103 protein-coding genes and 1 other RNA gene (1 of these 104 only partly in view) are annotated in these 114,945 nt (G+C 66.3%); 47 read left to right on the top strand and 57 right to left on the bottom strand.

The annotated features are described in order from the left end of the window. From AC5JBD_RS01835 to AC5JBD_RS01800, 8 genes are all read left to right on the top strand, one after another. Positions 1-806 carry the 3' portion of an efflux RND transporter periplasmic adaptor subunit gene (locus AC5JBD_RS01835; RefSeq protein ID WP_495720053.1) on the top strand. The gene continues 508 nt to the left of window position 1, outside the view, so 806 of the gene's 1,314 nt are visible here — the last part of the coding sequence; its start codon lies off the left edge, out of view; its stop codon occupies positions 804-806. A 14-nt stretch (positions 807-820) separates the two neighbouring features. Continuing rightward, entirely contained in the window at positions 821-1,501 is a 681-nt protein-coding gene (locus tag AC5JBD_RS01830; protein WP_495720052.1) for an ABC transporter ATP-binding protein, read from the top strand. Beyond that, on the top strand, positions 1,498-1,986 hold the full coding sequence (locus tag AC5JBD_RS01825) for a Rid family hydrolase (RefSeq protein ID WP_495720051.1): 489 nt from the start codon (positions 1,498-1,500) through the stop codon (positions 1,984-1,986). Before AC5JBD_RS01830 ends, AC5JBD_RS01825 begins: the two co-directional genes overlap by 4 nt. A gap of 127 nt (positions 1,987-2,113) precedes the next feature. Next, complete coding sequence (locus AC5JBD_RS01820; protein ID WP_495720050.1) at positions 2,114-4,618, top strand: ABC transporter permease; 2,505 nt, start codon at positions 2,114-2,116, stop codon at positions 4,616-4,618. 14 nt (positions 4,619-4,632) lie between these two features. Then, positions 4,633-7,149, top strand: a complete 2,517-nt coding sequence (locus AC5JBD_RS01815; protein ID WP_495720049.1) for an FtsX-like permease family protein — start codon at positions 4,633-4,635, stop codon at positions 7,147-7,149. 11 nt (positions 7,150-7,160) lie between these two features. Next, on the top strand, positions 7,161-9,641 hold the full coding sequence (locus AC5JBD_RS01810) for an ABC transporter permease (protein ID WP_495720048.1): 2,481 nt from the start codon (positions 7,161-7,163) through the stop codon (positions 9,639-9,641). Between the two features lie 13 nt (positions 9,642-9,654). Continuing rightward, positions 9,655-12,144: an ABC transporter permease gene (locus tag AC5JBD_RS01805; protein ID WP_495720047.1), complete on the top strand. Its 2,490-nt coding sequence runs from the start codon at positions 9,655-9,657 to the stop codon at positions 12,142-12,144. A gap of 13 nt (positions 12,145-12,157) precedes the next feature. Then, on the top strand, positions 12,158-14,644 hold the full coding sequence (locus AC5JBD_RS01800; RefSeq protein WP_495720046.1) for an FtsX-like permease family protein: 2,487 nt from the start codon (positions 12,158-12,160) through the stop codon (positions 14,642-14,644). Positions 14,645-14,677: 33 nt separating this feature from the next. Here AC5JBD_RS01800 and AC5JBD_RS01795 read toward each other — a convergent pair whose 3' ends face one another. Further along, the gene (locus AC5JBD_RS01795) at positions 14,678-15,259 is read right to left on the bottom strand and encodes an ATP-dependent Clp protease proteolytic subunit (protein ID WP_495720045.1); all 582 of its coding nucleotides are present in this window, start codon (positions 15,257-15,259) and stop codon (positions 14,678-14,680) included. 121 nt (positions 15,260-15,380) lie between these two features. On the opposite strand from AC5JBD_RS01795, the gene AC5JBD_RS01790 reads away from it, so the two are divergent. From AC5JBD_RS01790 to AC5JBD_RS01780, 3 genes are read left to right on the top strand one after another with little or no spacing between them, the layout of a single operon-like run. Then, on the top strand, positions 15,381-16,673 hold the full coding sequence (locus AC5JBD_RS01790) for an SDR family oxidoreductase (RefSeq protein ID WP_495720044.1): 1,293 nt from the start codon (positions 15,381-15,383) through the stop codon (positions 16,671-16,673). Further along, a complete protein-coding gene (locus tag AC5JBD_RS01785; RefSeq protein ID WP_495720043.1) occupies positions 16,670-17,146 on the top strand; it encodes a DUF2269 family protein in 477 nt (158 codons plus the stop codon). The genes AC5JBD_RS01790 and AC5JBD_RS01785 overlap by 4 nt, the downstream gene beginning before the upstream one ends. Further along, complete coding sequence (locus tag AC5JBD_RS01780) at positions 17,143-17,664, top strand: hypothetical protein (RefSeq protein WP_495720042.1); 522 nt, start codon at positions 17,143-17,145, stop codon at positions 17,662-17,664. The genes AC5JBD_RS01785 and AC5JBD_RS01780 overlap by 4 nt, the downstream gene beginning before the upstream one ends. Here the strand turns inward: AC5JBD_RS01780 and AC5JBD_RS01775 are convergent. Beyond that, positions 17,661-17,948 carry a hypothetical protein gene (locus tag AC5JBD_RS01775; protein WP_495720041.1) on the bottom strand — a complete coding sequence of 96 codons (288 nt, stop codon included), beginning with the start codon at positions 17,946-17,948 and terminating at the stop codon, positions 17,661-17,663. The two genes, AC5JBD_RS01780 and AC5JBD_RS01775, sit on opposite strands and share 4 nt — an antisense overlap. After that, complete coding sequence (locus tag AC5JBD_RS01770) at positions 17,948-18,454, bottom strand: hemerythrin domain-containing protein (RefSeq protein WP_495720040.1); 507 nt, start codon at positions 18,452-18,454, stop codon at positions 17,948-17,950. Before AC5JBD_RS01770 ends, AC5JBD_RS01775 begins: the two co-directional genes overlap by 1 nt. Positions 18,455-18,534: 80 nt before the next feature. Between AC5JBD_RS01770 and AC5JBD_RS01765 the strand changes: the two genes are divergently transcribed. The 3 genes from AC5JBD_RS01765 to glf all read left to right on the top strand — a co-directional run bounded on the left by AC5JBD_RS01765 (position 18,535) and on the right by glf (position 23,670). Further along, positions 18,535-19,035 carry a CinA family protein gene (locus AC5JBD_RS01765; protein WP_495720039.1) on the top strand — a complete coding sequence of 167 codons (501 nt, stop codon included), beginning with the start codon at positions 18,535-18,537 and terminating at the stop codon, positions 19,033-19,035. Continuing rightward, positions 19,035-21,086, top strand: coding sequence for an NAD(+) synthase (locus tag AC5JBD_RS01760; RefSeq protein ID WP_495720038.1), 2,052 nt, complete (start codon positions 19,035-19,037; stop codon positions 21,084-21,086). The genes AC5JBD_RS01765 and AC5JBD_RS01760 overlap by 1 nt, the downstream gene beginning before the upstream one ends. A gap of 340 nt (positions 21,087-21,426) precedes the next feature. Beyond that, a complete protein-coding gene (gene glf / locus AC5JBD_RS01755; protein WP_495720037.1) occupies positions 21,427-23,670 on the top strand; it encodes a UDP-galactopyranose mutase in 2,244 nt (747 codons plus the stop codon). Between the two features lie 158 nt (positions 23,671-23,828). Here the strand turns inward: glf and chrA are convergent, their stop codons facing one another. Continuing rightward, on the bottom strand, positions 23,829-25,031 hold the full coding sequence (chrA, locus tag AC5JBD_RS01750) for a chromate efflux transporter (RefSeq protein WP_495720036.1): 1,203 nt from the start codon (positions 25,029-25,031) through the stop codon (positions 23,829-23,831). Positions 25,032-25,192: 161 nt separating this feature from the next. Next, positions 25,193-26,812 (bottom strand): amidohydrolase family protein, encoded by a 1,620-nt coding sequence (locus AC5JBD_RS01745; protein WP_495720035.1) that lies wholly within the window; start codon positions 26,810-26,812, stop codon positions 25,193-25,195. Positions 26,813-26,944: 132 nt separating this feature from the next. Between AC5JBD_RS01745 and AC5JBD_RS01740 the strand changes: the two genes are divergently transcribed. The 6 genes from AC5JBD_RS01740 to AC5JBD_RS01715 all read left to right on the top strand — a co-directional run bounded on the left by AC5JBD_RS01740 (position 26,945) and on the right by AC5JBD_RS01715 (position 33,402). Then, positions 26,945-27,247 (top strand): hypothetical protein, encoded by a 303-nt coding sequence (locus tag AC5JBD_RS01740; protein ID WP_495720034.1) that lies wholly within the window; start codon positions 26,945-26,947, stop codon positions 27,245-27,247. A gap of 114 nt (positions 27,248-27,361) precedes the next feature. Continuing rightward, positions 27,362-28,027, top strand: coding sequence for a response regulator transcription factor (locus AC5JBD_RS01735; protein ID WP_495720033.1), 666 nt, complete (start codon positions 27,362-27,364; stop codon positions 28,025-28,027). A gap of 94 nt (positions 28,028-28,121) precedes the next feature. Further along, a complete protein-coding gene (locus AC5JBD_RS01730; protein WP_495720032.1) occupies positions 28,122-29,540 on the top strand; it encodes an ATP-binding protein in 1,419 nt (472 codons plus the stop codon). 41 nt (positions 29,541-29,581) lie between these two features. Then, the gene (locus AC5JBD_RS01725) at positions 29,582-30,595 is read left to right on the top strand and encodes a polyprenyl synthetase family protein (RefSeq protein WP_495720031.1); all 1,014 of its coding nucleotides are present in this window, start codon (positions 29,582-29,584) and stop codon (positions 30,593-30,595) included. Between the two features lie 5 nt (positions 30,596-30,600). Then, positions 30,601-33,066 carry an ATP-dependent helicase HrpB gene (hrpB, locus tag AC5JBD_RS01720; RefSeq protein WP_495720030.1) on the top strand — a complete coding sequence of 822 codons (2,466 nt, stop codon included), beginning with the start codon at positions 30,601-30,603 and terminating at the stop codon, positions 33,064-33,066. 57 nt (positions 33,067-33,123) lie between these two features. Next, entirely contained in the window at positions 33,124-33,402 is a 279-nt protein-coding gene (locus tag AC5JBD_RS01715) for an ETC complex I subunit (RefSeq protein ID WP_495720029.1), read from the top strand. 9 nt (positions 33,403-33,411) lie between these two features. Here the strand turns inward: AC5JBD_RS01715 and AC5JBD_RS01710 are convergent, their stop codons facing one another. From AC5JBD_RS01710 to AC5JBD_RS01680, 7 genes are all read right to left on the bottom strand, one after another. Then, complete coding sequence (locus tag AC5JBD_RS01710; protein WP_495720028.1) at positions 33,412-33,945, bottom strand: NUDIX hydrolase; 534 nt, start codon at positions 33,943-33,945, stop codon at positions 33,412-33,414. After that, the gene (locus AC5JBD_RS01705) at positions 33,942-34,610 is read right to left on the bottom strand and encodes a TPM domain-containing protein (protein ID WP_495720027.1); all 669 of its coding nucleotides are present in this window, start codon (positions 34,608-34,610) and stop codon (positions 33,942-33,944) included. The genes AC5JBD_RS01710 and AC5JBD_RS01705 overlap by 4 nt, the downstream gene beginning before the upstream one ends. Continuing rightward, positions 34,610-35,473, bottom strand: coding sequence for a TPM domain-containing protein (locus AC5JBD_RS01700; protein ID WP_495720102.1), 864 nt, complete (start codon positions 35,471-35,473; stop codon positions 34,610-34,612). Before AC5JBD_RS01700 ends, AC5JBD_RS01705 begins: the two co-directional genes overlap by 1 nt. A 7-nt stretch (positions 35,474-35,480) precedes the next feature. After that, positions 35,481-36,086 (bottom strand): LemA family protein, encoded by a 606-nt coding sequence (locus AC5JBD_RS01695; protein ID WP_495720026.1) that lies wholly within the window; start codon positions 36,084-36,086, stop codon positions 35,481-35,483. 138 nt (positions 36,087-36,224) lie between these two features. Beyond that, on the bottom strand, positions 36,225-37,448 hold the full coding sequence (locus tag AC5JBD_RS01690) for an NF038122 family metalloprotease (RefSeq protein ID WP_495720025.1): 1,224 nt from the start codon (positions 37,446-37,448) through the stop codon (positions 36,225-36,227). 168 nt (positions 37,449-37,616) lie between these two features. Then, on the bottom strand, positions 37,617-37,904 hold the full coding sequence (locus AC5JBD_RS01685) for a hypothetical protein (protein ID WP_495720024.1): 288 nt from the start codon (positions 37,902-37,904) through the stop codon (positions 37,617-37,619). 126 nt (positions 37,905-38,030) lie between these two features. Further along, a complete protein-coding gene (locus AC5JBD_RS01680) occupies positions 38,031-38,777 on the bottom strand; it encodes a PEP-CTERM sorting domain-containing protein (RefSeq protein ID WP_495720023.1) in 747 nt (248 codons plus the stop codon). A 263-nt stretch (positions 38,778-39,040) separates the two neighbouring features. Between AC5JBD_RS01680 and ssrA the strand changes: the two genes are divergently transcribed. The 4 genes from ssrA to AC5JBD_RS01660 all read left to right on the top strand — a co-directional run bounded on the left by ssrA (position 39,041) and on the right by AC5JBD_RS01660 (position 41,791). Next, positions 39,041-39,381, top strand: a transfer-messenger RNA (tmRNA) gene (ssrA, locus tag AC5JBD_RS01675). Between the two features lie 192 nt (positions 39,382-39,573). Continuing rightward, positions 39,574-39,846, top strand: coding sequence for a hypothetical protein (locus AC5JBD_RS01670; protein ID WP_495720022.1), 273 nt, complete (start codon positions 39,574-39,576; stop codon positions 39,844-39,846). 178 nt (positions 39,847-40,024) lie between these two features. Continuing rightward, complete coding sequence (locus AC5JBD_RS01665; RefSeq protein ID WP_495720021.1) at positions 40,025-40,303, top strand: hypothetical protein; 279 nt, start codon at positions 40,025-40,027, stop codon at positions 40,301-40,303. Between the two features lie 186 nt (positions 40,304-40,489). Continuing rightward, positions 40,490-41,791 carry a cyclic di-GMP phosphodiesterase gene (locus AC5JBD_RS01660; RefSeq protein WP_495720020.1) on the top strand — a complete coding sequence of 434 codons (1,302 nt, stop codon included), beginning with the start codon at positions 40,490-40,492 and terminating at the stop codon, positions 41,789-41,791. Positions 41,792-41,830: 39 nt separating this feature from the next. Here AC5JBD_RS01660 and AC5JBD_RS01655 read toward each other — a convergent pair whose 3' ends face one another. The 4 genes from AC5JBD_RS01655 to AC5JBD_RS01640 form a co-directional block, all read right to left on the bottom strand. Then, a complete protein-coding gene (locus AC5JBD_RS01655) occupies positions 41,831-43,081 on the bottom strand; it encodes an ABC transporter permease (RefSeq protein ID WP_495720019.1) in 1,251 nt (416 codons plus the stop codon). Beyond that, the gene (locus AC5JBD_RS01650) at positions 43,078-43,782 is read right to left on the bottom strand and encodes an ABC transporter ATP-binding protein (RefSeq protein ID WP_495720018.1); all 705 of its coding nucleotides are present in this window, start codon (positions 43,780-43,782) and stop codon (positions 43,078-43,080) included. The genes AC5JBD_RS01655 and AC5JBD_RS01650 overlap by 4 nt, the downstream gene beginning before the upstream one ends. A 2-nt stretch (positions 43,783-43,784) precedes the next feature. Beyond that, positions 43,785-45,050, bottom strand: a complete 1,266-nt coding sequence (locus tag AC5JBD_RS01645) for an efflux RND transporter periplasmic adaptor subunit (RefSeq protein ID WP_495720017.1) — start codon at positions 45,048-45,050, stop codon at positions 43,785-43,787. Positions 45,051-45,188: 138 nt separating this feature from the next. After that, positions 45,189-45,992, bottom strand: a complete 804-nt coding sequence (locus AC5JBD_RS01640; RefSeq protein WP_495720016.1) for a hypothetical protein — start codon at positions 45,990-45,992, stop codon at positions 45,189-45,191. Positions 45,993-46,474: 482 nt separating this feature from the next. Here AC5JBD_RS01640 and AC5JBD_RS01635 point away from each other — a divergent pair, with 482 nt between their 5' ends. From AC5JBD_RS01635 to AC5JBD_RS01625, 3 genes are all read left to right on the top strand, one after another. Beyond that, positions 46,475-47,308 (top strand): Crp/Fnr family transcriptional regulator, encoded by an 834-nt coding sequence (locus tag AC5JBD_RS01635; protein ID WP_495720015.1) that lies wholly within the window; start codon positions 46,475-46,477, stop codon positions 47,306-47,308. A 198-nt stretch (positions 47,309-47,506) separates the two neighbouring features. After that, entirely contained in the window at positions 47,507-48,220 is a 714-nt protein-coding gene (locus AC5JBD_RS01630; RefSeq protein WP_495720014.1) for a Crp/Fnr family transcriptional regulator, read from the top strand. 120 nt (positions 48,221-48,340) lie between these two features. Beyond that, positions 48,341-48,598, top strand: coding sequence for a DUF6894 family protein (locus tag AC5JBD_RS01625; protein ID WP_495720013.1), 258 nt, complete (start codon positions 48,341-48,343; stop codon positions 48,596-48,598). Between the two features lie 234 nt (positions 48,599-48,832). Here AC5JBD_RS01625 and pnp read toward each other — a convergent pair whose 3' ends face one another. The 13 genes from pnp to AC5JBD_RS01560 all read right to left on the bottom strand — a co-directional run bounded on the left by pnp (position 48,833) and on the right by AC5JBD_RS01560 (position 61,787). After that, positions 48,833-51,214, bottom strand: coding sequence for a polyribonucleotide nucleotidyltransferase (gene pnp, locus AC5JBD_RS01620; RefSeq protein ID WP_495720012.1), 2,382 nt, complete (start codon positions 51,212-51,214; stop codon positions 48,833-48,835). 123 nt (positions 51,215-51,337) lie between these two features. Next, complete coding sequence (gene rpsO, locus AC5JBD_RS01615) at positions 51,338-51,607, bottom strand: 30S ribosomal protein S15 (RefSeq protein WP_495720011.1); 270 nt, start codon at positions 51,605-51,607, stop codon at positions 51,338-51,340. 2 nt (positions 51,608-51,609) lie between these two features. Then, positions 51,610-52,617, bottom strand: a complete 1,008-nt coding sequence (gene truB / locus AC5JBD_RS01610) for a tRNA pseudouridine(55) synthase TruB (RefSeq protein WP_495720010.1) — start codon at positions 52,615-52,617, stop codon at positions 51,610-51,612. Continuing rightward, positions 52,596-53,117, bottom strand: a complete 522-nt coding sequence (locus AC5JBD_RS01605) for a GNAT family N-acetyltransferase (protein ID WP_495720101.1) — start codon at positions 53,115-53,117, stop codon at positions 52,596-52,598. Before AC5JBD_RS01605 ends, truB begins: the two co-directional genes overlap by 22 nt. A 14-nt stretch (positions 53,118-53,131) precedes the next feature. Continuing rightward, positions 53,132-53,536: a 30S ribosome-binding factor RbfA gene (gene rbfA / locus AC5JBD_RS01600; RefSeq protein ID WP_495720009.1), complete on the bottom strand. Its 405-nt coding sequence runs from the start codon at positions 53,534-53,536 to the stop codon at positions 53,132-53,134. Positions 53,537-53,649: 113 nt separating this feature from the next. Further along, positions 53,650-56,166, bottom strand: a complete 2,517-nt coding sequence (gene infB, locus AC5JBD_RS01595) for a translation initiation factor IF-2 (RefSeq protein WP_495720008.1) — start codon at positions 56,164-56,166, stop codon at positions 53,650-53,652. A gap of 13 nt (positions 56,167-56,179) precedes the next feature. Continuing rightward, complete coding sequence (locus AC5JBD_RS01590; RefSeq protein ID WP_495720007.1) at positions 56,180-56,869, bottom strand: DUF448 domain-containing protein; 690 nt, start codon at positions 56,867-56,869, stop codon at positions 56,180-56,182. Then, positions 56,850-58,466, bottom strand: a complete 1,617-nt coding sequence (gene nusA, locus AC5JBD_RS01585; protein WP_495720006.1) for a transcription termination factor NusA — start codon at positions 58,464-58,466, stop codon at positions 56,850-56,852. The genes AC5JBD_RS01590 and nusA overlap by 20 nt, the downstream gene beginning before the upstream one ends. 3 nt (positions 58,467-58,469) lie before the next feature. Next, a complete protein-coding gene (gene rimP / locus AC5JBD_RS01580; protein ID WP_495720005.1) occupies positions 58,470-58,997 on the bottom strand; it encodes a ribosome maturation protein RimP in 528 nt (175 codons plus the stop codon). A 120-nt stretch (positions 58,998-59,117) separates the two neighbouring features. Next, the gene (locus AC5JBD_RS01575) at positions 59,118-59,561 is read right to left on the bottom strand and encodes a CPBP family glutamic-type intramembrane protease (RefSeq protein ID WP_495720004.1); all 444 of its coding nucleotides are present in this window, start codon (positions 59,559-59,561) and stop codon (positions 59,118-59,120) included. Between the two features lie 75 nt (positions 59,562-59,636). After that, the gene (locus AC5JBD_RS01570) at positions 59,637-60,227 is read right to left on the bottom strand and encodes a hypothetical protein (RefSeq protein ID WP_495720003.1); all 591 of its coding nucleotides are present in this window, start codon (positions 60,225-60,227) and stop codon (positions 59,637-59,639) included. A 10-nt stretch (positions 60,228-60,237) separates the two neighbouring features. After that, positions 60,238-60,735, bottom strand: coding sequence for an isoprenylcysteine carboxyl methyltransferase family protein (locus AC5JBD_RS01565; RefSeq protein WP_495720002.1), 498 nt, complete (start codon positions 60,733-60,735; stop codon positions 60,238-60,240). Beyond that, on the bottom strand, positions 60,732-61,787 hold the full coding sequence (locus AC5JBD_RS01560; RefSeq protein WP_495720001.1) for a type III polyketide synthase: 1,056 nt from the start codon (positions 61,785-61,787) through the stop codon (positions 60,732-60,734). Before AC5JBD_RS01560 ends, AC5JBD_RS01565 begins: the two co-directional genes overlap by 4 nt. Before the next feature lie 98 nt (positions 61,788-61,885). On the opposite strand from AC5JBD_RS01560, the gene AC5JBD_RS01555 reads away from it, so the two are divergent. Next, entirely contained in the window at positions 61,886-63,058 is a 1,173-nt protein-coding gene (locus AC5JBD_RS01555; RefSeq protein ID WP_495720000.1) for a PQQ-dependent sugar dehydrogenase, read from the top strand. Here AC5JBD_RS01555 and AC5JBD_RS01550 read toward each other — a convergent pair. The 7 genes from AC5JBD_RS01550 to AC5JBD_RS01520 all read right to left on the bottom strand — a co-directional run bounded on the left by AC5JBD_RS01550 (position 63,045) and on the right by AC5JBD_RS01520 (position 69,581). Next, positions 63,045-64,133, bottom strand: a complete 1,089-nt coding sequence (locus tag AC5JBD_RS01550) for an alpha/beta hydrolase family protein (protein WP_495719999.1) — start codon at positions 64,131-64,133, stop codon at positions 63,045-63,047. The two genes, AC5JBD_RS01555 and AC5JBD_RS01550, sit on opposite strands and share 14 nt — an antisense overlap. Before the next feature lie 80 nt (positions 64,134-64,213). Further along, positions 64,214-64,864: a LytTR family DNA-binding domain-containing protein gene (locus AC5JBD_RS01545; RefSeq protein ID WP_495719998.1), complete on the bottom strand. Its 651-nt coding sequence runs from the start codon at positions 64,862-64,864 to the stop codon at positions 64,214-64,216. Positions 64,865-64,883: 19 nt separating this feature from the next. Next, positions 64,884-65,597 carry a tRNA (guanine(46)-N(7))-methyltransferase TrmB gene (gene trmB, locus AC5JBD_RS01540; RefSeq protein WP_495719997.1) on the bottom strand — a complete coding sequence of 238 codons (714 nt, stop codon included), beginning with the start codon at positions 65,595-65,597 and terminating at the stop codon, positions 64,884-64,886. Next, positions 65,579-66,061 carry a hypothetical protein gene (locus tag AC5JBD_RS01535; protein WP_495719996.1) on the bottom strand — a complete coding sequence of 161 codons (483 nt, stop codon included), beginning with the start codon at positions 66,059-66,061 and terminating at the stop codon, positions 65,579-65,581. The genes trmB and AC5JBD_RS01535 overlap by 19 nt, the downstream gene beginning before the upstream one ends. 16 nt (positions 66,062-66,077) lie before the next feature. Further along, the gene (gene metK / locus AC5JBD_RS01530) at positions 66,078-67,286 is read right to left on the bottom strand and encodes a methionine adenosyltransferase (RefSeq protein WP_495719995.1); all 1,209 of its coding nucleotides are present in this window, start codon (positions 67,284-67,286) and stop codon (positions 66,078-66,080) included. 60 nt (positions 67,287-67,346) lie between these two features. Further along, positions 67,347-68,882 carry an apolipoprotein N-acyltransferase gene (gene lnt, locus AC5JBD_RS01525; protein WP_495719994.1) on the bottom strand — a complete coding sequence of 512 codons (1,536 nt, stop codon included), beginning with the start codon at positions 68,880-68,882 and terminating at the stop codon, positions 67,347-67,349. A gap of 123 nt (positions 68,883-69,005) precedes the next feature. Then, positions 69,006-69,581: a DUF4142 domain-containing protein gene (locus AC5JBD_RS01520; RefSeq protein WP_495719993.1), complete on the bottom strand. Its 576-nt coding sequence runs from the start codon at positions 69,579-69,581 to the stop codon at positions 69,006-69,008. A 111-nt stretch (positions 69,582-69,692) separates the two neighbouring features. Between AC5JBD_RS01520 and AC5JBD_RS01515 the strand changes: the two genes are divergently transcribed. After that, entirely contained in the window at positions 69,693-70,115 is a 423-nt protein-coding gene (locus tag AC5JBD_RS01515; RefSeq protein WP_495719992.1) for a VOC family protein, read from the top strand. 1 nt (position 70,116) lies between these two features. Here AC5JBD_RS01515 and AC5JBD_RS01510 read toward each other — a convergent pair whose 3' ends face one another. From AC5JBD_RS01510 to AC5JBD_RS01480, 7 genes are all read right to left on the bottom strand, one after another. After that, positions 70,117-71,205 carry a UDP-glucuronic acid decarboxylase family protein gene (locus AC5JBD_RS01510; protein ID WP_495719991.1) on the bottom strand — a complete coding sequence of 363 codons (1,089 nt, stop codon included), beginning with the start codon at positions 71,203-71,205 and terminating at the stop codon, positions 70,117-70,119. A 67-nt stretch (positions 71,206-71,272) separates the two neighbouring features. Further along, a complete protein-coding gene (locus AC5JBD_RS01505; RefSeq protein WP_495719990.1) occupies positions 71,273-72,340 on the bottom strand; it encodes a CgeB family protein in 1,068 nt (355 codons plus the stop codon). Continuing rightward, complete coding sequence (locus tag AC5JBD_RS01500) at positions 72,337-73,422, bottom strand: CgeB family protein (RefSeq protein WP_495719989.1); 1,086 nt, start codon at positions 73,420-73,422, stop codon at positions 72,337-72,339. Before AC5JBD_RS01500 ends, AC5JBD_RS01505 begins: the two co-directional genes overlap by 4 nt. Then, a complete protein-coding gene (locus AC5JBD_RS01495) occupies positions 73,419-74,528 on the bottom strand; it encodes a CgeB family protein (protein WP_495719988.1) in 1,110 nt (369 codons plus the stop codon). Before AC5JBD_RS01495 ends, AC5JBD_RS01500 begins: the two co-directional genes overlap by 4 nt. Next, positions 74,525-75,592, bottom strand: a complete 1,068-nt coding sequence (locus tag AC5JBD_RS01490; protein ID WP_495719987.1) for a glycosyltransferase family 4 protein — start codon at positions 75,590-75,592, stop codon at positions 74,525-74,527. Before AC5JBD_RS01490 ends, AC5JBD_RS01495 begins: the two co-directional genes overlap by 4 nt. A gap of 28 nt (positions 75,593-75,620) precedes the next feature. Then, positions 75,621-76,706 carry an SDR family NAD(P)-dependent oxidoreductase gene (locus AC5JBD_RS01485; RefSeq protein ID WP_495719986.1) on the bottom strand — a complete coding sequence of 362 codons (1,086 nt, stop codon included), beginning with the start codon at positions 76,704-76,706 and terminating at the stop codon, positions 75,621-75,623. Beyond that, the gene (locus AC5JBD_RS01480) at positions 76,703-77,818 is read right to left on the bottom strand and encodes an NAD-dependent epimerase/dehydratase family protein (RefSeq protein WP_495719985.1); all 1,116 of its coding nucleotides are present in this window, start codon (positions 77,816-77,818) and stop codon (positions 76,703-76,705) included. Before AC5JBD_RS01480 ends, AC5JBD_RS01485 begins: the two co-directional genes overlap by 4 nt. A gap of 213 nt (positions 77,819-78,031) precedes the next feature. On the opposite strand from AC5JBD_RS01480, the gene AC5JBD_RS01475 reads away from it, so the two are divergent. The 4 genes from AC5JBD_RS01475 to AC5JBD_RS01460 are packed head-to-tail and all read left to right on the top strand — an operon-like array spanning position 78,032 to position 81,458. Beyond that, a complete protein-coding gene (locus tag AC5JBD_RS01475) occupies positions 78,032-78,631 on the top strand; it encodes a histidine phosphatase family protein (protein ID WP_495719984.1) in 600 nt (199 codons plus the stop codon). Next, positions 78,628-79,434, top strand: coding sequence for a TIGR04290 family methyltransferase (locus tag AC5JBD_RS01470; protein ID WP_495719983.1), 807 nt, complete (start codon positions 78,628-78,630; stop codon positions 79,432-79,434). Before AC5JBD_RS01475 ends, AC5JBD_RS01470 begins: the two co-directional genes overlap by 4 nt. Before the next feature lie 3 nt (positions 79,435-79,437). Continuing rightward, positions 79,438-80,355, top strand: a complete 918-nt coding sequence (locus AC5JBD_RS01465; RefSeq protein WP_495719982.1) for a beta-xylosidase — start codon at positions 79,438-79,440, stop codon at positions 80,353-80,355. After that, on the top strand, positions 80,352-81,458 hold the full coding sequence (locus tag AC5JBD_RS01460; RefSeq protein WP_495719981.1) for an inositol-3-phosphate synthase: 1,107 nt from the start codon (positions 80,352-80,354) through the stop codon (positions 81,456-81,458). Before AC5JBD_RS01465 ends, AC5JBD_RS01460 begins: the two co-directional genes overlap by 4 nt. On the opposite strand, the gene AC5JBD_RS01455 is transcribed toward AC5JBD_RS01460, so the two are convergent. Next, a complete protein-coding gene (locus AC5JBD_RS01455) occupies positions 81,455-81,943 on the bottom strand; it encodes a flavin reductase family protein (protein WP_495719980.1) in 489 nt (162 codons plus the stop codon). The two genes, AC5JBD_RS01460 and AC5JBD_RS01455, sit on opposite strands and share 4 nt — an antisense overlap. A gap of 159 nt (positions 81,944-82,102) precedes the next feature. On the opposite strand from AC5JBD_RS01455, the gene AC5JBD_RS01450 reads away from it, so the two are divergent. Beyond that, a complete protein-coding gene (locus AC5JBD_RS01450) occupies positions 82,103-82,735 on the top strand; it encodes a YqiJ family protein (protein ID WP_495719979.1) in 633 nt (210 codons plus the stop codon). Between the two features lie 27 nt (positions 82,736-82,762). Further along, entirely contained in the window at positions 82,763-84,421 is a 1,659-nt protein-coding gene (locus AC5JBD_RS01445; RefSeq protein ID WP_495720100.1) for a flotillin family protein, read from the top strand. Between the two features lie 41 nt (positions 84,422-84,462). Here AC5JBD_RS01445 and AC5JBD_RS01440 read toward each other — a convergent pair whose 3' ends face one another. Beyond that, positions 84,463-85,338, bottom strand: coding sequence for an arginase family protein (locus tag AC5JBD_RS01440; protein ID WP_495719978.1), 876 nt, complete (start codon positions 85,336-85,338; stop codon positions 84,463-84,465). 37 nt (positions 85,339-85,375) lie between these two features. Here AC5JBD_RS01440 and hutI point away from each other — a divergent pair, with 37 nt between their 5' ends. Continuing rightward, on the top strand, positions 85,376-86,581 hold the full coding sequence (gene hutI / locus AC5JBD_RS01435; protein ID WP_495719977.1) for an imidazolonepropionase: 1,206 nt from the start codon (positions 85,376-85,378) through the stop codon (positions 86,579-86,581). Here the strand turns inward: hutI and AC5JBD_RS01430 are convergent. Beyond that, on the bottom strand, positions 86,578-87,738 hold the full coding sequence (locus AC5JBD_RS01430; RefSeq protein ID WP_495719976.1) for a PQQ-dependent sugar dehydrogenase: 1,161 nt from the start codon (positions 87,736-87,738) through the stop codon (positions 86,578-86,580). The two genes, hutI and AC5JBD_RS01430, sit on opposite strands and share 4 nt — an antisense overlap. 97 nt (positions 87,739-87,835) lie before the next feature. On the opposite strand from AC5JBD_RS01430, the gene hutU reads away from it, so the two are divergent. Then, on the top strand, positions 87,836-89,497 hold the full coding sequence (gene hutU / locus AC5JBD_RS01425) for a urocanate hydratase (protein ID WP_495719975.1): 1,662 nt from the start codon (positions 87,836-87,838) through the stop codon (positions 89,495-89,497). Continuing rightward, positions 89,494-90,999, top strand: a complete 1,506-nt coding sequence (gene hutH / locus AC5JBD_RS01420; protein WP_495719974.1) for a histidine ammonia-lyase — start codon at positions 89,494-89,496, stop codon at positions 90,997-90,999. The genes hutU and hutH overlap by 4 nt, the downstream gene beginning before the upstream one ends. A gap of 57 nt (positions 91,000-91,056) precedes the next feature. Here the strand turns inward: hutH and AC5JBD_RS01415 are convergent, their stop codons facing one another. Beyond that, entirely contained in the window at positions 91,057-93,603 is a 2,547-nt protein-coding gene (locus AC5JBD_RS01415) for a M10 family metallopeptidase (protein ID WP_495719973.1), read from the bottom strand. A gap of 191 nt (positions 93,604-93,794) precedes the next feature. Here AC5JBD_RS01415 and AC5JBD_RS01410 point away from each other — a divergent pair, with 191 nt between their 5' ends. Beyond that, entirely contained in the window at positions 93,795-94,139 is a 345-nt protein-coding gene (locus AC5JBD_RS01410; RefSeq protein WP_495719972.1) for a hypothetical protein, read from the top strand. A 21-nt stretch (positions 94,140-94,160) separates the two neighbouring features. On the opposite strand, the gene AC5JBD_RS01405 is transcribed toward AC5JBD_RS01410, so the two are convergent. Genes AC5JBD_RS01405 through AC5JBD_RS01395 form a run of 3 tightly spaced genes read right to left on the bottom strand, consistent with a single transcriptional unit; the run spans position 94,161 to position 98,631 of the window. After that, entirely contained in the window at positions 94,161-95,462 is a 1,302-nt protein-coding gene (locus tag AC5JBD_RS01405) for an HlyD family type I secretion periplasmic adaptor subunit (protein ID WP_495719971.1), read from the bottom strand. Further along, positions 95,459-97,192: a type I secretion system permease/ATPase gene (locus AC5JBD_RS01400; RefSeq protein ID WP_495719970.1), complete on the bottom strand. Its 1,734-nt coding sequence runs from the start codon at positions 97,190-97,192 to the stop codon at positions 95,459-95,461. The genes AC5JBD_RS01405 and AC5JBD_RS01400 overlap by 4 nt, the downstream gene beginning before the upstream one ends. Then, entirely contained in the window at positions 97,189-98,631 is a 1,443-nt protein-coding gene (locus AC5JBD_RS01395; RefSeq protein WP_495719969.1) for a TolC family protein, read from the bottom strand. The genes AC5JBD_RS01400 and AC5JBD_RS01395 overlap by 4 nt, the downstream gene beginning before the upstream one ends. Before the next feature lie 249 nt (positions 98,632-98,880). Here AC5JBD_RS01395 and AC5JBD_RS01390 point away from each other — a divergent pair, with 249 nt between their 5' ends. From AC5JBD_RS01390 to AC5JBD_RS01375, 4 genes are all read left to right on the top strand, one after another. Continuing rightward, on the top strand, positions 98,881-99,909 hold the full coding sequence (locus AC5JBD_RS01390) for an adenosine deaminase (protein WP_495719968.1): 1,029 nt from the start codon (positions 98,881-98,883) through the stop codon (positions 99,907-99,909). Continuing rightward, positions 99,906-100,436: a phosphoribosyltransferase gene (locus AC5JBD_RS01385; protein WP_495719967.1), complete on the top strand. Its 531-nt coding sequence runs from the start codon at positions 99,906-99,908 to the stop codon at positions 100,434-100,436. Before AC5JBD_RS01390 ends, AC5JBD_RS01385 begins: the two co-directional genes overlap by 4 nt. Positions 100,437-100,719: 283 nt before the next feature. Next, on the top strand, positions 100,720-100,881 hold the full coding sequence (locus AC5JBD_RS01380; protein ID WP_495719966.1) for an Arm DNA-binding domain-containing protein: 162 nt from the start codon (positions 100,720-100,722) through the stop codon (positions 100,879-100,881). A gap of 44 nt (positions 100,882-100,925) precedes the next feature. Next, a complete protein-coding gene (locus AC5JBD_RS01375; RefSeq protein ID WP_495719965.1) occupies positions 100,926-101,876 on the top strand; it encodes a tyrosine-type recombinase/integrase in 951 nt (316 codons plus the stop codon). A 167-nt stretch (positions 101,877-102,043) separates the two neighbouring features. Here the strand turns inward: AC5JBD_RS01375 and AC5JBD_RS01370 are convergent, their stop codons facing one another. Further along, positions 102,044-103,669, bottom strand: coding sequence for a serine hydrolase (locus tag AC5JBD_RS01370; RefSeq protein ID WP_495720099.1), 1,626 nt, complete (start codon positions 103,667-103,669; stop codon positions 102,044-102,046). A gap of 196 nt (positions 103,670-103,865) precedes the next feature. Further along, positions 103,866-104,105 carry a hypothetical protein gene (locus AC5JBD_RS01365; protein ID WP_495719964.1) on the bottom strand — a complete coding sequence of 80 codons (240 nt, stop codon included), beginning with the start codon at positions 104,103-104,105 and terminating at the stop codon, positions 103,866-103,868. A 575-nt stretch (positions 104,106-104,680) separates the two neighbouring features. Here AC5JBD_RS01365 and AC5JBD_RS01360 point away from each other — a divergent pair. The 3 genes from AC5JBD_RS01360 to AC5JBD_RS01350 all read left to right on the top strand — a co-directional run bounded on the left by AC5JBD_RS01360 (position 104,681) and on the right by AC5JBD_RS01350 (position 109,611). Then, positions 104,681-106,081: a 3' terminal RNA ribose 2'-O-methyltransferase Hen1 gene (locus AC5JBD_RS01360; protein ID WP_495719963.1), complete on the top strand. Its 1,401-nt coding sequence runs from the start codon at positions 104,681-104,683 to the stop codon at positions 106,079-106,081. After that, positions 106,071-108,614 carry a polynucleotide kinase-phosphatase gene (locus AC5JBD_RS01355; protein ID WP_495719962.1) on the top strand — a complete coding sequence of 848 codons (2,544 nt, stop codon included), beginning with the start codon at positions 106,071-106,073 and terminating at the stop codon, positions 108,612-108,614. Before AC5JBD_RS01360 ends, AC5JBD_RS01355 begins: the two co-directional genes overlap by 11 nt. 319 nt (positions 108,615-108,933) lie before the next feature. Continuing rightward, on the top strand, positions 108,934-109,611 hold the full coding sequence (locus AC5JBD_RS01350) for a S24 family peptidase (protein ID WP_495719961.1): 678 nt from the start codon (positions 108,934-108,936) through the stop codon (positions 109,609-109,611). Positions 109,612-110,091: 480 nt separating this feature from the next. On the opposite strand, the gene AC5JBD_RS01345 is transcribed toward AC5JBD_RS01350, so the two are convergent. From AC5JBD_RS01345 to AC5JBD_RS01335, 3 genes are all read right to left on the bottom strand, one after another. After that, the gene (locus tag AC5JBD_RS01345; RefSeq protein WP_495719960.1) at positions 110,092-110,538 is read right to left on the bottom strand and encodes a hypothetical protein; all 447 of its coding nucleotides are present in this window, start codon (positions 110,536-110,538) and stop codon (positions 110,092-110,094) included. Positions 110,539-110,638: 100 nt separating this feature from the next. Next, positions 110,639-110,965: an excalibur calcium-binding domain-containing protein gene (locus AC5JBD_RS01340; protein ID WP_495719959.1), complete on the bottom strand. Its 327-nt coding sequence runs from the start codon at positions 110,963-110,965 to the stop codon at positions 110,639-110,641. Between the two features lie 108 nt (positions 110,966-111,073). After that, positions 111,074-111,520: an SMI1/KNR4 family protein gene (locus AC5JBD_RS01335; RefSeq protein ID WP_495719958.1), complete on the bottom strand. Its 447-nt coding sequence runs from the start codon at positions 111,518-111,520 to the stop codon at positions 111,074-111,076. A 1,559-nt stretch (positions 111,521-113,079) separates the two neighbouring features. Here AC5JBD_RS01335 and AC5JBD_RS01330 point away from each other — a divergent pair. Then, positions 113,080-113,622: an SCO4402 family protein gene (locus AC5JBD_RS01330; protein ID WP_495719957.1), complete on the top strand. Its 543-nt coding sequence runs from the start codon at positions 113,080-113,082 to the stop codon at positions 113,620-113,622. Between the two features lie 127 nt (positions 113,623-113,749). On the opposite strand, the gene AC5JBD_RS01325 is transcribed toward AC5JBD_RS01330, so the two are convergent. Further along, positions 113,750-114,070 carry a hypothetical protein gene (locus AC5JBD_RS01325; protein ID WP_495719956.1) on the bottom strand — a complete coding sequence of 107 codons (321 nt, stop codon included), beginning with the start codon at positions 114,068-114,070 and terminating at the stop codon, positions 113,750-113,752. A 174-nt stretch (positions 114,071-114,244) separates the two neighbouring features. Next, the gene (locus tag AC5JBD_RS01320; protein WP_495719955.1) at positions 114,245-114,550 is read right to left on the bottom strand and encodes a hypothetical protein; all 306 of its coding nucleotides are present in this window, start codon (positions 114,548-114,550) and stop codon (positions 114,245-114,247) included. Positions 114,551-114,945 lie beyond the last annotated feature (395 nt).

The following is a 114,945-nucleotide window of genomic DNA, read 5'->3' as shown; positions in this document are numbered from 1 at the left end:
TCGCCGACAAGGCGAGGCGCCAGTTCGAGCTGCAGAAGCCGCTGCATGAGCGCGGCTTCGTGCCCGCCAAGATCTACAACGACAGCCGCGACGAATATCAGTCCGCTCTGCGGCGCTCGCAGGTGCTCCGCCGGGCGCGCGCCACCAACCAGCGGCTGCAGACGAGCCAGCTCGCCCAGCTCCGCGCTTCCAACGCGTCACTGGCCGGGAGCCTCGAAATCGCCCGGTCGACGCTGGACTCGCTCAACATTCGCGCGCCCGTCAGCGGCCAGCTCACTGCTTTCTCTATCCAGGTCGGCCAGTCGATGAACCGGGGCGAGCGCCTCGGCCAGATCGACAGCGCCGGACGCAACAAGCTGAGGGCGCAGGTCGACGAATTCTATCTCGGCCGTGTCGAGCCGGGCCAGAAGGCGACCGCCGATTGGGGCGGCAAGACCTACCAGCTGAAGGTCGCCAAAATCTATCCGCAGGTCAGCAACGGCACCTTCGCCGTCGACCTCGTCTTCGTCGGCGCGGAGCCGGCGGATATCCAGCGCGGCCAGACGCTGCAGACCAAGCTCACGCTCGGCGATCCGACGCCGGCGCTGCTGATCCCGAACGGCGCCTTCTACAACGAGACCGGCGGGTCCTGGGTGTTCGTGGTGACGCCGGATGGGTCAGAGGCCGTCAAGCGCCTGGTCCGGCTCGGCCGCCGCAACGCCGACTTCATCGAGGTGCTCGAAGGGCTGGAGCCCGGCGAGAAGGTCCTCACCTCACCTTACACCGGTTTCGCCGACAAGGATCGGCTCGACCTCGAAACGAAATAGAAGGGAGCCTATCCATGCTGACGATGCGTGATCTCGCCAAGGTCTACCGCACCGATACGGTCGAAACCGCCGCGCTCGACGGGATCGATCTCGACATCGCCGAGGGCGAGTTCGTGGCGATCATGGGGCCGTCCGGCTGCGGCAAGTCGACGCTCCTCAACGTGATCGGCATGCTCGACAGCCCCTCGAGCGGCTCCTACGTCTTCAACGGCCAGGAAGTGGCCGGCCTGCCCGAGGGAAAGCTCGCCGACGTCCGCAAGCAGAATCTCGGCTTCATCTTCCAAAGCTTCAACCTGGTCGACGAGCTCTCGGTGCGCGAGAATGTCGAGCTCGCCCTCCTCTACCACAATGTGCCCGCCTCCGAGCGCCGCCAGCGCGCCGATGCGGTGATGGACAAGGTCGGCATCGGCCACCGCGCCAAGCACCGGCCGAGCCAGCTCTCCGGCGGCCAGCAGCAGCGCGTGGCGGTCGCCCGCGCGCTGGTCGGCAACCCCAAGCTGATCCTCGCCGACGAGCCGACCGGCAACCTCGACACCCAGCATGGCGAGGAGGTCATGAAGATGCTCCAGGCGCTGAACCGCGAAGGCTCGACCATCGTCATGGTCACCCACTCGCCGGGTCATGCCGATTATGCCGGGCGGGTCGTCAACATGCTGGACGGTCGCATCCTGCAAGAGCGGCGCCGCGCGGCGTGAGGCGCCTCAGCGCCACGATCGCGGCCCTGCTTGCCGTCGTGCCGCTCGGCGGTCCCGCCGACGCGCAGGCCCGCAAGGACGCGACCGTGCTCATGGCCGAAAGCGAGCGCGGGCGGCAGTTCCAGGAGGAATACGGCTTCAGCGACGCGATCATCGTCGGCGATACCATCTATCTGTCCGGCATCGTCGCCGGCACTGCGCCGGGCGAGACCGACATGAAGCCCGGCTACGACCGGGTCTACCGCCATATCGGCGCGATCCTGAAGCGCGCGGGCGCGAGCTATGACGACATCGTCGACATGACCAGCTTCCACACCGACGTGGAGGCGCAGCTCAAGCCGATGTCCGAGGTCCACAAGACCTATGTGAAGGCGCCTTACCCGGCTTGGACCGCGATCGGCGTCGCCAAGATCCTCGGCAACGGCATCACTGAGATCAAGATCACCGCACGGCGGCCGATGCAGCCAAAAGCGGCAGCGAATTAGGTCGGATCACAAATTCCGCTCGGGCTGAGCTTGTCGAAGCCCTGCCCTTCTCAGGGACGGAAACGGAAGAAGACAAGACGGCCCTTAGACCAGCTCGGGGCGAACGGATGGGGAAGGATCAGCAATCATGTGGCGCAATTATCTGACCGTCGGCATCCGGGCCCTGACCAAGAACAAGACCTACGCCTTCATCAACATCTTCGGCCTGGCGCTCGGCCTCGCCGCCTGCCTGCTGATCCTGCTCTTCGTCCGCTACGAGCTGAGCTACGACAAGGCGCTGCCGGGTGCTTCCCAGGCCTTTCAGTTCCAGACCTCGTTCACCGATCCGGATGCGGGCGAAGTCCAGAAGCTCCAGATGGCGGCCTATGTGTCCAAGGACCTGCTGAAGAAGGACTTCCCGCAGATCGAAACGGCGGTTCACGCGCTCTCATCGGGTCCGGTCGTGCTAAAGGGCGGCCAGGCCTATGCGACCGAGGATTTCCGCTTTGTCGACGGCAACCTGCTCGAGATCCTGCAATTCCCGCTGGTGAAAGGAAATAGCGAGACCGCGCTGGACGAGGTCGGCTCCGTCGTCCTGACCGAGACCGAGGCGCGCAAATATTTCGGCAACGAGGATCCGATGGGCCAGACCCTGACCCTCTCCTCGCGCGGCCAGCAGGTCGACTATCGCGTCACCGGCATTCTCAAGGACCTGCCCAAGAACTCGCATTTCGTAGCCACCATGATCGCCCGCTACGAGCCCAAGTCCTATTGGGCAGACCAGCAAGACTTCATGACCCAGTGGGGCTGGCAGTCCGGCTGGGTCTATGTGAAGCTTCGCCCAGGCTCCGACCCGCAAGCGATCAACGCGCAGATGGAGGCGTTCGAGAAGCGCAACATCCCGGACCAGGTGTTCGGCGGTCAGCGCACCAACCAGGGTGATTTCGCCGAGTTCAAGCTCGTCAACATCGCCGACGTCCATCTCGGTGAGGCGCAGGAAGCGGCGATGACGCCGGGCAACGACCGGGGCTCGATCATCACCTTCGGCGTGATTGCAGCCCTAATCCTCGCAATGGCGTGCGTGAACTTCACCAATCTCGCGACGGCCCGCGCCAGCCAGCGCGCTCGCGAAGTCGCGCTGCGCAAGGTGCTCGGCGCCAACCGCAAGCAGCTGGTGACGCAGTTCCTGGGAGAGTCGGTGCTGGTCGCAGGCCTTGCCATGCTGCTCGCACTTGCCTTCGTCGAGCTCGCCCTGCCGCCCTTCGCCGCCTTCCTCGACGCGGACCTGGAGATGACATATTTTGGCGAGGGCGGCCTGATCCTGCCGATCGTCGGCCTGGTCCTGCTGGTCGGCGCCGCCGGCGGTCTCTACCCGGCCTTCTATTTGTCGCGCTTCCAGCCGGCCAAGGTGCTGAAAGCCAACAAGTCGGCCGCCGAGGCGTCCGGCTCGGGCAGCTTCCGCAACGTGCTGGTGATCGCCCAGTTCGCCGTCTCGATCGGACTCATCATCTGCACGGCCGTGGTCTACGCCCAGACCGTCCACGCCCGCACCGCAGACCCGGGCTACAAGCGCGACGGCCTGTTGCAGATCGAAGGGGTCGGACGGCGCGAGATGTTCCCGATCACCGAGACGCTGATCCGCCAGCTCAAGCAGATCGACGGCGTCACGAACGTCGGCCGCTCAAACATCGGCGTGGCGACCCGCAACAACCAGAATACCGGCGTGCAGATGCCGGGCCGGAACGAACCGATCAATATCGGCAATTACAGCATCGACACCGGCTTCTTCGACACGATGGGCATCAAAGTCGTGGCCGGCCGCCTGTTCGACGAGAACCGGCCGATGGACGATTCCACCACGCCCTTCCCGGAGGACGAAGCGGCGGAGCGGGCCATGGTCGAGCGCGGCTACAATGTGGTGCTGAACCAGCTCGCCGTCCGTCGGCTCGGCCTGGGCACTCCACAGGCTGCCGTCGGCAAGACCATCAAGCTGCTGGCCGATCCGGAATTTGGCGGCGTGGTGAACGTCAACATCATCGGCGTCGTCGAAGACAGCCGGTTCCGGTCGATCCGCGAGACGATCGATCCGATCATCTTCCGGGCCAGCCGCATCGGCCAGGGCTGGATGCTGGTCCGCTACAATGCGAACGACCCGTCCCGCGTCCGGCGCGACGTCGAAGCGGTGTGGAAGCGGCTCGCCCCCGAGGTGCCGTTCGAGGCGCAGTTCAGCGAGGAGATCGTCGGCGAACTCTACGAGGCCGAGGACGCGCGGGCGCAGACCTTCGCCGGCTTCGCGATCCTGGCGGTGGTCGTCGCCTGCCTCGGTCTGTTCGGCCTCGCCGCCTTCACCGCCGAGCGCCGCACCAAGGAGATCGGCATCCGCAAGGTGCTCGGCGCGCGCAGCCATGACATCGTGCGCCTGCTCGCGTGGCAGTTCTCGAAGCCGGTGATCGTCGCCAACCTGATCGCCTGGCCGGTCGCCTGGTGGGTGATGCGGGACTGGCTGAACACGTTCGACACCCGCATCGACCTTGGGCCGACTCCCTTCGTGCTGGCCGGCGTGCTCGCGCTCGCCATCGCCATCGGCACCATCGCCGGCCATGCTTTCAAGGTGGCGCGCGCGAACCCGATCCACGCCCTCCGCTACGAATAAGGGAGCCGACAGCCATGTGGCGCAACTATCTGACGGTCGGATTCCGTGCCCTGGCATCGAACAAGACCTATGCGTTCATCAACGTCGTCGGCCTGGCGCTTGGCCTCGCCGCCTGCCTGCTGATCCTGCTCTACGTTCGATACGAGACCAGCTACGACCGGTGGATGGAGGGCGCGGAGAATGCCTTCCAGCTCCAGAACCTCTATGAGGCGACCGACACCGGCGGCGAGGAGATGAAGCTGCAGGTGAGCAGCATCGCCGCAGGCCGCGCGCTGGTTAAGGATTATCCGCAGCAGGTCGAGAAGCTGGTCTGGGTGCGCGGCTTCTCGCCGATCGTGATCCAGGACGGCCAGGCCTCCGAGATCGAGAATCTCAGGATGGTCGAGGACAATTTGTTCGAGATCTTCCGCGTGCCCTTCGTCCGCGGCACCTGGCAGACGGCGCTGCCCGACACGCACTCGATCGCACTCAGCGAAAGCGAAGCGAGGCGCCGCTTCGGCACCGTCGATGCCATCGGCAAGACGCTGACGATCGTCGATAACATGGGCAACGTCGATTATCGCGTGACCGGCGTGTTCAGGGACTTCCCGAAGAACTCGCATTTCAGCGCCGAGGCGGTCGCGCGCTTCGACTTGGGGGTGCAGTTCGCCGATCGCCTCAGCGCGACCACGAGCTGGAACAACCAGCAGGGCTGGAACTACCTGCGCCTGCGCTCACCGCAGGATGCGGAGCTGATCCACGCCCAGATGCCGGCCTGGGAGAAGCGCAACATCCCGGACGAGAATAATGGGCAGGAGCGCTCCAACGCGGGCGATGTGCAGGACTTCCGGCTCGTCAACATCCGCGACGTCCACCTCGGCGACGCGCAGGACGCGTCGGTGACACCGGGGAACGACCGCGTCACCGTGATCACCTTCGCGGTGATCGCCTTCCTCGTGCTCGGCATGGCCTGCGTTAACTTCACCAACCTGGCGACCGCGCGCGCCTCCCAGCGGGCGCGGGAGGTGGCGCTGCGCAAGGTGCTCGGCGCCTCGCGCAGGCAGCTCGTCGTCCAGTTCCTGGGGGAATCGGTGATGGTCGTGGCGATCGCGATGGCGGTGGCGCTTGCCATGGTCGAGCTGCTGCTGCCCGCCTTCAACGCCTTCCTCGAGGCCGACATCGAGCTCACCTATTTCGGCGAGGGCGGCGTGATCCTGCCGATCCTCCTCCTCGTCATCGTCGTTGGCATGGCCGGCGGGCTCTATCCGGCCTTCTACCTGGCGCGTTTCCAGCCCGCCAAGATCCTGAAGGCGAACAAGTCGGCGGCGGACTCGTCCGGATCCGGGCGGCTGCGCAACATGCTGGTGGTGGCGCAGTTCGCCGTCTCGATCGGCCTTATCATCTGCACGGCGATCATCTACGCGCAGACCGTCTACGCGCGCACCATCGATGCCGGCTACAAGCGCGACGGCCTGCTCCAGGTCGGCAACCTCGGCTATCGCGGCGTCGACAATCGCGACGGACAGGTGACCGAGCAGATCCGCCGCGTCCCGGGCGTTCAGGCAGCCGCCCGCACGCAGATCAGCATCGATCCCGGCGGCAATTCCGTCAGCAACGTCTACCCGCCCAACGCGACCGAAGGCATCGAGATCGGCGATTATGCTGTCGAGGCCGACTTCTTCCGCGCGATGGGCATGGAGATCGTCGCCGGGCGCGACTTCTCCGAGGCGCAGGGCCGCGACGATACGACCACGCCCTTCCCCGACGCTCCGGACTATGAGGCGGCGCTCCGGCGCATCGCCGATCGCGGCATCAACGTCGTCCTGAGCGAGGCGGCGACGCGGCGGCTCGGCTTCAAGAGCCCCGGGGACGCCGTCGGACAGAATCTACGCGCCTCCTTGCTCCCCTCCCAATATGGCCTGGTGGCAATCACCGTGGTCGGCGTCGTCAAGGATGCGCGCTTCCGCTCGATCCACGAGCCGCTGCAGCCGATCGTCTATACGATGCGCCGCAACGGCTTCGGCGACATCATGGTCCGCTATTCCGGCGACCCCTCGGCGATCCGGGACCAGATCGAGACCGTGTGGAAGCGGAACATTCCGCAGGTGCCGTTCAGTGGGCGCTTCGCCGACGATATCGTCCGCGAGCAATATGAGAAGGAGGAGGGCCGCGGCCAGCTGTTCGCTGCCTTCGCAATTCTCGCGGTGGTGATCGCCTGCCTCGGCCTGTTCGGCCTCGCCGCCTTCACCGCCGAGCGGCGCACCAAGGAAATCGGCATTCGCAAGGTGCTGGGCGCGCGCAGCCGCGACATCGTGCGACTGCTCGCCTGGCAATTCTCGAAGCCGGTCATCATCGCCAATCTCATCGCCTGGCCTGCCGCCTGGTGGGTGATGCGCGACTGGCTGAACGGCTTCGACACCCGCATCGACCTCGGCCCCGGCCCCTTCATGCTGGCGGGCCTGCTCGCGCTGGTCATCGCCATCGGCACCATCGCCGGCCACGCCCTCAAGGTGGCGCGAGCCAATCCCATCCACGCCCTTCGCTACGAGTGAGGATCACGCACATGTGGAGCAACTATCTGACCGTCGCGCTCCGCTCTCTGGCGAAGAACAAGACCTATGCCTTCATCAACATCTTTGGCCTCGCCCTCGGTCTCGCCGCCTGCCTGCTGATCCTGCTCTACGTCCGCTACGAGACCAGCTACGACAAATGGCTGCCGGACAGCGACCGCATCTACCAGGTGCAGGCGACCTGGCACGAGCCGGGCCAGCCCGTCACCCAGAACCAGGCAAGCCCGCTGCCGGTGCGCGACACGATTGCGGGCGGCTTCCCGCAGATCGAGGCGGTGACGATCGCCCAGCCGAGCCGGCTGCAGATCATGCGGGACGGCCAGCCGGTGTTCGTCGACGAGCTCTATGTCGATCCCGCCTTCTTCGACATCTTCCAGCTGGAGTTCGTGCGCGGCTCGCGTGACACGGCGCTGCCGAACGTGCGCTCGATCGTCTTCACGGAGGAAGAGGCGCTGAAGCAGTTCGGCACTCTCGACGTGATCGGCCGCGTGATCACCGAGCGGACGCAGGACGGCGCGACCGACTATACCGTCACCGGCGTCATCAAGAACCTGCCGAAGAACAGCCACCTGCAGCTGGCGACGATCGCCCGCTTCGACCCCAACATCTACAATGATGTCCCCGCCGACTCCAAAGGCTGGGGCAGGATGGGGCAGTATCATTATGTGAAGCTGCGCCCCGGCGCAGACGCGGCGGCGATCAACGCCGCTCTCCCCGCTTGGGAGAAACGGATCATCCCGCCCCAGACGATCGAGGGCCGGAGCTCCAGCCGCGCCGACATCATGGACCTGGAACTGGTGCCGGTGCCGGACGTGCATCTCGGCGAGGCGCAGCTAGGGGCGATGAGCCCCGGCAACGACGCGCGCACCGTCGCCACCTTCTCGGTGGTCGCGATGCTGATCCTGGTCATGGCCTCGATCAACTTCATCAACCTTTCGACCGCCCGCGCCGGCCAGCGCGCCCATGAAGTGGCGCTGCGCAAGGTGCTCGGCGCCTCGCGCCGCCAGCTGGTGAACCAGTTTCTCGGCGAATCCCTGCTGATCGTCGGGCTGGCGATGCTGATCGGGCTCGCATTGGTCGAGCTCATCGCCCCTCTCCTCGCCGCCTTCCTGGAAGCCGACCTCCGGATCGAATATTTTGGCAGCGAGGGCTATCTGCTGCCGATGCTGGCGCTGGCGATCTTCGTCGGCCTGGCGGGGGGCCTCTACCCTGCCTTCTTCCTCTCGCGCTTCCAGCCCGCCAAGGTGCTGCGGGCCAACAAGTCGGCGGCGGGACACCAGGGTTCGGGACGGCTGCGCGCCGTCCTGGTCGTGACGCAATTCGCCATCTCGATCGGCCTTATCGTCTGCACGGCCGTGGTTTATTCGCAGACGCGCTTCGTCCAGACCGTCGACCCGGGCTTCGAGCGCGACGGCCTGATCCAGATGCAGGGTGCGTGGCGCTTCAACGGGATGGGCAATGCCGAGGCGGTGAAGCGCGAGATCGCCCGCCTTCCCGGCGTGGCGGGCGTCGGCCGCACCAATCTCGGCGTGGCCGCTACCAACAAGTCGATCCAGCTGATCACCCGGCCGGGCACGACGGAGACAACCGACGTCGGCGTTTATCGCGCCGATCCCGACTTCTTCCAGACGATGGGGATGCGCCTGCTCGCCGGGCGTCTCCCCGGCGACCGCTTCGCCAACGACCGGATCGACGCTCCGGCCGAGGGCGCGGAGTTCGATCCGGCGCGTCCGATCAACATCGTCATCAACCGAAGGACGGCGAAGCAGATCGGCTCCGATCAGCCCGCCGCCGTGGTCGGCAAGCAGGTCAAAGCCAGCGTCGCCGGCACCGACGTGATGAGCCCGGCGACGATCGTCGGCGTGGTGGAGGACACGCGCATCCGCACCGCCCGCGACGAGATCGAGCCGCTCGTGTTCGTCTACGAGCCGGCGAAAACGAGCCAGTTCATCGTCCGCTACCGCGACGCCGTGCCTTCCGAGGTGATGTCCAGCCTGCAGCGCGTCTGGAGCCGCTTCCTCCCCGAAATCCCGTTCGAGGCCGCCTTCGCCGAGGATCTGGTCGCCGAGCTCTACGAGCGCGAGCGCACCCGCGGCGCCATCTTCGCCGTCTTCTCGCTGATGGCCGTAATCATCTCCTGCCTCGGCCTGTTCGGCCTCGCCGCTTTCACCACCGAGCGGCGCACCAAGGAGATCGGCATCCGCAAGGTGCTCGGCGCCAAGGTGCGGGACATCGTCCAGCTGCTGGCGTGGCAATTCTCCAAGCCGGTGATCATCGCCAATGTGGTGGCGTGGCCGGTGGCATGGTGGGCGATGCGCGACTGGCTCAACACCTTCGACGCGCGGATCGACCTCGGCCCCGGCCCCTTCGTCCTCGCCGGCCTCATCGCACTGGCCATCGCGATCGGCACCGTCGCCGGCCACGCACTGAAGGTGGCCCGCACAAATCCAATCCACGCACTCAGATACGAATGAGGGGATGCAAGGGATGTGGCGCAACTATCTGACCGTCGGCTTCCGGGCGCTGACCAAGAATCGCACCTACGCCTTCATCAACATCTTCGGCCTTGCGCTTGGGCTTGCGGCCTGCCTGCTGCTGCTCCTCTACGTGCGCTACGAGACCAGCTATGACGAGTGGCTCCCCGATGCCGAGCGCGTTTATCAGGTGCAGGCAGTCAACACCGATCCCGAAACGGGCGAGGTCAGCGTCAGCCAGTTCACTCATGGCGTGATCACCGAGAGCCTGGCCAAGGATTTCCCGCAGATCGAGGCGATCGCGCGCGCCGACTACCGGCAGCCGGTCTTCCTGCGGAATGGCGAGCCGGGCTACGCCGACGTCTATTACGCCAGTCCGGGATTCTTCGAGATCCTCCAACTGCCCTTCGTCGCCGGCAATCGCGCGACCGCGCTGGGCTCAGCAGACAGCATCGTCCTCAGCCGCACCGAGGCCATGCGCCGGTTCGGCAGCACCAACGTCGTCGGCCGCAGCATCACTCAGCTTCGCGGAGATGAGAAAGCGGAACTTCGCGTCACCGGCGTCTTTGAGGACATACCGCGCAACAGCCATCTCGAGCTCGATCTGGTCGGGCGGATCAGCGCGGCACAGGAGGAAGAATGCGGCTGGGGCTGCATCAACGGCTTCGTCTATCTGAAGCTCAGGCCCGGCGCGTCGGCCGAGGACATCCAGCGTGCACTCCCCGCCTGGGAGAAGCGCAACATCCCGACCCGCATGGTGGGCGCGATGCGCACCAGCGAAGGCGACGCATTCGACTGGCGCTTGGTCAACCTGAAGGACGTCCATCTCAGCGAGGCTGAGGGCGAGCTCGAGCGGCCCGGCAACGATCCCCGGACCATTGTCACCTTCGCAGTCGTCGCAGTCCTGATCCTCGCCATGGCGGCGGTCAATTTCGTCAATCTCGCCACGGCTCGCGCCAGCCAGCGGGCGCGGGAAGTGGCGCTGCGCAAGGTACTCGGCGCCCGCCGCCAGCAGTTGGTCGTGCAGTTCCTCGCCGAATCGATGCTGCTGACGACGGTGGCGATGGTGACCGCGCTTGCCCTCGTCGAGCTGCTGCTGCCGCTCTTCGCCGACTTCCTAAATGCAGACTTCAAGCTCAGTTACTTCGGCGAGGACGGCATCTTTCTGCCGGCCCTGGCGATGCTGCTGATCGTCGGCCTGGCGGGGGGGCTCTACCCGGCTTTCTATCTCTCCCGCTACCAGCCCGCCGCCGTGCTGAAGGCGAACCGTTCATCATCGGAGCCGCTCGGCACCGGGCGGCTGCGCAATGCCTTGGTCGTGGCGCAGTTCGCCGTCTCGATCGGCCTCATCGTCTGCACCGCCATCGTATGGGCGCAGACCGAATATGCGCGCTCGGCGGATCCTGGCTACAGGCGTGAGGGGCTGATCCAGGTCGGTAACATGAACCGGGCGGCGATGGTCCCGCTTGCCGAAACGCTGATGCGCGAGATCGAGAAGGTGAACGGGGTCGTGTCGGTCGCCGCCACCAGCATCGTGCCCGCGACGGACACCACGATGAACACGGGCGTCCAGGTGGACGGGCGGGCGGAGCCGGTCACGATCGGCAATTACAGCATCACGCCGAACTTCTTCGAGAGCATGGGCGCCGAGCTGCTGGCCGGCCGCGCGCTCTCCCGACGCTACGCCAACGATAATGGCTGGACGCCCTATGAACCCGAAGAGGCGGTGGCACCGGCTGAACGCGCGTTGGTGGCACGCGGGCTGAATATCGTCGTCAACCGCCTAGCCGCCGAGCAGATGGGCTTCCGCACGCCCCAGGCCGCGGTTGGCAAGACGGTGCGGCTCGACTTCTACGCTGATGAGATCGGCCTCCTTCCCGCCACCATCGTCGGCGTCGTCGAGAACAGCCGCTTCCGCTCGCTGCGCGAGAAGTTCGAGGCGCAGATCTTCTACGACCGCGGCATCTATTCGGACCTGATGGTCCGCTACGACGCGAAGGACCCGGAGGCCGTTCGTCACGCGGTCGGCGAGGTTTGGAAGCGGCTCGCGCCCGCGGTGCCATATGAGGGCGAATATGCCGACCAGCGGCTGGCTGAGCTCTACGAGACCGACCGTGCGCGGGGGCAGATCTTCGCTGCGTTCGCCTTGCTTGCTATTGTGATCGCCTGTCTCGGCCTGTTCGGCCTCGCCGCCTTCACGGCGGAGCGCCGCACGAAGGAGATCGGCATCCGCAAGGTGTTCGGCGCCCGGGTGCGGGACATTGTGCAATTGCTCGCGTGGCAATTCTCCAAGCCGGTGGTGATCGCGAACCTGATTGCCTGGCCGGTGGCATGGTGGGTGATGCGCGACTGGCTGAACGGGTTCGACGCGCGCATCGACCTCGGTCCGGGACCCTTCCTGCTCGCCGGCCTGCTGGCGCTGGTGATCGCGATCGGCACCATCGCGGGACACGCTGTGAAGGTCGCCCGCGCCAATCCGATCCATGCTTTGAGATACGAATGAGGGGAATGCAGCCATGTGGCGCAACTATCTGACGGTCGGCCTCAGGGCGCTGACGAAGAACCGGACGTTCGCGTTCATCAACATCTTCGGCCTCGCGCTCGGCCTTGCGGCGACGCTGCTGCTGCTGCTCTACGTTCGCTACGAGACGAGCTACGATGCCTGGCTCCCTGAGGCCGAGCGCGTCTATCAGGTGCAGACGTTCGGCACCGATGCCACGACCGGCGAGCCTTTCGCCTATCCGGCAGTGACGCGCCCGGTTGCCGACGCGCTGGCCAAGGATTTCCCGCAGCTCGAGGTCTCCAAGTTCGAGACCGACGAGGCGGTGATCCTGAAGGACGGCCAGGCGCTGACTGTCGAGAGGGCGGCGGCGGTGGACGGCAGCTTCTTCTCGATCATCCAGCTGCCTTTCGTGGAAGGCGACCGCCGGACGGCGCTCCGCGACACCGACAGCGTGACGCTGAGCCGCTCCGAAGCCATCCGGCTGCTTGGCACGCCGGACGCGGTCGGGCGCACCATCACGACCGTGCGCGACAGCAAGAAGTTCGACCTGCGCGTCACCGGCATCTTCGAGGATCTGCCGAAGAACAGCCACATGGACATCAGGATGATCCGCCGCTTCAACTCGGCCGAGGAGGAGGATTGCCCCTGGGGCTGCGTCAACGGCTCCGCTTATGTGAAGCTGAAGCCCGGCGTTGACGTCGAGACGATCCACAGCCGGATGCCGGATTGGGAGCGGCGCAACGTCCCCCAGCTCGACGTCGCCGGCACCCCGCTCCGCGCCACCACCGACTGGCGGCTTACCAACGTCCGCGACATCCATCTGGGCGTCGCGCAGGACAGCGATGAGCCGGGCAACGACATGCGGACGATCGTCACCTTCACGATCATCGCGCTGCTGATCCTGGGCATGGCGGTGGTGAACTTCGTTAACCTCGCCACCGCCCGTGCCGGCCAGCGCGCGCGGGAGGTGGCCGTGCGCAAGGTGCTCGGCGCGCGCAAGGGCCAGCTCATGGGTCAATTCCTCGGCGAATCGATGCTGCTGGTCTCGATCGCAATGTTGATCGCGCTGGCGCTGGTGGAGCTCACCATCCCCGCTTTCTCCGCCTTCCTCGATGCCGATTTCGACATCAGCTATCTTGGCGCCGACGGCATCGCGCTGCCGGTGATCGCGCTGACGCTGATCGTCGGCCTTGCGGGCGGGCTCTATCCCGCCTTCCAGCTTGCCCGCTACCGGCCCGCCGCAGTGCTCAAGGCGAACAAGTCCATCGCGGCTCCGGAGGGGAGCGGCCGGCTGCGCAACGCCTTGGTCGTGGCGCAGTTCGCGGTGTCGATCGGCCTCATCGCCTGCACCGCGATCGTCTATCACCAGACCGTCTTCGCCCGCACCGCCGATCCCGGCTATCAGCGCGAGGGCCTGCTGACCGTCGCCGGCCTAAGGAATCCGGAGGTTCGCAAGGTCCAGGAGACGCTCGCCCGCGAGATCGCCAGGATCGAAGGCGTGAGCGACGTGTCGGCGACCAAGATCGTGCCGGCAGAAGGTCCCACCTTCCACATCGCGGCCACCGTTCCCGGCCGCCCCGGCACCCTGAAGCTCGGCTGGTACAGCGTCGAGCCGAGCTTCTTCGACACGATGCGGATCGAGACGGTGGCCGGGCGCAAGCTCTCCAGCGCCCACGCCAAGGACAGGATGTTCGTCGACTACGAGAACCCCGACGAGGCGGCGATCGAGGTGGCAGCGCGGGCGATCGCCGCGCGCGGCGCGAACGTGGTGGTCAACGAAAGCGCGGCCCGGACCCTGGGCTTCGCCGATCCCGCCGCCGCGATCGGCAAGCAGATCGCCGTTGCCGCCTTCAACGAGGAGATCGGCCCGGTCCCGGTGACCATCGTCGGCGTCGCCAGGGACACGCGCTTCCGCTCGGTGCGCGAGCCGGTGGAGCCGATCGTCTATTATGACGACGGCTATTACCGCTACATCGTCGCCCGCTTTGCGGCGGCCGATCCCAATGCGGTCCTGCGCGGCGTCGAGCAGGCGTGGCGAAAGCTCCTCCCGGAAGTGCCGTTCGAGGCGAGCTTCGCGGAGGAGCAGCTCGCCAGCCTCTACGGGGCGGACGAAGCCCGCGGCACCACCTTCGCCGCGTTCGCAATGCTCGCCATCCTGATCGCCTGCCTAGGGCTGTTCGGCCTCGCTGCCTTCACCGCCGAGCGGCGCACCAAGGAGATCGGCATTCGCAAGGTGTTCGGGGCGCGGGTACGGGACATCGTGCAATTGCTCGCCTGGCAATTCTCGAAGCCGGTGGTGATCGCCAACCTCATCGCCTGGCCGGTCGCCTGGTGGGTGATGCGCGACTGGCTGAACGGCTTCGACGCGCGGATCGCGCTGACGCCGGGGCCGTTCCTGCTCGCCGGCCTGCTGGCGCTGGTGATCGCGATCGGCACCATCGCCGGACACGCCATCAAGGTCGCGCGGCTGAACCCGATCCACGCGCTGAGATACGAGTGAGCCTAAAGCCCTCTCCCCACGGGGAGAGGGGGTTTAGATCAACCCGGCGACGAGCCCGCGGGCGGCGGCTTCCTCGGCTTGGATATACCAGCCGTCCTCGGCCTTGGCGCTGATCTCGTCGAACGAGATCTGGCTGCCTTCGATCAACGCCTGATAGCCTTCCTTCTGGAGGAGAAGGCCGTTCTCGATCTCGCCGAGCAATTGCGCCACGCGGTTGCGGCTGGCGTTGAGCGGGCCTTCGAGGTCCAGACATTTCTCCAATTGCCTGCAGTGAACCAGTAGAACGGCATCAGCGGTGAGGTAACGGTCTTCCTTGCGGAAGCCGCCCAAGAACGTGGCCGCCGCCGAGTAGACGACGGTCTTGCCGATGAAGACGAGGCGACGCGCCAGCCGGCTGCGGGCGAGGCCCACCTCCAGGGCGAGCCTGCGGCCGATGTCGGCATCGCCGCCGGTGCTGGTGATCTCAATGCCGATCGGCCCCTCACCCGACTGGGCTTGGGCAAGCTGATCGTGGAATGCATTCAGCATCGCCTCGTCGACCGAGCCGAGCAGCCGCACCTGCGGCGCTTGCGCCAGACCCAGGATCATCGCCCGATCGTCGTCGCTGCGTGCCATGATCGGCTGAACGGGCGCAAAGAGCGGCTGTTCCTCAGGGGTTGATCCATGTCAGTCACTTGATCGAACCGGATGTGGAACGGCTTTCCCGCCCGAGCGCTCTGTGCCCGAGGAGAAGAACTTGCGGATCTTGCTGCTGGGCGCGACGGGACTGATCGGATCGGCCGCCGCCTCACGCCTGGCTGCCGACAAGCATGAGGTGATCGGCGTCGCCCGAAGCCGCGGCGTCGTGGCAAGGCGGCTGCCCGTCTCCCGCTGGATCGAGCTCGACCTCCGGCGCGCCACCAGCGCGGAGGCCTGGGCGCCGCATCTCGCCGGTATTGACGCGGTCGTAAACTGCGCGGGCGTGCTCCAAGACAGCGCGAGGGATTCCACCGCCGCCGCCCATCGCGACGGGCCGGCGGCTTTGTGGGAAGCCTGCGAGCGCGCCGGCGTGCGCCGGGTCATCCACTTCTCGGCGATGGGCGTGGACCGGGGCGGCCTCACCGATTTCTCCCGCACCAAACTTTCGGGGGACGAAGCGCTGATGGCGCGCGACCTCGACTGGGTGATCCTCCGCCCGTCGGTGGTGGTGGGGCGGCAGGCCTATGGCGGCAGCGCCCTGTTCCGCGGCCTCGCCGCCTTTCCGATCCTCGCGCGCACGCCCGACGCCGGGCCGCTCGACATCGTCCAGCTCGACGATGTGGTCGAGACGGTGGTGCGCCTGCTCGGGCCCGAGGCGCCATCCCGGATCGCGCTCGAGCTTGCCGGTCCGGAGCGGCTGACCTTCGAGCAGGTCGTCGCCGCCTATCGCGCCTGGCTCGGCCGACGTCCGGCCCGGATCGTCGATGCGCCCGGCTTCATAATGGGCGGCGCCTACCGGCTCGGTGATTTCGTCGCCAAGCTCGGCTGGCGCCCGCCGATCCGCACCACGGCACGCAAGGAGATCGTCCGCGGCGCCGTCGGCGATCCGGGCGAATGGATCCGCGCCACCGGCATCGAGCCGCGCTCGCTGAGCCAGGCGTTGGCCGGGGAGCCGGCCTCCGTCCAGGAACGCTGGTTCTCCAACCTCTATCTGCTGAAGCCGCTGGTCATCGGCGTCTTCGCGCTCTTCTGGCTGATGACGGGCATCGTCTCGCTCGGCCCCGGCTATGGCCATGCCGAGCATCTGATGCTGGTCGGCGGCGGCGGCCCCCTCGCCGGCCCCAGCGTGATCGCCGGAGGCGTCGCCGATATCCTCGTGGGGCTGGGCATCCTCTACCGTCGGACCACTCGCCTCGCACTGATCGCCGCCCTCGGCATCTCGATCTTCTACGTGATCGCCGGCACCCTGCTGCTGCCGGTGCTCTGGGCCGATCCACTGGGACCGATGATGAAGATCTGGCCGATCCTCGTCCTCAACCTCGTCGCCCTCGCCGTGCTGGAGGAGAGATGACCGAATATTACGTCCTGAAGTTCCTCCACGTCATCGGCGCGACCGTGCTGCTCGGCACCGGTGCGGGCATCGCCTTCTTCATGCTGATGGCGCACCGCACCGGCAACGTCGCAGTCGTGGCCGGCGTCGCCCGTATCGTGGTGATCGCCGACTATGTCTTCACCGCCACCGCAGTCGTCGCCCAGCCGATCACCGGGCTGCTGCTCGCCCGAGCGATCGGCTACGATCTCACCGAAGGGTGGATCCTGGCCTCGATCGCCCTCTACATCTTCACCGGCCTGTTCTGGCTTCCGGTGGTGTGGATGCAGTCGCGGATGCGCACGCTCGCAAGGAACGCGGCCGCATCCGGTGCGCCGCTGCCTCCCGAATATCATCGCCTGTTCCGCTGGTGGTTCGCCTTCGGCTTTCCGGCCTTCGCCGCGGTGCTGCTGATCTTCTGGCTGATGATCGTTCGTCCGGAGATCTCCCTTTGAAGGACCGGACGCTCGGTCTCGGCTCGCGGCTGCTGATCGGCGGCATCGCCGGTTTCGTCGGCACGCTGGCGATGACCTCAGCGATGGCGCGCGGGCACCGGCGGCTGCCTCGCCAGGAGCGCTATCCGCTGACGCCGCGGGAGATCATCGATTCCTCAGCCGCGAAGGCTGGCCTCGAGCTTGGCAACGATGCCGCCAAGGATGCGACGCTGGCGGCCCATTTCCTCTACGGAGCCGCGTGCGGAGCGCTGATCGCCGCCGCCGATCCGCGCCCGACCGAAGCCGAGGGCGCAGTCGCAGGCGTCGGCGTGTGGCTGGCGAGCTATCTCGGCTGGATCCCTGGCGTCGGGATATTGAAGCCGGCGACAGAGCACCCGCTCCGCCGCAACCTCCTCATGATCGGCTCCCACCTCGTCTGGGGCGCCACCACCGCCCGCGCGATGCGCGAGCTGGCGCTGGCGCGCGAGACGATGGTCGAAGCGGGACCGGACCGGGACGCGCCGCCTCCGGCGGGCTAGTCTACGTGCTTCACCGCCGGCGGATCGCTGGCCGGGAAGCTTTCGTCCGACGCTTCGTCGACCTTGGTCCACTCGTTGGGCGGATCGCGCATCGCGCCGGGGCCGGCCGGGCGGACATTCCCGCTATTGCCGACCGCACCATGCGCGCCGCCATGCTTCAGCGCCGGCGCATAGGGATCGTCATCGTCTCCGGTCAGGCGCTTGCTGAGGAAATAACCGGCGGCGGCCGCGCAGGCGGCGCCGATGCCGGTCAGGAGCGCGGTCTTGCGGTTCCACTCGGGCATCATTGCGTCTCCAGCGTCTTGGTCTGGGCAGGCGGCAGGCCTTCCGTCTCCGCCAATTGCATCAGCTCGGCCTTGCGCGCGGCCATCTGCTCGCCGAGCGCGTCGAGGTCGACGTCGGCGGCGCGGGCCTGCTGGAAGATGTTTCCGTGCTGCTTTTCCTCTTCCTTGACGTGGTGCTCGATCTCCTCCTGCAGCACCTTCACCTTGGCGTCGTAGAATTCGCTCTCGGGCGACCCGGCCTCGATATCGTTGATCAGCACCTTGGCGCCGTCATGCTCGACATAGGCTTCCTTGAGGTCGTCCTCGTCGATCTTGCCCTCCAGCGCGGGATAGAAGATCTCCTCCTCGATCATCGCGTGGACCTTCAATTCGGTGCAGATCTGGCGGGCGATCTGCTCCTTCTTGTCGTCGTCCTTCGCCTTCTCGAATTTCTCGAACAGCGCCTCGACCTCGCGATGGTCCTGAGCGAGCAGCTTCAGCGCGTCTTGCTTTCCTTGCGCAGCCATAACAATGCCTCCTCGGTTCACGAGCGGAACATTCGGACCGGGCGCCGGTTCCGCCGCCTGAGCGGGTCTGGAGCCAAGAATTGAACGATACCGAAACCCTCTCCCAGGTCCTCCCGAACGAGACCGAGGAAGCGGCGCGGCGGCTGCTCTCCAAGGCGGCGGAGCGAGACCTCATGCTGGCGACGGCGGAGAGCTGCACCGGCGGCATGCTCGCATCGCTCCTGACCGACGTGCAGGGCGTCGCCCACACCTTCGACCGCGGCTTCGTCACCTATTCCTACGAGGCGAAGAACGAAATGCTGGGCATCCCGATGGAGGTGATCGAGCCCAATGATGCGGTCACCCGGGAAGTGGCGGTCGCGATGGCGGAGGGGGCGCTGGCCCGGTCGCGCGCCAATGTCGCGCTGGCGATCACCGGCTTTGCCGACAAGGGCGTCGAACCCGGCCTCGTCCACTTCGCCTGCGCGCGGGCAGGCCGCAGGACCGCCCATCGCGAGGAGCATTTCGGGCCGATCGGGCGCGGCCGCACACGGATCGAATGCATGCGGGTCGCGATCGAGATGATGACGGAGATGCTGTGATGGCAAAGAAGCCGCCTTTCGGCGCGATCCACCGCCACGGCTTCGTCCGCGTCGCCGCGGCGACGCCGATCGGCTCGGCCGGCGACGTGAAGTTCAACGTCAAGGCGGCGCTGGATCTCGCGCGGCAGGCGGACGAGCGCGGCATCGACCTCGTCGTCTATCCGGAGCTCAACCTCTCCTCCTATGCGGTCGACGACCTCCACCTCCAGGAGGCGTTCCTCGACGCGGTGGAGGACGGCCTTGCCGAGTTTGCGAGGGAGACGGCGGGGCTGGCGCCGGTCTTCTGCCTCGGCGCGCCGCTCCGCCGCAACGGGCGGCTCTACAATTGCGGGATCGTCGTCGCGCGCGGCCGCATCCTCGGCGTGGTGCCGAAGAGCTTTCTTCCCAATTATCGCGAATATTATGAGAAGCGCTGGTTCGCGATGGGCTTCGGCCTCAACGGCATGGACATCGCGGTGGCAGGCGAGATCGTGCCCTTCGGCACCGACCTCATCTTCGCCGCCGAGGACCTCGCCGACTTCATTTTTCATGTCGAGATCTGCGAAGATTATTGGGCGCCGCAACCGCCCTCCACCGTGGGGGCGCTCTCCGGCGCTCTCATCCTCTGCAATCTGTCGGCTTCCAACATCACGATCGGCAAGGCGGACGAGAGGAAGCTCCTCTGCGCCTCGCAATCGTCACGCTGCTGCGCGGCCTATATTTATGCCGCCTCGGGGCCGGGCGAAAGCACCACCGACCTCGCCTGGGACGGCCAAGGCTCGATCTACGAGCTGGGCGAGCTGCTGACCGAGTCCAGCCGCTTCGACCGGGAGCCCGAGCTCGCCGTCGCCGATATCGACGTCCAGCGCCTGCGCCTCGAGCGGATGCGGATGGGCACGTTCAACGACAATGCCATCGCCGCCGGCCATCCGGAGAAACGCGCCCGCCGCATCCATTTCGAGCACAAGCCGCACTTGAAGGATGTCGGGCTTGAGCGGAAGCTCCGCCGCTTCCCCTATGTGCCGAACCGGCCCGAACAGCTCGACCAGGATTGCTACGAGGCCTTCAACATCCAGGTCCAGGGCCTCGCCCGCCGCTTCCAGGCAACCGCCGGCCGCCATCTCGTGATCGGCGTCTCGGGCGGGCTCGATTCCACCCATGCGCTGATCGTCGCCGCCAAGGTCTGCGATTATCTCGGCCTTCCCCGCTCGACCATCCTCGGCTTCACCATGCCCGGCTTCGCCACCGGCGAGACGACCAAGTCCAACGCCTGGGCGCTGATGAAGGCGCTCGGCATCGTCGGCGAAGAGATCGACATCAAGCCGGCCGCCCGCCAGATGCTGAGCGACATGGGCCATCCCTTCGCGAGCGGGGAGCCGGTCTACGACGTCACGTTCGAGAATGTGCAGGCGGGCCTCAGGACCGACTATCTGTTCCGCCTCGCCAACCAGCGCGGCGGCTTCGTGATCGGCACCGGCGATCTTTCCGAGCTCGCGCTCGGCTGGTGCACCTATGGCGTCGGCGACCAGATGAGCCATTACGGCGTCAATGCCGGCGTGCCCAAGACGCTGATGCAATATCTGATCCGCTGGTGCGTCAAATCGAACCAGTTCGACGCGGAGACCGATCGTATCCTCACCGCCATCCTCCAGACCAAAATCTCGCCCGAACTCGTCCCCGCGGACGAAGCCGGCATGCAGAGCACGGAGGACCGCATCGGCCCCTATGAGCTGCACGATTTCTTCCTGTTCCACACACTGCGCGCGGGCCAGCCGCCGTCAAAGGTGGCGTTCCTCGCTTGGGCCGCCTGGCGCGACAAGGCGCAGCAGCTCTGGCCGTTCGACTATCCCGAGGCGCTGAAGCGCGAATATGACCTCCCCACCATCGAGAAATGGCTGCGCGAGTTCCTCTGGCGCTTCTTCCAGACCAGCCAGTTCAAGCGCTCGGCCCTTCCCAACGCACCGAAGGTCTCCATGGGCGGATCCCTCAGCCCCCGCGGCGACTGGCGCGCCCCTTCCGACGGCGTGGCCACGCCGTGGCTCGACGAACTGACCCAGGGCTTGGCGGAGTAGGAGCTCGACCATCGGGGACCAAACCTGTTCCCAGGCACCACTAACCGGTACAGCACAGATGCTGCATTTGCGAAGCAGCTCGTTTCGCCCGGTTTTCTGCGCCTTCCGGCCCGTTCTTAACCTGTATCAGCAGAGTAGAAGAAGCTGCCGCGGAACTCGTTACGGGAGTCAACGTTGTTCCGAGGTTCCTTCTATTCCTCAGAGGCTTCCATTGATCACATTTTCCTCCGCCTCGTCCCTGGGGCCAAACAAGAGCGCGATAACGGCTTCGACGGATCAGACGCTGATCTGCTTTTCGCACCTGCGGTGGAATTTCGTCTTTCAGCGGCCTCAGCATCTGATGAGCCGCTTCGCCAAGGAACGGCGAGTCATCTATTGGGAAGAGCCGGAGAACGCGCTCCCCGATTTCGAGCCGTCGCTCGGTGTCCGCGAGTGCGCCGAGACCGGCGTCACCGTCGTCACGCCTTCGCTTCCCGAGACGATGAGCGACGAGGACAGGCAGGCGACGCTGCGCCGGCTGCTCGACGAATACCTCGAGAACGAGGAGACGTCGGTCATCCGCTGGTATTACACGCCGATGATGCTGCCTTTCTCGCGGCACATCGACGCGGTCTGCACCGTCTACGACTGCATGGACGAGCTCGCCAATTTCCGGTTCGCGCCCAAGGACCTGCTGGAGCTGGAGCGCGAGCTGCTAGCGACGTCGGACGTCGTCTTCACCGGCGGCTATAGCCTTTATGAGGCGAAGAAGGGCCGGCACCCGAACGTCCACCCCTTCCCCTCCAGCGTCGACCGCAAGCACTTCGCGGCGGCCCGGGCCGTGGTCGAGACGCCCGCGGATCAGGCCGAGATCCGCACCCCGCGCCTCGGCTTCTACGGCGTCATCGATGAACGCATGGACCTGGAGCTGATCGCCGCGCTCGCCGACGCACGGCCCGATTGGTCGATCGTCATGGTCGGCCCGGTCGTGAAGATAGATCCGGCCGAGCTGCCGCAGCGCAGCAACATCCACTATCTCGGCGGCAAGAAATATGAGGAGCTGCCGCTCTATCTCGGCGGCTGGGACGTGGCGTTGATGCCGTTCGCGATCAACGAATCCACCACCTTTATCTCGCCGACCAAGACGCCGGAATATCTCGCCGGCGGGCGCCCGGTCGTCTCGACGCCGATCAAGGACGTGATCCGCCATTACGGCGATCTCGATGCCGTGTTCATCGCCGACGGCGCCGACGCCTTCATCGCCGCCTGCGACAAGGCGCTGGCGCTGATGCAGGGCGACGACGAGTGGCTGGGCGCGGTCGACGCCAAGCTCGCCAACCTGAGCTGGGACACCACCTATGCGCGCATGGCGGGTCTGGTCCGCGAGGCGATCTCCGTGCCGCAGGCCGGGCCGCGCCTCGTCGCCAGCGCCGGCAAGAAGAAATACGATTATCTGGTCGTCGGCGCGGGCTTTGCCGGCTCCGTCCTTGCCGAGCGTCTCGCCAGCCAGCACGGCGCGCATGTGCTCGTCATCGACAAGCGTCCGCACATCGCCGGCAACGCCTATGACCATCTCGACGAAGCGGGCGTGCTGATCCACCAATATGGACCGCACATCTTCCACACCAATTCGGACGAGATCGTCGACTATCTCTCCCAGTTCACCCGCTGGCGCCCATACGAGCATCGTGTGCTCGCCGATGTCCGCAACCAACTGGTGCCGATCCCGATCAACCGCACGACGCTCAACAAGCTCTTCGACCTCGCCCTTCGCACCGACGAGGAAGCGGCGGCGTACCTCGCCTCACGCGCGGAGCCGGTCGACCAGATCCGCACATCGGAGGACGTTGTCGTCTCGGCGGTCGGGCGTGAGCTCTACCAGCTCTTCTTCCAGGGCTATACGCGCAAGCAATGGGGCCTCGACCCGAGCGAGCTCGACAAGTCGGTGACCTCGCGCGTCCCGACCCGGACCAACACCGACGACCGCTATTTCTCGGACAAGCACAACATCATGCCGGCGGACGGCTATACGGTCATGTTCAACAACATGCTCGACCACCCGCTGATCGATGTCATGCTCTCGACCGACTATCAGGACGTGATGGACGAGATCGACGCCGATCACGTCATCTTCACCGGCCCGATCGACGAATATTTCGGCTTCCGCTACGGCAAGCTCCCCTATCGGAGCCTCCGCTTCGAGCATAAGGTGCTCGATCAGGAGGTGTTCCAGCCGGTTGCGGTGGTCAACTACCCGCACCCGGACGTGCCCTATACTCGGATCACCGAGTACAAATATCTGACCGGCCAGAAGCACCGGAAGACGAGCATCACCTACGAGTATCCGTCGGCGGAAGGGGACCCCTATTACCCCATCCCGCGGCCGGAAAATCAGGAGCTGTTCAAGAAATACGAAGCGCTGGCGGACGCGACCCCGAACGTCACCTTCGTCGGCCGCCTGGCAACCTACCGTTATTACAATATGGACCAGGTCGTCGGCCAGGCCCTGGCGACCTTCCGCAAGCTCGACGCCGCACGCCAGGCAAAGCTGGAGGCGACCAAGTCGACCAAACGCACCCGCGTGCGAACCCTCGCAGCGGAGTAGCTCTCCCAGCTCAGCGCCGATGCCTTAGCCCCTCCCCTCGATGGGGAGGGGTTGGGGTGGGGTGGCGCCTGAGCTAAAGTCGCCGTCGTGCGACATCGGCTACCCATCCGAGCTCCCGGTCCGCAACTACATCGCCGATTTCGCCAGCCATCTGTTCGTCAGGCAAGAGCTATGGCTCCGGCGACAGCTCCAATGCCCTGCACCACCGCCGTGCCGAGCTTGCTCTTCCACCGGTAGAGGATGACGAGCGCGATGGCGGAAATGGCGGCGCTCACCGAGAGGCTGCGGGTCTCGGCGGCGGCGGCTTGCGTCAAATCGATCAGAGTGACCGCGATCAGGCCAACCACCCCCGCAGCGACGCCTGCCAGGAAGGTTTGCAGGCGCTTGTTCTCGGCCACGGCCTCGAGGCGCTCGTAGAAGATCATTGAGAAGGCGAAAGCCGGGAGGAACATGCCGGCGGTGATGGCGAGCGCACCGACAGGGCCGCCGCTGATCCAGCCAACAAACGTCGAGAATATCACGAGCGGGGCAGGCAGCACCCCGGACAGAGCGAGGCCATCGAGAAACTGGGCGTCGGTCATCCATCCCCGGCCCACCGTGTCATTGCGGATGAAGGGGATGGCGGTGTAGGCGCCACCGAAGGTCAGCAGCCCGCCCTTGAGACCCGCGGCGAACAGGGCAAGCGCAGTCGGCGCAGCGTCCCGCACGATGGTGGTAGTCCCGCCTAAGGCAGAGCCGGCGGTCAAAGTAGCAGCGGCGGCGACGGCCGCGGCTCCGAACACGAGCACCGCCAGCCAGTATCTTCCTGCCGAAAGAAGCGCGTAGGCCGCCCCGGCCGCCGGCAAAACAATCCAGAAGCTCATCCCTGACAGCGACGCACCGGCGGCGCCCAAAGCCACGATCCAGAGCCAGCGGTCGAGAAGGATATGCTCGCCGATCCTGTGCACCGCCCTGAGGATCACGGCCAGAACTGCAGCCTGTATCCCCAGGAACATGGCTCCGAGCACCGTCCCTTCGATCTGGAGGCGGGTGTAGAGCCAGGCGAGCCCCAGCATCAGGATGAAGCCCGGCAACATGAAGCCGAGCCCGGCGAGCAGGCCGCCGAGCCGTCCTTTGGCCCGGATGCCAAGATGGACGCAAAGCTCATGCGCCTCCGGGCCGGGGAGCACCTGCATCACGGCCAGCAGCTTGTTGAAGCTGGCGCTGGCGATCCACCTCTCTTCGTCCACCAGTTCGCGGCGTATCATGGCGATCTGTGCGACAGGGCCGCCGAATGCCATGAAGCCGAAGCGCAGGAAGCGCACGAACAAGGCCCAATAGCCAAGCGCAGGAGGGTGCGGATCGACGGGTTCGGACGACACGGCGGCTACTTCCACTCGGCGACCTCGAGCGGCTTGCTTGTTGAAGTGCGCTCCGGTCGGCCGGTCGTCGCGATTAGCTTTACGATCGGCCAGCGCCCTCTGCCGCAATGCCCGCTTACCACCCATAGCGGACGATCCAGGCATATAATGCCCTCGACTGCTCAGGGGTACGCCGCTGTCGTACCCGCTGCCTTCTGCGCCGCAACCATCGCGGCAACGTCGTCCAGCAGCTTCCTGGCGTCGTAGACGATGCCGTCCTTGATCGTCCAACGCACCCCGCCGACCCGCTCCACCTTGCCGTCCTTGTCAAGCCGCTCGAAGCCGGTGCCGTAGAGCGTCTTGAAATTGTGAAGCGGGTTTTCCGGCGCGATCACCAGGTCGGCGAGCATGCCCTCGCGGACCATGCCGAACGGGGCGTCGACGCCTTTGGCGCGGTAGATCTCATGGGCGCCGTTGCGGGTGGCGGCCTGGATCGTCTCCAGCGGAGAGAAGCCTGCCTCCTGCAGCATCTCCAGCTCCTGGATGTAGGAGAAGCCCCAGGTCTGGTAGATATAGCCGGGGTCGGAGCCCACGGTCACGATGCCGCCCATATTCTTATAGTCGTTCATCAGGCGCATGTAGGGGCCGTAGAAGCGGCGCCAGGCGATCTCCTTGGCCGTCGTCCAGTCGTACCAATAGGAGCCGTGGTTGACCCGGCTCGGCTGAAAGAAAGCCCAAAGCGACGGCAGGGTGTAAAGCTCGTGCCAGTCCGCGTTGCGCGCCCGCATCAGGTCGCGGCCGGCCGAATAGATGTTGAAGGTCGGGTTGAAGACGACCCCCTTCTCCAGCTGCCGCTCGAGATAGGCGCGCCACTCCGGTCCGCCCGGCTCGACGATCTGGTCGGTGAAGTTGGCGATCTCGAAGAAGCGGCTCTCCTCGTCGAGCATATTGTAGTCCGCCGGATATCTGGGCAGCCGGCCGTCCTTCAGCAGGCCTTCGAAATGGCCATAGAAATGGGTGACCGAGCCGAGCCCAAGCTCGCCCGCTACCGCCGCATTCACCTCCGCGACGCCGCCCTGGCCGAGATGGGCGACCGTGCCGAGCTTCTGCTTGTTCGCCTCGTCGATCGCCGCCGCGGTGATCGCGCGCGGGACATCGTTGAAGAATTTGACGCCGTCATAGCCCGCCTTGGCGGCCCAACCCACCCAGGCGCGCGCCTTCTCCGGACTGTCGATGCTGCCCTGATCCCAGGCATCGCCAAGCGCCAGATAGGCGAAGAGGCGCGGCGCGACGATGCTGTTGGCGGCGCTGCGGCTCTTGTCGGCGAGCGATTCATTCGGCCGGCCCCAGTAGAGCGAAACGCCGCGCACGGTGGTGACGCCATGCGCGAGCCAGAGCTTGTAGCCATAGCTCGGGTTCGGCGCCTTCGCAGGATCGCCGTTGTGGCCGTGCGTGTCGATGAAGCCCGGCATTACATACATGCCGGTAGCGTCGATCTCGTGGGCGGCGTCACGCGGCTCGCGGTCCGGCGGGAGCGGGAGGCCGGGCGTGCCGGCGCCGTTGATGCCCGCGATGCGGTTGCCCTCGACGACGATATCGACCGGCCCGCGCGGCGGCGCGCCGCTGCCGTCGATCAACATGGCGCCGCGGATGACAAGCTTGCGGAACGGGCCGATACCTTCATCGGCACGCCGCGCCGGCACCGGCTCCATGCCCTGCGGCGGCTCGGCGGCCGTCGCCGGCACGCAGGCAAGCATCGCCCCGAACAGCGCCACAAACGCTCGCCGCTTGACTCCTGCCATTGATTTCGCCCCTCTTTTCCGTGACTTGACCAAATCTGTTGCACGGACGCCGCGGTCGCTGTGGCCACATTCATGGCTCATTCAATAGAAATTGGCTACGGGTCCTCGCAGTTAGCGTGAAGTGAAGCGATCATGGTGAAGCTCGTCCCCCTCATCCTTGCCGCCTTCGGCGTCGCCCTCGCCGCCGCGCCGGCGGACGCGCGTCCGCGCGACAAGGAGCAGGCGACGGCCTGGCGGGAGACGCAGGAGGGCCGCTACCTTTCGCTGCGCAACATCGAATCCCGCATCCTGCCCAAGATGCGCGGCGCCGATTATCTCGGCCCCGAGCTCGATCCGAGCTCCGGCCGATACCGCCTCAAGTTCATGCGCGACGGCCAGGTGATCTGGATCGACGTCGACGCCCGCACCGGCGACGTCATCGGCCGCACCCGCTGAGGTTCGTCGCGGAGGCGTAACCTTCCGCCTCCCGCCTCGCTTCCCACATGTGAAACCATAGTCTATCGCGCTGGTTGAACGGCTGCGGCCGAACGCGAAGCCAAGGAAGAGACTATGCGGGTCCTGATCGTCGAGGATGAACCGAATCTGGGGCGCCAGCTCCGCGCGACCCTGGAAGGGGCCGGTTATGCGGTGGACCTGGCGACCGACGGCGAAGATGGCCATTATCTCGGCTCCACCGAAAGCTATGACGCGATCATCCTGGACCTCGGCCTGCCCGAGGTCGACGGCCTGACCGTGCTCGACCGCTGGCGCAAGGAGGGGATGAAAGTTCCCGTCCTGGTCCTCACCGCCCGCGACAGCTGGTCCGACAAGGTGGCGGGGCTCGACGCGGGCGCGGACGACTATCTCGCCAAGCCGTTCCAGACCGAGGAGCTGATCGCCCGCCTCCGCGCCCTCATCCGCCGCGCCTCAGGCAATTCCAGTTCCGAGCTCACCGCCGGCGACGTCCGCCTCGATACTCGCTCCGGCAAGGTGACGCTGAACGGCGAACCGGTGAAGCTGACCGCGCAGGAATATAAGCTCCTCTCCTACCTGATGCACCACAAGGGCAAGGTGGTCAGCCGCACCGAACTGATCGAGCATATCTACGACCAGGATTTCGACCGCGATTCAAACACGATCGAGGTGTTCGTCACGCGCATCCGCAAGAAACTTGGGCCCGACGTGATCAGCACCATCCGCGGGCTCGGCTATTCGCTGGAAGAGCCGCGGGCCTGAGCTCGGGCGATGCGATGCTGATCCCCGGCTTTGTCTGGCTCGCCGCGATCGGTTCAGCTTGCGTAACTGAACGCTGCCGCAGGATGGTGCGGCGATGAACAAGCCGATGCCCGTCGACCGGCTCGCGCCCGCCCCCGCGCAACGCAAGCGGCGCCGCTCGACCGGCTCGCTCACCCGGCGCATGATCGGCGTCGCGGCGATCTGGATCGTCGTCCTTCTGGGCGTCGGCGGCTATGCGCTCGATCGGGTCCTGACGACCGCCATCACCAACAATTTCGACGCGCAGCTCGATTACGTCCTGACCGCGCTGATCGCCTCTTCGGAGATCGGCCCGGACGGCGAGGTCTTCCTCAACCGGCCGCCGGCCGACCAGCGCTTCCTGGAGCCATATTCCGGCCTCTACTTCCAGATCAGCGGCACCAACGCGGCCGGGCAGCCGAGCCCCGGCGTCACCAATTTCCCGTCACGCTCCTTGTGGGACAGGCAGATCCTGGTTCGCGCAGGGCATAACGATTTTGACGTCCACACCTATGACAGCCGCGAATTCGAGGACGAGGAGCTGCGCATCCTGGAGCGCGACGTGCGCCTTCCCGGCTCCGCCGTGCGCTGGCGCTTCCAGGTCGCGCAGAGCCGCGAGACCCTGGACGAGCAGATCAAGGTGCTTCGCAAGACGATGGTGCGGTCGTTCGGCGCGCTCGGCCTGGGACTCATCTTCCTCGCCGCGCTGCAGGCCTTCTACGGCCTGTGGCCGCTGCGCCGCGTGCGCCGCGCCATCGCCGAGATCCGCTCCGGGCAGCGATCGCGGATCGACGAGCGCTTCCCGCAGGAAATCGAGCCGCTCACCGAGGAGTTGAACGCCCTGCTCGTCCACAACGAGGTCCAGGCCGAGGAAGCGCGCCGCCACGCCGGCAATCTCGCCCACGCGCTGAAGACGCCGCTGACCGTCATCACCAACGCGGCGACGGCGCGGAGCCCCGATCTCGCCGAGACGGTCTGTCGCGAAGCGACGACAATGAGACGTCAAGTCGACCACCACCTCGCCCGCGCCCGCGCCATCGGCCGCCGCTCCAGCGCGCAGGCCCGAGCGGACGTCTGGTCCTCGCTCGAGGCGGTCGAGCGGGCGGTCACGAAGATCTACGAGAATGTCACCATCGACCTCGACGGCGACCGTGCCGCCGCCGTCCGCGTCGAGCGCCAGGATCTGGACGAGATGGTCGGCAATCTCATCGAGAACGCCGCCAAATATGGCGGCGGCCGCGTCTTCGTCACGGTCCGCTCCACACCCGAATGCGTAGAGATCGATGTCGAGGATGACGGCCGCGGCATACCTGAGGAAGAGCGCGTCAGCATCTTCGCCCGCGGCGCCCGCCTCGACACCGACAAGCCCGGCACCGGCCTCGGCCTCGCCATCGTCCGCGACGTGGCGGAAATCTACGCCGGCTCGATCGCACTCGAGGAGAGCGAGGATCTGGGCGGCCTCCTTGCCCGGCTGAAGCTGCCGCTGTCGGGCTGAGCGGCCTTGCCTTCGCCCCGCCGAGCGAGCAAATCGCGCGAGTGACCGCCACTATTCATCCGCTGAACGCGCGCGCCGTGCCTACGCTCGATGCAATGGTGCAGCTCGTCGCGGCCGACCTCAATCGTGTGAACTCCGTCATTCTGGAGCGGATGCAGAGCGAGGTGGCGCTGATTCCGGAGCTGGCCGGGCATCTGATCGCCGGCGGCGGCAAGCGGATGCGGCCGATGCTGACGCTCGCCTGCGCGAAGCTGCTCGATTATCCGGGCAGCCGCCATCATAAGCTCGCCGCGGCGGTCGAATTCATCCACACCGCGACCCTTCTCCACGACGACGTGGTCGACGGCTCCGGCCTCAGGCGCGGCCGGCGCACGGCCAACATCATCTGGGGCAATCCGGCGAGCGTGCTGGTCGGCGACTTCCTCTTCTCGCGCTCGTTCGAGCTGATGGTCGAGGATGGCAGCCTAAAGGTGCTGCGCATCCTCTCGCGTGCCTCCTCGATCATCGCCGAGGGTGAGGTCGACCAGCTCACCGCGCAGCGCCGCGTGGAGACCACCGAAGACCATTATCTGGAGATCATCAGCGCCAAGACCGCGGCCCTGTTCGCCGCCGCCTGCCGGATCGCGGCGGTGGTCGCCGAGCGTGACGAGGCGGTGGAGGACGCGCTCGACGCCTATGGCCGCAACCTCGGTATCGCCTTCCAGCTGATCGACGACGCGATCGACTATGCCTCAGACGCCAAGACGATGGGCAAGGGCGTCGGCGACGACTTTCGGGACGGCAAGGTGACCCTCCCCGTGATCCTCGCTTTTGCCCGCGGCAACGAGGCCGACCGCCTGTTCTGGCGCGAGGCGATGCAGGGTAGCCGCGTCTCGGACGAGGATCTCGCCCACGCGACCCGCCTGCTCGGCACGAGCGGCGCGATCCGCGACACCCTGGAACGCGCCCGCACCTACGGTCAGCGCGCGATCGACGCCTTGGGCTCCTTTCCGAAGAGCAAGGCCAAGGCGGCGCTGGTCGAAGCCGTGGAGTTCGCGATCAGCCGCGCCTACTGAGGGGCGTGAGCGCTCTTCCGATCGTATCGGTTCTGCCGGAGCTGCTGGCGGCGCTGCGGGCGGGTTCGAACGCCGTGCTGGTCGCGCCTCCCGGCGCGGGCAAGACGACGGCGGTCGCGCCTGCGCTGCTCGGCGAACCCTGGTGCACCGGCGAGATCCTGCTGCTCTCGCCCCGCCGGCTTGCGGCGCGGGCGGCGGCGGAGCGAATGGCGGAGATCGCCGGCGAACGGGTCGGCGAGACGATCGGCTATGCGACGCGGCTCGACACCAGGCGATCGGCGCGGACGCGAATCCTCGTGCTCACCGAGGGCATCTTCCTCAGCCGAATCCAGGCGGATCCGGAGCTGGCCGGGGTCTCTGCGGTGCTGTTCGACGAGGTCCACGAGCGGAGTCTCGACAGCGACTTCGGCCTTGCCCTCGCCCTCGACGCGCAGGCGGCGCTGCGCCCCGATCTCAGGCTCCTTGCCATGTCGGCGACGCTGGACGGCGAGCGTTTCGGCATACTGATGGGCGGCGCCCCCCTCATCCAGAGCGAGGGCCGCGCCTTCCCGGTCGACATCCGCCATCTCGGCCGCTCGGCCGAGCAGCGGATCGAGGATCAGATGGCGCCTGCGGTCCGGCGCGCGCTTGCCGAAACGGCGGGCAGCCTGCTCGCCTTCCTTCCCGGCGTGGCCGAGATCGAGCGCACCGCCGAGCGGCTCACCGGGCTTCCCGAGCATGTCGACCTTTTCCGTCTCCACGGCACCCTGGAGCCGGCGGAGCAGCGCGCCGCGCTCGCCCCTGCGCCCGCGGGCCGGAGGAAGGTCGTGCTCGCCACTTCCATCGCCGAGACCAGCTTGACGCTGGAAGGCGTCCGCATCGTGGTGGACAGCGGCCTCGCCCGTCGCCCCCGCTACGACCGCGCCGCAGGGCTGACCCGCCTCGTCACCGAGCGCGCCAGCCAGGCGGCCGTCGCCCAGCGTGCCGGCCGTGCCGGCCGCCAAGGTCCCGGCACCGTGTACCGCCTGTGGGAGGCAGCGGCGACTGCCTCCTTGCCTCGCTACGACCCGCCGGAGATCCTCGGCGCCGACCTATCTTCGCTGCTGCTCGATTGCGCGATCTGGGGCGTCTCCGATCCACGCATGCTCAAATGGATCGACCCGCCTCCGCCGGCCGCCGTCGAGGAAGCTCGCCAGCGCTTGCTGGCTCTCGGCGCGATCGACGAGGCAGGGCGGCCGACGGCGCACGGCAAGGCCATTGCCGCCCTGCCGCTGCCGCCGCGCCTCGCCCACATGCTGATCGAGGCCGAGGCCCGGGGCTGGGGCGAGACCGCGGCCGAGGTTGCCGTGCTCCTCTCCGAGCGTGGCCTCGGCGGCAGCGACACGGACCTCGAGCTCCGCATCCGCCGCTGGCACGGAGAACGCGGCCAGCGCGCCGACGCGGCGCGGGCGCTGGCGAGGCGGTGGCGCAAGATGATCCGCAGCCCTGCCAGGATGGAGCCATTGCCTGCCCCGGCAGATGTCGGCGCCTGCGCCGCCCTCGCCTTCCCTGACCGCATCGCGAAACGGCGGGACGCATCGGGGGAGAATTGGATTTCGGTCGGCGGACGGGGCTTTCGGCTCGACCCGCTGTCGCCGCTCGCCCGGGAGGAATGGCTCGCCGTGGCGGAAGTCGGCGGGAGCGCGGTCGGGGCGCGAATCCTCTCGGCAGCGCCGATCGCCGAGGCGGTCGTCGAGGCTCTGTTCGGCGACCGCATCGAGAGTGGCACCCAAGTTGGTTTCGATCCGAAGAGCGGCAGCGTCCAGGCGCGCCGCGGCCGCCGTCTCGGTGCCATAAGGCTCAGCGAAGGGCGCGACGCCGATGCTTCGCCAGATGCGATCACGGCGGCGATGGTCGCCGGCGTCCGCGAACACGGCCTCGACCTGCTTCCGTGGAGCGAGGCCGCCCGCTCGCTGCGTCGCCGCGCCGACTTCGCCCGGCACCATGATCCTTCCGTCGCCGACCTGTCCGACGAGGCCCTGCTCGTCTCGCTCGACGAATGGCTGCCGCTGCTGGTGGCCGGCAAGAGCCGCCTCTCCGCCGTGGATCCAAGCGCGCTGGGCGGCGTGCTCGACATGCTCCTCGGCTATGAGGGGCGTCGCCTCCTCGACCGCCTGGCGCCGGCAGAATTCGAGACGCCCGCCGGGAGCAGCCACGCGATCGACTATGAAGCGGAAGCCGGCCCCACCGTCACCGCGCGTGTCCAGGCGCTGTTCGGCCTCTCCGATCACCCCGCCGTGGCCGGCGGCCGCGTCCCGCTCGTGCTCAGCCTGACCTCGCCGGCCGGGCGGCCGATTCAGACGACCCGCGACCTGCCCCGCTTCTGGGCCGGCAGCTGGGCGGCCGTCGCCAAGGAGATGCGCGGGCGCTACCCCAAGCATCCCTGGCCGGATGATCCCGCCCGCGCCGATCCGACGCTCCGCACCAAGCGCGCCTCGCAGCGTCCCGCTTGACTTGGGCGATGCTCCTGCGCACTTCGTCGCTTCTGGTCAGAAGGATGTGCGGCGGCGATGGCGGCTCGGATTTTCCAGCGTGAGAAGAATGCGATGCAATCGGGCAAGGCCCGCGCCGGCGAATGGGTGCTGGAGTTTGAATCCCACGCTCGCAAGCGCCCGGACCCGCTGATGGGCTGGTCCGGCGGCGCCGACACCCAGGCGCAGGTCTCGCTCACTTTCGCCAGCCTCGAAGACGCCAAGGCCTATGCTGACCGCAAGGGTGTCTCCTACCATGTCATCCCGCCGGCGACGCGCAAGCTCCGCCTGCAATCCTACGCCGACAATTTCAAATAGGCGCGCGGCCTACGCGCTGAGGAAGCCGCTCCCGAGCAGCAGCAGCAGCTTCACGTCCATCGCCGCCCCCTCGGCGCGCTTGCGCTCCACCAAAGCCGGGACCTCGCCGAGCGGCACGCGGTGGACGATGATCTCTTCACTGTCGACGCCGCCGCCCTCGCCCACCTTGGTCAACCCCTCGGCCCGCAGCAGCGTGAAACCTTCCGAGGACATGCCCGGTGAGGCGTGGAACCGGCCAAGATCGATCATTCGCTCGGCGCGGTAGCCGGTCTCCTCTTCCAGCTCGCGGATCGCGGCGACGCTGACGTCCTCGCCTTCCTCTTCGTCGCCGACGAGACCGGCCGGAAGTTCGAGGCACTGCCGCGCGATCGGCACCCGATATTGCTCGACCAGGATGACGTGACCGTCGTCGACCGCGAGGATCACCGCGGCGCTGACGCCGCGCGTCCGGCCGACGAACTCCCAGGTGTCGAGCTTCTTCACCTCGATATACTTGCCGCGCCAGACCACGTCCGGCTCGCCCTTGGGTCGCGCCTTGGTCATAGTTCGATCAGCCGGTCGGGAAGCTCGTTCTGGTCGCCTGCGCTACGCGGGAAATGCTCCGCCAGCACCGCGCCGATCCGCTCCACTGCCTTGGCCATGCCGGAGCCGGGACGGCCCGCCTTCACTTCCCCGATGAGGTCAGCCATGGCCTCGCCCCAGATCTCCGGCGCGACCCTGGAGTGGATGGATTCGTCGGCGATCAGCTCGGCCCGATGCTCCGCCAGCGACAGATAGAGAAGGACGCCGGTCGCTGCCCGGGTCCGTTTCTCGGCCGCCGTTCGGAACAAAGCGAGCGCCCGCCGGCGCACCCGCCGCGTCTTGGTCGCAGGGGGGGTCAGCGCCATGCGCAGCGGCAGATAGGCGAACAGCAGGCGGAAGAGCAGGAAGGTGAGCGCCAGCAGCACCAAAGCCACGGTGAACAGCGCCCCCGGACCCGGAACGCTCCACGCGCCCGCGACCGCCTCGTAGAGCGCCGCCGCCGCCTCCGGCCAAGCGGCCAGCAGCGCCAGGACCAGCAGCATCGCCAGCACGCTCCAGTGCAGGCCCACGTCATGATAGGCGTCGGACTGGCCGGCCACGACGGTGACGATCTCACCGTCGGTCCGGGCCTCGGCCGCCGTCACGGCAGCGGTGACCTCTTCATGGTCCGCTTCGCTGAGCCGCATCACCAACTCCCCGACGCGCCGCCGCCGCCGAACGAGCCGCCGCCGCCGCCGGTGAAGCCGCCGCCGCCCCAACCGCCGCCACCGCCGCCGCCCCAGCCGCCACCGCCGCCCCAACCGCCGCCACTGCTGGCGCCGCGGCCGATCTCGTTGGCGACGCTCCACAGGACGATGGGAAGGATGCCGCCACCGCCGCCGCGACGGTAGCGCCGCCCGCGCCTGCCGCCGCGCAGCAGCGGCAGGATGACGAAGAAGAAGACGACCAGCCAGAAGATCAGCGAGACGGGAAAGCCGCCGCCGCTCTGCTGCGCGGCTGTCCGCGTGTGGGTGCGGTCGAACTCGGCAATCGCCGCATTCACTTCGGCTTGCGCTTCCTCAGGAGACGCGCGCAACTGCGCGATCACTGCATCCGCGCCCGCGGTCATCGCGCCGGAAATGTCGCCGGCTTTTAGTCTCGGCATCATCTCGCGGTTGATGATGACGCTGGAAAAGGCGTCGGTCAGGATCGGCTCCAGCCCGACGCCGACCTCTAGCCGGGGACCACGCTGTCCGGGCGGGTTGTTGGGGGCGATGAACAGGATCGCGCCGTTATCGGCATTCTGGAGCCCGACGCCCCAGGCACGGCCGACGCGGTAGCCGTAATCCTCCAGCGGATAGCCCTGCAGGTCGGCGATCGTCGCGACCACGAACTGCCTTTTGGTGTCGCGTTGGAGCGCATCGAGCTTGGCGGTGAGATCGGCCTCCACCTCGGGCGGCAGGACGTTGGCGTCATCGACGACGAAGCCGCTGAACTTCGGGAAGGTCTGCGCCGCAGCCGGCGCCGCGAGCAGCAGCGCCAGCAGGATCGGCAGCCAGGCCAGGGGCAGGGGCACGTTACTTCGCGGTGCCGAAATCGACCTGCGGCGCGACCTCGGCGCCCGGAGTGACGGCCTGGTAGGGCACCATCGGCTGGGCGCCATAGATCACCTTGGCGCCGATCACGCTCGGGAACGTCCGGATCTCGGTATTATAGGCCTGCACCGCCTGGTTATAGTCCTGGATCGCGATGTTGATCCGGTTTTCGGTGCCCTCGAGCTGCGACATCAAGGTCGCAAAATTCTGCTGGCTCTGGAGATTGGGATAAGCCTCCTGCAGCCGCTGGAGCGGGATGATGGCGGCGCTGAGCCGGCTCTGCGCCTCGGAGAAACGCTGCATCGCCGCGGGATCGCTGAGCTGTTCCGGGCTGACCGTGATGCGGGTCGCGTCGGCCCGCGCCTGGGTGACGCCGGTCAGGATCCGCTCCTCGGACGTCGCCGACGCCTTGACCGTCTCGACCAGGTTCGGGATCAGGTTCGCGCGGCGCTGGAATGCGGCCTGGACGTCCGCCCATTCGGCCTTCGCATTTTCCTCGGCGGTCGGGATCGTGTTCACGCCGCAGCCGGCCAGCGAGACGAGCATGGCAGGCGCGATCAGGGCGGCGGCGAAGCGGTTGCGGATCATCTGGGTCCCTCCGTTGCGAACACCCTGCAGAGCTAAGGAGTTAGGTGCGCCTCCGCAACGGGCGCCACCGGGACAGGTTCCAAAAAGAAAAGCCGCCGGCCTCGCGGTCGGCGGCTTTCTTCAGGTCCGGTAGGACGATCAGGCGATCGCCATCGATCCCTTCGACTGACGGCGCTGCGCACGACGCATCGTGAAGCCGACCATGCCGAAGCCGGCGATCAGCATCGCCCAGGTGGTGGGCTCCGGCACCGCCGCGAGGGCCTGGACGCCGACCGTGGTCAGCATGAAATCTTTGTTGCGGAGCACGTCGAAGCGGATGTCCCAGCCCATCGCGTCGAACGCCGCGAGGTCGGTGCCGCTGATCTCGCCCATCTGGCCGAAGCAGAAGGTCGGATCCATGATGCCGATCTGGCCGCTGCAGGTGGCCGAGTCCTTGAAGTGCGACGCCTGGCGACCGTCACCATAGTTGCGCCCGGTCGACATCAGCGACCGGCCGTTGAACTGGCTCGCACCGCCGTCGATCGAGAAATAAGCCGGCGAGTTGACCGCGAAGTCGAGCACCGGACCGGTGCCCGGCGCCACACCGGTCGGATCGTTGCTGTAACGGAACAGGTCGAGCGCCGAGAAGATGCCCGCCGCGCCGTTGGCGTTTACGTTGTTCAAGTTCACGTTGGCGGGGTTGTCGTAGACGTCGACGCCGCTGGTGAAGCCGAGGGCGTGGCCGATCTCGTGGATCGCAACGCCGACGAAGTCCATCTGGTTCGCCGCGATGCCGTCGCTGGCATCGAAGTCGAACGCGAAGTTGCTGCTGAAGGTGACGTTGCCGTCCAGCCCGTTCGGATTGCTCGCCCCGTAATTGATCGTATAACCGAGCGCCTTCAGGTTGGCGGTGTTGACGCCCAGGAACAGGTTGTTCGCCGAGTTGTCATTGTCCCATGCCCGCTTGGTCACGTCGATGCCGGCGCGCGTCGCGTCGGTGTCGTAACCGCTGGTGATCATGGAGATGCCGCCGACCGCGGAGAGCGGCGACAGGTTGGTGACGGCGGTCGTGTCGAGGGCGGTCTTGGCGTCGGCCGCCATCGCGGCATAGACCTGGGAGGTGGCCACCGTGCCGCGGGTGCTGCCGGTGGAACCGATCACGCCCGCAGAGAGCGCAGCATAGTCAACGCCGAGGTTGATCGTGATGTTGTCCCGCAACATGTATTCCCAGAAGGCCGCAGCTTCACGGAAGCCCTTCTCGGCAGCGGTCCCCGCGACGCGACCGTTCGTGTCGAAGAGATTGATGGTGACCGCGTTGGCGGCAGTAGGCATGAGACAGGCAATGGCAGCGGCCCCGAGAAGGGCGCGAGTGATACGGCGCATGTGAGTTCCCCTCCGACTGAATAATCGCAATCTCGGAAGGCGAGTCGGCGCCCTCCCCAGGCACTCTAGGTGAACGGATTGTTCATAATAGTCAATAAACTATTGAGGGAGTAAGGTTAATTTCCCATTCCGGGACTTTATTCCGGGCCACGAAACGACCCGGAATCACTACTTTGGCGCTGTTTTCCTGGCGTCCTTACGGTTCCGTTCCTGCGGCTCCGGCCCGACTTGCGGCTCATAAGTAACGCTGCGGTTGAGGCCCGTGACCGGGTCCACGTCCGGCGCTTCATCCGCCACGAGCTCCGGTTTTTCCTTCACGGCAGCAGCTCCGCTCGTTGTTCGCGCGTCTGGCGAATCGCCTCCGGCCGGTGCGTCGGCGGTCTCGCGAGCAGACGGCGCGCAGGCAGCGAGCGAGATGGCTGTGAGGATGGCGGCGATGCGGAAGGTTGCGTTCATGCCCCGAGTGTAGCGGAACTGGATGCGCGGCGCCAATGGCGCCGAAAATGAGAAGAGCGGATGCCAGGGACCCCCGGCACCCGCTCGTTCAATAATGGTCCAGGGAGCGTTCTTCCGGCTGGTAAGTCAGGCCGTTTTCCTGCGGCGGGCGCCGAGCAGGCCGATCGCGGCGAGGGCGAACAGGCCGAGGCCGGCCGGCGCCGGAACCGGGGTTCCTCCCGTGCTGCCGCCGCCCGAGCTCGAACGACCAAGATTGATCGCGGTGAAGCTCTCCGGTCCCGCCTGCGCCGCCGAGATCGTCGATTCCAGCGCGATCCGGATATCACTGAAATTCGGCAGGCCGAAGATCGTGGAGTTGAGGAACGCCTGCTGCTCCGCGTCGACCACGAAGACGTTGCCGGCGCGGCCGTTGCCGGTCTCGGTGGTGGGGAAGTTCTGCGACCCGTCGATCGCGGCGAGCAGGCCGCCGTTGCTGTCGTAGAATTTCAGCGTCACGTCGTTGACATTGACGTCGTTCTTGCCGCCGCCACCGGGTTCGATCGCGTTGAACAGCAGACCGATGTCGCTGGCATCCTGGAAGCCCATCTCGCCCAGCGTCGGAATGCCGAACTTCTGGTTGTCGGCCTGCGGATTGACTTCGTCGCCGCCGACATTGGTGAGGCCGTTGCCCTGGAAGACCGAGCTGTCGCTGATGCACGAGCCCGAGCCGATCGCGATCGAGCCGCCCGAGCCGGCCGAGACGCAGCCCGACTGGACGTCGTCGCCCTTGCCGCGCTCCTGGAGCGTCAGCAGGCGCGGATTGTTGCCGTAGCCCTGCGCCGTGACGAGGATGGTCGAATCGTAGATGAGGCTCGCGGATGCGGCCTGAGGCACTGCAAAAATGGCCGACACTGCTGCCGCGGCCGCCAAGAGCCTGATCCGTCTCGCATTCTTCACAGGGAACATGAAAAACTCTCCCACCTGTTCGTGACCGGCGCAAAAGCCCGGCCGTCCGAACCCCTGCAAGCAACGCCTGTGCCACCCGCCGGAAACCCACGATTGCGGGATGACCTGTGGTTAACGGCCGCGAGCCGGGCGGCTGCTTTTGTAAGGTTAACCGACAGTTACGACTAAGCCGCCTTTGCCGTTCTTCCGATGGATTTGAATTGGTCGCGCCGATGCCCTATATGGGCAGGTGCCGGGTTCGCCCGGCTATGACGATAAATTGCGGCGTAGAATAGACGCAGCGGACCCGGGGGCGGTACCCGGCGGCTCCACCAAAATCCGCCTGCGAGGGCGGTTTCTGACGGGGCCGAACTAGGATCGACGTGTGTTGAAAGGCGCTGTTTTCGTTCGGAATGGGACCACCGCAACGGCCCATCACACAAGTGCCAACGATAACGAAGCACTCGCCATCGCCGCGTAACTGAGCCCGCAAGGGTAAGGTTACAAAGCTAAAGCGCGGTCGGACCCCACCGGGCAACAGAAGGGGATTCCAGCGGCACGGGGGGCGCCGGGCAACAGAAGCCCCCCACCTCACATCAGAACGGCACAATGATCGGCTGATTCTCTCCTCTTTGCCGGCACAAGCCCCGCCAGCCTGCCGCGGGTTGCCGCTGCCGGACGCGATGACTATCACCCGCGTTCCAATCACCCGGCGACGGTCGCCGGACACAAGGGGATCCTGACTATGAAGTTCATCATCAAGGCGGCCGCGATCGCGGCGTTCGCGACCCTCACCGCCTGTGGCGGCGGCGGCGACACCGCTGCGGCCAACCAGGAAGAGGCGATGGACAACATGTCCGATGCCCTCGCCAATGAGTCCGAGAATGTGAGCGAGGCGGCCGAGAACGCCACCGGCGCCACCGCCAATTCGCTCGAGAATGAGGCTCAGGCGCTCGAGAACCAGTCCGAGGCCGCCGACGAGGCTGCCGAGAACGGCGTCGTCGACGAAGCCCAGTAAGCGACGAAGAAGCGACAGGAGAAGGCGTCGCCCGCTAAACGCGGGTGGCGCCTTCTTTTTGCTCCGGCGGGCGGCAACTCGGTTCGCCGGCGTCACGACTTGCCGCTCGCCGCCGCCTGCCTTATGAAACCGGGTCCGCTATTCAGTTAGGGGCGCGCCACAACAAGGGGAATTTCCAATGAAGCTCGTCATCAAAGCCCTCGCCATTTCCGCCTTCGCGACGCTTTCCGCCTGTGGCGGCGGCGGCGACAGCGCTGCGGAGAATATCGAGGCTGCGGCCGACAACCAGGCGGAATCGCTTGAGATGCAGGCCGACAATCTGATGGAGCAGGCGGACAACGCTACCGGCGCCGAGGCCAACATGCTCGAGAACGAGGCGACCGCGCTCGAGAACGAGGCATCGAACGTCAGCGAGGCCGGCGAGAACCAGGCCGAAGCCGTCGACGACGCCAACTAAGTCTTACCGCAAATTCAGGAAGGGCCGCCGGGCACAGCGTCCGGCGGCCCTTTTTCATACCCGCGCCGGCTGGCCGGCTCCGGCCGCGCCGCCGCCGAGCGCCTGGCAACTCCCTCCCGTATTTAAGGAATTCCAAACTTCCCTTTGGCAGGAGGGAGGCGGGGCTCTCTGGGGGACATTCGGCGCATGATTCGTGTTCGGAAAGAAGATCTGCGGCTGGGCATGTATATCCAGTCGCTGGAGGGGTCCTGGTTTGACCATCCGTTCTGGAAATCCAAGTTCCTGCTCGAGAGCAACGACGACCTGCGCGCGCTGCAGAGCAGCGACATCGAGGGCGTCTGGGTCGACGAGGACCAGAGCCTCGCCCCCGCCATCGCCCACCTCACCGGCCAGGCGCCCGCGCCGGAGCCGGACGCGCCGGAGCCCGAGCTCAGCCCGCGCGAGCAGCTCCTGAGGGAGCTCGCCCCAAAGCCCGCCACGCCCGTCGCCGCCGCACCCCAGGCCAAGCCCCGCCGCATCTCCGCGCCCAACGAGTTCCAGGCGGCCGAGCGCGTGCTCGAGGATTGCAAGGCCGCGGTCGGCGAGCTCTTCGCCCGCATCCACGAAGGCAAGGGCGCGGAGGCGATCGAGGAGGCCGCGCCGATCGTCGGCGGCATCGCCGAGTCCGTCGAGCGCAATCCCGATGCCCTCATCCCCCTGCTCCGCGTCCGCACCCTCGACGAATATACCTACATGCACTCGATCGCGGTCAGCGCGCTGATGATCAACCTCGCCCGCCAGCTCAACCTCCCGCCCGACTACATCCGCCAGGCGGGCACCGCCGGCCTGTTCATGGACGTCGGCAAGGCCTTCCTCACCCCTGCGTTGCTCAGCAAGCGCGGCACCTATTCCGAAGCCGACTGGGCCGAGATGCGCCGCCACCCCGAGCTCGGCGCCGACGCGGTCAAGGCGTCCGGCGACCTCTCCAAGATCGTTGCCGACGTCTGCCTCCACCATCACGAGAAATATGACGGCACCGGCTATCCCAAGGGCCTGAAGGGCGACGACATCAGCCTGTTCGCCCGCATGGCAGCGATCTGCGACACCTATGACGCGATCGCCTCGGCGCGCCCGCACCGCCCCGCCCGCGGCCCGGCCGACGCCGTCGCCGAGCTCTACAAGCTCAAGGGCCATTTCGACGAGAGCGTGCTGACCAACTTCATCCGCAGCATCGGCATCTATCCGGTCGGCAGCCTGGTTCGGCTGGAATCGCGCATGCTCGGCTGCGTCTCGGCCCAGCGCCGCGACGAGCTCACCAAGCCGGTCGTCCGCGTCTTCTATTCAATTCCGCAGGGCGCCCACGTGCCGGTCCACGAGCTCGACCTGGCGGAGATCCCCTCCCCCGACCGCATCGTCGCCCGCGAGGAGCCGGGCCGCTGGGGCCTCGCCGACTGGGACAGCTTCGCCCTCACCATCCTCCAGGGCCAGAAGGCCAGGCGCGCCGCCTGACGGGTTGCCGATGCCGGAGCCCCAAGCGGGCGTGGCGCGCTACTCGGTCCTGAGCGCCTCGATTGGCGAGAGGCGCGAGGCGCGGATGGCGGGCCAGCCGCCGAAGAGGAGGCCGATCGCGGCGGAGAAGAGGATCGCTCCGGTCGAGGTGCCGACGCCGATCGGCACCGGGAAGTCGGCCTGAGCCTCGAAGATCCGCGCGGCTAGGATCGCCAGGACGAGCCCCGTCGCGCCGCCGATCATGCAGAGCACGGCCGCCTCGACCAGGAACTGGTTGCGGATGTCGCTGCGCTTGGCGCCAAGGGCCATGCGCAGGCCGATCTCGCGGGTGCGCTCGGTCACGCTGACCAGCATGATGTTCATGATGCCGATGCCGCCGACCAGCAGCGAGATGGAGGCGATGGCGACGAGCACGGCCTGGAAGATGCCGGTGACGGTTGAGGTCTCCTCCATGAACTCCTCGGTGGTGCGGACGGTGAACGGGTTCGCATCCCTGCCCCGCACCCGGTAGCGCTCCCGCAGGACACGGGTGATGTCGCGCTTGGCCTGCTTGAGCGAAACCCCGTCCTCGATCCCAACCGATAGGACGTGGAGGTCGTCGGGGCCCTGTGTCGCCTCGCTCGTGAAGCGTTGGCGGGCGGCGCTGATCGGGATGATGATGCGGTCGTCGCTGTCTTCGCCGAGGCTCGAGCCCTTGGCTTCGAGGAGCCCGATGACGGTGAAGGGGACCTTGTTGATCCGGACCGTTTCGCCGAGCGGCTCGAAATCGCCGAACAGCTTGTCCGCGACGGTCTGACCGAGGACGACGACGCGGGCGCCGGTGCGGACATCGGCGTCGCTGATGAAGCGGCCGGTTTCGGCCGAGAGGTTCGAGACCTGGCCGAAGCCCGGGGTGGCGCCGCGGCCCTCCGTGCTGGCGCTGCGGCCGCCGCTGACGACCGAGACTTGGGAGCGAAGCTGCGGGGCGATGGCGGTAACGCCCTCGACCTGGCGCTCGACCGCCGTGGCGTCTCGCATGGTGAGGCGGCCCCGGTCGGTGGGCCGGCGCCCCGGCACGTTGTCGGGGAAGGGGAAGACGATCACCATGTTGGACCCGAGCGAATTGACCACCTGCATCACCGACACCTGCGCGCCCGAGCCGACGGCGACCGCCAGCACGACGGCGAAGACGCCGATGCTGACGCCGAGCGTGGTCAGGATCGACCGCATCAGGTTGACGCGAAGCGCGGTGAGGGCGATCGTGAGATTGACGCCGATGCGGCTGGCAAGGCGCCCGATGCGCGGCTTCACTGGCGCACGAACCTTCTGTCGGCGACCGCAGTGTCCTCGATCACCTTGCCGTCGCGAAAGATGATGCGGCGCGCCGCGTGATCGGCGATCTCGCGCTCGTGGGTCACCAGCACGATCGTGTTGCCGGCCTCGTTCAGCGTCTGGAAGAGGTGCATGATGTCCTCGGACGTCTGGCTGTCGAGCGCGCCGGTGGGCTCGTCGGCGAGGAGCATCAGCGGCTCGGTGACCAGCGCGCGGGCGATGGCGACCCGCTGCTGCTGGCCGCCGGACAATCGCGCGGGGGAATGATCGAGGCGATCGGCGAGACCCATGGCGGCGAGCTTCGCGCGGGCGCGCTCCTGCCGCTCGGCGCGGCCGACACCGGCGTAAATGAGGGGCACGGCCACATTGTCGAGCGCGGTGGTGCGGGGGAGCAGGTTGAACTGCTGGAAGACGAAGCCGATCTTGCTGTTCCTCAGTTCGGCCAGCGCGTCGGAATCCCGTTCGCGGGTGGAGAGGCCGTCGATGCGGACGTCGCCCGAGGTGGGCACGTCGAGGCAGCCGATCATGTTCATGAAGGTCGACTTGCCCGAGCCGCTGGCGCCCATGATCGCGACGAACTCGCCGCGCTCGATCGCCAGCGACACGCCGTCGACCGCATGCACCATCCCGCCGCCAAAGGCATATTCCTTGACGAGGTCGACGGTCTCGACGAGCGGCATCGTCACAAGCCTTCGCCGTCCAGTTCTTCCTCGCCTTCTTCCTCTTCCTTCTCGATCAGCGACTTGGAGCGCGTGATCACCTTTTCGCCGGGCCTGAGGCCGCGGACGATCTCGACATACTCCTCGCCCTCGAGGCCGAGCCTGACAGCGCGCCTGACCGGCTTGTAGGGGTCGGCGCCGGCGACCCACACCGTCACGGGCTTGGGCGCAGCGGCGGCGGCCTTGCCCTTCTCCTCTTCCTTGGGGCGGTCGGCGGGACGGGGGCGGAAGCGCGTCGCGGCCACGGGCACACGCAAGGCATTGGGCTTGCGGCCGGTGATGATGTCGACGTTCGCGGTCATGCCGGTGAGCAGCTTGCCGGCTTTGTTGTCGACATCGAGGATGACGAGATAGCTGACGACGTTCTGCGTCTCCGTGGCCGACTTGCGGATCTGCCTGACCGTGGCGGGGAAGCTTTCGTCGGAATAGGCATCGACCGTGAAGCGGACCGGCTGGCCTACGCGGACCTGGCCGATATCGGCCTCGTCGACCGAGGCTTCGACCTGCATGCGGCTGGTGTCGGCGGCGATTTCGAACAGGTTGGGCGTCTGGAAGCTGGCCGCGACCGTCGCGCCCGGCTCGATCAGCTTGTTGACGACGACGCCGCTCGCCGGCGCGAGGATACGGGTGCGGCGCAGGTCGAGCTGCGCCGAGGACAATTCCGCCGAGCTTTGCGCGATCTGCGCCCGCCCGCTCTGCGCCTGGGCCATCGCCGTCTTCAACGCCGCCCGCGCGGTCGAGAGGTTGTTCTGCGCCTGGTCGATCGCGGCCTTGGAGATGAAGCCGCGCGCCTCGAGCTCCTTGCGGCGCGCATATTCGCGTTCCTGGATCTCGACGTCGGTGCGGGCGCGGCCGATCGCCGCCTGCGCCTGGGCGAGCGTCGCCTGGGCAAGATCGACCTGGGCGCTGGTCTGGGCGACGCGGGCCCGGGGCCGGGTCCCGTCGATCTCGGCGAGCACCTGTCCCGCCCGCACCGGCGAGTTGAAGTCGACATAGACGGCGGTAACCTGGCCGGAGACTTCCGAGCCGATCTTGAACGTGTTGAGCGCCCTCAGCTTGCCGCTCGCGGAGACGACGCGGACGACCTCGCCCCGATCGGCCTCGACCGCGACATATTCGTAGTCGGGGGGCGTCGGCACCAGGATCTTGTAGAGCGCGAAGGCCGCCACCAATGCGATCAGACCCGACCAGATCGGGTGACGCCGCACCCAGTTCACCAATGCCCGCACCAGCCCCCCTTTTGCACACCGGATGAATGACGCGAGGTGTGTTAGTCACAGCATACACAAGATCTGCGGCAGGGGAAGGATGCACCGGCTGCTTTTTTGGCCCCGGACAGGGCGACAAAATGCCGTCCCGCTAGTGCCTTAGCGCGAGCTGGAAACGCGGCCCTGTCCGCCCCGCCGCCGCGCATATTCCTCCCGGTCCCGCGCCTTGTCCGCCTCGCCGAGGTGCTCCGCGTTCCTGATCGCCTCGATCTTCCGCATGATGCTCCCCCGCATCTCGTCGAGCGTGCGCGGCCGCCGCCATCTCTTCCCCGGCGCCTTGCCGATCCCGAGCACCTGATGCTTGTGCATGTGGAGGAGGTGGATCGCCTGCTCCGCGCTGACCGGCCCGACCCCGTTCGCCGCGTCCGGCAAATCGGGCGAGGAGAAGAGGTTGGCGCCGTTTTCGAGCAGCGCGATCTCGATCCTGGCATAGCCCTCCGCCACCGCCGCGTCCCATCGCGCCGCAAAGGCCGGCCAGCGCTTGCGATGCTCATAGGCCGAAGTGGCCGACAGCCCCACCTCGGCGCAGGCCGCCTTGACGTTGCAGGTCGCCGCCAGCGTGGCGAGAAACCGGTCCTCCACCCGCGGCGACCACCCCCGGATCCGCGCCCGCGCGATCTGCACCCTCTTGCCGCCGCCGGAGCCGCCCGTGCCCCGCACGACCAGCTCCTCCCCGTCGAGGAACCCCCACCCAGCCGCCGGCTCCGCCCCGGTCTGCCGCCGTCGGGCAAAGCCGAGACACGCCCCGCGCACCGCCGCATCGAACTCCGGATCGCGCGAGCGATGCAGCACCACCCACGACCGCGACACCTTGGCCCGCTCGTCGGCGAGGGTCTGGTTCCCCGTCGCCTCCAGCGCCTCCAGAAACGCCGCCCGCTTCGCGGCCGAAATCTTCGCGGACATAGCACCTCCCTGCCGAGCGCAGCGCCGCCGACGCCAAAAGCGTCGCCGAAGCAGCGCGAAGAGCCATGGAGGTGCCGGCCAGCGGGTCGGCGCAGCCGAACCCGACTGACGTCACGAATTCAGTTCGTGACGGCCTCCACGGAGGCAATTCAGATATTGCAGAGTCGGGGCTGTAGGAAAGGCCCCTTCGACCGGTAAGCGCCCTTAGCGGCCATCCGGAGCTTGACGGCTGAACGTCCGCTCAGCGCCAATCCCGGACGTCCAGCACTCCTCCGGAGCTTCCCGCAATGCTGACCTTCGTTCAGTTAGGCGTCATTGTTCGCTTGCGCCATCGTTGTCGCATAAGGCAGCTTGCGATCTTCTCGAAGCGGGCGTTCGGTCGCGGTTCGGCTGATGTCTGCTCCGACCCTGGCGCGCGACCGGTCCGGCAGGCTTCTTCCGCCGGTTGATGCGTTCGAAACATGTATCAGGAAGGATGAGAAGTGGCAAACCCCCTCACGATGAAGCTGGAGCAGTTTACGAGCTTCGACCCTGAGGAGCGACGGCGTCTGGACCAGCTTCTCACCTATCCGACCGAAGCCTTCGCTCGCGGCAAGACTATCATCCGCCAAGGCGACAAGGTGGACGATATCCATCTCATCCTCACCGGCCTCGCCGCGCGTTCCAAGACGCTCCGCAGCGGGGAACGTCAGTTCATGGCCCTGCTCGTACCCGGCGACCTCTGCGATGTGGAGGTGTTCATCCTCGAAGGCATGGATCACGACATAACGGCTCTGACCGAGACAACCTGCGTGCTCATCCCCGCAAAAATCATCGAGGGACTGCTGACGGAGTCTACGAAGCTTACCAAGGCGCTGTGGTGGAGCACGATGACCGATTCAGCGGTTCTTCGGGAATGGATAGTCGATCATGGCAGCCGCGATTCAGTTGAGCGGATCGCGCACCTCATGTGCGAGATGTTGATCCGATACCGCGTCGTTGGGGAGACAACGGACGACAGCTTCCCGTTCCCGCTTACTCAGGAAGAGCTGGCCGATGCGACCGGGATGACGCCTGTCCACGTCAATCGGATGCTCCAGGAACTCCGCAGCCGGGGCCTGATCGATCTAAGTGGCAAGGTGCTGACAATCGTGGACCCCAAAGGCCTTCAGCGGGTTGCCAAATACGACAGCTCCTATCTTCACCTCATCAGGACAGAGCGCCGCGACCCCGAGGTTTCGCAACGCGCGGGCGACCTTGTTTCACCATCTGCTAGCGGCCTGCTCCATGACGCAGCCGAGAAGGTAAAATCGGTGTTCGGCCGATCGGGAAATTGAGCTGCCCAGAGCGAATGGTTCGCATTTCAGTGAAGAGTGAAATTGCAACTGCTCCATCATAGGTTGGAGCAGCGCACCTCAAGGAAGGCTAATAAGGTGCATCGCTGGATCACTTGGCCTCCAGCGCCTGAGAGACGTGATCGCGCTCCCGGCAATAAAGGAAGCGCAATGACCGTTCACCCAGCCCTCGCACCGCTCGTGAAGAAGCTTCAGCTTTGGGGTCCTCTGGATGAGGCCGAGCAGCAAGCGGTCCTCGCGTTGCCGCACAAGGTGGAGGAGGTTCTACCAAGCAAGCATCTCGTTCGGGAGGGCGAGAAACCAACTCGCTCCTGCTTGCTGCTGGAGGGCTTCGCATTTCGCCACAAAGTGCTTGTGGACGGCTCTCGGTCGATCAGCGCCATCCACATGAAGGGCGACATCGTCGACCTTCAGAACTCGCTTCTGGGAACCGCTGATCACAGTGTCCAGACGCTCACTCGCTGCAGCGTGGCGTTCATTCAACGCGAGGAGATCAAGCGGGTCGCGTTCGCGTTCCCCAACGTTGGGCTGGCAATGTGGTATGACACGCTTGTGGACGGGTCCATCTTTCGGGAATGGATCGCCAACGTCGCCCGCCGGGACGCGGCCTCAAGGCTGGCGCATCTGCTCTGCGAGTTCGGGCTGCGGCTAGAGGCGATCGGGCTCGGCGACCGCGTCAGCTACGAACTTCCAATGACGCAGGAGCAACTGGCAGACGCGACCGGCCTCACCTCCGTTCATGTGAACCGCACGCTGAAGGAGCTGGAGGAGCGCGGCCTCATCGCCCGAACCAAGAAATATGTCGCCATCGCAGACTGGAAGCGAATGGAAGATCAGGGCGGCTTCACCGATACGTACCTGCATCTGCGGGACGACGGGAGCATCGTTCAATAGTAGGCCGCACTTCGCTTACCACCAGGTGCAGGCGGCGGCGAATGGCTCCGCTTCCGGTCCCTCGCTATCGTTCCGTAATTTCCGGCGGCATCAAATCGGGAGCATAGGCATTTATACGTGATGCCGCGCTTCTACCTCCACCTGAGCCTAGGCGATGCCGTTATCGAGGACGAGGAGGGGTGCGAGCTCCCCGATCCGGCGCACGCTCGAAGGCGGGCCATAGAAGGGCTTCGCGATGTCGTGGCTGGTGAGCTTCGTAGAGGCAACATTGACCTTAGTTCGTTTATCGAGATCGAGGACCAGAACCACGCGCTACTGATGACAGTGCCGTTGTCGGAAGCCGTTCGAATCACAACTGGGTCAGGGCAGCGAACCTAGCCAAAGCACGGATGTCAGGTCCGACTACCGAGACGTACACAGCCTAGGCGGCTGAAGGTCCGCTGTGCCGCTTAACCTCCCAGAAGCTGACGGTCCGCTAACGGCCATATCCGGACATTCGGGCCGGCGGCTGGCAAGGGCTGAGATGGGCGCAAACCGGGCAATCAAGGTTGCAAGGAAAAGGCCCCACATCGCTGCGGGGCCTCCTCTGTTCAGCTCTGAAGCGCCGACGCCTTAATCATCATCCCGCGTCAGGAACGCCGGCGCAAACTCCGGCTCCGGCCCGTTGTCACGCTCCGGGCGGTCGCCGCCCTCCCGGTCGCGGCGGGGGCCGCGGTCTCCGCCTTCGCCGCGCGGGCCGCGATCACGGTCACGGCCGCCGCGGTCGCCACGGCCTTCGCCGTCGCGGCGGGGGCCGCGGTCACGACCGCCGCCACGGCCGCCGCGATCACCACGATCGCCACGGTCGCCGCGGCCTTCACCGCGCGGACGCTCCTCGCGCGGGGGACGGGTGTCCTCCAGCTCGGCGCCGGTCTCCTGGTCGACGACGCGCATCGACAGGCGGACCTTGCCGCGCTGGTCGATCTCGAGGACCTTGACCTTCACCTCCTGGCCTTCGCTCAAGGCATCGGCGACCTTCTCGACGCGCTCGTTCTTGATCTCCGAGACGTGGACGAGGCCGTCCTTGCCGCCCATGAAGTTCACGAACGCGCCGAAATCGACCAGGTTGACGACCTTGCCGCTGTAGATCTTGCCGACCTCGGGCTCCTCGACGATGCCCTGGATCCACTTGCGCGCGGCCTCGATCTGGCTGACGTCGGACGAGCTGATCTTGATCAGGCCCTCATCGTCGATGTCGACCTTGGCGCCGGTCTCGGCGACGATCTCGCGGATCACCTTGCCGCCGGTGCCGATCACTTCGCGGATCTTGGACTTGTCGATCTGCATCGTCTCGATCCGCGGCGCGTGGGCGGAAAGCTCCTCGCGGGTGTGGTCGAGCGCCTTGGCCATCTCGGCGAGGATGTGGGCGCGGCCCTCGTTCGCCTGGGCGAGCGCAGTCTTCATGATCTCCTCGGTGATGCCGGCGATCTTGATGTCCATCTGCAGCGAGGTGATGCCTTCGCTGGTGCCCGCCACCTTGAAGTCCATGTCGCCGAGATGATCCTCGTCGCCGAGGATGTCGGAGATCACCGCATAATCCTTGCCTTCCAGGATCAGGCCCATGGCGATGCCGGAGACCGGGCGCTTCAGCGGCACGCCGGCGTCCATCATCGACAGCGAGCCGCCGCACACCGTCGCCATCGACGAGGAGCCGTTGCTCTCGGTGATGTCGGAGAGGACGCGGATCGTGTACGGGAACTCGTCCTTGGTCGGCAGCACCGGGTGCAAAGCGCGCCAGGCGAGCTTGCCGTGGCCGACTTCGCGGCGCCCGGGGGCGCCGAAGCGGCCGACTTCGCCGACCGAATAAGGCGGGAAGTTGTAGTGCAGCATGAAATGCTCGTAGCGAAGGCCGGTCAGGCCATCGATCATCTGCTCGCTGTCCTTGGTGCCCAAGGTGGTGGTGCAGATCGCCTGGGTCTCGCCGCGGGTGAACAGGGCCGAGCCGTGGGTGCGCGGGAGGAAGCCGACCATCGCGTCGATCGGGCGGATCTGCGAGGTGGTGCGGCCGTCGATGCGCTGGCCGTCCTTGAGGATCGCCTGGCGGACGATCTCGGCCTCGAGCTTCTTGACCAGCTTGAGGCTCGCGATCCGCTCGGCGGCGTCCTCGCCCTCGAACGCGTCGCGGGCCTTGGCGCGGGCTTCGTTGATCGCGTTCTGGCGCTGGGACTTGTTGGTGAGCTTGTAGGCCGCGGCGAGATCGGCGCCGATCAGGTCCTTGAGCTTCTGCTTGGTCGCCGAGCGGTCGATCTCCGCCGACAGCTCCCAGGGCTCCTTGGCGGCCTGCTCGGCGAGGCGGATGATCGCCTCGATCACCGGCTGGAAGCCGCGATGGGCGAACATTACGGCGCCGAGCATGACCTCTTCCGACAGCTCCTTGGCCTCGGATTCGACCATCATGACGGCGTCGTGGGTGCCGGCGACGACGAGGTCGAGCTGCCCCGCCTCGACCTGCTCATCGGTCGGGTTGAGGATATATTCGCCGTCGACATAGCCGACGCGGGCGGCGCCGATGGGGCCCATGAACGGCACGCCCGACAGCGTCAGCGCGGCCGAGGCAGCGACCATCGCCAGCATGTCCGGCTCGTTCTCGCCATCATAGGAGAGAACCTGGGCGATGACGTTGATCTCGTTGAAGAACGCGGACGGGAAGAGCGGCCGGATCGGGCGATCGATGAGGCGGGAGACGAGCGTCTCCTTCTCGGTCGCGCCGCGCTCGCGTTTGAAGAAGCCGCCGGGGATGCGGCCCGCAGCGCTATACTTTTCCTGGTAGTGGACGGTGAGCGGGAAGAAATCCTGCCCGTCCTTGATCGTGCGCGCGGCCGTGACGGCGCACAGCACGACGGTTTCGCCGAGGGTCGCGAGAACCGCGCCGTCGGCCTGACGGGCAACGCGCCCGGTCTCGAGAGTGAGGGTCTTTCCGCCCCACTCGATTTCCACTTTCTTCATGTCGAACATTTGGTTTTATCCTTCATCCGCCGGACCTTCCGGCGGGGCCTGTGTGGAGTCATGGACTCCGGTGACGCTCGCCGGATTGCGGGCGCCCGATATGCGAAGCGGCCCGCGAGGGGCCGCTCCGGATTACTTGCGAAGACCGAGCTTCGCGATGAGGTTGGTGTAGCGCTCCGCGTCCGTCTTCCGGAGATAATCCAGCAGCGAACGGCGCTTGTTGACGAGCATCAGCAGACCGCGGCGCGAGTGATTGTCCTTGGCGTGCGTCTTGAAGTGCTCGGTGAGATTGGTGATGCGCTCCGTAAGGATCGCGACCTGGACCTCGGGCGAACCCGTATCCGTGCCCCCGCGGGCATTGTCCTTGATGATTTCCTGCTTGCGCTCGGCGGTCACCGACATCGTCAAACTCCTTCTTCATTCAGGTTGAAGCCGCGCACCACCCGTATCTCCGGCCGAAGCTCACCTTCGGAAAGCTCCACAAGCGCAACCGGAACAGACCCTGCGGTTGCTAGATGGAGCCCTGGCTTTGCGGCAATCCCGGTCAACCTGCGCCCCTCGCGGAGCGCCCTTGCCTGATCGGGAGTGACGGAGAGAGCCGGGATGTCGTCCAGCCCCGCCGCCAGCGGCAAGAGTGCCTGTTCAAGCCGGCGCGCATGGGCGAGTTCACCTAATTTGTCCAGCGAAATCGCTTGGGAGAGGTCGAAGGGGCCGGCCTTGGTCCTCCGCAACATGGTGACGTAGCCGAGGGTTTCCAAGGCACGAGCGATGTCGCGGGCGAGCGAGCGGATGTAGGTGCCCTTCGAGACGAGGGCGGTGAGGGTGACTTCATTCGAAGGGCCCACCCCCGACCCCTCCCGGTAATCCAGGAGGGGAGAGGAAGCGTCGCCGTCCTTTCCTCCCCTCCCGGATTCCCGGGAGGGGATCGAAGGGTGGGCCGCGAGCGTGAGCGAGCGCACCTTCACGATCCGAGCCTTCATCTCCACCGCCTCGCCGGCGCGGGCGAGATCGTAGGCGCGCTCGCCGTCGATCTTCAGCGCCGAAAAGGCCGGCGGCACCTGCTCGATTTCGCCCGTGAAACGCGGCAGGATCGCCTGCACTTGCTCCATCGTCGGTCGCTCTTCCGACCTAGCAACCACCTCCCCTTCCGCATCCAGCGTGCTCGTCTCCTCGCCGAAGCGGATGGTGAAGTGGTAGGTCTTGTCGGAATCGAGCGCGCGGCCGCAGAGCTTGGTAGCCTCGCCGAGCGCCACCGGCAGCACGCCGCTGGCAAGCGGGTCGAGTGTGCCGCCATGCCCCACCTTTACTTTCGGATAGCCGCCTTCGCGCAAGGCTCGCTTTACGGCAGAGACGATCTGGGTGGAGCCCGGCCCCACCGGCTTGTCGATGATCAGCCAGCCGTGGAGCGCCATTCGTCCGCCAGGATCGAGAAAAGGACGGTGTCCCGAACGTGACCGGTCCAGGTGATGCGCTCGGCGCGGATCACGCCCTCGCGCACGCCGCCGATCTTCGCCATCGCCGCCTGCGATCGGGCGTTGCGGCTGTCGACGCGGAACTCGATACGGCGAAAGCCGCAGGCGACGGCGCGGCCGACCATGAGGTTCTTGACGCGGCGGTTCATGCCCGTGCCCCGCGCCTCGGGCACATAATAAGTGTTGCCGATCTCGAGCACGCCTCGGTCGGGCTCGATCGAGATGAAGCAGCTCATGCCGACGAGCCGTTCGGCCAGGAAGATTGCGAAAGCCGCCCAGTTGGGCCGGCTCAGCAGCAGATCGAAACTCGCGTCGAAATGCTCCGGATCGTAGGACGTGGCGTAGATCTTCCAGATCTCGCCATCCTCGGCGCAGGCGGCGCGAAGCGGCTCGCGATGCTCTTCGGCGAGCGGCTCCAGCCGCAGGTCGCCGTCCTGCATCGCATCGGCAAGCTTCACTCCTCCTCGTCTCCATTGAGGTCGCGGGCGACCTTCGGCGAACGGAGGAGCTGATCGATATGGCTGCCCTCGTCGAAGCTCTCGTCGGCGAGGAATTTCAGCCTCGCGGCATATTTGGTGTTCACCCGGGACGCGACCGAACGCTGAAGGAAGGCGGTGTGGGTGCGCAGCGCCTTCAGCACCTGAGCTTCGTCTGCGCCCAGCAGCGGCTTCACGAACACGGTCGCGTGCCTCAGGTCCGGCGACATCCGAACCTCGGTCACCGAGACGACATGGCTCGCCAGCACATCGTCATGCACGTCGCCGCGCATCAGGATGTCGGACAGCGCATGCCGCACCTGCTCACCGACGCGGAGCAGGCGGACGGAGCGGCCTTCGGGGCTTTCAGTGTGACGTGCCATGATCCCTCTCCCCTTCAGGGGAGAGGCTAGGAGAGGGGGAGTCGATCACCTCTCGGCAGCTTGGGAGCTGCCCCTCTCCCTAACCCTCTCCCCTGAAGGGGAGAGGGAGCTCTTCAAAGCGTCCGGGCGCGTTCCTCAACCTCGAAGACTTCGAGATGGTCGCCCGGCTTGATGTCGTTGGTGTCGGCCAGGAGCACGCCGCACTCGAGGCCGGCGCGCACTTCCGCGACGTCGTCCTTGAAGCGCCGCAGGGACGAGATCGTCGTCTTGGAGACGATGACGTCCTCGCGGGTGAGCCGCGCATGCAGCCCCTTGCGGATGACGCCTTCGAGCACCAGCAGGCCGGCCGCCTTGTCGCGCTTGCCGGCGGGGAAGACTTCCTTGACCTCGGCGCGGCCGAGCACGGTCTCGACGATCTCCGGTCCGAGTTCGCCCGCCATCGCCGACTTCACCCAGTCGGTGAGGTGATAGATGACGTCGTAATAGCGGAACTCGACCTTGTTGCGCTCCGCGATCTCCCGCGCCTTGGCATTCGGGCGAACGTTGAAGCCGATAATCGGGGCACCCGACGCGCTCGCCAGGATGACGTCGCTCTCCGTGATGGCGCCGACGCCCGCGTGCAGGATGCGCGCGCGGATGTCCTCGGTCGAGATCCGGTTGACCGCGGTGACGATCGCCTCGACCGAGCCCTGCACGTCGGCCTTGACGACCAGGGCGAACTCCTTGGTCTGGCTCGCCTTGGACGCGAACATATTCTCAAGGCTGACGGGAGCGGCAGTGGTCCGCTTCCGGTCCAGCATGGTCTGGCGATATTCGGCGACCTCGCGGGCGCGCGCCTCGTTCTCGACGACGGTGAGCGTGTCGCCGGCCGCCGGAACGCCGGAGAGGCCGAGCACTTCGACCGGCACCGAGGGACCGGCTTCCTTCACCTGCTTGCCCTTGTCGTCGATCATCGCCCGGACCTTGCCCGGGACCGCGCCGACGACGAACACGTCGCCGACCTTCAGCGTGCCGCGCTGCATGAGCACGGTCGCCAGCGGGCCGCGGCCCTTGTCGAGCTTGGCTTCCACCACCGCGCCTTCGGCGGCGCGATCGGGGTTGGCCTTGAGCTCGAGAAGTTCGGCCTGGAGGTTGATCGCCTCCAGCAGGCCGTCGAGATTGGTCTTCTTGAGCGCCGAGACCTCCACGTCCTGGACGTCGCCGCCCAGATCCTCGACCACGATCTCGTGCTGCAGCAGCTCCTCGCGGACGCGCTGCGGACGGGCGCCATCCTTGTCAATCTTGTTGATCGCCACGATCATCGGCACGCCGGCCGCCTTGGTGTGATTGATCGCCTCGACCGTCTGCGGCTTGAGGCCGTCGTCGGCTGCCACCACCAGCACGACGATATCGGTGACGTTGGCGCCGCGCTGGCGCATTTCGGTGAACGCCTCGTGGCCCGGCGTGTCGAGGAAGGTGATCTTCGACTTGTCCGGCAGGCTCACCTGATAGGCGCCGATATGCTGGGTAATGCCGCCCGCCTCGCCGGAGACGACGTTCGCACCGCGGATCGCGTCGAGCAGCGACGTCTTGCCGTGGTCGACATGGCCCATGATGGTGACCACCGGAGGACGCGGCTTCAGCGTCTCGGCCGCATCGACATCGGCTTCCGCCTGGATGTCGACGTCGGCATCGCTGACGCGATTGATGCGGTGGCCGAATTCCTCGATCAGCAATTCGGCCGTATCCTGGTCGATCGTCTCGGTGATGGTCACCGGGGTGCCCATCTTGAACAGCGACTTGACGAGGTCGGCGCCGCGCTCGCCCATGCGCTTGGCGAGCTCCTGCACCGTGATCGTCTCGGGAACGTCGACGTCGCGATATTGCTTGGCGGACGGGCCGGACTGCTGGTGGGCGCGCTTTTCCTTCTCGCGGGCACGCTTCAGCGCGGCGAGCGAGCGGGCGCGGGCACCGCCCTCGCCGTCATCGAGTGCGCGGGTGACAGTGAGCTTGCCGGACTGGCGGCGGTCGTCGCCGCCGCGCGCCGAGCGGGTCGGGCGCGCAGGCGGCTCCGGCCGCTTGACCGGCGTAAAGCCGCGCGGCTTGGGACGGCGGTCGTCTTCAGTCGTTGCGGGAGCGGCCGCGGGAGCGGCGTCCGCCTGCGGCTGCGAGGCGGCGCGCTCGGCTTCCTCGGCGGCGCGGCGCTTCTCTTCCTCGGCGCGAACGCGCGCCTCTTCCTCGGCCCGGCGATTGTCGTCCGCGCGGCGCTTTTCCTCTTCGGTCGCCTCGACCGCCTTGCGATCCTCGCGGCGCCGCGCTTCCTCGAGCGCGGTCATGCGGGCCTCCTCGGCCTCGCGCAGCAGCTTCTCCTGCAGCTCACGGCGCGACGCGGCGTCGCTGACCGGACGGGCAGCGGGCTTCGCGGCAACCGGAGCCGGCGGGGGCGGCGGAGGCGGCGGCGCGGCTTCCTCGACCTTGGGCGTTTCCTGCGCAGCAGCCGGGCCGAGAATTCGGCGCTTCTTCACCTCGACCACCACAGTGTTCGAGCGGCCGTGGCTGAAGCTCTGCTTGACCTTGCCGGTCTCGACGGTGCGCTTCAGGCCCAGCGGCGCGCGCGCTCCGAGTTTCGGCTTGTCTGTCGTCTCGCTCATAAAATCCTTCGTCTCAATCCACAGCCGAAACAATCGGCGACGCCGCCGCAGCGGCGCTTAGCCCAGCATCCGGTCCGATAAAAGCGCGCCACCTTTCGATCGCGTGAAGCACGCGCGAGGCGGCAGCCCGGTCAATTATGGCGACATGTACCACATTTTGCCGGCCAAGCGCCAACGACAATATGGCCCTATCCGCTGGAAAAACCAGCCCTTGCTCCTCGCCGCCGCCGACCCGCCAGGCCTGATCCAGCTTGGAATTGCCGTCCGCGCCCGCATCCGAGGCATGGATCAGCAGGTGGACCTCGCCCCGCCGCGCCGCCGTCTCTATCTTCTCGCCGCCGGTGATCAGGTTTCCCGCCCGTGCCTCAAGGCCGAGCCGGTCGAGCGCCGCCTGGCGCAAAGCCGCCTCGGTCCGCGCGCCGAGATCCGCCGGAATGAAGAGATCGCCGGTTTTGAAGGCACGCGACAGCGCGCCCTTCAGCTTGCCCTTGCTCTGGGCCGCATCGAGCGCCGCCCGATCAACGCCGATCCACGCGCCGCGTCCCGGCGCCTTAGCGCGCACGTCGGGCGCAACCTGCCCGTCCGGCCCCAGGGCCAGCCGGATCAGATTGTGGCGCGCGTCATGCTCCCCTGAGAGGATGCACTTGCGCTCGGGGACGTGCTTGTCCTTGGGAGTCAGCGTCTCATTGGGGGCTTGCCGCAACTGCGTCCTCCCCCTCTGAGCCTTCGTCCTCGAACCAGTGGGCTCGGGCGGCCATGATGATCTCGTTGCCCTGCTCGTCGCTCAGGCCGTATTCGGCGAGGATCCCGCCCTTGTCCTCGGGACGATTGGGCTCACGCTGGCGGCGCTGCTCGGGCTTCTTCTTCTGGACGAGCTCGTCGGTGGCGAGGTCGGCGAGATCGTCGAGCGTCTTGATGCCGGCCTTGCCGAGCGTGACCAGCATCGCTTCGGTCAGGTAAGGCATCTCGGCCAGGTCATCGGACACGCCGAGACCGCGGCGCTCCTCGCGCGCCGCTTCCTCGCGGCGCTCGAGCGCCTCGGCAGCGCGGCTCTGCAGCTCGGTCGCAAGCTCCTCGTCGAAGCCCTCGATCGCGGCGATCTCGTCGAGCTCGACATAGGCGACCTCCTCGAGCGCGCCGAAGCCTTCGGCGACCAGCAGCTGGGCGAGCGTCTCGTCGACGTCCAGCTCCTCCTGGAACATCGTCGAGCGCTCCACGAACTCGCGCTGGCGCTTCTCCGAAGCATCGGCCTCGGTCATGATGTCGATCGCCGAGCCGGTGAGCTGCGAGGCGAGGCGAACATTCTGGCCGCGGCGGCCGATGGCGAGGCTGAGCTGGTCGTCCGGCACCACCACCTCGATCCGGCTCTCCTCCTCGTCGATCACGACGCGGGCGACCGTCGCCGGCTGCAGCGCATTGACGACGAAGGTGGCGAGGTCCTGACTCCAGGGAATGATGTCGATCTTCTCGCCCTGCATTTCCTGAACGACGGCCTGCACGCGCGAGCCCTTCATACCGACGCAGGCGCCGACCGGATCGATCGAGCTGTCGTGGCTGATGACGCCGATCTTGGCGCGGCTGCCCGGGTCGCGGGCGGCGGCCTTGATCTCGATGATGCCGTCGTAAATTTCGGGCACTTCCTGCGCGAACAGCTTCTTCATGAAGTCGGGGTGCGCGCGGGAGAGGAAGATCTGTGGCCCGCGATTTTCGCGCACGACGCGCAGGATCAGCGAGCGGATGCGGTCGCCGACGCGGACGACTTCGCGCGGGATCTGCTGGTCGCGGCGGATGACGCCCTCGGCGCGGCCGAGGTCCACCACCACGTGGCCGAACTCGACCCGCTTGACGACGCCGGTGATGATCTCGCCGGCGCGGTCCTTGAACTCCTCATACTGGCGCTCGCGCTCGGCGTCGCGGACCTTCTGGAAGATGACCTGCTTGGCGGCCTGCGCGGCGATCCGGCCGAACTCGATCGGCGGCAGCGGATCGACGATGAAGTCGCCGAGCGTCGCGCCCGGCTGGAGCTTCTGCGCGTCCTCGAGGCTGACCTGCTTGAAATAGTCGTCCACCTGCTCGACCACTTCGACGACGCGCCACAGGCGCAGGTCGCCGGAGACGGGGTCCAGCTTGGCGCGGATGTCGTTCTCGGCACCGTAGCGGGCGCGGGCGGCGCGCTGGATGGCGTCCTCCATCGCCTCGATGACGATGCCCTTGTCGATCAGCTTCTCGCGCGCGACCGAGTCGGCGATGGCGAGCAGCTCGGCCTTGTTGGCGGAGACGGATGCGGCTGCGGTGGCCATGATTTAGTCCTCTACTACCTTGATTGTGTCTGCGCCCTCGGCGGAGAGCGGCGCGGTTGCTTGGATGAGCCGGTCGGTCATGACGAGCTTGGCGGAATGAATGGCGGCAAAGGGCAGGCCGGTGGGCCCAAGTCCCTGAACGTCGACCAGCACCGTGTCGCCCTCCGCGCCCGTGAGATCGCCGCTGAAGACCTTGCGGCCGTTCAGCTTCTCGGCGAGCACGATCCGCGCTTCATGCCCCTTCCAGTCGTCGAAATCCTTGAGCCGGGTGAGCGGCCGGTCGATGCCGGGAGAGCTGACCTCGAGCCGGTAGGCGCCTTCGATCGGGTCCTTCTCGTCGAGCAGATCCGACAGCCGCCGCGACAGCCGCGCGCAATCGTCGAGCGTGAGCTGGCGCGTGTCGGGCCGCTCGGCCATCACCTGCAGGGTCGGATCGGAGGTGCCACCCATCATCTTGACGCGCACGAGTTCCAGCCCCTCGGCCTTGGCCTCGGGCTCGATCAACTCGGTCAGTCTGGCGATATCCGCCATCAGCGCTCCAGATATGCGTGGTTGCCGCCGGCCCCGCCTCCGGGACCAGCCTCAACATGTTACCGATGTCGAGGAAAGGCAGCCGCTATATAGGCGCAAGCATTGATACGGGCAAGCGGATTAGCTGCCGGTCCACGGCGACGGCGCGCCGAAGAAAGCCTTCCAGCCGACCACCGCCGTCCAGTGGAGCAGGACGCACGGCCAGATCGAGCCAGTGGCGAGATAGAGCCGGGTCAGCGCGGTGCCCATCACCGCCACGGCGGCAAGGAACCAGGGGTTGAGCACCACCTCGCCCCATGCGGGTCCGAACAGCAAAGCCTGCGGCGGATGCCAGAGCACGAACAGGAGAACCGGAAGCGCATAACGCCACGCCGGAGCAGGCTCGCCCGGTCGCGGCAGCAGCAGGACCCGGAACAGCAACTCCTCCCCAAAGGCGGGTGCCACGACGGCAACCAGCGCCAGCCGCAGGAGCAGCTGCGGGTCGTCCGACCAGCCGGGCTCCGCCAGACCACCGAGCCACACCAGAGCGAGGGAGACAGGGATCGACCAACCAGCCTCAAGCATAAGCCGACGCCATGCGCGCCTGTCGGGAATGGTCGTCACCGCAGCGCGGACCTTTGCGGCCGCTGCGGCCATTTACTAGCGGGAGCCCCAGGGCGGAGGCGGCGCTGCAACTGGCCGAGTCAGGTCGAAATCGACGCGGAAGAAGCGGTTCTGTCGCCGCAGCTCATAGGCGAAGAGGCGGCCGGGCTCGACCTCCATTCCCCACACATTGGTTCCCGATAGCGGGATCTTCTCGCGCACGAACAGCTGCTGCGAGAAGCGGTCGGCGGGAAAGTCCTGGCGCGCGGCGGTGCCGGTCGCCAGCGAGTCGCCGCCATATTGGGTGAGCTTGTCCTCGCTCCCGTCCTCGTGCCGGTGATCATGCTTGAGCGTGAGACCCGACGCGGTCCGGCTCACCACCCAGGTGCGGGAACGGTCCTCGCCGACGTGAAAGGGGATGCGGATCGTATCGGCCGAACAGTCACGCACGTGCATGACCAGGCGCTTGCCGGCGAATGCGGCGTCCGCCTCGACCGGAGGGCTGGCGATGCGGCCTTCGAACGCCTTGCCGCACAGCTTCGAGAGCCGGGAGAAGAACGGAGCGGCCGGATCGGGATCGGGAGCGGCGGCGGTGGTTACGCAGCCGACGAGGGAAAGCGCGGCCGCGGCCGCAAGCATCTGTTTCATCGGCGAAAGCCTAGGGCCTCGGCGCCGCGGATGCCAATGCCTTCTCCTCCGCCCGAATGCGGATTGCGAGCACGGCGGCATTGAGCAGGCTGAACAGCAACGCGACCTGCCACAGGCCGAAGGCGAGCGGCAGCACCGCGATCTCACCGATTACGACGAGGTAATTGGGATGGCGCACGAAGCGGAATGGTCCCCGCGCGACGAGCGGCGCATCCGGCAGCACGATGATGCGGGTGGTCCAGCGCCGCCCGAGCGTCGCCAGCACCCACAGCCGCCCGAGCTGAAGCAGGACGAACAGCCCGATCAGCGACCAGCTCACCGGACGGCCCGGCGCCAGCCACCACAAGGCCGCCAGCCACGATGCATGGACGAGCACGATCAGCGGATAATGGCCGGGTGCGAATTCGCGCGCGCCCTGCGCCAGCAGCGCCGCGGTATTTCGACGGGCGATCACCAGCTCCGCCAGGCGCTGCGCCGTCACCAGGGCGAGGATGAGCGCCGCAGTCATGCCCGCGCGAGTGAAAGACCGCTGGTGGTAAAGCCCGGCCCGAGCGCGAGCAGAAGCGTGCGTTCCGGCAGGCCGGCCTGGATCAGCCGCTCCAGCACGAACAAGACCGTCGGCGCGGACATGTTGCCATAGTCGCGCAGCACCGCGCGCTCATGGTCGAGCGTCCCCTCCTCCAGGTGCAGGCTCTGCTCCAGCGCAGCGATCACCTTGGCGCCGCCGGGATGACAGGTGAAGCGGTCGATCTCGTCTCGGCCTAGCTCCAGCCGCTCCAGGATCTGCTCGACGCCGGCCGCCATATTCTCCTCGACGAATGGCGGGATCGCCCGGTCGAAGATAACGCCGAGCCCCGGATCTTCGACGTCCCAGCCCATGATGCCGAGCGTGTCCGGCCAGAGGATCTCGCCGCCGCCCTCGATTGCGGCGATGCCGCCTTCGCCCTCCCGCACCACGGCCGCGGCGGCGCCGTCGCCGAACAAGGCGGTGGCGACGATGTTCGCCTTCGAGAGCTTGTCGAGGCGGATCGAGGTCGAGCACAGCTCCACCGTCACAAACAGGATCGTCTTGCCCGCCGCCGCCAGCCGCGCCGCGACGGCTAACCCGCTGACCCCGCCCGCGCAGCCGAGGCCGAAGAGCGGCACCCGCTCGACGTCGCTGCGAAACCCCATTCGTCCGGCGACCCGTGCCTCCAGGCTCGGCGTCGCGATGCCAGTCGTCGAGACGGTGACGAGCCCGTCCACCTCATCCGCCGCCACGCCGGCCGCCGCGAGCGCCCGCTCCGCCGCCGCGATGTAGAGCGCCTCGGCCTCCTCCAGATAGACGTCATTGCGGGCCTTCCAGCCATGATCGCCGCGATACCAGTCGGGCGGGCGGACGATGTGCCGCCTGGCGATGCCGGCATTGTCGAACACCGGCGCGAGCTTGTCGAACAGCGCCACCCGATCGCCGAACAGGGTGCGGGCGAGCGCCTTCGCCTCCTCCTGCGGCAGAACCGTGTCCGGAACGGCGGTCGCGACCGAAAGCAGGGAAACCTTGGCTTGATTTCTTTGCGACAAATGCAATCGCCTCAACGTGGCACCACCGTTGACGGAACGGCGCTGTCCCACACATGTTGGTTTCACACAGCAACCAGTCCAGCCCCGGAGTCAAAACAATGCGCGCTTTCCTTCTCGGCGGCCTCTCCCTGATCACCCTCGCCGCCTGCAACGGCGCCGCGGACGCAGGCGCCGGCGACAACATGGCAGCCGCGCCCGCCGGGCAGGCCGCGTCGGGCCGTCCGTTCGCGATCCAGGAGATCGCAAAGTTCGACGAGCCCTGGGCGATGACCTTCCTCCCCGGCAACAGCGGCCAGGCGCTGGTGACGGAAAAGCGCGGGCGGCTGATCTGGTGGGCGAACGGCAAGGCGACCCCTGTCTCGGGCACGCCTGAGGTCGATTATGGCGGACAGGGCGGCCTGGGCGACGTGATCCTCCACCCCGACTTCGCCTCCAACAACATGGTCTATCTGAGCTGGGCCGAGGCGGGCGACGGCGACACGCGCGGCGCAGCGGTCGGCCGCGCCCGCCTTGTCCAACAGGGCGATGCGGCCCGGCTCGAGGGGTTGCAGGTCATCTACCGGCAGACGCCGAAGGTCACCGGCCGCGGCCATTACGGCCACCGCCTTGCCTTCGGTCCCGATGGCAAGCTCTACATCTCCAACGGCGACCGCCAGAAATTCGACCCCGCCCAGGACATGAACGCCACGCTTGGCAAGATCGTCCGCCTCAATGACGACGGCAGCGTCCCCTCCGACAATCCTTGGGCGAGCCGCGGCGGCGTCGCCGCGCAGTTCTGGACGACCGGCCACCGCAACCCGCTCGGCATCGCCTTCGACGGCCAAGGTCGGCTCTGGGAGCATGAGATGGGCCCGCAAGGCGGGGACGAGTTCAACCTGATCGAGCGGGGCACCAATTATGGCTACCCGGTCGTCTCCAATGGCGACCATTATGACGGCAAGCCGATCCCCGACCACCCGACGCGGCCCGAGTTCAACGCGCCGGAGGTGACCTGGACCCCCGTCGTCTCGCCCGCCGGCCTCATCATCTACAGCGGCAGCCAGTTCCCCCAGTGGCGCGGCAACGCCTTCCTCGGCGCGCTTTCCGGCCAGGCGCTGGTGCGCGTCGCGATCAACGGCAACCAGGCCCGTGAAGCCGAGCGCTTCCCGATGACAGCCCGCGTCCGCGAGGTCGAGCAAGGCCCCGACGGCGCAATCTACGTCCTCGAGGACGAGCGCGAAGGCAAAGGCGGCCGGCTGCTGAAGCTCGCGCCCGCAGCTAGCGGGCGGTGACCTTCGCCAGCCACTCCACGAGCGGCTGGATGAAGGCATCGTATCGGATCTGGCCATCCTTGTACGCGTAGGCATCGTCCGCGGAGCCGTAAAATTCGAGTTCGTGATCGGCCTTGAGCAACTCGACGAGGGTGGCGGTGCCTGGCCGCAGCTTGTTCACGGTGTCGGCGATCAGCTTGTGCCCGTGGCGCGGCTCGAACTGGTCGTACTCCCCGTAGAAGACGAGCACCGGCGCCTCGACCTTGCTCCACGCTTCGAGGAAGTCGCGGTTCGCCGCCTGTTGATGCCAGGCATAAGGGCGGCCGTAATGGGGCGGAGCCTCGGCGCCGCCGCGGATGCTCTGCCAGACGCCGCGGAGCTCCGGCCGTTCCTGCTCGATCTGCTCCGGCGTCCTGCCGCGCACGAGATATTCGACGTGGAACGGGATGCGCTTCAGCATCTCATCGTGGATCTGCGCGGCCGTGTATTTGCCTGAGCGCTCGAGGAAGAGCCGGTCGAAACTTATCATCCGCTCCAGATAAGTGACTGCGCCGCCGCCCTGGACGACGATGCCGGCCACCCGCTTGCCGTCGGCGATCAGCGGCGCGGTGGTGGCGCCGAGGCTGCTGCCGAAGATGACGATCCGGTCCGCATCGATCCAGGCATGGCGGGCGATCTGGTCGAACGCTTCACGATAGTGGCGCACCTCAATGTCGTAATCCAGCTCGCTGCACGGCCGCCCCTCGCTGTCGCCGGTGCCCGACCGCTCGACCCGCACCAGCACCGTCCCGCTGCGCTCCGCGATCTGCCGGAGCTGGCTCTGCCGATCAGGCCCGAAGTCCAGCGAGCCGCACGACACCCACTGCGCGAGGAAGATGGCTGGCAAGCGCCCGCGCGTGCCGGACGGGCGAGTAAGGATCGTTCGCAGGCGCGTGCCCTCGGAGGTGCGGACCGAGCCATATTCGGTCTCCAGGCCCGGTAAAGACTGGAGGGGCTTGCCCTCGTTGCGCGGGAGGTCGCCGACTAGCCGCGACATCTGAGCTGCGGCCGGAGGGGTGGCAAGCAGGGCAAGCAGGAACAGAAGCTTCAGGCGCATGGATCCTCGCTCGGTTTGACGGGAGGAGATCAGCGCAAGGTGCCCCGTGCGCCAAAGCCGTGGGGACGAAGGGACGAAATTCAGTGGAGGGTGGAGCGGTATCGCTTGCCGGTCGGGAGGCTGGTGCCGTCGGCAAGCAGCACATCGTTCGGCCGCACGCGTGCGACTGCGTCCCGCCTCACCAAGGTCGAGCGGTGGATGCGAACGAAGCCGTGGGCGGCAAGGTCTGCCTCGACGGAGCTCAGCGAGGAGCGGTGGACAATCGTGCGACCGCTGCCATGCAGCTCGACATAATTGCCTGCAGCTGACACCCAGTCGATCTGGCGCGGCAGCAGCGGGATTTCCCGGGCCTCCTGTGCCTGCGCGGCCGGCAGCCGGCCCAGAGCGAGCAGGCCGATGACGAGCAGCAAGGCCGGCACGCGCCGCACCAGCTCGAACAGGGGTTCGGCCGCGAGGCCGGAAAGCAGCACATGCATCAGCAGCGACGCGGCCATTGCGGTCGCCAGAGCGGCTGCCTTCAGCTGCAGCGAAGGCGCGCGCTTCGCCGCTTCGAACGCCAGGAACCACGGCAACACGTTCACGATAGCCCAGGCAGCCGCCTCGCCGATCGGCTCAGATTGCCCTGAGAGCGTCGTGTAAGCGACACAGTAGAGCGCCACGGCGGCTACGATTGCGATTGAGGCGGGCAGCAAAGCCGCGTTCGGAAGCGGGTGTCGAAGCGCCTTCAGCATCTGCCCTCCCCGATTCGGATCAGTTCCTGCGGTAGCGGAAATACCACACTTCGTGACCGTGGCGCCGGGCCTTGGCCTCGTAGCGCGTTTCGGGCCAGCCGCCGGGGCGGGCGAGGAAATCCTTCGCGCTCTCGGCCAGCCATTCGAAGTCGCGACGCTGGTTCATGATCATCATCGCCCAGCGGCAATAGGTCGGATCGTCCGTGCCGAGCCGGAACTCGCCGCCGGGCTGCAGCTTGGCGGCGATCAGATCGAGCGGGCCGTGATTGACCATGCGGCGCTTGGCATGTCGAGCCTTGGGCCAGGGATCCGGGTGGAGGAGGTAGACGAAGCGGAGCGAGGCGTCGGGCAGCCGCTCGAGCACGTCCAGCGCATCGCCCATGTGGAGGCGAACGTTGGCAAGGCCCTTGTCACGGATGTGAGTGAGGGCGCCGACGACGCCGTTGAGGAACGGCTCGGCGCCGATGAAGCCGTGATCCGGGAGCAGATCGGCGCGGTAGGCGAGATGCTCGCCGGAGCCGAAGCCGATCTCGAAATGGAGCGGACGGTCATCGCCGAACAGGAGAGGCGACGTGACCTCCCCCTCCTCCAGCACGCTCAGCGCCGGAAGCAGCGCTTCCACCAGCGCGGTTTGGCCTTGCCGGAGCTTATGCCCCTTGGCGCGGCCGTAGAGGCGGCGGATGGTGGCCGGATCCTTGCGCCCGATCTCGGCGCCTAACGCGGCGGGCGGCACGGCTTGCCCTCATATTGGTGGCGGTGGACAGCGTAGGCCTTGCCGTTCCAGCGCTGCACCGGGAAGCAGAAGCCGGGGCCGCCGATCGAGATATCCGGCCACCCACCGGCTCCCTTTGTCGTCAGGAATTCGGGAATGCCGGTGTCGCCGGTGATGCGGGTCCACCTGCCGTCGGCTTGCTTGCTGACCAGCGTGAAACCGGAACCGGTGTTGCCGTAGCAATAAGCGCCGCCCTCGGTGACGACAGCTTCGGGAAAGCCGTCGCCGTTGAAGTCGTGGACCGTCTCGATCGCGCCCGGCGTGTAGGAAGCCGTGCCGGGATCGTCGCAGTCGCTGCGCCACTGACCGCCTTTCAGGGCGAAACCGGCCGCCTTGAAAGCGGCCGCCTCGTCGGCATCGCTGAGCCTAGCGGTGGCCACCGATGCCAATCCCAGGAGTGCGGCTGCAATCGTTGCGATCGGCATCGGCGTGTCTCCTTCGTCAGAGGGCCTGCTTGAGCTGGTCCACGAGGTCGGTCTTCTCCCAGGTGAAATGCTCGCCGTTGGGCTGGCGGCCGAAATGGCCATAGGCGGCGGTGGGGAGATAGATCGGCTTGTTGAGGCCGAGATGCGTCCTGATGCCCTTCGGCGTCAGACGAACGAGCTGGGGCAGCACCTCCTCCAGCCGCGCCGCGGTGGCGCCGTTGAGCTCGGTGCCGTGCAGGTCGACATAAAGCGACAGCGGCTCGGCGACGCCGATCGCGTAGGAAAGCTGGATCGTGCAGCGGCGAGCGAGGCCGGCGGCGACGATGTTCTTGGCGAGATAGCGGGTGATGTATGCCGCCGAGCGATCAACCTTGGTCGGGTCCTTGCCCGAGAAGGCACCGCCGCCATGCGGACTGGCGCCGCCATAGGTGTCGACGATGATCTTGCGCCCCGTGAGGCCTGCGTCGCCGTCGGGGCCGCCGATCTCGAACAGCCCCGTCGGGTTGACGAAGATCGCCTCGTCCTCCGGCAGCCAGCCGTCGGGAAGCACGTCGGCGAGCACGCCCTTCACATAATCGCGCAGCTTGCCCTGATCGTAGCCCTTGGCGTGCTGGGTGGAGACGACGAGCGCAGTGGCGCGCACCGGCACCTCATTCTCATATTCGAGGGTGACCTGGCTCTTCGCGTCCGGCTCCAGGAACGGAGCCGCGCCGGAATGGCGGTCGGCGGCGAGGCGTTCCAGGATGCGGTGCGAATAATAGAGCGTCGCGGGCATCAGGTCCGGCGTCTCGTCGGTGGCGTAGCCGAACATGATGCCCTGGTCGCCGGCACCCTCGTCCTTGTTGCCGCTCTCGTCGACGCCCTGCGCGATATGCTGCGACTGGCCGTGGAGGTGGTTCGAGAAATGCGCGGTCTGCCAGTGGAAGCCGTCCTGCTCGTAGCCGATCTTCTCGACAGTGCGGCGCACCGCTTGCTCGATCTCGTCGCGCGAGCCCGGCGCCCAGCCCTCGGTATCGGGAAAGCTATCGAGATCGAACACGCCGCGACAGCGGACCTCGCCTGCGATCAGGATCCGCTGGGTCGTCACCATCGTCTCGCAGGCGACGCGCGCCTCGGGATCCTTGCTCAGCATGAGATCGACGACCGCATCGGAAATCTGGTCCGCAACCTTGTCGGGATGGCCTTCGGAAACCGATTCGGACGTGAAGATGTAGTGGCTGCGCATGGACGGACGGAACCTTCTGATGGGATACATACGGATATAAAGATATCCTTATATGCGCCCTTAGCGTGCCTTCCGCCGCACTGCAACCGCGATCAGAACGAGCAGCAGCGCGAACAGGAAGGGCGCGACATTACCCAGCCGCGAGAACAGGGTCGGCGGCTTCGGCGGCGGCAAGGTCGCCTCGATCACGCCGGCGGTCCGCCACGGCAGGCTGTGGAGCAGACGCCCCTCCGCATCGACCACGGCCGAAATACCGGTCGGCGTTGAGCGGAGCACGGGGAGTCCCTCCTCCAGCGCGCGGAGCCGCGCCTGGGCAAGATGCTGGGGCGGGCCCCAGGCGCCGAACCATGCGTCGTTCGACGGATTGTAGATGAAGGCCGGGCGGTTATCCGGATCAACGACTTCCCCGGAAAAGATGATCTCATAGCAGAGCTGGAAGCCGACCTCGCCGGCCAGCGGCAGCGTGAGCGTCTGCGCACCGGGGCCGGGTATGTAGTCGAGGTCGCCCGGCGCGAGCCGCGACAGGCCGATCGCCGACAGGATCGGCCGCATCGGCAGATACTCGCCATAGGGTACGAGATGGGCCTTGTCGAAGCGGCCGAGGACGCGACCGGAGGCGTCCATCGCGAAGACGCTGTTGGTCGCCTGGGTCACGCGCAGGCCGTCGGGCGCAGCGAGGGTGATGCCGCCGGTCAGGAGCAGGTCGTTCGGGCCGAGCAGGCTGCCGACCCGGCGGCGCAACGCCGCGACCTCGGCCGCCGCTGCGGGCCGGTTATCGCCGAGCGGATCGGTGACCGCGGCTTCCGGCCAAAGGATCAGGCGGGGCCGGGCGGCGGCCGGGCCCGTCAGGCGCGCAAGGCGGGCGAAGTTGCGCGCCTCGAAGCCTTCCGTCCATTTGTCCTGCTGGCCGATGTTCGGCTGGACGATGCGCAGAGCGAGCTGACCGGCGCGCTCTTCCTCGGCTTGCCGAGCGACGAACTTCAGATCGATCATGAGGAGGAGGATCAGGGCGGCGGCCGGAAGGAAGCGCAGCCAGGAGCGCCTCGACAGGATCAGCCACAGCAGGCCGGAGAGCAGGACCAGGAGCGCGGAGAGGCCGTAGGTGCCGATCACCGTCGCCGCCCATTTGGCCCATGAATCGATCAGCACGACCCCGACCGGGTTCCAGGCGAAGCCGGTGAACATGGTCGCGCGCAGCCATTCGGTGACGGCCCAGGCGGCGGCGAGAATGAGGACGAGGGCGATCCCCTCCCTCTCCCGCGCGAGAGGGGACTTGCCCCAGCGCCAGGCGAGGCCGGTCGCCATGGCGGGGTAGACCGCCAGGTAGAGCGACAGCAGCACGACCGCGATCCAGCCGAGCCAGTGGGGCATCTTGGCCTGAAAGGTGAAGGCCGTGGCGATCCAGTTGAGGCCGAGAACGAACTGGCCGACGCCGAACCAATAGCCGCGGGCCAGGGCGCTGCGCAGGCTCGGCGCCTCCCGGATCAGCCACAACAGGCCCGCAAAGGCGAGCAAGGTCAGCGGCCACAGGCTCCAGGGCGCGAAGCCGCAGGCGCTGACGATGCCGAGGAGGAGGGACGCGAGGAGGAACTTCATTCGCCGCGCATATCGCCTCGATGGCGAAGCGCTGCAACCTCGCCCGGCAGAGCAAGTGACCGAACCTGCCTGGAGCGCGGCTGGCGAGCCGCGCTCCAATTATCGCTCAAGCCGAATCCCGGCTCAGCCGCGCTCGCCGGCGGGGTTCAGCGGCTGCGGAGGCGGCGCCCATTCCGGCAGGCGCTGCGCGTGCGCGAGATGCGCCTCGATCGCCGGGACTGCCTGCGACGCCACGGCTTGCAAAGCGGGCACGTCGCCCTCCTCGGCGTAGGTGCGGTGGAGGGTGAGCGCCTCCTGGTGGGCGGCGATCTGCTCTGCCTTGTAGGCAGCATCGAAGCCGCCGGGCGCGGCGGAGCGCAGGCGCGCCAGCATGTCCTGATGATGCGGAAGCATCTGCGGCGGGGGCGGGTTGATGCCCGAGCTTCGAGCGGCCGCCATCAGCTGGCTGGACATGCGCGTATGATCGTTGATGATCATCTGCGCGAACGAGCGGACCTCGGGATTCTGCGACACGCTGAGCGCAAGCCGGCTCGACTCGATCTCGAACAGATCGCCGCTGGCCGCCGATTCGATATAGGCAGGCGCCGCCATGCCCGGCACCGCCGCCTCCATCGGCTCGGGCGGAAGCGGTTCGTCGGCGTAGGATGCGCAGCCGCCTACCAGTGCGGCGGCGCCTACGAACAGGAACTGAAGTTTCATGGCTGTCTCCCTGGGCAATGCATCCGAGATACGGCTCACCCCGCCGAACAGTTCCCGCGAGCCATGACGGCAGGCGTTCCGGGAGCAGTTGGTTCGGGCTAAGGGGTGGCAATGAGCACGCTGCCCCCCTTCCACCTCGCCTTCCCCGTTCATGACCTTGAAGCCGCGCGCGCCTTTTACGGGGGCCTGCTCGGCTGCCCGGAGGGGCGGAGTGCGGACGCGTGGATCGACTTCGATTTCTTCGGCCACCAGATCGTCGCGCATCTGGCGGAAGGGATGGAGCCGCGGCGGCACCATAACCCGGTCGATGGGCACGACGTGCCGGTGCCGCATTTCGGGGCTGTGCTTGCGATGGACCAGTGGCAGGAGATGGCAGACCGGCTGAGCGCGACCGGAACCGAGTTCGTGATCGCGCCGAACGTGCGCTTCAGGGGCCAGCCTGGGGAGCAGGCGACAATGTTCTTCCTGGATCCCAGCGGCAACGCGCTCGAGCTCAAGGCGATGGCGCGGCCGGAGAATCTGTTCGCGAAGTGACCTACTCGGCGGCGACGCCGGTAAAGGTCTCGCGAGGTGCCGGGGCAGGGCGGCGGCTCGCCGGCCTCGGGCCTCCCTGACGCTGCTCTTCGACAAACCATGCGGCGGTGGCTTCGAGGCCCTGCTGGAGCTGGACGCGCGGTTCCCAGCCGAGGATCGACTGCGCCCGGCCGATATCCGGGCGGCGGCGGCGGGGATCGTCCATCGGCAGCGGCAGGTGGACGATCTCAGATCCCGAGCCGGTCAGGGCGAGGACGCGCGCGACCAAGTCGCTGACGGTGAGCTCCTGCGGGTTGCCGAGATTCACCGGAGCGCCGGGCGCGGGCTCCGAATCCATCAGCCGCATCAGGCCGTCGACCATGTCGCTGACGTAGCAGAAGCTGCGGGTCTGCGTTCCGTCGCCATAGACGGTGATGTTCTCCCCGTGCAGCGCCTGCCAGATTACGTTGGAGACGACGCGGCCATCGTCGTGGCGCATGCGCGGGCCGTAGGTGTTGAAGATGCGGGCGACGCGGACGTCGACGCGACCGGAGCGCGCGAAGTCGAAGGTGAGGGTCTCGGCGGCGCGCTTGCCCTCGTCATAGCAGGCGCGGGGCCCGGTGCAATTGACCCAGCCCCGATACCCTTCCGGCTGCGGATGCATCTCGGGATCGCCATAGACCTCGCTGGTCGAGGTGAGCAGGAAGCGCGCCTCCTGCTCCTCGGCGAAGCGGAGCAGGTTGCGGGTGCCCAGCACGCAGGTGAGCATCGTGTGCTCGGGATCCGCCTGGTAATGGGGCGGCGATGCGGCGCAGGCGAGGTGGTAGACGTGGGTAAAGCGCGTCTTGCCGAGGCGCACCTTCGGCGGCAGGCGATCGATGACGTCGGCCTCGACGAAATCGAAGCGGCTTTCGTTCTCGAGATGCCTGAGGTTCGCGGCACGGCCGGTCAGGTAATTGTCGACGCAGACCACGCTTGCCCCTTCGGCGAGCAGGGCATCGATGAGGTGGGAGCCGATGAACCCGGCGCCGCCCGTAACCAGCGCCGTCTTCGTCTTGCCGTTCTTCACTGAGCGCTCCCCTTCGTTATCATCAGGCTTCATCTTCATCATCTAAGTCTCTCGTCCAACTCGGCGGATTCGATTTGGTTCACCTCAGCAACGATCCTGCTGATCCAGGTTAAGCAGTTAAGGGGAGCGGGGCCTTGGCGGCCTCGCGCAGGTAGGTCTCGAGTTCGGCAGCACGATCGGCGGCGATGTGGCCCTTCATGACGCGGGCGCGGGCGGCGCGGCCGATCGCCGCGGAATCCTCCAGGAGGAACCGGACCACGTCGTCGCTGGTGTCGGCGAGGAGGATCTCCCGGCCGGGGACGAACAGGCTGTCGATCCCCTCCCACCGGTCGGAGATCACCGGCACTGCACAGGCGGCGGCCTCGAACAGGCGGACCGACGGAGACCAGCCGGCGGCGATCATGTCGGCGCGGGTCACGTTCAGCGTGAAGCGCGAGGCGGAATAGAATTCGGCATGGTCGGCCGGCGGGCAATGGTCGATGCGCTCGACATTGGCGGGCCAGTCGATGTCGGTCGGATATTGCGGGCCGGCGACGACGAAGCGGCGCTCGGGCATCCGGCATGCGGGCTCGATGAGGAGGCGCTCCAGCGTCGGCTGGCGGTCCGGGCTGTAGGTACCGAGATAGGAGAGGTCCCATCGCTTCGGTACGTCGAGCGGCGGATAGGCCTCTGGGTCGACCGAGCAATAGAGTGCGCGGGCGGCGGGGGAGCCGTAGCGGCGCTCGATGTGGCGCAGCGTCGGGCCGCCGGTGAAGGAGAGATAGACGTCGTAGCCGGGGATGATATCGGGTGAGAGATATTCGAAGTCGCCGCGCTCCAGCTTGGCGAGGGTGACCGGCGTGTCGATGTCGTAGAAGGCAGTGACGCCGCGCGCATGCTCCTGCACGAAGCGGCCGACGGCGACGCCTTCCGGCACATAGGACCCGACGATCACCGCGTCCGCCCGGGCGATCTGGCCGCGCCAGCGCTCCAGGTCCTCGAGGTCCGTATAGAATTCGAGTCGGCAATAATCCGGGTCTGCGAGGTCGCGCTGGCTCGCATACCAAGGCACGTCGCGTTCAAGGAAGAGGATGTCGTGGCCGCGGGCGGCGAACTGCTTCAGCAAGGCGCGGAAGGTCGTCGCGTGGCCGTTCCCCCAGGAGGAGGAGAGGCTGAGGCCGAGCACGACCAGCTTCATGCCGCGCTCCGCTGATCGGTCGCGGCCCGGAGGATCGCGTCCACCTGCTCGCCGCGATGAGCGTAAGTGTGCTCGGCGAGGATGCGGCGGAGCGCGGCCTCGCCGATCGCGCCGGCCCTTTCCGGCGTCAGCGAGCGGACATGCTCGGCGACGTCCTTGCCGTCGCGGGCGACGAGCACTTCCTCGTCCGGCTTCAGGAACTGCTCGAGTCCCTCCCAGGCGTCGGTGATCAGGCAGGCGGCGGCGCCGGCCGCCTCGAACACGCGGGTGGCGGGCGAGAAGCCGATATGCGCCATCGAGTCGCGGGCGACGTTGAGGACGGCAAGCGGGGTGCAGTTAAAGGCGTTGTGCTGGTGGGTGTAGACGTGGCCGAGATGGCGCACGTTCTGCGGCATGCCTTTGCTCTCCCAGCCGTTGCCGCCGATCAGGAAGCTGTGCTCGGGGAGTGATGACGCGGCCTTGAGAAAGAACTCCTCCACCCTGGCTTCCCGATCGGGCAGTCGGTTGCCGAGAAAGGCGAGGTCCGAGGCGAAACGCGCGTCCGGCTCTACCGGGTGATGCGTGGTGGGATCGAGCGCGTTGTAGACGGGAACACAGCGTCGGGCGCCGAAGCCCTCATAGGCGTTCACCACGGGCGGGCCGCCGCCATAGGTGAAGACTATGTCGAGCGCTGGCAGCATGCGGGGGACGACGTGGCTTTCGTCCTGGCGCATCTCGTCCAGGGTCGCGGCGGCATCGACGTCCCAGAAGATGCGCATCGCGCCGGGCCGACTGTGGGCGACGATGCCTTCGAGCAGCTCTGTGTCGAACACGCCGACGCCGCTCGCCTTGACGACGACGTCGGCCTTCCGCGCTTCCTCGAGCACCGATCGCAGCGCCTCCGGCGTGGCCGGATAGACGACGGACTTCGCCCATTCCGGCGCGTCCATGTCCTTGTGCTGCTGCCGGTCGAAGGCGTCGGGCTCGTAGAAGGTGATGTCGTAGCCGCGGCCGGCGAGATCGCGGAGCAGCCCGCGATAATAAGTCGCGGCTCCGTTCCAGTAGGAGGAAAGCAGGCTTGATCCGTAAAAGGCGATCTTCATGCAACGTCCTTGAGAGGCGCCGCCGTGAGGCGTGCATAGATATTCATGAGCTCCTCCGCCCGGTGGGCGCAGGTGTGGCGGGCGCGGATCGTCTCCAGCCCGTTGCGCACCAGCCAGGCGCGGAGGTCCGCATCGTCGCGCAGGCGCTTCATCGCCGCGGCCATTTCCTCGCCGCTGGAGACCATCAGGAAATCCTGGCCGACGCGGAACAGGCCTTCGCTGTCCTCCCACGGCGCCGACAATAGCGGGATGCCGCAGGCGAGCGCTTCGAAGGGGCGAATGGTGGGGATGCCCGGCAGCATGCGGGTGTAGAAGCGGCGCGGCACGTGCACCGTCGCGAGGTGGCGGGCGAACACCCTCGGCGCCTCGGCATTGGCGAGCCAGCCATGATAGCGGCCGCCATAGCGGCGGACCGTGTTCTTGGCCGTCTCGTGATAGCGAACGCCATAGATGTCGAGGCCGAGGCCGGCCTCCCGCGCGGGGCGGAAGAGGAACTCCTTCAGCTCCTTGGTGCGCTCGCCCTCGCCCCAATTGCCGATCCAGACTAGGCCTGAGCGTTCGCCCTCCTCCTGCGGCGGGTGGAAGTGGCGGATGTCCGCGGCTTCGTGCCAGGTGAAGACCCGGCCACCCCAGCCCCAGCGGCGATAGACCTCCGCCAGCGTCTCGCCGAAGGCGAGCACGCCGTCATAGCCGGACAGGTCATAGGCCTTCATCGCCTTCGGCTCACTGACGGCCCGGTGATGGGTGTCGTGGAACAGCAAGGTGAACCGCCCGCCCCGCTTCCTCCGCTCGCCGATCGCCGCGACGAGGTCGTGTTCGTTCCACTCATGAACAATGACCAAGTCCGCGCCATCGAGCATCCGGCCGAGCGGCGGGCGCTTGCCGAACATGGTGGAGGAGAGTTCGGGATAAGCCTGGCGATAGGGTTCGAGGCCCTCCTCGCCATGATCCTTGATCAGATTCTCCATGCTCCACGCGCTGGCGGGCTCGTATGCCGTCACGTGGTGGCCCTGCGCGATCAGCTCGCGAAGCACGCCGCGGAGGAAATGGGCGTTGCCGTGATTCCAGCAGCTCGCCAGCGAATGGGTGAAATAGACGATCCTCATGCCGCCGCCCTCGCCTCCCCGCCAGCCAGGCCGCGGTAGATGTCGAGCATGGCGCCGGCCATGGAGCGGGGGGTGAAGAGTGCCGCTCTCTCGCAGGCGGCGGCGCCCATCCGCTCATCGCCGAGACTGCGCGTGATCGCGACCGCGAAGCCGGCATGGTCGCGCGGATCGACGAAGGTCGCCGCCCCGTCCCAGAGCTCGCGGAAGGTGGGGATATCCGACAGGACCAGCGGACAACCGGCAGCGGCGGCCTCGAGCACAGCGAGGCCGAACGGCTCGTACAAGGCCGCCGACACAAAGACCGGGCGAGCCGCGAGACGCTCGGCCATCTCCCGCTCGGAAAGGGAGCCGACGGCGCGAATATGTTCGAAGGTGAGATGATCCCCATTCGGCCCACGGAGAGGCCCGGCGGCGTAGAGAGGTACGCCCAGCCCGGCAGCGGCCCTGTCCAGGGTGGCGACATTCTTGCCCTTGTCCCAGAGCCGGCCGGCGGTGAAGGCCGATGGCTGCCGCGGGACATCGGGCAGCGGCAGCGGCGAGCGGCCGTTGTGCACCGTGATCGGCGCCCCCCGAAGCCCGTAGGCGCGGCGCGTCATCTCGCCGAAAGCCGCAGTGGGGGTAACGACGGCATTCGCCGCATGGAGCCCCCGGCCGTGGAGTTGCGCACGCCAGCGGAAATCCTCGCTCGGCTCCCCGCCGATCACCGCGTCCCACCAGGTGGCGAGGCAGCTGTGGGAGACGGCGACGACCGGCATGTCGAAGTGGGTGCCCGCCGCCAGCGCCGGGCTGTTGAGCTGGACGATATCGGCTCCCTCGGCACGGGCGAGGCCGGCGATTGCCTGCCCCGCGGCAGCGACGTCCTCCACCTTCGTGGCGAGCCAATCGAGCGGCAGGCCCGTATCGATGAGCCTCAGCTCCGCCGCGTCCCGGAGCTGCTCGGGCGAAGGCGAAGGACCGAGGATCGCGACGATCGGCTCCACACCGAGCGGAACGAGGGCCTTCGCGAGGTCGGTCGCATATTGCCAGACGCCACCGACGGCATCTGCGGTCAGCAGGATCTTCACCTGCCTTCCCTCCGTTGAGGGAGGGGCATCAAACCGCCACCTGGGCCGGAGCGGCGAACTCGCGGTTGATGCCGCGCGATTCCCTCAGCCACTCCGCCAGCCGGGCGACGCCTTCCTTCCAGGGCACGGCGGCCGAGAGGCCGAGCGTCTCGCGGATAGCGCGCGTGTCGGCCACGAAATAGCGCTGGTCGCCGGCGCGCCAGTCCGAGAAGCGGACGTCGATGTCGCGGCCGAGCAGCTGCGACATGTGGGCGATCAACTCGCGCAGGCTCACAGCGTTGGCGGGTCCGCCTCCGAGGTTGAAGGCACGGCCGCTGATGCGATCGATGCTCTCCCAGGCGGCAAGGTATGCCTCGACCGCGTTGGAGACGTCGAGGATGTCGCGCACCTGATGACCGTCGCCGTAAAGGGTGATCGGCTGGCCTTCGAGCGCGCGGATCAGGAAATGCGCGACCCAGCCCTGGTCCTCCGTGCCCATCTGGCGGACGCCGTAGATGCAGCTCATCCGGATCACTGCCGATGGCAGGCCGAAGCTGCGGGCGTAATCGAGGACATATTGATCCGCGGCGCCCTTCGAGCAGCCATAGGGCGTATGGAAATCGAGCGGGCGCGCCTCGCCGATGCCGTGGTCGCGGACGTGCCGGTCCTGAGGGACATAGCGGTCCCCCTCGAGGTGGAAATCGATGTCGGCGAGGTCGCCATAGACCTTGTTGGTCGAGGCGAAGATCACCGGCACCCGCTCGCCGCGAAGGCGCACGGCATCCAGCAGGTTGATCGTGCCCTTGAGGTTGATCTCGAAATCCTCGCGCGGATCGACGAGGCTGGTGGTGACCGCGACCTGGGCCGCCATGTGAAACACCGCCTTCACGTCGCGGGCGGCGCGGGCAAGCTCGTCCTCGTCGCGAATATCGGCCGTGATGCTGGTGACCAGGCCGGGGTGGCGCTCCTTGAGCCAGGCGAGGTTGGTTTCGACGCCCGGCCGGGAGAGCGAGTCGTAGATCAGGACCTCGTGCCCGTCCTCGGCCAGCTTGTTGGCGATGTTGCAGCCGATGAAGCCGGCACCGCCGGTGACGAGCACCGGCCGCGTGTCGGCAGGACCCACGGGGACGCTCACGCGACCAGCCCCCTCGCCTCGAGCTCGGCCCGCGCCTGCTCGACACGATCGTCGGCGGTCTGGACCGCAACCCATTCGGCGAGCTCGGCAAGTCCCTCCTGGAAGTCCTTGCTCGCGCGGAAATTCAGGGTCTCGGCGGCGCGGGTGCCGTCACAGAAGCAGTGGCGGATGTCGCCGATGCGGGACTTGCCGACGATCTGGGGCGAGATGTCGTTCTTGCCCATCGCACGGGCAAGCTCCTGCGCGACCTCGGTCACTGACCGGTCGTGGCCGGAGCCGATGTTGAAGATCTGGCCGTTCGCCTGCGGCAGCTCGAGCGCGTCGGCGAAGGCGCGGGCGACGTCGCCGACATAGACGAAGTCGCGGCGTTGCTCGCCATCCTCGTAGATCATCGGCTGCTGGCCGTTGAGCAGGCGCGACGCAAAGATGGCGAGGACGCCGGTATAGGGATTGGAAAGCGCCTGTCCGGGGCCGTAGACGTTGAACAGGCGCAGGCACACGCCCTCCATGCCGTAGGCGCCGGCCATGATCATGGTCGTGCGCTCCTGCACATATTTGTTGAGCGCGTAGATGGAGGCGAGGTCCGGCGTCTTCCATTCGGGCGTGGCGACCGGCTTCAGCGGTCGCCCCTGCGCATCAAGGGGATCCCAGCTCTCATTCTCGCTGGTCCGCACCTGCCGCCGTGCGTCCTGCACCAGCTTGCCGTCCTGATCCTCGTACAATCCCTCGCCGTAGATGCTCATCGAGGACGCGGTGACCACCCGGCGGACCGGCTGTTCGATCAGCTTCTCGAACAGCACCGCGGTGCCGACATCGTTGACGGAGGTATAGCGCTCCACGGCATACATGGATTGGCCGACGCCGACCTCGGCCGCGAGATGGATGACGCTGTCGACGCCCTTGAGCGCTTTCGCCACTGCATCGCCATTGCGGACGTCGGCACGGATCAGCTCGACCTCGTCGGCTAGATCCTCCGGCCGCTCGCGGTCGCCGTGCACCTGCTCGATCAGGTTGTCGAGGATGCGGACCCGGTGGCCGCGCTGCAGCAGCTCGCGCGTGACGAAGCGGCCGATGAAGCCGGCGCCGCCAGTAATCAGAATCGTCTCAGGCAATGCTTTCCCCCTGTTGCGGTTTGCGGATGGAGCCGCGGCAGGACGCCGCCGGCTGCTTCATCATCATCTTCTTCATCTCTGCCCCTAATGATTCCCGATGCGCTTGGTTCCGCACCCGATCCGTTCGGCCTCGAATGCGGCGCTCTGGAACCCGCGGGGGAATGGCGGGTTGAGGGGATAACGAGGTCGTTACATGTCAGTTCCAATTCCTGCGTGACCACAACCATCCTTCTTATCCGTCACGCAGCCCATGTTGAGCTTGGCCGGACCTTGACCGGCAGGAGACGGGATGTGTCGCTGAGCCGCGAAGGGCTGGAGCAAGCGGAGATCGTCGCCGACCTGCTCGGCGTCGAGCCGATCGCCGCAGTCTATTCGAGCCCGCGCGAGCGCGCTTATTATACCGCGCGCCAGATCGCCGAGCAGCATGAGATGAGTGTTGGTATCGTAGATGCGCTGGACGAGGTGGATTTCGGGGACTGGACCGGACGCAGCTTCGACGACCTCGAAGGCGATCCCTTGTGGGACATCTGGAACAGCGAGCGCGGCAGCGCGCGTCCCCCCGGAGGCGAGGCGATGGCGGAGGCGGTCGCGCGGGCGGTCGGCGGCCTCGAAGCAATCGCTGCCGACCATTCGGACCAGTCGATCGCAGCCGTCAGCCATTGCGACATCATCCGCGGCGTCATCGCTCACTATCTCGGGCTGCCGCTCGACAATCTGCTTCGCTTCGATATCGACCCCGCCTCCGTCTCCAGGCTCGTCGTCGGAAATTGGGGGGCGCGGGTGATGAGTGTCAACGAAAGGCTCTATCAGTGAACTTTGCCGGACGGATAGAACAGGACACAGACGAACTGCGCCAGCGCATCGAGGCGCTCGGCCCCTGGTTCCACAACATGAACCTCGGCGGCGTCTGGACGGCGCCCGACCATTTCCTCGGCGATTATCCCAACTTCAAGTTCCAGGCCTTTGCCGAGCACCTGCCCGCCGACCTCAAGGGCAAGAGCGTGCTCGACATCGGCTGCAACGCCGGCTTCTATTCGATGGAGATGAAGCGGCGCGGCGCCGACCGCGTGCTCGGCATCGACAGCGACGATCGCTACCTCGCCCAAGCCCGGCTCGCGGGCGAGGCCCTCGGCTACGACAATATCGAGTTCCGCAATCTCTCCGTCTACGACGTGGGGGCGCTGGGCGAGCGGTTCGACGTCGTCATCTTCATGGGCGTGCTCTATCATCTCAGGCACCCGCTGCTGGCGCTGGACCTGATCCGGGAGCATGTCGCCGGCGACATCCTGATCTTTCAGTCGCTGCAGCGCGGGAGCAAGGATGTGGCCGAGGTGCCGCAGGACCATCCCTTCTATGTGCCGGGGACGTTCGATCCTCCCGCTTATTTCGACGAGCCGGGCTATCCCAAGCTTCATTTCGTCGAGCGCGAATATGCGCATGACTGGACCAATTGGTGGATTCCGAACCGCGCCTGCGCGGAAGCGATGCTGCGCGCGTCGGGATTCTCCATAGAAACCAGAGCGGAAGACGAGGTCTACATTTGCCGGGTCGCGGAAATGCCCTATGCGAACTGGGGTGAGACGGGCGCGGTCTACCCGGCAACAGGGAGGAAATAGGTTTTGCTCGAAGCGGCGATGATCTGGAACGAGCCCAACAACAAGTCGCATTGGGACCCGGAGCTCGACCCCGACTGGTCGATCTTTTCCACGACCGTCATCGAAGCGGGCAAGGCGATCCAGTCGGTGAACCCCGCGGTGAGGCGCGTGCTCGGCGGCATCTCGCCGATCGATCCGCATTTCATCAACCGCCTCAAAGGCAACGGCGTGCTCGACCAAGTCGACGTGGTCGCGGTGCACGGCTTCCCGCTCGACTGGAACCTGTGGCCGATCAACGAATGGCCCGACCGGATCGCCGAGATCGAGGCGGTCGCGCCCGATCACGAGATCTGGGCGACGGAGGTCGGCGTCGGCAGCTTCGGCGCCGAGGAGGTGCAGGTGTTCGGCATCGACCGCACCGCCGAGCTGCTGCTCGGCCGGGTGCCGCGCGTCTACTGGTATTCGCTGTTCGACCTGCCGAAGAGCTGGGAAGCGACCACGCGGCACAAGCAGGCCGAGGGCTCCAGCTATTACCGCCATTTCTACATGGGCCTCATCAAGGAGGACGGGACGCCGAAACTCGCTCTCGACCATTTCGCGCGGCACACACCGGAAATGGGCATCATGCAGTGGTTCCATTTCGAGGATCACCGGCTGGACGATGCGGTGCAGTGGATGCGGCGGCTGGGCGTGAAGCGGCTGCGAACCGGCCTCAGCTGGTGGGACAGCTACCGGCCCGGCTGGGAAAACTGGTTCGACCGGCAGATGGACGCGCTCGCCGAGTTCGACACCACCGTCACCTTCTGCTTCACGCCGGATTGCGAAGGCATCCAGCCGCACCATACCAGCCCGCCGAAGGACCCGATGTATTTCGCCGATTTCTGCGCCCGGATGATCGAGCGCTACGCGCCGCGCCAGGCGGTGAAGGTGGCGGCCGAATGAGCCTGCACGATCCCCGCACGATCAACGTGGCGATGGTCGGCATCGGCAATTGCGCGAGCTCGCTCGTCCAGGGCGTCGCGCATTACCAGAATGGCGGCGCCAACGAGCAGATCGGGCTGCTGCACTGGGACCTCGGCGGGTACCGCCCCAAGGATATCCGCTTCGTCGCCGCCTGGGACGTGGACCGGCGCAAGGTCGGGCGCGATGTCGGCGAAGCGATCTTCGCCAGGCCGAACTGCACCGCGGTGTTCTGCGACCACGTGCCGGCCTCGGGCGCGAAGGTGCTGATGGGCCGGGTGCTCGACGGCGTCGCCGAACATATGTCCGAAGCGCCGGACGACCGCACTTTCCTGCTCGCCGACGCGGCCGAGCCGGAGAAAGCGGACGTGGTCCGGACCCTCCGCGAGACGCAGGCGGACGTGCTGCTCAACTACCTCCCCGTCGGAAGCCAGCAGGCCACCGAATTCTACGCCGAATGCGCGCTCGAAGCGGGAGTGGCATTCGTCAACAACATCCCGGTCTTCATCGCCAGCGACCCGGCCTGGGCCAGGCGCTTCGAGGAAGCGCGGGTCCCGATCATCGGCGACGACATCAAGGCGCAGCTCGGCGCGACCATCGTCCACCGCGTCCTCACCGACCTCTTCAAGAAGCGGGGCGTGCGGCTCGATCGGACGTACCAGCTCAACACCGGCGGCAACACCGACTTCCTCAACATGAAGGAGCGCAGCCGCCTCAAGTCGAAGAAGATCTCGAAGACCGAGGCCGTGCAATCGGTCGCCGAGCGCCGGCTCGACGAGGAGAACATCCATATCGGGCCGAGCGACTATGTCGCCTGGCAGAATGACAACAAGGTCTGCTTCCTGCGCATGGAAGGGCAGCTGTTCGGCGGCGTGCCGATGAACCTGGAGCTGCGCCTCTCGGTGGAGGATTCGCCCAACAGCGCCGGCGTCGCGATCGACATGATCCGCTGCGCCAAGCTGGCGAAGGACCGCGGGCTCGGCGGCCCGATCCATCCTGCCTCGGCCTATTTCTGCAAGCACCCGCCAGAGCAGATGACCGACGACGCCGCCTGCGAGGCGCTCGAGGCCTTCATCCGCGGCTAGGCTGCGCTGCCGTAACTGCCGTTGAGGTAGAGGAGCGGGTGCACGTCGTCGCGCACCACGATGTCTTCGACCACGCCGATGAAGATGCTGTGGGTGCCGAACTGGTGGTGGTCGGTGCGGCGGCAGAGCAGGCTTGCCTGGGCGTCGGCAAGGCGCGGCGGGCGGTCGCAGTCGAGATGCCAGCCGCTGGCGAAGCGCATTGCCGCCATGCTGCGGTCTGCGAACATCTGAGCGAGATGCTCCTGGTCGCGGTGGAGCACGTTCACGGCGAAGTGCGACACGTCCTTGATCGAGCCGTAGAGCGAGGCGGTGCGGTTGATGCAGACCAGCAGGCTCGGCGGGTCCATTGCCAGCGACGACATGGCGGTGGCGGTGATGCCCATCGGCTGCCCGTCGACGCAAATGGTGATGACGTTCACGGTCGAAGCGACCCGGCGCATCGCCTCGCGGAAGGTTTGGCCGAGATCCGAGGGACTATCGTTCATCGCGGCTGAACTGGGCCTCGAAGGCGAAAAAGGCAATCTCTGCCGCGGCTTCGGCGTCTGCCGGCGCCACGCACGGAGCCGGAGGAGCAGCAGCAACTCTCGATTTTCATTGAAGAAATTCGCCAAACCGGCTTAGCTTCGAATCAGGGACGGGGGACGATGCTCGATTTTTTCATGGCGCCTGAAAATCTGCCGTTCGCGGTGGCGCTGCTACTCATGCTGATGATCGGGGCGGTGGAGGCGGTCGGGCTTGGCGCGAGCGCGGCGCATCTCGACATGCATGCCGATGGCGACGCCGACCTGCTCGGTTGGCTCGGTGTCGGGCGGGTGCCGCTGCTGATGCTGATCGTCGTCCTGCTGGCTCTGTTCGGGCTGATCGGGATCAGCCTGCAGCAGCTCGCGGCCGTTCTCATCGGCGCCCCCCTTTCGCCCTGGCTCGCGGCGCCAATCGCATTCGTCGCCTCGCTGCCATTGCTGGGCGTCGGCGCGCGCGGGCTCGCACGGATCATGCCCAGCGACGAGACCACTGCGGTCAGCCTCGACAGCCTTGTCGCCAAGCGCGCGACGGTGACGGTGGGCGTAGCCCGGCGCGGGTCGCCGGCCCGGGCGCAGGTCCGCGATGCCCATGGCCAGACCCACTATGTGATGGTCGAGCCCAATGACGACGAGCAGAGCCTCGCCGCGGGCGAGACCGTCCTTCTCGTCCGCCGCGAAGGCGACATCTTCATCGGCCTTGGCGAAGGCGACGCATTGCTGCCGCGCCTCGACCAGCAATCTGCATTCAGGAGCTAGCAAATGGGAGACAATCCAATGGTCCAGATGGCCATTTACGCGGGGATCATCCTCGCCGCGCTCGTCACGATCGGCCTGATCGTCACGCGCCTGTACAAGCGCGCGACCAAGGAGATCGGCTTCGTCCGCACCGGCTTCGGCGGCGAGAAGGTGGTGATCAACGGCGGCGCGATGGTGCTCCCCGTGCTCCACGAGACGATGCCGGTGAACCTCAACACGGTTCGCCTCGCCGTCGAGCGCAAGAACAACGACGCGCTGATCACGCTGGACCGCCTCAGGATCGACGTGAAGGCGGAATTCTACGTGCGTGTCCGCCCCGATCGCGAGAGCATCGCCATCGCCGCCCAGACGCTCGGCCTTCGCACCATGCAGCCGGAGCATCTGAAGGAGCTGATTGAGGGCAAGTTCGTCGACGCGCTGCGGTCGGTCGCAGCCGGCATGACGATGAACCAGCTCCACGAGCAGCGCTCCGAATTCGTCCAGAAGGTGCAGCAGGTCTCGTCCGCCGATCTCGCCATGAACGGTCTTGAGCTCGAGTCAGTATCGCTGACAGGTCTCGACCAGACCTCGATCGACCATTTCAACGCCAACAACGCCTTCGACGCCGAGGGTCTGACCAAGCTCACCGAGCAGATCGAGCTGCGCCGCAAGGCTCGCAACGACATCGAGCAGGAGACGCGGGTGCAGATCGAGGCGAAGAATCTCGAGGCGCAGCGCAAGAGCTTCGAGATCTCCCGCGACAGCGAGTTCGCCCGGCTTGAGCAGGAGCGCGAGGTCGAGGTGCGGCGCGCCGCCCAGCATGCCGAGGTGGCGCAGGAGCAGTCGCTTCGCCAGCGCGAGGCGGAGCAGGCGCGGATCGAAGCCAAGCAGCAGATCGACGCCAGCCAGATCGAGGCCAATCGCCTGATCGAGCAGGCCAAGATCGCCCAGGCTCAGGCGATCGAGATCGCCCGCCAGGAGCAGCAGATCGCGGTGCAGAATAAGAGCCGCGAGGAAAGCCAGGCCAAGGCCGAGGCCGACAGGGCGCGCGCCGCTGCCGTCGCCGCCGAGGAGCAGGTCGGCACCGCCCGCGAGACCGAGATCGCCGAGCGCGCCAAGCGGATCGAGCTGATCGACGCCTCGCGCGAGGCCGAGCGGGCCGCGATCGGCATCAAGGTCCAGGCCGACGCCGACAAGCAGGCCGCCGCCGACCGCGCCGAAGCGGCCCGGCTGGCCGCCGAGGGCGAGGCCGAGGCCGAGAAGCTTCGCGCAGAAGCCGCGCGGGTGCGCTTCGAAGTCGAGGCAGCCGGACAGCGGGCGATCAACGAGGCGGCGAACCTGCTCTCGTCCGACCAGATCTCGCTGCAGACCAAGCTCGCCTTGCTGAAGGTGCTGCCGGAAGTGGTGCGTGAGGCAGCCAAGCCGATGGAGGCGATCGACAGCATCAAGATCGTCCAGGTCGATGGCCTGACTGGCCGCGGGGGAGCTGCCGGCGTGGACGGAGCGACGGCCGAACAGGGGAACCTGGCCAGCAGCGCCGTGTCGGCGGCGCTCCGCTACCGCGCCCAGGCGCCGATCGTCGACGGTCTCATGAAGGAGCTCGGGTTCGACGGCTCCACGCTGGAGAACCTCGTCGCCGGCGCGGCCCCGAAGCCGGTGGACGTGCCGGTGGTGACCGTTGTCACAGAAGAGGCTCCGAAGACCTGACCTCGATCAGCCCTCTCCCCCTCGGGAGAGGGCGCGATGCGTTAGCGTGATGAGAACCCCGCCAGCACCTCGCACACCCAGCGACCTCCTGTCAGCGCGGTAATGTCGCTGACGTCCAGCCCCGGATCGAACTCGGTGAGGTCGACCAGCTTCACCTTCTCCTGTGCGCCAAGGTAGCGGCCGGCGGCGAAGAACATGTCTACCGGCATGCCGCCCGGGCGCGCTCCGGGCGCGCCGGGACATTGGGCGCGGTCGATCACGTCGATGTCGAAGTCGATCATGATCGCCGACACGTGGCTAAGCCGCTGGAGCGCCTCCTCCAGCACCGGCACCACGCCGCGGCTCTTCACGTCGGAGATGCTGTAGACGCCGATCCCCGCTTCGTTGGCGACGCGGTGCATCTTCGGCGAATTGGCGTAGGGGGCGAGGCCGATCTGGCAGATGTTGCCGCCAGGCAGACCGTCCTCCAGCAGACAACTGATCGGGTTGCCGTTCATCGGCCCCTCGTCCGTATCCCGAAGATCGAAATGCGCATCGAGGGTGATGAGCCCGACTTGGTCCAGTGGAACGCCGAGTCCGTGGGCCGCTGGACGCGTGACGCCGTTGTGGCCGCCAAGCAGCAGGGTCAGGTCATGCTCTGAGGTGCAGCGAAGCGCAGCGTCGCGGATCGGCTCGAAGCCCTGCTCCGGAGTCAGCGTCTCGACGGGGAGGTTGCCGTGGTCGCGGATCCGCGCCGCCAGTTCCTGCCCCGTCTCGACGTCGTACGTGCTGAAACGGCGGAGGGTCTGGCGGATGAGATCGGGCGCGAGGTCGTAGCGGGCGGGAGTGACGGACCTCTCCTTCATCGGCGCGCCGAGAACGGCGACGTCGGCGGGTCCATCGGTGACCAGGAGGTCGGTGATGCGGGGCCAGCTCATGCTTTGCCCTTAGGCGGCTTCGTGCCAAAGGGCGAGCATGTGGGACCGGCTGCTGATCGACTGCAACATCGCCACCATGGATCCGGCCGTCGCTGCCCCGTTCGGCACAATCGAGGACGGCGCCGTCGCGATCCAGGACGGCCGCATCATCCGCGTTGGACGGCGGGTAGAGCTCGCAGGAATGCAGGCGCGGTCCATCGAGAGGCTCGGCGGCGCCTGGGTGACGCCCGGCTTGGTAGACTGCCACACCCACCTCGTCTTCGGCGGCAATCGGGCCGCGGAGTTCGAGCAAAGGCTCAACGGCGCCACCTATGAGGAGATCGCCCGCGCCGGGGGCGGCATCGCCTCGACCGTCACGGCGACCCGCGGCGCCTCGGCGGGCGAGCTGATCGCGTCGGCGCGCGCGCGGCTCCAGGCGCTGATGCGCGGCGGCGTCACCACGATCGAGATCAAGTCCGGCTATGGCCTCGACACTGCGAGTGAGCTCAGGATGCTCAATGCGGCGAAGGCGCTCGGCACCAGCGAGCCGGTGCGGGTCGTGCCCACCCTGCTCGCACTCCACGCCCTTCCAGCCGAATACAAGGGCCGCCGCGAGGACTATCTGCGCCTCGTCCTCGAAGAGCTCCTCCCGGCGGCCTCGGGCCTGGCGACCAGCGTCGACGCCTTCTGCGAAGGCATCGGCTTCACCCCGGCCGAAGTGCGGGCCCTCTTCGAAGCGGCGCAGCGGCACGGTCTCCGGGTGAAGCTGCACGCGGAGCAGCTCAGCAACCTCAACGGGGCCGCGCTGGCGGCGGAATTCGGCGCCCTTTCCGCTGATCATCTCGAGCATGTCGACGGGGCTGGCGTCGCGGCGATGGCGGCGGCGGGCATGGTGGCGGTGCTGCTCCCCGGCGCCTTCTACGCCCTCTCCGAGACCCACAAGCCGCCGGTCGACCTGCTCCGCAGGCACAAGGTGCCGATGGCGGTCGCTACCGACTGCAACCCCGGCACCTCCCCCATCCTCTCGCCGACGCTCATGTTGAGCATGGCCTGCACCCTCTTCCGCCTGACGCCGGAGGAAGCGCTCGCCGGCATGACTCGTGAAGGGGCCCGCGCCCTCGGCCTGCTCGACGAAATCGGCACCGTCAGCGCCGGCAAGGCGGCAGACCTCTGCGTGTGGCGAGTGAGCCGGCCGGCCGAGCTCTGCTACTGGATCGGCCTGCCGGGACCGGAGCGGCGGATCGTCGCCGGCGCGGACGCCTAGCCGCCGAGCCGCAGCAGCTGGCCGTCCTCGGCATCCGTCAGCAGATAGAGATAGCCATCGGGGCCCTCCCGTACGTCGCGTATCCTGGCGCCAAGCCCGGCGAGCATCCGTCCCTCCTCGACGAGCAGGTTGGTGTCGCGGCCGACGCTCAGTCGCACCAGCGACCGCGCGGCGAGGCCGCCGACGAAGAACCTGCCGGTCCAGTCGGGAAAGCGGCTGCCGCGATAGAGAGCCAAGCCCGAAGGCGCGATCGACGGCGACCAGACGAAGCGCGACGCCTCGAAGCCGGGGGCGAATGCGCGTTCGGTGATGACCGTCCCGTCATAATCGATGCCGTGGCTCACCGCCGGCCAGCCATAATTGAGGCCGGGCTTGATCAGGTTGATCTCGTCGCCCCCGCGCGGGCCATGCTCGTGCGCCCAGACGTCGCCGGTGCCGGCGTCGCGGGTGAGACCCTGGATGTTGCGGTGGCCGCTGCTCCAGATTTCGGGCGCGGCCCCCGGCTTGCCGATGAAGGGATTGCCGGGTGCGGCGGCGCCGTCGCGCGTGAGACGCAGCAGCTTGCCGAGATGCGAGGCCATGTCCTGCGCAGCGTCGCGATAATCGAAGCCGTCGCCGACACTGAGCAGCAGGCTCTTGTCGGGCAGGAACAGCAGGCGCCCGCCCGGGTGCGAAGGACCCTTCTTCGGCACGTTGACCCGGAAGATGACCCGGCCGTCCAGCAGGCGGTCTCCGTCGAGCCGCGCCTTCCAGATCGCCCTGCGGTTCGCAGCCTCCGTGCCTTCGACGAAGGCGAGATAGACGAAGTGGTTCGAGGCGAAGTCCGGGTCCAGGGCGACATCGAGATAGCCGCTGTCCGCCTGGGCGAGCACGTTCGGCGGGCCACCCGCCAGCAGCGCGCCGGATGGCTGGCCAGCTCGGATGAGGCGCAAGCCCCCATACCTTTCGGTGACCAGCATCGCGTCATCGGGCAGGAATGCGAGAGACCAGGGGTGACGGAGGCCCCGCGCCACCACGGAAAGCTCGACCCGGTCGACGGGAGGGATCGTGACCCGATCGATCGCCACCGCCGCCTCGCGGCTGCTCGGCTCCTGTGCGGGGCCCGCCGCTCCGGGGAGCAGGATGGCGGCGCACAGCAGCGCCCTTCCGATGATCATGGCGCACCTCCCCATCCCTACAGGGAGGCTAGTCCAGAGGCGGCCGAAAGAACAGCCTACTTGCTACCAGCGGCGCTCTCGCGATAGCGCCACCGGCATGACCAATCGACGCGACAACAGCCGCCGCATCCGGGCGCGGACCGGGCCGGAAAGGCAAGCGAAGCACTGGACCACCGAGGCGGCGGTCAGGATGCTTCAGAACAATCTCGACCCGCAGGTCGCCGAGGCGCCGGAGGAGCTGGTCGTCTATGGCGGCATCGGCCGGGCGGCGCGCGACTGGGAGAGCTTCGACAAGATCGTCGAAACGCTGGAGCGGCTGGAGGAGGACGAGACCCTGCTCGTCCAGTCGGGCAAGCCGGTCGGGGTGTTCCGGACGCACAGCGATGCGCCGCGGGTGCTGATCGCCAATTCGAACCTGGTGCCGAAATGGGCGACGTGGGAGCATTTCCACGAACTCGATCGCAAGGGCCTCATGATGTACGGCCAGATGACGGCCGGCTCCTGGATCTACATCGGCACCCAGGGGATCGTGCAAGGCACCTACGAGACCTTCGCCGAGATGGGGCGTCAGCATTATGGCGGAGACCTTAAGGGTCGCTGGATCCTGACCGCGGGGCTCGGGGGAATGGGCGGTGCGCAGCCGCTCGCGGCGGTGATGGCGGGGGCGCATTGCCTGGCGATCGAGTGCCAGGAGAGCAGGATCGAGAAGCGGCTGGAGACGCGCTATCTCGACTGGCGCGCCACCTCGCTCGACGAGGCGCTGGAGATCATTCGCACTGCGGATCAGCCGACCTCGGTCGGCCTGCTCGGTAACGCCGCCGAGATCCTGCCGGAGATGTTGAGGCGCGGCATCCGACCGGATGCGCTCACCGACCAGACCTCCGCGCACGACCCTGTAAACGGCTACCTGCCCATCGGCTGGACCGTCGAGAAGTGGATTGAACTGCGCGAGCGTGATCCGAAGGCCGTCGAAGAAGCCGCCCGCGCCTCCATGGCCGTCCATGTCGAGGCGATGCTTGCCTTCCGCGAGCAGGGCGTGCCGACCTTCGACTATGGCAACAATATCCGCCAGGTCGCCAAGGACGAGGGCGTCACCCACGCCTTCGACTTTCCCGGCTTCGTGCCGGCCTATGTCCGGCCACTCTTCTGCCGCGGCGTCGGGCCGTTCCGCTGGTGCGCGCTCTCCGGTGATCCCGAGGACATTTATCGCACCGACGCGAAGGTGAAGGAGTTGATCCCGGACGACCCCCATCTCCACCGCTGGCTCGACATGGCGCGCGAGCGGATCGCCTTCCAGGGGCTGCCGGCACGGATCTGCTGGGTGGGGCTGGGGCAAAGGCACCGGCTCGGTATGGCTTTCAACGAGATGGTGGCGCGGGGCGAGCTGAAGGCGCCGATCGTGATCGGCCGCGACCATCTCGACAGCGGCTCCGTCGCCAGTCCCAACCGTGAGACGGAGGCAATGCGGGACGGCTCGGATGCGGTGTCGGACTGGCCGCTCCTCAACGCCCTGCTCAACACGGCGTCCGGCGCGACCTGGGTGTCGCTGCATCATGGCGGCGGCGTCGGCATGGGCTATTCGCAGCATGCCGGCATGGTGATCGTCGCCGACGGCACGGCGGAGGCCGCGCGGCGGCTGGAGCGGGTGCTCTGGAACGACCCGGGCACCGGCGTCATGCGCCATGCCGACGCCGGCTACGACATCGCGATCGACTGCGCCCGCGAGCAGGGCCTCGACCTGCCGATGGTGGCGCGATGATCCTGAAGCCTGGGAAGGTCACGCTGGCGGAGCTCCGCCACATCTGGGACGGGGCGCCCGTCGAGCTTGAACAGTCTGCGTGGGAGGCGATCGACGCCGCCGCCGAGAGCGTCGGCCGCATCCTCGCCTCCGGCCGCACCGTATACGGCGTCAACACCGGCTTCGGCCTGCTCGCCCAGACGCGCATCGCCGATGACCGCCTCCAGGAGCTGCAGCGCAACCTGATCCTTTCGCACAGCTGCGGCCTCGGCGACGCTCTCAGCCCCCGCGTCACGCGCCTCGCCATGGCGCTGAAGGCGATCGGGCTCGCCCGCGGGCATAGCGGCGTTCGGCGCATGCTGGTCCACCGTCTGCTGGTCCTGCTCGAAGCCGACGCCCTAGCCGTCATCCCCGCCCAGGGTTCGGTAGGCGCCTCGGGCGATCTCGCGCCGCTCGCTCATATGAGCGCCCCGCTGATCGGCGAGGGCCAGATCGCGCTCAGGGGCGAGCTGATGCCGGCTGCGGCCGCGCTGGCGCAGCTTGGGCTGGAGCCGCTGGTGCTGGGGCCGAAGGAGGGCCTCGCCCTCATCAACGGCACCCAGATCTCCACCGCGATCGCGCTCGACGCATTGTTTACCGGCGAGCGCGTGTTCAACGCCGCACTGCTGGCCGGGGCTCTCTCGGTCGACGCGCTGAAGGGCAGCGTCGCCGCCTTCGATCCGCGCATTCACGAGGCCCGCGGCCAGCCCGGCCAGATCGCCGTCGCCGCGGCGCTGAAGCGCCTGCTCGAAGGCAGCCCGATCAACGCGAGCCACGTCGACTGCGAGAAGGTTCAGGACCCCTACAGCTTCCGCTGCCAGCCGCAGGTGATGGGCGCCAGCCTCGACCTCCTCCGCCACGCCGCGCGGACGCTCGAGATCGAGGCCAACGCCGTCACCGACAATCCGGTCGTCTTCCCCGACGCCGACGAAGCCCTCTCCGGCGGCAATTTCCACGCCCAGCCGGTCGCTTTCGCCGCCGACACGCTCGCGATGGCCCTGTGCGAGGTCGGCTCGATCTCGGAACGCCGCCTCGCCGTCCTGCTCGACCCCAAGATGAGCGGCCTTCCGCCTTTCCTGGTCAGGGACAGCGGCGTCAATTCCGGCTTCATGATCGCCCAGGTCACCGCCGCCGCCCTCGTTTCCGAAAACAAGTCGCTCGCCTTTCCAGCCAGCGTCGATTCCATCCCGACCTCGGCCGGCCAGGAAGACCATGTCTCGATGGCAACGCACGCTGCGCGAAAGGCGGCGACGATCGCCAGCAACGCGGCCGGAGTGATCGGCATCGAGCTGCTCGGGGCCGTTCAGGGCATCGACTTCCACGCGCCCCTGCACACCTCCGCACGCCTGGACGGCGTGGTTCGGGCGGTGCGGCGCGCCGTCCCGCATTACGATGCGGACCGCTACCTCGCCGACGAGCTCGCCTGGGCCAAGGCGGCGGTGCTGGACGGCACCTTCATGCCCGACGAGCCGCTGCTCGGCTAAAGAAAAGGGCGCCCGGATCGTGCGATCCGGACGCCCCTTCTCAACCCCAACGGTGCGTCAGACGAGCAGTTCGTTCTGCAGCGCCGTCTCGGCCGCGTGCGACAGGCCCGCCGAGCCGGCGAAGACCAGTGCCGAGTCCGTCACCCGGTCGCCCTGGACGAGGATGGTGATGTCGTCGGCGCCGTTCTCGATGAAGATCCGGCCGGCCGAGATGGTGACGTCGCTGCGATCCACGCCGACCAGCGAGCTGAGGTCGATCACATCCCCGCGGCGGAAGTCGAGGATCGTGTCGGTGCCGCCGTCCTCGCCGAAGACGAAGATGTCGTTGCCGTTGCCGCCCTCCAGCCGGTCGTCGCCGGCGCCGCCGCCGATGATGTCGTTGCCGTTGCCGCCCTTGATCGTGTCGTTGCCGTCGCCGCCGGTCAGCACGTCATTGCCGTTGCCGCCGTCGACCCGGTCGTTGCCGGCGCCGCCGTGGATGCGATCATTGTCGTTGCCGCCGTCGAGCGTGTCGTTGCCGTCGCCGCCGTCTATCGTATCGGCCGCGTTGCCGCCCGAGATCCTGTCGTCGCCGCCAAGACCGGAGAGCGTATCGGCGCTGTTCCCGCCGTTGAGCACGTCATTATGCTCGCTGCCCTCGACCTTCTCGATCGAGATCAGGCGGTCGCCTTGGCCGGAGCCGGTGAAATTGTTGCCCATCGATATCGTGACGCCGGCCGCCGAGCCGACATAGCTCGCGGTGTCGAAGCCGGCGCCGCCGTCGAGCGTGTCCTTGCCGTCGCGGCCGATCAGCACGTCGTTGCCGGCATTGCCCTTGAGGACGTTGTCGGCCGCATTGCCGACCAACAGGTCGTCGCCGCTGCCGCCGCTGGCATTCTCGATCACCACGCCGTTGGCGATGGTGAAGCCGCCATAGATGCCGTCGACATAGGAAACGACGCCGCCGCCGGTCGGCGTATAGTCGAGCGTCGCCGCGGTGAGATCGATGATCGCGTCGTCCGAGCCGTTGTGGACGATGAGATCAGTGCCGCCCGTGTCCCAGATGGTCGCGAAGAAGGTGCCCGGCGCGTTCTGGGTCGGCAGGACGTAGGTGTCATTGCCGGAGTTGCGGGTGGTGTTGGCGCCGTATTTGCGCTGAATGAGAGCGATGTCGAACGCGCTGGGCCCACCTTCCGAAGCGTAGGTGAGCTCGAATGACGGCGGGTTGCCGAACGGCACGCCCGGCTGGGTTTGCCAGCCGGTATTGTAGGACATCGTCGTGTAGACGCCCTGGTTCAGGTTGAAGACGCCAAAGCTGTAGAAGGCGCCGAACACGCCCTCCATCACGGTCGAGTCGCCGCCCGTATCGTGCGGGTGGGCGAGGCCGAGGCCGTGGCCGATTTCATGAACCAGGGTGACGAAGCCGAAGCCTCCCTGTTCAAGACCGCCCTCGTCGTCCCAGCCGTCGCCGTTGACGGCGAACTCGCCCACCCCGGAAAAGGCGCCGGTGTTCGGCGGGCCGAAACGGCCGAGGAAGTCGTCGCTCTCGACCGTCACCATCTTGAACGTCGCGTTCGATGCGTCGTTGGTGATGACGAATTCGAGGTCGGCGATATTCTCATAGGTCTCGAGCGCGGCCATGGCGCGCGAGATCTCATAGTCGCTCCAGCCGAGTGACTCGCCCGATCCTCCGAAGCTCTCGCCAGCCTTGGCGAAATAGACGGTGACCACGTTGCCGTCGAGCTGAGTGCCCCAGTCGATCGAGTCGAGCGGATCGGCGGTGAAGTCGATCTCGATCTCGTTTACGTCGACCGTGTAGCCGCCGATTGAGCCGGCATAGGGGAATACGCGCAGATAATAGCTGCCCGTTTCCGACGCGAAATAGCTGAAGCCGGAGCTCCAGTCGGAGCCGTTCAGGTCGTCGTTGAAGGCGACCAGATTGCCGTCCTCGTCGAACAGGGCCAGGCGCGTGTCGACCTCGCGACCAGCCGGGATGCCGGTGGTCCCGACGGTGTTGTAGTCATAGCCGCCGGCCGTCTCGAAGCTGTAGGTCTTGCCCGCCTCGAGCGTGACCACATACATGTCGGCATCGCCGCTCGTCTCGGTAGAACCGAAATAGGTTTCACCGACCGTCAGGGTCGGGTTCGAGGCGTCGGGGATCGGGGCGACCGTATCGACCGCCGGTACCAGCCGCACGTCGAGATCATATTGGCCGGCCTCGGCGGGCTGGCCCGGGTTGGTGAACGCCTCGGCGCTGATGAAATAGGTGCCGGTGGCGGTTGCGGTGAAGTTGATCAACGAGCTGATGCCGGCGCCGCCGTCATCGTCATAGGCGATCATCTGGCCGACATTGTTGTAGATGATCAGGAACGGATCGAAGATCGGCTGCTCGCCGCTGCCGCGAAGCGTGACCGAATAGGTCTGGCCGGCGACGACATCCAGGCCAATGACATCGACGTCGTTGGAGGGGCTGATGAAGGCGGTCAAGGTTCCGCCCGCGGCTACGGTTGCGGTCGTGCTCGGATTGGCGGGGATGGTGTCGACGATGCCGAACGCCGTCTCCGACATCGGCGACTTGCCGCTGACCTTACAGACCGGGCAGCCGCAGCCCCGGTAATCGGTCACAAACTCACGCTCCGCGGATGCGGCGAATTGCTGATGAAACATGTGATCCCCTCCAAAGGTGCGAGTCGCGGACGTCGCGAAAGCGGAGAGGCTACACGAATTCAAGGCGTTGCGATAAGGATTCAGCAACCATGTTTGGCGGCCCGCCGCAGGCCGTGCTAGGTTCATCCTTTCAGAAAGGGTGAGTTCGGGTGACTAAGCTGTTCGCATGGCTCATCCTCGCCGCCTGCGCTTCCTGTTCGAACTGGATCGAGGCGGAGCAGCGGGTGACGCAGGTTCCAGTGGAGAAACACGTGACGCCTTCAAGCGCAGCTGACGATCGGGTCCGCGGCCTTCCGTTCGCCGGCGAGCAGTCATTCGCCACGCTCGATGAATATCTCGCCTTTTTGAAAACGGCGGGCGAGTACGACACGCCCTGGTATCGGGAGATCAAGCCCGGCCGCGTGTACGAGCGGGTTACCCGTCGCGCCCCGGGCAAGAAGGCGCCAATCTACACTCGCGAGCAACTGCTCGAGAAATACGGTTTCAAGTCCTGACACCTTCCGGCGGCAGCGACATCACTGCTCGCGCAGCGCGGTCTCGCTGAGGCGGGTGATCGGACTTAGGATGTAGTCGAGCACCGAGCGCTTGTCGCCGAGCAGGCTGACGTCGGCGACCATGCCGGGGCCGATCTCGAGCACCCGGCCGTTGCGGTCGCGGAGCTTGTCGTTGGTGCCGACCCGGACGGTATAGAAGCTCTCGCCGGTGCGCTCGTTCAGGGTGGCGTCGGGCGAGATCGAGATCACTTTGCCGTCCAGTGAGCCGTAGATCGACTGGTCATAGGCGGTGACGTTGATCTTGGCGTCCTGATCGGTGCGGACCCAGGCGATGTCCTCGGGCCGCACCTGCACCTCGACGAGGAGGTTCTCCTCGCTCGGCACGATCTCGACCAATGGCCCCCCGGGGGGAATGGTGCCGCCGACGGTGGTGACGAGGACGCGGTTGACGCGGCCGGCCAGCGGCGAACGGACGACTGTGCGATCGACGCGCGCTGACAGCGCCGGCAGCGTCCGGCGCAGCGCGACCATCTCGGCCTGGGCGGTGGCGAGCTCCTGCGCCGCCTTGGAGCGCCAGTCCTGGCGCTGCTGGGCGAGGGTCGAACGGGCTTCCGCCACCGAGGATTGGGCGCGGGTCACGGCGGCGGCGGCGGCGGCTGACTCGCTCGAGGCGACAGCGGCGGCATTCTCCGCCTGGATCAGCGACAGCCGCGGCTCAATGCCGCGCTGGACGAGTGGCCGGATCAGGTTGAGCTCGGTCTCGGCCGCGGCCTGGGCGGAGCGGCGGGCAGCGAGCGCGGCCTGCGCCTCGGCGACGCTGCGCTCGGCCTGGGTCACGCGCGAGCCGGCGGCCGCGAGCAGGCTGTTCAGATCCGCCATCCGGCTCGCATGGAGCGACCGCTCGATCTGGGCCTGCTCCGCCGCCATCGGAGTGTTTGCGGGAAATACGGGCGCGCGGCCGGAAAGCTCGCCCTCGAGGCGGGCGATACGCATGCGCAGGGCGTCGAACTGGGCGCTGTTGCTGCCGAACTCGGCACCGGTCTGGGTCTGGTCGAGCCGCACCAATGGGGCGCCGCGCCGCACCATGTCGCCGGTCTTGACCAATATCTCCTCGACGATGCCGCCTTCGAGGTTGGACACGACCTGGAGCTGCGAGCTCGGGATGATCCTGCCCATGCCGCGCACGGTGCGGTCGATCTCGGTGAAGGCGGCCCAGAGGACGAAGATCACGACGAAGGCGCCGATCGCCCAGAGCAGGATGTTGGCCGCCGTCTTCGGCCGCACCCGATCCGCATAATCCTCGAGCGAGCGCATTTCGTTCATACGGCAGCGACCTTCGGGCGATTGAGCTTGGCGAGGATCTGGTCGCGCGGTCCGTCGGCGACGATCTTGCCGCGATCGACGATGATCACCCGGCTGACCAGCCTCAGGAACGGGGTGCGGTGAGTGATGACGACGAAGGTGCGGCCGGCGAATTCGCGCTCCAGCCGGTCGAGCAAATTACCCTCCGTCTGCTGGTCCATCGCGCTGGACGGCTCGTCGAACAGCACGATGGGCGGGCTGCCGGCGAGCGCGCGGGCGATGGCGATCGACTGGCGCTGCCCACCGGACAAGCCCTCGCCCCGGTCGGCGAGCTTCAGGTCGTACCCGTTGGCGATCTGGCCCATGAATTGGTGGGTGCCAGCCAGATCCGACGCGCGGATCATCTCATTGTCGTCGATGCCGTCGCGGCCGAGCACGATATTCTCGCGCACCGAGCCGGACAGGAGCAGGCTTTCCTGCATGGCGCTGCCGATCTTGCGGCGCAGGCTGACTGGATCGAGCTGGCGGATGTCGGTGCCGTCCAACATCACCAGCCCTTCCTGCGGCTCGTAGAGGCCGAGGATCAGGCGCGCGATGGTCGACTTGCCCGAGCCAACGCGGCCGAGCAGGGCGACATGCTCGCCGGGTTGGATGGTGAAGCTGACCCCGTCCAGCGCCTGCTCGGACGCGCCGGGATAGCGGAAATGAACGTTCCGGAACTCGATCTTTCCCTCGGTCTTCGCCAGCACGAGCGGCTCGCCTTCCGGTCCCTCGACCGGCGAGCGCATCAGGGCGTTGAGCTGCCGATAGGCGGTGCGGGTGGCAGTGAGGCGCGACAGCAGGGTGGCGATCTGCCCGAGCGGCGCGACGGCGCGACCGCCGAGGATCGAGCAGGCGATGAGGCCGCCCATGCTGAGGTCCTGGGTTGCGATCAGGCCGACGCCGACGATCACGACGCCGGCATAGGAGATCGTCTGGGCCGAGCCGGCGATGGTGACGCCGATGTTGGAGACCAGGCGCTGGCGAAGAGCGGTGTGGCCATGCTCCTCGACCGCGCCGAGCCAGCGCTCGGTCAGGATCGGGGCGGCGCCGACCGTCTTCACCGTTTCCAGCCCGCCGATCGTCTCGACCAGCACCGACTGCTTCAGCAGCCCCTCCCCCATCGACTTTGCAGCAAGCCGGTCCATCGCCGGCTGAGTGAGGAGCCCCGTGAGGATCACCAGCGGAATCATCGCGAGCGGAACGAACACGACGGGCCCGCCGATGATCGCGATCACCGCCAGAGTGATCAGGATGAAGGGCACGTCGACAATGGCCGTGATCGTCGCGGAGGCGAAGAATTCACGCAAGGTCTCGAGCTCGCGCACCACGCCCGCCAATGCGCCGGTCGAGCCTTTCTTCTGGTCGAGTCGGATGGCGAGCAGGCGGGCGAAGATGCTGGCGCCGACCTCGCGGTCGATGCGGGCGCCGGCGACGTCGACGAAATAGGCGCGCAGCGTCTTCAGGACGAAGTCGAAGATGATGACGATGGTGAGGCCGATCGACAGCGCCACCAGTGAGGCAGTGGCGTTGTTCGGCACCACCCGATCATAGACGACCATCGTGAACAGCGAGGTGGCGAGGGCGAACAGATTGATCATCACGGCGGCCAGCGCGACCTTCATGTAGATCGAGCTGTTCCGCCGCATCGGCTCCATCAGCCAGGGCGCGAAGCGCGTCTCCGGAATTTCGACCATGTCGCGCTCGCTCATCTTTCCTCCAGTGCCGGCGGCTCGATGTCGAGCGTCGGCAGCAGCCGCCCGGTTCGCGAGAGCAACACATAGCGCGACGCGTCCAGCTCGGTAATTGCCCTGATGTAGGTTGCGGACACGTTGAAATAGCCGCTTTCGGCCTCGAGCAGGTCGAAAAGGGTGCCGCGGGCGACGCGGAATCGCTCGGCCAGCACATCGCGCGACTGGCGGCTGGCGACATAGCTGCTCTGGAGGGCGGCAAGCTGCTGCTCGAGCGCGGCCACGTCGGACCAGGCGATCGAAGCCTCGCGTTCCGCTTCGCTGCGGGTGCGGCTGGCCCGGGCCTCGGCCGCATCGGCGCGGGCACGGGCCTGGTCGGCGCGGGCGTCGACGCCGCCGAACAGGCGATGGCGGACCGTCAGCCGGCCGCGAATGTCGTAATCGTCGGCGTCGATGAGGCCGTATTTGCCGGCGTCGACGCCGGCAGAGACGCTCGGCAGCGTCTGTGCACGCGCCGCTCTCGCCTCCTGCCGCGCGGCGCGGGCGAGCGCCTCGGCACCCTCGACCTCCGGGTTCGAACGGGCGAGGAACTGCGCCAGCTCCTTGCTCATCGTCGGTCCGGCGACGATCGGGGCGCGGCCGATATTTGCGGGCGGAGGCACGCCGAACATCTCCTCGAACCGCGCCTCGGCATTGGCGAGCTGGCGGCGGTAGCGGGCGAGATCCGCCTCGGCCGACGCGATGTAGCTTTCCACGCGCGGCAGATCGCCGGGGGCGGAGACACCCTGGTCGATGCGGGTCTGGATGGCGTCCCGCAAATCGACCTGGCCGGCACCAAAGGCGGAGCCCAGTGTCACCAGCGCGCGATAGGCGAAGACGTCGTACCAGGCGGCGATCGCCCGCAGCGCCACCTGGTCCGCCGAGGCTTCGGCTTCTTCGGCAGCGGCCCGCAGACGGGCGCCGGCGGCGGCGATGCGCGCCTCGGTGGCGCCGAAGTCGTAGACCGGCTGGTTGATGCTGACGGTAAGGTCGCTACGCCCCTCGGCGCGCGATCTCTCGACGATATTGTCGATGCCGCGATCCTCGAAGTTGCGGAGGATCGAGCGCTGGGAGTTCAGGGTGGTGTCGATGCTGGGATAGAGGCCGGCCCGGGCCTCGTCTTCCGCCGCCTCGGCCTCGGCGATGCCGGCGCGGCTCTCGCCGACGCGCGGGCTGCGATCGACGGCCTGCTGGACGAGGCGGAGGAACTCGGCGCCGGCAACGCTCTCACGCGAGAGCCGCAGGATCGGGTCGGCCGCCGGGTCGATGGCGAGCGGATCGGCGGTGGGCTCCGGCAATTGCTCGACCGGCGGCTCCGCGCGCACGAGCGGGGAGCCCGAGGGCCGGGTGGCCTCGCTTTGGGACGCATCCTGTCCAGACAGCAGGGCGACGATGACGAGGAGCGAGGCTGGCAAACTCAACTGTCCGAATCCCTCGGAGCGAGCGCTCCTGCCCCCCACGAGCCGGACTGCGCGTTAGCCATATATCCTTTGGCCGGCGGGTCCCGTAGCGCAAAATGCAGGCGACCGCCAATCGCTTGGATCCGCTCCATTTTTGGCGCCGTGCGGCACGCCGGGAGCCTGCGCCGGAGCAGAAACCGCGTCGCGGGCCGTTACAAGGGCCGCGGCCTTGGCTAGGAACGGCAGGCGAGGCCGGCTCGGGGAGATGGAATGACCGACATCGACAGCTTTATCGGCGGACTGCCCAAGGCCGAGCTGCACATCCACATCGAAGGCAGCCTAGAGCCGGAGCTGATGTTCGAGCTCGCGCGGAGGAACCGCGTCGCCATCCCGTTCGCCTCGATTGAGGAGGTGCGGAGCGCCTACAGCTTCTCGAACCTCCAGGACTTCCTCGACATCTATTATCAGGGCGCCAACGTCCTGCTGCAGGCGGAGGATTTCCGCGACCTGGCAACCGCCTATTTCGACCGTGCGGCGGCCGACGGAGTCCGGCACGCCGAGATCTTCTTCGATCCGCAGACCCACACCGATCGCGGCGTCCCCTTTGCGGTGGTGATGGAAGGCCTGCTGGCCGGCATGGCGGAGGCGGAGGCGCGGCATAAGCTGACGTCGAAGCTCATTCTCTGCTTCCTCCGCCATCTCGACGAGGAGTCCGCCTTCGACACTCTGCGCCAGGCCGAGCCGTGGCTCGACCGCATCGAAGGCGTCGGCCTCGACAGTTCGGAGGTCGGGCATCCGCCGAGCAAGTTCGCCCGCGTATTCGCCGCCGCCGGAGAGCGCGGCCTGAAGCGCGTCGCCCATGCCGGCGAGGAAGGGCCGCCCGCTTATGTCGAGGAGGCGCTGGACATCCTGCGGATCGACCGGCTCGACCACGGCAATCGCTCGATGGAAGATCCGCGGCTCATCGAGCGGCTGGCGCGGGAGCGGATGACGCTGACCGTCTGTCCGCTTTCCAACCTCAAGCTCTGTGTGGTCCCGCGCATGGAGGAGCATCCGATCGACGACATGCTCGCGCAGGGTCTGCGGGTCACGATCAATTCGGACGATCCCGCTTATTTCGGCGGCTATGTGAACGCCAACTACCGGGCCGCCGCCCTCGCGCGCGGCCTTGACCGCGACGATCTGGCGACGCTCGCGCGGAACAGCTTCCTCGGCTCCTTCCTTCCGGAGGCGGAGATCGAGGCGCATGTCGCCGGCATCGACCGATATGTCGCGGCGTCCCAGGGGGTGCCCGCTTGACCGCGCCTCCCGATCCCGAACTCTATTACATCCCTTACGAGCGCTTCCTAGCTGACGTCGAAACGCTTGCCGGCGAGCTCGAGGCGGATACGTGGCGGGCGGATTTCCTGGTCGGCATCGGCCGCGGGGGGCTCGTGCCGGCGGCCTATCTGTCGCACCGGCTCGACGTCCCCTTGCTGTCGGTCGACCATTCCTCCGGCGACGCCAGCTTCGCCGGCGAGCTGCTGGCCAAGCTCGCCGCCAAGAGCAGGGAGGGCACGCACATCCTGATCATTGACGACATCAACGACACTGGATCGACGATCGCCTATCTCCGCCACGCGATCGAGAGCCAGGGCGGCGTCGACGACCGGGTGCGGGTCGGCGTGCTGGTCAACAACGTCCGCTCGAAGGCCAGGGTCGACTACAGCTCCACCGCGATCGATCGCGACGTAGACAAGAGGTGGTTCGTATTTCCATGGGAAGCGATGGCCAGCCGGGCGACGCTGCGCGAGGAGGCGCTGGAAGTGCCGGAGCGGCTCGGCTGACCGGCCGCGAACGCAAAAAAAGCCGCCCGAAGGCGGCTTTCTTGTCTGGTTGCGGGAGTAGGATTTGAACCTACGACCTTCAGGTTATGAGTCGTGTTGAGGCCCCTACCCTCCACTTCGCTCCAGTGCTTTCTTCCTCGCGTTTTCAGTGACTTAACTTGACTGTGCGGAGCACAGGACCCTCACTGATCCGCGCCGGATTTCGCAGCAACTCGAAGCTTCTTGCTTACGCCACCCTTCCAGAACTGCCGCTGATCCGATGCATGGAAGCAGGAGGATCGAAGTGGCGAAACTCACGAAGAAGTTGGTGGAGGCGCAGCCGGTTGGGGCCGCGGAATGCATGCTGTGGGATGGTGAGCTGCCCGGCTTCGGCGTTCGCATCCTGCCCTCTGGGCGCCGCAGCTACGTAGTCCAGTATCGCGCGGCCGTCGATCGCGTCGAGTGACGCTGGGGCCGCACGGGGTGCTCACGACCGAGCAGGCCCGCGGCATGGCTATCCAAGTGCTGGCGGAGGTCTGGAACGGCGGCGACCCCGCTCTCCACCGCAAACTGCGGCGGGAGGCGATCACCGTGGCAGAGCTCGCCGACCGCTTCGATAAGGAGCACATTGCGGTCCGGGTGAAGGAGAGCACCGCCAAGGAGTATCGGCGGAACCTGAAGCGCTTCATCCTGCCTACCCTTGGGCGCTTGCGCGTGGCCGACGTCACCCGCGCCGACGTTGCCAAGTTCCACCACGACCTGCGGCGCATCCCTTACCAGGCGAACCGCAACCTCGAGGTCGTCTCCAAGATGTTCAACCTTGCCGAGATGTGGGGACTGCGTCCCGACGGGAGCAATCCGCGGCGCCACATCCGCAAGTATCCTGAGGAGAAGCGGGAGCGGTTCCTGAGCGCAGCCGAGTTGAAGCGGCTTGGGCAGGTGCTGGATGAAATGGAGGCGGAGCGGGTGGAGCTTCCTTCAGCCATCGCGGCGGTAAGGCTGCTGCTGCTGACCGGCTGCCGTCTGAACGAGATCATGAAGCTGCGGTGGGAGGACGTGGACCTCGTCACCTCCGTCCTGCGGCTGCCGGACTCTAAGACGGGAGCGAAGATGGTTCAGCTCGGGCGAGCCGCGGTTGCTGTGATCAAGAGAATTGAGCGGTGCCGCTTCAATCCGCACGTGGTTGTCGGCACCCAGCCAGGCAAGCCGCTGTCCGACCTTCAGCCGTTCTGGCAGCGGGTTCGTGCCCGATCTGGGCTGAAGGACGTCCGCATTCACGACCTTCGGCACACTTTCGCCTCAGTGGCGGTGGCAGCGGGACAGGGCCTTCCAATGATCGGGAAGCTGCTCGGGCACTCGCAGGTCCAAACTACGGCCCGCTATGCCCACCTTGCCGCGGATCCAGTGACAGCTGCGGCCAACGATATCTCACAGGCACTCGCTGCGGGGCTGCGAGGCTGATCAGAAGCGTCTGCTTTGCGCCCTCAGCTGCCGCACAGCGGAGGCGGCCGAATGTCACTAATGAGGGGGAGAGCTGTCATTTTGGTTGCTAGTGTCATTTGATGGCTTTGGCCTTGGACTTGTGCGCAGCATCCGCAACAGAAGAAGGTTGGACGGCGCATTCCTGATCACGGCAATCGGGGCAGGTTGATCTCACCGCCAGCACGAACAACAGCATGGCTGACGATACCGTCTTTATCCGCCACAAATTCGATGGGAACGTTCATCGTTTCCATGAGGAACTCCCTGTCGGAAATCGGGAGCATCTCGCTCGGTGACTGATCTAGGAGGCGGGCAACTAGCCGGCGTCCGTTACTCGTCACCTCAAGAACGCCAAACGGGCTGTCATAGCGGCCGGCGAACCGCTCCAGGTCCTCGGCGGGGATGCGTCGCTGCGACTGCCGGATGCGCTCCAGCGCTGCCTTAGCCTTCGGATGATGCGGCTGAAGCTGGAGTGCCGAATTGGCCGCCTCTGACGCCTCGGTGAGACGATCACTTTTCCTAAGTGCCTCCGCAAGCAGTGCGTAATCGTCCGCTCTGGCAGGGCGAGCAGCGATCAGCCTGCGCATCAGTGCGGCAGCATCAGCGGAACGGCCGCCAGCGACGAGGCGCTCTGCGACTTGGCTCAGCTCCCCCTCGGGGAGCGCAATGTCCGCCGCGATTGTGCCGGTGACTCCGTTTCTAACGATTTTGCTAAGCAGTTGCCGCGATGGATCCGTGTAAGCACCGTAGCTTCCGACCCAAGCATAGCCCGGGGCATCGGAGCCAAGGACGTCTGAAGCTATCTGTCGGGCAATCGAGTGCCCGTTGGCACTGTTTGTAAGGATCACAACGCCGCGCTCGCCACCGGTGTCGAGCGCAGCATAGGATTGCATCGTCTGGTTGTTATCGCCCCAGTGCCAGGCATAGGTTCGGCCGCCAACTTTCTCGAGCCCGAGGCCGAGCCCCCAATGATGCGGAGACAATTTTCCGCGAGGACGGTCGAGGCAGATGACGCACCCTTCTTCCAGTGTCACCTGCGGCCGAAGCATCTCTTGAGCAAGAGCCGGCGCGAGACCCTCGCCCCGAACCGCCGCCATCAGGAAGCGTGCATAATCTCCAGCAGTGGTCTCTAGGCTGGACGCCGCTTGAGCATTGGGAATACGGCTCCGGCCCGCTGAATTTCCAGTATAGCCGTGCCCGAACGCTTTCCTGTACGCGTAATCATCGCGCCAGATGAAGCTCGAGCTAGTCATCCCGAGCGGCTTGAACACGGCTCTTTCCATGTATTTTTGGAGCGACTGGCCGGTGATGCGCTCCACAACCCGCTGAAGCAGCTTGATGCCTTCCCCGGAATAGCTGAAGCGCGGCTCGCTAAGAGTCACGGGCGCCGCCGACCCGGTGTTCGGCAGCCCTGCAGTATGGCTGAGAAGTTGCCGGGCCGTCACCTTTTCGAGGCCCCCGGTGAGCCCATCGAGGTATCTGCCCACCGGCACGTTTATGTCGATTTGCCCATCCGAGGCCAACTTCAGCACGGCGTAGGCTAGCACTGGTTTACCGAGAGACGCTGCTTCGAAGACGGTTACCGTAGTGACGGGACTAGCGGACTGAACGTCTGCTTCTCCGAACGGCAGCACCCGGATTTGCCCGCGTTCGATAACCGCCATCTGCAGACCCGGCACGAGGGCCTGTTCCATCATCGTCGGAACGGTTGCGGTTAGAACTCTGTTACTTTGCACAACGCCCACGGGACGCGTGGCACATGCAGCAGGCATCAGCGCGAGAAGGCACCCTAGGGCTTTTAGTCGACATGACGAATTGCCGCTTCGCATCAGCTAGTGCCTTTTTCATTTTCATTGCAAGGCGACTTCGCTGGACAGCAAGCGCCATCTTGGGGGTGGTCCGCTTTCGATCCGACGCAGACCTTGGTTCGCTGCAAGTTCGGCTTCTCTTGCGCCGACTAGCACCCGCTCAGCCACGCTTCACAGAAGCGTTGTTCCAGATGCGCTGAAGCAAGCCTCGAAGGCGCTCTGTTTCGGCGGTTGAGGGTTCGCCTGTCGCCGCATTGAGACCCTGGATGCGATCGATCTGGTCGAACGTAATCCGCTCGTGAAGCTCATTTTCAAACGCCTCCTGCGCCGCCGCGTCCCCCGCCTTTTCAGCTTCGAGCCAATTGCCGGCGAGTGCGCCAAATTCCTCGGCTTCGGCCACGTCTATAATTGTGCCTTCGTGCCTGGAAGCAGATTCGGACGTCATTCTCTGTCTCCTTCAGAGATAGCCCCCTGCCGATCAGGAGGCCCGTCTAACCCCTAGCAGACAACGTGCCAAGGATCTAAAAACCTTAGAAGATTGCGCTTCGACATCTCCGCGGGTGGGCGTAGGCTGCTCCCAAGTTTGGGATCATCGGCCAACAGTTGGTATCTCACTCGCGAAGCCTGCGGCAATGTCCGCCTTCCACCCATTGCGGACACGCGGGCAAAGTCAGCTATGCGCCATTTCCTGACGCTCGAGAGAACAATCGGCGACTGCCAAGACCGGACACGAGCCGTGGCCGCCTGTGCGATGCTTGACGCGGCGGATTCTCAAGTCGAGAAGGACGCTATGAAGTTGTTCAGAACGCCCGTTCCGTCTCGCCGCGCCAGTGGCGCCGCGATGTCCTGCGCTGCGAAAAGCTGCTTCAACGTCCCTTGCAAGGGGGCTGCGCCATAAGGGTTTCACTCGCAATACCCTTTTAGCGACAGCCCTTCCGAAGCCCTCGGAAGGGCTTTTTTTTGCCGAGAACACATATGCTGCTGACCATCTCAACCACTCACCAGCCGGCGACCGACCTCGGCTTCCTGCTAATGAAGCACCCCGACAACGTGCACGTGACGGATCTTCCCTTCGGCCAGGCGACAATCTTCTATCCCGAGGCCACTGACGAGCGCTGCACCGCCGCTCTCACCCTCGAGATCGACCCGGTGGAGCTCGTGCGCGGCAAGGGGACAGCTGCCGGTCTGCAGGATCAATATGTGAACGACCGGCCCTATGCCGCGTCCTCGCTCCTGTCGGTGGCCATGGGTAGGGCGCTGAACACAGCCATGGGCGGCCGGTCCAAGCATCGCCAGGAACTCGCCGAGACGCCGATTCCGGTGGAGGCCCGCGTCGTGCCGCTGCCTGCGCGCGGCGGGGGTGCCCCCCTCGTCGAGCGTCTGTTCCGCCCGCTGGGATATGACGTCGTTTCCGCGTCCGTCGAGATGGATCCGGCGCATCTGGAGTGGGGCGACAGCCCCTATCTCGAGATGCAGCTGACCGGCCGCGCCCGCGTGGCCGACCTGTTGAACCATCTCTTCGTGCTGATCCCCGTGCTCGACAACTCGAAGCACTATTTCATCGGCGAGGATGAGGTCGCCAAGCTGCTGCGCAAGGGCGAAGGATGGCTCGACCAGCATCCGGAGCGGGAGCTGATCGTCTCGCGCTATCTCAAGGGGTTCAAGTCGCTGGTCCGCGCGGCCCATTGCGGGTTGGACGAAACCGTCGAGACGGAGGAAGCCGAGGAAAGCCTCGCACGGGACGCGGCGGAGGAAGCGCTCGAGAAGCCGATCCGCCTCAACGACCAGAGGATGGCCCGCGTCACCGAGGTTCTCAAGGGGCTCGGCGCCGCGTCGATCGTCGATCTCGGCTGCGGCGAGGGCAGGCTTCTTCGGGAGCTGATCAAGCATCGCGGCTTTACCCGTATCGTCGGAGTCGAAGTGGCTCCTCGGGTGCTCGCCACCGCCGCCGAACGACTTCGGCTCGACAACATGCCGGACCGTCAGCGCCGGCGAATCGAATTACTCCAGGGCTCGCTCGTCTACCGCGACGACCGGCTGAAGGGCTTCGATGCCGCCGCCGTCGTCGAGGTCATCGAGCATATGGACGCGGACCGGCTGCCGAGCTTCGAGCAAGCGGTCTTCGGCCATGCACGGCCCGGCGCCGTGGTGATCACGACACCCAATGCCGACTACAACGCGCTCTTCCCGAAGCTGCCGGCCGGCAAGTTCCGGCACCCCGACCATCGTTTCGAGTGGTCGCGGCACGAATTCGAGCATTGGGCGGAAAACCTGGCTCGGGCTCATGGATATGAAGTGCGCTTCGAAGGCATCGGCATTGCCGATCCAGGCCTCGGCGCACCGACCCAGATGGGGGTATTCACGCGTGCAGATTGAGATTCCCGAGTTCGCCCTTGTCCTTCTGATCGGCGCTTCCGGCACCGGAAAGTCGAGCTTCGCGGCGCGGCACTTCCTTCCGACCGAGGTCGTGTCGTCCGATCGCGCGCGCGGCTGGGTGGCGGACGATGAGACGGATCAAGCCGCCACCGGCGACGCCTTCGACATCGTGCATGCGATTATCGAGAAGCGGCTCAAGAACCGTCGGTTCACCGTCGTCGACGCGACTAACGTCCAGCCCGAGGCTCGCAAGGGCCTGCTTGCCCTTGCCCGCAAATGGCATGCGCTGGCAGTCGGCATCGTCTTCGATCTACCGGAAGCGATCGCGGTCGCTCGTAATGCCGCGCGTCCTGACCGCCAGTTCGGCGCCGGGCCCGTCCGGCGGCAGATGCAGAACCTGCGGCGGTCCATGCGCGGGATGCAGCGAGAAGGGCTCCGCTATGTCCACGTCCTCAAGAGCGAAGCGGACGTCGATGCGGTCGCCATCTCGCGGACGAAGCTGTGGACCGACCGGCGCGAGGAGACTGGGCCGTTCGACATCATCGGTGACGTCCACGGCTGCGCCGACGAGCTGGAGACCCTGCTCGCGGAGCTGGGATATGCCGTGAGCTGGGACGGCAAAGCCGTCCGCGTCACGCCTCCCGATGGGCGTAAGGCGATCTTCGTCGGCGACCTCGTCGATCGTGGCCCCCGCTCGCCCGACGCTATCCGGATAGCCAAGCACATGGTCGAAAGCGGGATCGCCCTGGCGGTGGTCGGGAACCATGATGACAAGCTCAAGCGCCACCTATCGGGCAAGAACGTCAAGACGACCCACGGCCTGGCCGAGACGATCGAGCAGCTCGCCGCCGAACCGCCCGAGTTTGCCCGGGACGCGCGCGACTGGCTCGACGGCCTGATCAGCCACTATGTCCTGGACGAGGGTCGCCTCGTCGTCGCCCATGCCGGGCTCAAGGAGGAGATGCAGGGCCGCGCGTCCGGTGCGGTGCGCAGCTTCGCCATGTACGGCGAGACGAGCGGCGAGATCGACGAGTTCGGTCTGCCGGTCCGCTACGACTGGGCGGCGGACTACAAGGGTCGGGCTCGGGTCGTTTACGGCCACACTCCGGTACTCGAAGCGCAGTGGGTCAACGGCACAATCTGCATCGACACCGGCTGCTGCTTCGGCGGTAAGCTTACGGCGCTTCGCTATCCGGAGATGGACCTGGTCTCGGTTCCGGCCGTGCGGACTTATTATGAGCCGATCCGCCCGCTCGCTGCGCCTCCCGCAGAGACCGGAGGTGACCACCCGCACCAGCTCGACATCGCGGACGTCCTCGGCAAGCAGGCGATCGAAACGCGAGACCTCGGTATCGTGGTCGTGCGCGAGGAGAACGCGGCCGCCGCAATCGAGGTCATCAGCCGTCACGCGGCCGATCCGCGCTGGTTGATCCACCTGCCGCCGACCATGTCGCCGCCCGAGACATCCGCAGAGGAGGATTGGCTGGAAAGGCCGGAGGAGGCGTTCGCCTATTATGGCTCGAAGGGGATCAGGTCACTGGTCCTTCAGGAGAAGCATATGGGCTCGCGCGGGCTCATCTTGCTCGCTCGCTCCGTGGATACGGCTGAAAAGCGCTTCGGCGTCTCCGATGGCGCACGCGGCGTCGTGCTCACCCGGACCGGTCGCCGCTTCTTCAGCGATGCATCGTTGGAAGCGGAGGCTCTGCACCGGGTCGATGAGTCAATGTCGAGGGCGGGACTATGGGACGAGCTCGCCACAGACTGGGTGCTGTGGGATTGCGAGATCCTTCCATGGAGCATGAAGGCGAAGGCGCTCCTGGAGCAGCAATATGCTCCTGTCGGTGCGGCGGCGTTGGCGGGGCTGGATCGACTGGCGGAGTCGCTGACGGCCGCTCGTGCTCGCGGCGTCGCAGTGGATGAGCTAGCGTCTGCTACGACCACTCGCCTCGCGAACGCACAGCGCTATCGCGACGCCTACAATCGCTACGTCGCCCCGTTCGGCGGCATCGCTGATCTCGTCATCGCGCCGTTTCACCTTCTCGCATCCGAGGGTGCGGTTCATTCGGACCGCGATCACCTGTGGCACATGAGCCAAGCGCATAGGCTAGCAGCTGCGGACCCGGAGTTGATCCGCGCCACGCGCTTCCGGGAGCTTGATCTCAACCATGATGCCGCCGTGGCTGACGCTGTCGCGTGGTGGGAGGAGCTCACATCGGCGGGCGGCGAGGGAATGGTGGTGAAGCCGAAGGAGTTCATCGCCAAGGGCAAGCGTGGTCTGCTTCAGCCGGCCATCAAATGTCGCGGGCGGGAATATCTCCGGATCATCTACGGCCCGGACTATGACCGTCCCGAGAACCTCGTGCGTCTGAAACAGCGGGGCCTCGGCACGAAGCGATCGATGGCCATCCGAGAGTTCGCCTTGGGAATGGAAGCGCTGCACCGCTTCGTCGAGCATGCGCCGCTCACGCGCGTGCACCAATGCGTCTTCGGCGTGCTGGCATTGGAGTCTGAACCGGTGGACCCTCGCTTGTAAGCCTCAAAGTCTACTTCCGCGCGACTGAAGCCCGGCTCCAGACTGCTCGTTTGCGGCCACAGCCAGGCCGTCCATGAGGCGCTCTCCTGAAGCTGCATCCCGCAGCTCAGGAGAAGAGAGATGTACCGCCAACAGCACCATCATCAGCAATCGTCGGGATCGGCGTGGAACGCAGGCCGATCAATAGGGCCGAAGCGAGCGCTGAAGCCTCAGGAGGTATGGGAAATTCGCTTCCACTTAAAGCACGAGAAGCGAGTTAGAGACCGTGGCAATGATGCGCGGAGCGGCAGAGCAGGAAAGCGGAAAGGAGCGAAAAAGAATGCAGCTCGATCCGGTCCGCCTTAAAATTCTGAAGCTTATCCAGAAATCCGGCAAGGACATGAAGACCGCTTCGCTGGCGATAGGGAAGAATCAAGCCTACCTTCAGCAATTCCTATTCAGGGGGACACCGAAGGGTCTGGCTGACGAGACACGTGCGGCTCTGGCTACCTTCCTCGGCGTTGATGAAGCAGAAATCGAGCACAACTTCGCGCTCCCTCCGGCGGCTCGCAAGCAGCGGGCTTCGGCGCAGTCCGCCAACGACATCGTCGCCATCCCCGAGGTGGAGATCCGAGCAGCTGCCGGCGCTGGCGCTCTCAACGAGGATCAGCCGGACACGCTCGCGACCTGGCATCTCCCACGTGCGCTACTGGAGCGCGACCTGCCTGTGCGGGAAGGCGACGTCCGACTGATGTCGGTGCGAGGAGATTCGATGCTTCCCACTCTGTCGGAGGGCGATCGGATACCCGTGGATATCACGCACAAGGCACCCTCCCCCCCTGGCATCTTCGTGCTGTGGGACGGTGCGGGCCTCGTCGCCAAGCGCGTCAAGGTGGTGCCGGGGGAGACAGCGCGCATCCGCCTGCACTCCGACAACGCCCTCTACAGCGCCTACGACTGCACGCTGGAGGAGGTGCACATAATCGGCAGAGTGGTCTGGGCCGCGAAACGGCTCTGAGGTGAATGTCCGCTTTCGACCAATAGCGGACATAGGTCTGCTACTTGTGTGACTGCCCACTAGGCTGTTGCCGGCCAACGGGCCAAGGGGCCAAGGGGGATCACTTTTCAGGCATGAAGCAACGACAGCCTTCAGCTCCTCCTCGTTCGGGTCCGCAGTGTTCAGCTCCTGGAGCTGCTTCACCGACTTCGTCGCCAACAAGGTTTCGGTGATACAGGCGCACGATGGAGTAATGTCGAGCCCTGCCGCTGCGGTTTCGGGGGCGGAAGCTAGGCATTGATCGACTGACTTGATGCGGAAGGCTGTTCGGAACGCCTTGTCGAAGGCCTCGTCATAGGCCTTGGTCTCTGCGTCGTTCATCCCTGCGGCAGCGGAGCTACCCGGCTGCGCGAATGAGGTTGACGGAGCGAGCGCCGCGCAAAGGGCCAAGGTGCAAGCTAGGCGTGGCATAGAACTTCCCCCTAACCAGATCATAGCCGATCAATGTCCGCTCTCCACCCATTGCGGACATTGATCCTCAGTAGACCTCCTCATCCGAGAAGCACCAACCCTGTGTGCCTTTTCAGTATGGTCCGGGTCGGGCATCGGCTGGAACCACCATGCGCGTAATTCCGGGGTGTCATGAACCGTTAGTTCGTCGCCGTTCTCGAAGATCAGCGCCAGCCGGTCTTTAGCCCGGACCGACACCTCAACCACCCGCTTCCGCAAAATCCTATCCAACTCGATGCTCTTGCGGGGCCCTTCGATGTCATAGGTGTAGGCTACTGAGCCATCAGCAGACCGATACGAGAAGGCGTGCGCCACATTCAGAAGCTGCCAGCCGTTCTCGAAGAAAAACATCACGTGGTATTTGTCGAGCGTCACCTGATAGAGTTGCCATCCAACCACGGGCTGGAAGTCGTCTGCACTGCGAAAGCCGCTCACCATAACGGCACGCTATCACTCCCCAATGTCTGCTTACCACCCATTGCGGACGTTTAGAACGCGTCCGCTTTGATGATCTGGATCCGTCACTCAGAACTCGTTGCTACCGGTAGGGCTCACACGCGATGCCATCGCCGTCGCCGTCCATTCGATCGGAGTAGCCGGGCTCGAAGCGGTAGAGCGGGTCGACCCCAGCAGCGCGGACTGCATCGCAACCCGAATAGGTGAAGCCGGGCGGCAGTGCGGCAAGGATCGCCTGCCGTTGTTGATGCTTATCCCAAGCGATTGACCCGAAGGCGAGAAACACGCCGACTACGATGGCAACGCTACCATATCGGTAGGCCGTCTTGAGTGTGCTCTCAGGACGCGAAACATAATGCTGACGGTGCGAGCGCTTGCTGAAATGCTTCTTCGGATAGTGACGAGACACACCTCGTCCTTGCCACTAATCCCTCAAAGGGTGGTAAAGCTCACATATGCCGCCACCTTAGGGGAGCAGCCCCAGCTTCCGCTTTCGCTCCTTGGCGGACACTCGGGCTCAGCTGACGGAGAGCCAGTCCCTAGTGTAGCGGTCCACAAACTCGGAGAAGCTGTCGGCGACAAATCGCTCGCTCTGTCCGCCGATCAAGACGACTTTGCCTTGAGTTTCATCGTCGGCACACGAGATGGCCCACGCCCAGCACCAAGTGCAGTGGTCAAGGAAGAACACAAACCTTCTGCCCCTCTCTGGGATGAAGGATGGAATCTCGTGTTCATATTCGTCGGGGATGTTTTTCAGGCGCTCCAGGGGCCACCAATTCCCCATCTCCTCGTCCCAATTGTCTTCAGTGGGTGAGGACTCGCTGAGATAGCGCCTGAAATCATACGGGATCGTTAGATCGTAGCGATCAAGGAGCGCCTTGATGTGCTCATCCGGTCGGGCCGCGGTGGCTATATCTGCTCCAGTGCCAGACCACCATTCCTGAAGCTTCAGATGCGCGTGCACACCATGTGATCGGGCGACGTCGCCCGAAGGTCAATGCTGCAAACCTCAATTCCGCTTTCCACCTGTTGCGGACCTTCAGCAGCTTAGGTCTGTTTTCCGCCCATTGCGGACGTTCGCACATTCGAAGGCATCCTGAACTAAGTAGCCGGCAGAATAGGGAGGCTCGAATGAACCGGTCTGTGTTGGCAATGGCGACGCTGCTTGCGACTATCTCGACATCTCCAGATGCGTTGGCCGCACAAAGAGGAAGAACACTAAGTTCCGGGGAGTTGGCGGCATGCATAAACAAGAGCGGGAGGCTAGCAACTGCAGGCTTTTCCGGTGATCAGATATGCGTCCTTCCACTGCCAGATGCGGGGAAGCCATGTAGAAGTTCTTCGCAGTGCAGCGGCCAATGTCTTCTTGATGAAATAAAGCTGGGAGCGAAACCTCGCCGCCATGGGATGAAGGTCGCGGGCCAGTGCCAAGCAACTGACTATCCATATGGCTGTCGCACCATTGTCGAAAACGGCAAGATTGCTAGCGGCATGTGCGTAGATTAGCCGCCCGCTACAGCGCATGCGCAATGTCCGCTTTCCACCCTTTGCGGACGTTCAGGGGCGTTCGAAGCAAATGCTCTGCTTCTCGCGCCGCGCGGGCGAGTGTGCGTCCCGGCTCAGGATATCTGAGACCCAATTCATCAGGTCTGGCAGCATCACCTCCTCAGCCCAACGTCAAGCTCCCGCGGCTTCCGAGGAGACAGTCCCGGCGCGAACATAGAGCCGCTCGTGTGACACATTCTCATTTGGCGGCCAGAAATGCGCATCAAAGAGCTTACCCGGGGTCCGGCTGAGGTGAGTGTCAATCTGGAGGGCAGCGTCGGCCAGTGCGGCTTCCAGCACTGACGGTCGGAGGGGGTAACTCTGGCCCTTCGGCAATTTCGCGGTCGCTGAGTTCATTGCCCATCTATCGCTTTAGCGCAGTCGCAAACGCAATGTCTGCATTCCACCCATTGCGGACCTACGTGCTGTCTCTATCCTGCCTCGATGCCCTCGGCTAAGTTGAGCATTATTCTAGCAGTCGCGGTTGCGGCCATCGCTACGCCTGGTATCGCTTGTCGCGTTGCACTCGCGCCTAAGCAGCGGGTAGCATTGGGTATCGAAGCGGAGCGATCTCTGCTGTGGCTCTGGTGCGAGTAAGCGCAGCCAAATACACTGCCGCCCCTTTCTCCGATGCTCATCCTTGGCAAGCCACAGCGACGGTCGAACGGCTTCTTCGAGGGTCCTATGCACCCAAGGTTGTGCGTTTCACGCGCGGCTGGGGCTCAGCGGCCTGCGACGACGGGCACCCCGTGGCCAAGCCAGGCGAGAGGTGGGTCGTCTATTTCTGGCAGCGTGGACACCGGGATCAGCCGGTCTGGCAAACTTATCCGGCGCGGGTAGCCTTCGATGCCGATCCTCGTCTTCGGCTGAATGCCCGCTAAGCACACACTGCGGCCCCTCGCGGCAATCCCTGCTTTCGACCCATTGTGGACATTCGCCGCATGCGGCAGGTTGAGCGCCAACGGAAGAGACGACCATATGTCGGAGCCATCCGAGGACGATCAGCGGCGACACTGGCGAATGCTGTGGCTGAGCTCCATTCAGGCGTTCAGTGATGACGAAACTCAACAGTCCCGCTGGCTGGACCCGCAGGAGCGCAATCCGCACTATTCCTTTGTCGAGTGCATGTGCAGCTATTTCGATGACACGTTCATGGGTGACGAGGACGCCCTTCAAAGGCGTGTAGGACGCGGGCATCTCACGGAAGAGGAAGCTGTTGCCGTCGAACAATTCCACGCTCTTGCCGACGCATACGAGAGTCCGGGAGGCGACGATTATGACGACGACGCCATCCTCGCTGATCCGAAATGGCATGCTGTCGTTGATGCTGCCGAACAAGCCAAGCAGAGGCTTCTGCCACTCTTGAAAGAGCCTGCTGAGCGAGAGGCGCTTATGCAGCCCCTACACTGGGATGAGGAGGGGCGCGGATGGAGGACTGACCTGACCGGGTCGATCATTACGCCTGCTCGTCGATGGATGTTGCAGCAGCTCCTGAGCAGATTGCGCAGGAAGTTCGGATGAGAAGCCTCATGTCCGTTTTCCACCCATCGCGGACATTGACGCGAGCATACGCTTTCGACCCATTGCGGACCATGCGGTGTGCTTTGCTAGGCCAGTCACTCGAGGGAGATATCCGCGGATCCAGCAGCTACTCTACGGGTCGAAACTTCCACTCCCGTGGAACCTCTCCACAGCGCACCAGCTTCTGCGTGGTTTCGGCGCTTTCGAACAGCAGCACGCCGGGAGCGATCCGGGTGAAGCGATTCCTATAAACCTTGCCCTCAGCGTTCTCTCCGTAGGCCTCCCCAATTCCCACCCTGACGAGCTCGTCGCCTTCGATCCACCAACGTGCCGAGGTCTGACCACTCACCACGTAGCCGTCGCCCCGATAAAATTCGATTTCTGGTGAGCAATCCCCCTGCAGTTCGGACTCTTCTGAAGCATCAATCCACCCCCACTTCCCGACCATCCAGGCAGGATGTCCCCTGGGGTGGGTAGCGCGAGGCCCGACTGTGCAGGACGCCACGAGCATCAGAATGATTATTGGCCAAGGCTTCCACATCAGTTTGCCTTACCGCCGGTCAATGAAGGAGCGGTCAACCTCAGACGCTGCTCACGTCCCCTTTCCGACCATTGCTGACCGTCACAGCCAGCGTCCGCTCTCGACCCATTGCGGCCACTCACGCTGTCCGCGGAGGCTCTTCAGATCCGCTGCGCAACGGCTTGTTAATTCCAGCCCGGCGATAGGCTTCATGTCATAGACGTCGCAGATGGTGCCGTTACCCCTCGTGTACAGGGGCTTGGGTGCAGACTGGCGGGGTATCCAACGATTCCTGAACCAATAGTCCAGTGTACACTCGTCAAGGAAGTCGAGATTAGGCTTCTCACCGCTGAAAGCGATCACGCCGTACTCGCCCACCGCGCGCAGCACCGGGCCCGTGATCATCATTGCACAGATGGGACGGTGGAGCTTCCAATAGTCAATTGAGCGAACGTCGATCGTCGAGCCGGGTCTTAGGGGACCCTTATAAACATGAAGTATCTTCAACCGAGCGGTCTGACCATCCTCACCTGCCCGAGTAACAATTCCGTAGATGACGTTATCTGCAGCTTTGAAGCGGCTACGGGCGCGATCTCGAGCCGTCCGTCCGTCTGCCTGAACCTCCTCATCCGTTCGACCCGGAGTGGGGGGCACGCCCAAGCCGACGAGGCCAAGCTTCCAAGCAGAAATCCGGCAATCAACTCAGTCGGGCGCATATAATTTTCTCGCGCCGCAACCCTTAACGTCCGCTTTCCACCTAGTGCAGACATTCGCCGCTGAAGTGCGCTTCGAGATTTGTCCGC

Source organism: Allosphingosinicella sp., assembly GCF_059502505.1.
Note: the sequence above shows the minus strand (reverse complement) of the source record. Positions and strands in the feature narration are given on the sequence as shown.

Coding starts and splice junctions, on each gene's coding strand:
- AC5JBD_RS01520 (WP_495719993.1), bottom strand. CDS start 69,581: ATGAAACTTCAGTTCCTGTTCGTAGGCGCCGCCGCACTGGTAGGCGGC.
- AC5JBD_RS01690 (WP_495720025.1), bottom strand. CDS start 37,448: ATGCGCCGTATCACTCGCGCCCTTCTCGGGGCCGCTGCCATTGCCTGT.
- lnt (WP_495719994.1), bottom strand. CDS start 68,882: ATGAAGTTCCTCCTCGCGTCCCTCCTCCTCGGCATCGTCAGCGCCTGC.
- AC5JBD_RS01775 (WP_495720041.1), bottom strand. CDS start 17,948: ATGCCCGAGTGGAACCGCAAGACCGCGCTCCTGACCGGCATCGGCGCC.
- AC5JBD_RS01570 (WP_495720003.1), bottom strand. CDS start 60,227: ATGAAACAGATGCTTGCGGCCGCGGCCGCGCTTTCCCTCGTCGGCTGC.
- rpsO (WP_495720011.1), bottom strand. CDS start 51,607: ATGTCGGTGACCGCCGAGCGCAAGCAGGAAATCATCAAGGACAATGCC.
- AC5JBD_RS01740 (WP_495720034.1), top strand. CDS start 26,945: ATGGTGAAGCTCGTCCCCCTCATCCTTGCCGCCTTCGGCGTCGCCCTC.
- AC5JBD_RS01360 (WP_495719963.1), top strand. CDS start 104,681: ATGCTGCTGACCATCTCAACCACTCACCAGCCGGCGACCGACCTCGGC.
- AC5JBD_RS01830 (WP_495720052.1), top strand. CDS start 821: ATGCTGACGATGCGTGATCTCGCCAAGGTCTACCGCACCGATACGGTC.
- AC5JBD_RS01715 (WP_495720029.1), top strand. CDS start 33,124: ATGGCGGCTCGGATTTTCCAGCGTGAGAAGAATGCGATGCAATCGGGC.
- infB (WP_495720008.1), bottom strand. CDS start 56,166: ATGAGCGAGACGACAGACAAGCCGAAACTCGGAGCGCGCGCGCCGCTG.
- AC5JBD_RS01705 (WP_495720027.1), bottom strand. CDS start 34,610: ATGCGGCTCAGCGAAGCGGACCATGAAGAGGTCACCGCTGCCGTGACG.
- AC5JBD_RS01550 (WP_495719999.1), bottom strand. CDS start 64,133: ATGCGCCTGAAGCTTCTGTTCCTGCTTGCCCTGCTTGCCACCCCTCCG.
- AC5JBD_RS01660 (WP_495720020.1), top strand. CDS start 40,490: ATGATTCGTGTTCGGAAAGAAGATCTGCGGCTGGGCATGTATATCCAG.
- AC5JBD_RS01795 (WP_495720045.1), bottom strand. CDS start 15,259: ATGGCACGCAGCGACGACGATCGGGCGATGATCCTGGGTCTGGCGCAA.
- AC5JBD_RS01625 (WP_495720013.1), top strand. CDS start 48,341: ATGCCGCGCTTCTACCTCCACCTGAGCCTAGGCGATGCCGTTATCGAG.
- glf (WP_495720037.1), top strand. CDS start 21,427: ATGAGCCGCTTCGCCAAGGAACGGCGAGTCATCTATTGGGAAGAGCCG.
- AC5JBD_RS01495 (WP_495719988.1), bottom strand. CDS start 74,528: ATGAGGATCGTCTATTTCACCCATTCGCTGGCGAGCTGCTGGAATCAC.
- AC5JBD_RS01445 (WP_495720100.1), top strand. CDS start 82,763: ATGGCCATTTACGCGGGGATCATCCTCGCCGCGCTCGTCACGATCGGC.
- AC5JBD_RS01785 (WP_495720043.1), top strand. CDS start 16,670: ATGACCGAATATTACGTCCTGAAGTTCCTCCACGTCATCGGCGCGACC.
- AC5JBD_RS01760 (WP_495720038.1), top strand. CDS start 19,035: ATGGCAAAGAAGCCGCCTTTCGGCGCGATCCACCGCCACGGCTTCGTC.
- nusA (WP_495720006.1), bottom strand. CDS start 58,466: ATGGCCACCGCAGCCGCATCCGTCTCCGCCAACAAGGCCGAGCTGCTC.
- truB (WP_495720010.1), bottom strand. CDS start 52,617: ATGGCGCTCCACGGCTGGCTGATCATCGACAAGCCGGTGGGGCCGGGC.
- AC5JBD_RS01405 (WP_495719971.1), bottom strand. CDS start 95,462: ATGAACGAAATGCGCTCGCTCGAGGATTATGCGGATCGGGTGCGGCCG.
- AC5JBD_RS01670 (WP_495720022.1), top strand. CDS start 39,574: ATGAAGTTCATCATCAAGGCGGCCGCGATCGCGGCGTTCGCGACCCTC.
- AC5JBD_RS01370 (WP_495720099.1), bottom strand. CDS start 103,669: ATGCCTGCTGCATGTGCCACGCGTCCCGTGGGCGTTGTGCAAAGTAAC.
- metK (WP_495719995.1), bottom strand. CDS start 67,286: ATGCGCAGCCACTACATCTTCACGTCCGAATCGGTTTCCGAAGGCCAT.
- AC5JBD_RS01810 (WP_495720048.1), top strand. CDS start 7,161: ATGTGGAGCAACTATCTGACCGTCGCGCTCCGCTCTCTGGCGAAGAAC.
- AC5JBD_RS01535 (WP_495719996.1), bottom strand. CDS start 66,061: ATGCCGATCGCAACGATTGCAGCCGCACTCCTGGGATTGGCATCGGTG.
- AC5JBD_RS01640 (WP_495720016.1), bottom strand. CDS start 45,992: ATGTCCGCGAAGATTTCGGCCGCGAAGCGGGCGGCGTTTCTGGAGGCG.
- AC5JBD_RS01650 (WP_495720018.1), bottom strand. CDS start 43,782: ATGCCGCTCGTCGAGACCGTCGACCTCGTCAAGGAATATGCCTTTGGC.
- AC5JBD_RS01325 (WP_495719956.1), bottom strand. CDS start 114,070: ATGGTCGGGAAGTGGGGGTGGATTGATGCTTCAGAAGAGTCCGAACTG.
- AC5JBD_RS01545 (WP_495719998.1), bottom strand. CDS start 64,864: ATGCTGAAGGCGCTTCGACACCCGCTTCCGAACGCGGCTTTGCTGCCC.
- AC5JBD_RS01815 (WP_495720049.1), top strand. CDS start 4,633: ATGTGGCGCAACTATCTGACGGTCGGATTCCGTGCCCTGGCATCGAAC.
- rbfA (WP_495720009.1), bottom strand. CDS start 53,536: ATGGCACGTCACACTGAAAGCCCCGAAGGCCGCTCCGTCCGCCTGCTC.
- AC5JBD_RS01440 (WP_495719978.1), bottom strand. CDS start 85,338: ATGAGCTGGCCCCGCATCACCGACCTCCTGGTCACCGATGGACCCGCC.
- AC5JBD_RS01515 (WP_495719992.1), top strand. CDS start 69,693: ATGAGCACGCTGCCCCCCTTCCACCTCGCCTTCCCCGTTCATGACCTT.
- AC5JBD_RS01685 (WP_495720024.1), bottom strand. CDS start 37,904: ATGAACGCAACCTTCCGCATCGCCGCCATCCTCACAGCCATCTCGCTC.
- AC5JBD_RS01565 (WP_495720002.1), bottom strand. CDS start 60,735: ATGACTGCGGCGCTCATCCTCGCCCTGGTGACGGCGCAGCGCCTGGCG.
- AC5JBD_RS01770 (WP_495720040.1), bottom strand. CDS start 18,454: ATGGCTGCGCAAGGAAAGCAAGACGCGCTGAAGCTGCTCGCTCAGGAC.
- rimP (WP_495720005.1), bottom strand. CDS start 58,997: ATGGCGGATATCGCCAGACTGACCGAGTTGATCGAGCCCGAGGCCAAG.
- AC5JBD_RS01605 (WP_495720101.1), bottom strand. CDS start 53,117: ATGCAGGACGGCGACCTGCGGCTGGAGCCGCTCGCCGAAGAGCATCGC.
- AC5JBD_RS01345 (WP_495719960.1), bottom strand. CDS start 110,538: ATGGTGAGCGGCTTTCGCAGTGCAGACGACTTCCAGCCCGTGGTTGGA.
- AC5JBD_RS01400 (WP_495719970.1), bottom strand. CDS start 97,192: ATGAGCGAGCGCGACATGGTCGAAATTCCGGAGACGCGCTTCGCGCCC.
- AC5JBD_RS01320 (WP_495719955.1), bottom strand. CDS start 114,550: ATGATGATCACGGGCCCGGTGCTGCGCGCGGTGGGCGAGTACGGCGTG.
- AC5JBD_RS01575 (WP_495720004.1), bottom strand. CDS start 59,561: ATGCTTGAGGCTGGTTGGTCGATCCCTGTCTCCCTCGCTCTGGTGTGG.
- AC5JBD_RS01805 (WP_495720047.1), top strand. CDS start 9,655: ATGTGGCGCAACTATCTGACCGTCGGCTTCCGGGCGCTGACCAAGAAT.
- AC5JBD_RS01350 (WP_495719961.1), top strand. CDS start 108,934: ATGCAGCTCGATCCGGTCCGCCTTAAAATTCTGAAGCTTATCCAGAAA.
- AC5JBD_RS01555 (WP_495720000.1), top strand. CDS start 61,886: ATGCGCGCTTTCCTTCTCGGCGGCCTCTCCCTGATCACCCTCGCCGCC.
- AC5JBD_RS01505 (WP_495719990.1), bottom strand. CDS start 72,340: ATGAAGCTGGTCGTGCTCGGCCTCAGCCTCTCCTCCTCCTGGGGGAAC.
- AC5JBD_RS01800 (WP_495720046.1), top strand. CDS start 12,158: ATGTGGCGCAACTATCTGACGGTCGGCCTCAGGGCGCTGACGAAGAAC.
- pnp (WP_495720012.1), bottom strand. CDS start 51,214: ATGTTCGACATGAAGAAAGTGGAAATCGAGTGGGGCGGAAAGACCCTC.
- AC5JBD_RS01430 (WP_495719976.1), bottom strand. CDS start 87,738: ATGATCATCGGAAGGGCGCTGCTGTGCGCCGCCATCCTGCTCCCCGGA.
- hutI (WP_495719977.1), top strand. CDS start 85,376: ATGTGGGACCGGCTGCTGATCGACTGCAACATCGCCACCATGGATCCG.
- AC5JBD_RS01665 (WP_495720021.1), top strand. CDS start 40,025: ATGAAGCTCGTCATCAAAGCCCTCGCCATTTCCGCCTTCGCGACGCTT.
- AC5JBD_RS01695 (WP_495720026.1), bottom strand. CDS start 36,086: ATGATCCGCAACCGCTTCGCCGCCGCCCTGATCGCGCCTGCCATGCTC.
- hutU (WP_495719975.1), top strand. CDS start 87,836: ATGACCAATCGACGCGACAACAGCCGCCGCATCCGGGCGCGGACCGGG.
- AC5JBD_RS01510 (WP_495719991.1), bottom strand. CDS start 71,205: ATGATGAAGATGAAGCCTGATGATAACGAAGGGGAGCGCTCAGTGAAG.
- AC5JBD_RS01820 (WP_495720050.1), top strand. CDS start 2,114: ATGTGGCGCAATTATCTGACCGTCGGCATCCGGGCCCTGACCAAGAAC.
- AC5JBD_RS01460 (WP_495719981.1), top strand. CDS start 80,352: ATGAGCCTGCACGATCCCCGCACGATCAACGTGGCGATGGTCGGCATC.
- AC5JBD_RS01500 (WP_495719989.1), bottom strand. CDS start 73,422: ATGAAGATCGCCTTTTACGGATCAAGCCTGCTTTCCTCCTACTGGAAC.
- AC5JBD_RS01450 (WP_495719979.1), top strand. CDS start 82,103: ATGCTCGATTTTTTCATGGCGCCTGAAAATCTGCCGTTCGCGGTGGCG.
- AC5JBD_RS01375 (WP_495719965.1), top strand. CDS start 100,926: ATGGCTATCCAAGTGCTGGCGGAGGTCTGGAACGGCGGCGACCCCGCT.
- AC5JBD_RS01455 (WP_495719980.1), bottom strand. CDS start 81,943: ATGAACGATAGTCCCTCGGATCTCGGCCAAACCTTCCGCGAGGCGATG.
- hutH (WP_495719974.1), top strand. CDS start 89,494: ATGATCCTGAAGCCTGGGAAGGTCACGCTGGCGGAGCTCCGCCACATC.
- AC5JBD_RS01735 (WP_495720033.1), top strand. CDS start 27,362: ATGCGGGTCCTGATCGTCGAGGATGAACCGAATCTGGGGCGCCAGCTC.
- AC5JBD_RS01730 (WP_495720032.1), top strand. CDS start 28,122: ATGAACAAGCCGATGCCCGTCGACCGGCTCGCGCCCGCCCCCGCGCAA.
- AC5JBD_RS01330 (WP_495719957.1), top strand. CDS start 113,080: ATGTCGGAGCCATCCGAGGACGATCAGCGGCGACACTGGCGAATGCTG.
- AC5JBD_RS01710 (WP_495720028.1), bottom strand. CDS start 33,945: ATGACCAAGGCGCGACCCAAGGGCGAGCCGGACGTGGTCTGGCGCGGC.
- AC5JBD_RS01390 (WP_495719968.1), top strand. CDS start 98,881: ATGACCGACATCGACAGCTTTATCGGCGGACTGCCCAAGGCCGAGCTG.
- AC5JBD_RS01745 (WP_495720035.1), bottom strand. CDS start 26,812: ATGGCAGGAGTCAAGCGGCGAGCGTTTGTGGCGCTGTTCGGGGCGATG.